At 56.9% G+C, this 112613-nt stretch carries 114 protein-coding genes, 3 tRNA genes and 1 pseudogene (2 of these 118 running past the window's edge); 54 read left to right on the forward strand and 64 right to left on the reverse strand.

The features are described from left to right. From sciP to ACR0DH_RS11135, 5 genes are all read left to right on the forward strand, one after another. Positions 1-144, forward strand: the 3' end of a protein-coding gene (sciP, locus tag ACR0DH_RS11115) for a CtrA inhibitor SciP (RefSeq protein ID WP_480541548.1). The gene continues 150 nt to the left of window position 1, outside the view; 144 of the gene's 294 nt are visible here — the last part of the coding sequence; the start codon falls outside the window, past its left edge; the stop codon is at positions 142-144. Positions 145-229: 85 nt separating this feature from the next. Beyond that, the gene (gene ctrA, locus ACR0DH_RS11120) at positions 230-946 is read left to right on the forward strand and encodes a response regulator transcription factor CtrA (RefSeq protein WP_480549277.1); all 717 of its coding nucleotides are present in this window, start codon (positions 230-232) and stop codon (positions 944-946) included. 123 nt (positions 947-1069) lie between these two features. After that, positions 1070-3196 (forward strand): NAD-dependent DNA ligase LigA, encoded by a 2127-nt coding sequence (gene ligA / locus ACR0DH_RS11125; RefSeq protein WP_480549275.1) that lies wholly within the window; start codon positions 1070-1072, stop codon positions 3194-3196. Further along, a complete protein-coding gene (gene recG / locus ACR0DH_RS11130; protein ID WP_480549274.1) occupies positions 3193-5283 on the forward strand; it encodes an ATP-dependent DNA helicase RecG in 2091 nt (696 codons plus the stop codon). Before ligA ends, recG begins: the two co-directional genes overlap by 4 nt. Before the next feature lie 112 nt (positions 5284-5395). Next, a complete protein-coding gene (locus tag ACR0DH_RS11135) occupies positions 5396-5518 on the forward strand; it encodes a hypothetical protein (protein ID WP_480549272.1) in 123 nt (40 codons plus the stop codon). A 187-nt stretch (positions 5519-5705) separates the two neighbouring features. Here ACR0DH_RS11135 and ACR0DH_RS11140 read toward each other — a convergent pair whose 3' ends face one another. Beyond that, positions 5706-6344 (reverse strand): MarC family protein, encoded by a 639-nt coding sequence (locus ACR0DH_RS11140; RefSeq protein ID WP_480541541.1) that lies wholly within the window; start codon positions 6342-6344, stop codon positions 5706-5708. Positions 6345-6404: 60 nt separating this feature from the next. Next, entirely contained in the window at positions 6405-6857 is a 453-nt protein-coding gene (locus ACR0DH_RS11145) for an iron-sulfur cluster assembly scaffold protein (protein ID WP_480541539.1), read from the reverse strand. A gap of 48 nt (positions 6858-6905) precedes the next feature. Here ACR0DH_RS11145 and hisI point away from each other — a divergent pair, with 48 nt between their 5' ends. Beyond that, positions 6906-7295, forward strand: coding sequence for a phosphoribosyl-AMP cyclohydrolase (gene hisI / locus ACR0DH_RS11150; RefSeq protein ID WP_480549270.1), 390 nt, complete (start codon positions 6906-6908; stop codon positions 7293-7295). 53 nt (positions 7296-7348) lie between these two features. Here hisI and gluQRS read toward each other — a convergent pair whose 3' ends face one another. The 4 genes and pseudogenes from gluQRS to ACR0DH_RS11170 all read right to left on the reverse strand — a co-directional run. Continuing rightward, the gene (gene gluQRS, locus ACR0DH_RS11155) at positions 7349-8230 is read right to left on the reverse strand and encodes a tRNA glutamyl-Q(34) synthetase GluQRS (protein WP_480549268.1); all 882 of its coding nucleotides are present in this window, start codon (positions 8228-8230) and stop codon (positions 7349-7351) included. Then, entirely contained in the window at positions 8227-8841 is a 615-nt protein-coding gene (locus ACR0DH_RS11160) for a class I SAM-dependent DNA methyltransferase (protein ID WP_480549266.1), read from the reverse strand. Before ACR0DH_RS11160 ends, gluQRS begins: the two co-directional genes overlap by 4 nt. A gap of 37 nt (positions 8842-8878) precedes the next feature. Beyond that, the gene (trmFO, locus tag ACR0DH_RS11165; RefSeq protein WP_480549264.1) at positions 8879-10219 is read right to left on the reverse strand and encodes a methylenetetrahydrofolate--tRNA-(uracil(54)-C(5))-methyltransferase (FADH(2)-oxidizing) TrmFO; all 1341 of its coding nucleotides are present in this window, start codon (positions 10217-10219) and stop codon (positions 8879-8881) included. 257 nt (positions 10220-10476) lie between these two features. Beyond that, positions 10477-11271: pseudogene (locus ACR0DH_RS11170) on the reverse strand (enoyl-CoA hydratase); the annotation flags it as partial. A gap of 49 nt (positions 11272-11320) precedes the next feature. Here ACR0DH_RS11170 and ACR0DH_RS11175 point away from each other — a divergent pair. Next, on the forward strand, positions 11321-11764 hold the full coding sequence (locus ACR0DH_RS11175) for a PaaI family thioesterase (protein ID WP_480541529.1): 444 nt from the start codon (positions 11321-11323) through the stop codon (positions 11762-11764). 59 nt (positions 11765-11823) lie between these two features. Here ACR0DH_RS11175 and ACR0DH_RS11180 read toward each other — a convergent pair whose 3' ends face one another. Continuing rightward, on the reverse strand, positions 11824-12051 hold the full coding sequence (locus ACR0DH_RS11180) for a YjiS-like domain-containing protein (protein ID WP_170536815.1): 228 nt from the start codon (positions 12049-12051) through the stop codon (positions 11824-11826). A 99-nt stretch (positions 12052-12150) separates the two neighbouring features. Here ACR0DH_RS11180 and ACR0DH_RS11185 point away from each other — a divergent pair, with 99 nt between their 5' ends. From ACR0DH_RS11185 to ACR0DH_RS11205, 5 genes are all read left to right on the forward strand, one after another. Then, complete coding sequence (locus ACR0DH_RS11185; protein WP_480549262.1) at positions 12151-13554, forward strand: aminotransferase-like domain-containing protein; 1404 nt, start codon at positions 12151-12153, stop codon at positions 13552-13554. 58 nt (positions 13555-13612) lie between these two features. Further along, entirely contained in the window at positions 13613-14089 is a 477-nt protein-coding gene (locus tag ACR0DH_RS11190; RefSeq protein ID WP_480549260.1) for a GNAT family N-acetyltransferase, read from the forward strand. Positions 14090-14241: 152 nt separating this feature from the next. Then, positions 14242-14700, forward strand: coding sequence for a 50S ribosomal protein L13 (gene rplM / locus ACR0DH_RS11195; protein ID WP_039536983.1), 459 nt, complete (start codon positions 14242-14244; stop codon positions 14698-14700). 6 nt (positions 14701-14706) lie between these two features. Continuing rightward, complete coding sequence (gene rpsI, locus ACR0DH_RS11200; protein WP_010440030.1) at positions 14707-15192, forward strand: 30S ribosomal protein S9; 486 nt, start codon at positions 14707-14709, stop codon at positions 15190-15192. 212 nt (positions 15193-15404) lie between these two features. Then, the gene (locus tag ACR0DH_RS11205) at positions 15405-16124 is read left to right on the forward strand and encodes a class I SAM-dependent methyltransferase (protein WP_480549258.1); all 720 of its coding nucleotides are present in this window, start codon (positions 15405-15407) and stop codon (positions 16122-16124) included. A gap of 38 nt (positions 16125-16162) precedes the next feature. Here ACR0DH_RS11205 and ACR0DH_RS11210 read toward each other — a convergent pair whose 3' ends face one another. The 9 genes from ACR0DH_RS11210 to ACR0DH_RS11250 all read right to left on the reverse strand — a co-directional run bounded on the left by ACR0DH_RS11210 (position 16163) and on the right by ACR0DH_RS11250 (position 24865). Continuing rightward, positions 16163-17323: an ABC transporter substrate-binding protein gene (locus ACR0DH_RS11210; RefSeq protein WP_170536808.1), complete on the reverse strand. Its 1161-nt coding sequence runs from the start codon at positions 17321-17323 to the stop codon at positions 16163-16165. Positions 17324-17349: 26 nt separating this feature from the next. After that, complete coding sequence (locus ACR0DH_RS11215) at positions 17350-19236, reverse strand: AMP-dependent synthetase/ligase (RefSeq protein WP_480549256.1); 1887 nt, start codon at positions 19234-19236, stop codon at positions 17350-17352. A 5-nt stretch (positions 19237-19241) separates the two neighbouring features. Continuing rightward, complete coding sequence (locus ACR0DH_RS11220) at positions 19242-20015, reverse strand: ABC transporter ATP-binding protein (RefSeq protein ID WP_480549254.1); 774 nt, start codon at positions 20013-20015, stop codon at positions 19242-19244. Continuing rightward, positions 20012-20776, reverse strand: coding sequence for an ABC transporter ATP-binding protein (locus ACR0DH_RS11225; protein WP_480549252.1), 765 nt, complete (start codon positions 20774-20776; stop codon positions 20012-20014). Before ACR0DH_RS11225 ends, ACR0DH_RS11220 begins: the two co-directional genes overlap by 4 nt. Next, positions 20773-21870: a branched-chain amino acid ABC transporter permease gene (locus ACR0DH_RS11230; protein ID WP_480549250.1), complete on the reverse strand. Its 1098-nt coding sequence runs from the start codon at positions 21868-21870 to the stop codon at positions 20773-20775. The genes ACR0DH_RS11225 and ACR0DH_RS11230 overlap by 4 nt, the downstream gene beginning before the upstream one ends. Positions 21871-21873: 3 nt before the next feature. Continuing rightward, positions 21874-22749, reverse strand: a complete 876-nt coding sequence (locus ACR0DH_RS11235) for a branched-chain amino acid ABC transporter permease (RefSeq protein ID WP_480549248.1) — start codon at positions 22747-22749, stop codon at positions 21874-21876. A gap of 38 nt (positions 22750-22787) precedes the next feature. After that, positions 22788-23816: an alcohol dehydrogenase catalytic domain-containing protein gene (locus tag ACR0DH_RS11240; RefSeq protein ID WP_480549246.1), complete on the reverse strand. Its 1029-nt coding sequence runs from the start codon at positions 23814-23816 to the stop codon at positions 22788-22790. Between the two features lie 196 nt (positions 23817-24012). Further along, positions 24013-24558 carry a hypothetical protein gene (locus tag ACR0DH_RS11245; protein ID WP_480549244.1) on the reverse strand — a complete coding sequence of 182 codons (546 nt, stop codon included), beginning with the start codon at positions 24556-24558 and terminating at the stop codon, positions 24013-24015. Between the two features lie 217 nt (positions 24559-24775). After that, positions 24776-24865, reverse strand: a tRNA-Ser gene (locus tag ACR0DH_RS11250). A gap of 123 nt (positions 24866-24988) precedes the next feature. Here ACR0DH_RS11250 and ACR0DH_RS11255 point away from each other — a divergent pair. From ACR0DH_RS11255 to ACR0DH_RS11295, 9 genes are all read left to right on the forward strand, one after another. After that, positions 24989-25831, forward strand: coding sequence for a DUF2059 domain-containing protein (locus tag ACR0DH_RS11255; protein ID WP_480549242.1), 843 nt, complete (start codon positions 24989-24991; stop codon positions 25829-25831). After that, a complete protein-coding gene (locus ACR0DH_RS11260; protein ID WP_480549240.1) occupies positions 25831-26631 on the forward strand; it encodes a DUF2059 domain-containing protein in 801 nt (266 codons plus the stop codon). Before ACR0DH_RS11255 ends, ACR0DH_RS11260 begins: the two co-directional genes overlap by 1 nt. Before the next feature lie 208 nt (positions 26632-26839). Continuing rightward, positions 26840-27499, forward strand: coding sequence for a 50S ribosomal protein L21 (locus ACR0DH_RS11265; protein ID WP_480549238.1), 660 nt, complete (start codon positions 26840-26842; stop codon positions 27497-27499). A gap of 11 nt (positions 27500-27510) precedes the next feature. Then, on the forward strand, positions 27511-27780 hold the full coding sequence (gene rpmA / locus ACR0DH_RS11270) for a 50S ribosomal protein L27 (RefSeq protein ID WP_039535512.1): 270 nt from the start codon (positions 27511-27513) through the stop codon (positions 27778-27780). A 93-nt stretch (positions 27781-27873) separates the two neighbouring features. Then, positions 27874-28482 carry a LysE family translocator gene (locus ACR0DH_RS11275; protein ID WP_480541499.1) on the forward strand — a complete coding sequence of 203 codons (609 nt, stop codon included), beginning with the start codon at positions 27874-27876 and terminating at the stop codon, positions 28480-28482. Continuing rightward, complete coding sequence (locus ACR0DH_RS11280; protein WP_480541497.1) at positions 28479-29015, forward strand: GNAT family N-acetyltransferase; 537 nt, start codon at positions 28479-28481, stop codon at positions 29013-29015. Before ACR0DH_RS11275 ends, ACR0DH_RS11280 begins: the two co-directional genes overlap by 4 nt. Before the next feature lie 37 nt (positions 29016-29052). Continuing rightward, complete coding sequence (obgE, locus tag ACR0DH_RS11285) at positions 29053-30087, forward strand: GTPase ObgE (RefSeq protein WP_480541495.1); 1035 nt, start codon at positions 29053-29055, stop codon at positions 30085-30087. Further along, positions 30075-31181, forward strand: coding sequence for a glutamate 5-kinase (gene proB / locus ACR0DH_RS11290; RefSeq protein WP_480549235.1), 1107 nt, complete (start codon positions 30075-30077; stop codon positions 31179-31181). The genes obgE and proB overlap by 13 nt, the downstream gene beginning before the upstream one ends. A 21-nt stretch (positions 31182-31202) precedes the next feature. After that, the gene (locus ACR0DH_RS11295; RefSeq protein WP_480549233.1) at positions 31203-32465 is read left to right on the forward strand and encodes a glutamate-5-semialdehyde dehydrogenase; all 1263 of its coding nucleotides are present in this window, start codon (positions 31203-31205) and stop codon (positions 32463-32465) included. Here the strand turns inward: ACR0DH_RS11295 and ACR0DH_RS11300 are convergent. After that, the gene (locus ACR0DH_RS11300; protein WP_480549231.1) at positions 32462-33058 is read right to left on the reverse strand and encodes a histidine phosphotransferase family protein; all 597 of its coding nucleotides are present in this window, start codon (positions 33056-33058) and stop codon (positions 32462-32464) included. The genes ACR0DH_RS11295 and ACR0DH_RS11300 overlap by 4 nt on opposite strands. A gap of 43 nt (positions 33059-33101) precedes the next feature. Here ACR0DH_RS11300 and ACR0DH_RS11305 point away from each other — a divergent pair, with 43 nt between their 5' ends. The 5 genes from ACR0DH_RS11305 (at position 33102) to tsf (ending at position 36900) form a co-directional block, all read left to right on the forward strand. After that, the gene (locus ACR0DH_RS11305) at positions 33102-33284 is read left to right on the forward strand and encodes a DUF3553 domain-containing protein (protein WP_480541487.1); all 183 of its coding nucleotides are present in this window, start codon (positions 33102-33104) and stop codon (positions 33282-33284) included. Positions 33285-33384: 100 nt separating this feature from the next. Next, on the forward strand, positions 33385-34140 hold the full coding sequence (gene olsB, locus ACR0DH_RS11310; protein WP_480549229.1) for an L-ornithine N(alpha)-acyltransferase: 756 nt from the start codon (positions 33385-33387) through the stop codon (positions 34138-34140). Continuing rightward, positions 34127-34981, forward strand: a complete 855-nt coding sequence (gene olsA, locus ACR0DH_RS11315) for a lyso-ornithine lipid O-acyltransferase (protein ID WP_480549227.1) — start codon at positions 34127-34129, stop codon at positions 34979-34981. Before olsB ends, olsA begins: the two co-directional genes overlap by 14 nt. 166 nt (positions 34982-35147) lie before the next feature. Further along, a complete protein-coding gene (gene rpsB / locus ACR0DH_RS11320; protein WP_480549226.1) occupies positions 35148-35948 on the forward strand; it encodes a 30S ribosomal protein S2 in 801 nt (266 codons plus the stop codon). Positions 35949-36024: 76 nt separating this feature from the next. After that, on the forward strand, positions 36025-36900 hold the full coding sequence (tsf, locus tag ACR0DH_RS11325; protein ID WP_480549224.1) for a translation elongation factor Ts: 876 nt from the start codon (positions 36025-36027) through the stop codon (positions 36898-36900). 338 nt (positions 36901-37238) lie between these two features. On the opposite strand, the gene ACR0DH_RS11330 is transcribed toward tsf, so the two are convergent. The 3 genes from ACR0DH_RS11330 to ACR0DH_RS11340 all read right to left on the reverse strand — a co-directional run bounded on the left by ACR0DH_RS11330 (position 37239) and on the right by ACR0DH_RS11340 (position 39565). After that, positions 37239-37994 (reverse strand): LuxR family transcriptional regulator, encoded by a 756-nt coding sequence (locus tag ACR0DH_RS11330; protein ID WP_480549222.1) that lies wholly within the window; start codon positions 37992-37994, stop codon positions 37239-37241. Next, a complete protein-coding gene (gene aroQ, locus ACR0DH_RS11335; protein ID WP_480549220.1) occupies positions 37991-38440 on the reverse strand; it encodes a type II 3-dehydroquinate dehydratase in 450 nt (149 codons plus the stop codon). Before aroQ ends, ACR0DH_RS11330 begins: the two co-directional genes overlap by 4 nt. Before the next feature lie 123 nt (positions 38441-38563). After that, on the reverse strand, positions 38564-39565 hold the full coding sequence (locus ACR0DH_RS11340; RefSeq protein WP_480549218.1) for an NADPH:quinone oxidoreductase family protein: 1002 nt from the start codon (positions 39563-39565) through the stop codon (positions 38564-38566). Between the two features lie 123 nt (positions 39566-39688). Between ACR0DH_RS11340 and ACR0DH_RS11345 the strand changes: the two genes are divergently transcribed. Both ACR0DH_RS11345 and ACR0DH_RS11350 read left to right on the forward strand, forming a co-directional pair. Next, complete coding sequence (locus tag ACR0DH_RS11345) at positions 39689-40507, forward strand: SDR family NAD(P)-dependent oxidoreductase (protein WP_480549217.1); 819 nt, start codon at positions 39689-39691, stop codon at positions 40505-40507. 13 nt (positions 40508-40520) lie between these two features. Beyond that, a complete protein-coding gene (locus ACR0DH_RS11350; protein WP_480549215.1) occupies positions 40521-41549 on the forward strand; it encodes a phosphotransferase family protein in 1029 nt (342 codons plus the stop codon). Between the two features lie 27 nt (positions 41550-41576). On the opposite strand, the gene ACR0DH_RS11355 is transcribed toward ACR0DH_RS11350, so the two are convergent. Continuing rightward, complete coding sequence (locus ACR0DH_RS11355) at positions 41577-42182, reverse strand: DsbA family protein (RefSeq protein ID WP_480549213.1); 606 nt, start codon at positions 42180-42182, stop codon at positions 41577-41579. 167 nt (positions 42183-42349) lie between these two features. Between ACR0DH_RS11355 and ACR0DH_RS11360 the strand changes: the two genes are divergently transcribed. Together ACR0DH_RS11360 and ACR0DH_RS11365 are read left to right on the forward strand one after the other, a co-directional pair. Next, positions 42350-43582 carry a serine hydrolase domain-containing protein gene (locus tag ACR0DH_RS11360; RefSeq protein ID WP_480549211.1) on the forward strand — a complete coding sequence of 411 codons (1233 nt, stop codon included), beginning with the start codon at positions 42350-42352 and terminating at the stop codon, positions 43580-43582. Between the two features lie 49 nt (positions 43583-43631). After that, positions 43632-44495, forward strand: a complete 864-nt coding sequence (locus ACR0DH_RS11365; protein ID WP_480549209.1) for an acyl-CoA thioesterase — start codon at positions 43632-43634, stop codon at positions 44493-44495. Here the strand turns inward: ACR0DH_RS11365 and ACR0DH_RS11370 are convergent. Next, positions 44492-45259 carry an SDR family oxidoreductase gene (locus ACR0DH_RS11370; protein WP_480549207.1) on the reverse strand — a complete coding sequence of 256 codons (768 nt, stop codon included), beginning with the start codon at positions 45257-45259 and terminating at the stop codon, positions 44492-44494. The genes ACR0DH_RS11365 and ACR0DH_RS11370 overlap by 4 nt on opposite strands. Before the next feature lie 178 nt (positions 45260-45437). Here ACR0DH_RS11370 and ACR0DH_RS11375 point away from each other — a divergent pair, with 178 nt between their 5' ends. Continuing rightward, positions 45438-46466 carry an IS30 family transposase gene (locus ACR0DH_RS11375; RefSeq protein ID WP_480549205.1) on the forward strand — a complete coding sequence of 343 codons (1029 nt, stop codon included), beginning with the start codon at positions 45438-45440 and terminating at the stop codon, positions 46464-46466. 74 nt (positions 46467-46540) lie between these two features. Here the strand turns inward: ACR0DH_RS11375 and ACR0DH_RS11380 are convergent, their stop codons facing one another. From ACR0DH_RS11380 to ACR0DH_RS11430, 11 genes are all read right to left on the reverse strand, one after another. Continuing rightward, a complete protein-coding gene (locus ACR0DH_RS11380) occupies positions 46541-47770 on the reverse strand; it encodes an acyl-CoA dehydrogenase (RefSeq protein WP_480549203.1) in 1230 nt (409 codons plus the stop codon). A gap of 131 nt (positions 47771-47901) precedes the next feature. Further along, positions 47902-48591 carry a phosphate regulon transcriptional regulator PhoB gene (gene phoB, locus ACR0DH_RS11385; protein WP_170536733.1) on the reverse strand — a complete coding sequence of 230 codons (690 nt, stop codon included), beginning with the start codon at positions 48589-48591 and terminating at the stop codon, positions 47902-47904. Positions 48592-48603: 12 nt separating this feature from the next. Next, positions 48604-49305 carry a phosphate signaling complex protein PhoU gene (gene phoU / locus ACR0DH_RS11390; RefSeq protein ID WP_480541755.1) on the reverse strand — a complete coding sequence of 234 codons (702 nt, stop codon included), beginning with the start codon at positions 49303-49305 and terminating at the stop codon, positions 48604-48606. Between the two features lie 25 nt (positions 49306-49330). After that, a complete protein-coding gene (gene pstB / locus ACR0DH_RS11395; RefSeq protein WP_353007616.1) occupies positions 49331-50128 on the reverse strand; it encodes a phosphate ABC transporter ATP-binding protein PstB in 798 nt (265 codons plus the stop codon). A 13-nt stretch (positions 50129-50141) separates the two neighbouring features. After that, positions 50142-51473, reverse strand: a complete 1332-nt coding sequence (gene pstA, locus ACR0DH_RS11400; RefSeq protein ID WP_480549201.1) for a phosphate ABC transporter permease PstA — start codon at positions 51471-51473, stop codon at positions 50142-50144. Further along, positions 51470-52942 (reverse strand): phosphate ABC transporter permease subunit PstC, encoded by a 1473-nt coding sequence (pstC, locus tag ACR0DH_RS11405; protein ID WP_170536727.1) that lies wholly within the window; start codon positions 52940-52942, stop codon positions 51470-51472. The genes pstA and pstC overlap by 4 nt, the downstream gene beginning before the upstream one ends. A gap of 89 nt (positions 52943-53031) precedes the next feature. Beyond that, entirely contained in the window at positions 53032-54072 is a 1041-nt protein-coding gene (locus ACR0DH_RS11410; protein ID WP_480541457.1) for a substrate-binding domain-containing protein, read from the reverse strand. Positions 54073-54270: 198 nt separating this feature from the next. Continuing rightward, positions 54271-55317 carry a sensor histidine kinase gene (locus tag ACR0DH_RS11415; protein WP_480549199.1) on the reverse strand — a complete coding sequence of 349 codons (1047 nt, stop codon included), beginning with the start codon at positions 55315-55317 and terminating at the stop codon, positions 54271-54273. Between the two features lie 28 nt (positions 55318-55345). Beyond that, positions 55346-55870, reverse strand: coding sequence for a gamma carbonic anhydrase family protein (locus tag ACR0DH_RS11420; RefSeq protein WP_480549197.1), 525 nt, complete (start codon positions 55868-55870; stop codon positions 55346-55348). Next, positions 55870-56508: a guanylate kinase gene (gene gmk, locus ACR0DH_RS11425; RefSeq protein WP_480549195.1), complete on the reverse strand. Its 639-nt coding sequence runs from the start codon at positions 56506-56508 to the stop codon at positions 55870-55872. Before gmk ends, ACR0DH_RS11420 begins: the two co-directional genes overlap by 1 nt. Before the next feature lie 17 nt (positions 56509-56525). Beyond that, entirely contained in the window at positions 56526-57416 is an 891-nt protein-coding gene (locus ACR0DH_RS11430) for a YicC/YloC family endoribonuclease (RefSeq protein ID WP_480549193.1), read from the reverse strand. A 245-nt stretch (positions 57417-57661) separates the two neighbouring features. On the opposite strand from ACR0DH_RS11430, the gene ACR0DH_RS11435 reads away from it, so the two are divergent. Next, positions 57662-58330: a PAS domain-containing protein gene (locus ACR0DH_RS11435; RefSeq protein WP_480549191.1), complete on the forward strand. Its 669-nt coding sequence runs from the start codon at positions 57662-57664 to the stop codon at positions 58328-58330. Positions 58331-58387: 57 nt separating this feature from the next. On the opposite strand, the gene ACR0DH_RS11440 is transcribed toward ACR0DH_RS11435, so the two are convergent. Further along, the gene (locus tag ACR0DH_RS11440) at positions 58388-59758 is read right to left on the reverse strand and encodes a class II 3-deoxy-7-phosphoheptulonate synthase (protein ID WP_480541449.1); all 1371 of its coding nucleotides are present in this window, start codon (positions 59756-59758) and stop codon (positions 58388-58390) included. A gap of 168 nt (positions 59759-59926) precedes the next feature. Here ACR0DH_RS11440 and ACR0DH_RS11445 point away from each other — a divergent pair, with 168 nt between their 5' ends. Further along, complete coding sequence (locus tag ACR0DH_RS11445) at positions 59927-60931, forward strand: GlxA family transcriptional regulator (RefSeq protein ID WP_480549189.1); 1005 nt, start codon at positions 59927-59929, stop codon at positions 60929-60931. Between the two features lie 4 nt (positions 60932-60935). Here the strand turns inward: ACR0DH_RS11445 and ACR0DH_RS11450 are convergent, their stop codons facing one another. Continuing rightward, complete coding sequence (locus ACR0DH_RS11450) at positions 60936-62030, reverse strand: PQQ-dependent sugar dehydrogenase (protein WP_480549187.1); 1095 nt, start codon at positions 62028-62030, stop codon at positions 60936-60938. Positions 62031-62191: 161 nt separating this feature from the next. Here ACR0DH_RS11450 and ACR0DH_RS11455 point away from each other — a divergent pair, with 161 nt between their 5' ends. The 8 genes from ACR0DH_RS11455 (at position 62192) to ACR0DH_RS11490 (ending at position 69185) form a co-directional block, all read left to right on the forward strand. Continuing rightward, the gene (locus tag ACR0DH_RS11455) at positions 62192-63373 is read left to right on the forward strand and encodes an ABC transporter substrate-binding protein (RefSeq protein WP_480549185.1); all 1182 of its coding nucleotides are present in this window, start codon (positions 62192-62194) and stop codon (positions 63371-63373) included. A 127-nt stretch (positions 63374-63500) separates the two neighbouring features. After that, the gene (locus ACR0DH_RS11460; RefSeq protein WP_480549183.1) at positions 63501-64289 is read left to right on the forward strand and encodes an ABC transporter ATP-binding protein; all 789 of its coding nucleotides are present in this window, start codon (positions 63501-63503) and stop codon (positions 64287-64289) included. Next, the gene (locus ACR0DH_RS11465) at positions 64286-65128 is read left to right on the forward strand and encodes an ABC transporter ATP-binding protein (RefSeq protein ID WP_480549181.1); all 843 of its coding nucleotides are present in this window, start codon (positions 64286-64288) and stop codon (positions 65126-65128) included. Before ACR0DH_RS11460 ends, ACR0DH_RS11465 begins: the two co-directional genes overlap by 4 nt. A 2-nt stretch (positions 65129-65130) precedes the next feature. Beyond that, positions 65131-65556: a hypothetical protein gene (locus ACR0DH_RS11470; protein ID WP_480549179.1), complete on the forward strand. Its 426-nt coding sequence runs from the start codon at positions 65131-65133 to the stop codon at positions 65554-65556. 276 nt (positions 65557-65832) lie between these two features. Further along, positions 65833-66162, forward strand: a complete 330-nt coding sequence (locus tag ACR0DH_RS11475) for a hypothetical protein (protein WP_480549177.1) — start codon at positions 65833-65835, stop codon at positions 66160-66162. Between the two features lie 257 nt (positions 66163-66419). Further along, positions 66420-67430, forward strand: a complete 1011-nt coding sequence (locus ACR0DH_RS11480; protein ID WP_480549175.1) for a branched-chain amino acid ABC transporter permease — start codon at positions 66420-66422, stop codon at positions 67428-67430. Next, complete coding sequence (locus ACR0DH_RS11485) at positions 67427-68740, forward strand: branched-chain amino acid ABC transporter permease (RefSeq protein ID WP_480549173.1); 1314 nt, start codon at positions 67427-67429, stop codon at positions 68738-68740. The genes ACR0DH_RS11480 and ACR0DH_RS11485 overlap by 4 nt, the downstream gene beginning before the upstream one ends. A 190-nt stretch (positions 68741-68930) precedes the next feature. Then, positions 68931-69185, forward strand: a complete 255-nt coding sequence (locus ACR0DH_RS11490; RefSeq protein WP_480541429.1) for a hypothetical protein — start codon at positions 68931-68933, stop codon at positions 69183-69185. 95 nt (positions 69186-69280) lie between these two features. On the opposite strand, the gene ACR0DH_RS11495 is transcribed toward ACR0DH_RS11490, so the two are convergent. Next, positions 69281-70828 carry a helicase HerA-like domain-containing protein gene (locus ACR0DH_RS11495; protein WP_480549171.1) on the reverse strand — a complete coding sequence of 516 codons (1548 nt, stop codon included), beginning with the start codon at positions 70826-70828 and terminating at the stop codon, positions 69281-69283. A 456-nt stretch (positions 70829-71284) separates the two neighbouring features. On the opposite strand from ACR0DH_RS11495, the gene ACR0DH_RS11500 reads away from it, so the two are divergent. Continuing rightward, positions 71285-71863, forward strand: coding sequence for an invasion associated locus B family protein (locus tag ACR0DH_RS11500; RefSeq protein ID WP_480541425.1), 579 nt, complete (start codon positions 71285-71287; stop codon positions 71861-71863). Positions 71864-71910: 47 nt separating this feature from the next. Here the strand turns inward: ACR0DH_RS11500 and ACR0DH_RS11505 are convergent, their stop codons facing one another. The 4 genes from ACR0DH_RS11505 to ACR0DH_RS11520 are packed head-to-tail and all read right to left on the reverse strand — an operon-like array spanning position 71911 to position 76157. Further along, on the reverse strand, positions 71911-73122 hold the full coding sequence (locus ACR0DH_RS11505) for a beta-ketoacyl-[acyl-carrier-protein] synthase family protein (protein ID WP_170536688.1): 1212 nt from the start codon (positions 73120-73122) through the stop codon (positions 71911-71913). Between the two features lie 9 nt (positions 73123-73131). Beyond that, on the reverse strand, positions 73132-73389 hold the full coding sequence (locus ACR0DH_RS11510) for an acyl carrier protein (protein ID WP_170536685.1): 258 nt from the start codon (positions 73387-73389) through the stop codon (positions 73132-73134). Positions 73390-73421: 32 nt separating this feature from the next. Then, entirely contained in the window at positions 73422-74513 is a 1092-nt protein-coding gene (lpxD, locus tag ACR0DH_RS11515) for a UDP-3-O-(3-hydroxymyristoyl)glucosamine N-acyltransferase (protein WP_480549169.1), read from the reverse strand. Positions 74514-74549: 36 nt separating this feature from the next. Continuing rightward, positions 74550-76157, reverse strand: coding sequence for a L,D-transpeptidase family protein (locus ACR0DH_RS11520; protein ID WP_480549167.1), 1608 nt, complete (start codon positions 76155-76157; stop codon positions 74550-74552). Between the two features lie 351 nt (positions 76158-76508). Between ACR0DH_RS11520 and mepK the strand changes: the two genes are divergently transcribed. Beyond that, the gene (gene mepK, locus ACR0DH_RS11525) at positions 76509-77078 is read left to right on the forward strand and encodes a peptidoglycan L,D-endopeptidase MepK (RefSeq protein WP_480549165.1); all 570 of its coding nucleotides are present in this window, start codon (positions 76509-76511) and stop codon (positions 77076-77078) included. Between the two features lie 110 nt (positions 77079-77188). On the opposite strand, the gene ACR0DH_RS11530 is transcribed toward mepK, so the two are convergent. The 9 genes from ACR0DH_RS11530 to iscR all read right to left on the reverse strand — a co-directional run bounded on the left by ACR0DH_RS11530 (position 77189) and on the right by iscR (position 84808). Next, positions 77189-77265 (reverse strand) — tRNA-Arg (locus ACR0DH_RS11530). 66 nt (positions 77266-77331) lie between these two features. Beyond that, positions 77332-78552: a cysteine desulfurase gene (locus ACR0DH_RS11535; protein ID WP_480549163.1), complete on the reverse strand. Its 1221-nt coding sequence runs from the start codon at positions 78550-78552 to the stop codon at positions 77332-77334. Positions 78553-78564: 12 nt separating this feature from the next. Beyond that, positions 78565-79131, reverse strand: coding sequence for a YIP1 family protein (locus ACR0DH_RS11540; RefSeq protein WP_353007668.1), 567 nt, complete (start codon positions 79129-79131; stop codon positions 78565-78567). Then, the gene (locus ACR0DH_RS11545; RefSeq protein WP_480549161.1) at positions 79128-79613 is read right to left on the reverse strand and encodes a YIP1 family protein; all 486 of its coding nucleotides are present in this window, start codon (positions 79611-79613) and stop codon (positions 79128-79130) included. The genes ACR0DH_RS11540 and ACR0DH_RS11545 overlap by 4 nt, the downstream gene beginning before the upstream one ends. After that, a complete protein-coding gene (locus ACR0DH_RS11550) occupies positions 79613-80893 on the reverse strand; it encodes a SufB/SufD family protein (protein WP_480549159.1) in 1281 nt (426 codons plus the stop codon). The genes ACR0DH_RS11545 and ACR0DH_RS11550 overlap by 1 nt, the downstream gene beginning before the upstream one ends. After that, a complete protein-coding gene (sufC, locus tag ACR0DH_RS11555; protein ID WP_480549157.1) occupies positions 80893-81648 on the reverse strand; it encodes a Fe-S cluster assembly ATPase SufC in 756 nt (251 codons plus the stop codon). The genes ACR0DH_RS11550 and sufC overlap by 1 nt, the downstream gene beginning before the upstream one ends. Positions 81649-81718: 70 nt before the next feature. Next, on the reverse strand, positions 81719-83239 hold the full coding sequence (sufB, locus tag ACR0DH_RS11560) for a Fe-S cluster assembly protein SufB (RefSeq protein ID WP_480549155.1): 1521 nt from the start codon (positions 83237-83239) through the stop codon (positions 81719-81721). An 18-nt stretch (positions 83240-83257) separates the two neighbouring features. Continuing rightward, entirely contained in the window at positions 83258-84301 is a 1044-nt protein-coding gene (locus tag ACR0DH_RS11565) for a cysteine desulfurase family protein (RefSeq protein ID WP_480549153.1), read from the reverse strand. Positions 84302-84349: 48 nt separating this feature from the next. Beyond that, on the reverse strand, positions 84350-84808 hold the full coding sequence (iscR, locus tag ACR0DH_RS11570) for a Fe-S cluster assembly transcriptional regulator IscR (protein ID WP_353007674.1): 459 nt from the start codon (positions 84806-84808) through the stop codon (positions 84350-84352). Positions 84809-84985: 177 nt separating this feature from the next. Here iscR and ACR0DH_RS11575 point away from each other — a divergent pair, with 177 nt between their 5' ends. The 6 genes from ACR0DH_RS11575 (at position 84986) to ACR0DH_RS11600 (ending at position 90645) form a co-directional block, all read left to right on the forward strand. Continuing rightward, on the forward strand, positions 84986-85639 hold the full coding sequence (locus ACR0DH_RS11575) for an alpha/beta hydrolase (protein ID WP_480549151.1): 654 nt from the start codon (positions 84986-84988) through the stop codon (positions 85637-85639). Continuing rightward, positions 85639-85884: a hypothetical protein gene (locus ACR0DH_RS11580; protein ID WP_353007675.1), complete on the forward strand. Its 246-nt coding sequence runs from the start codon at positions 85639-85641 to the stop codon at positions 85882-85884. The genes ACR0DH_RS11575 and ACR0DH_RS11580 overlap by 1 nt, the downstream gene beginning before the upstream one ends. Then, the gene (locus ACR0DH_RS11585) at positions 85881-87044 is read left to right on the forward strand and encodes an HD domain-containing protein (protein ID WP_480541375.1); all 1164 of its coding nucleotides are present in this window, start codon (positions 85881-85883) and stop codon (positions 87042-87044) included. Before ACR0DH_RS11580 ends, ACR0DH_RS11585 begins: the two co-directional genes overlap by 4 nt. Positions 87045-87419: 375 nt before the next feature. Next, entirely contained in the window at positions 87420-87755 is a 336-nt protein-coding gene (locus tag ACR0DH_RS11590; protein ID WP_170536604.1) for an SMR family transporter, read from the forward strand. Positions 87756-87831: 76 nt separating this feature from the next. Next, positions 87832-89649, forward strand: a complete 1818-nt coding sequence (gene typA, locus ACR0DH_RS11595; protein ID WP_480549148.1) for a translational GTPase TypA — start codon at positions 87832-87834, stop codon at positions 89647-89649. A gap of 462 nt (positions 89650-90111) precedes the next feature. After that, positions 90112-90645, forward strand: coding sequence for a hypothetical protein (locus tag ACR0DH_RS11600; RefSeq protein ID WP_480549146.1), 534 nt, complete (start codon positions 90112-90114; stop codon positions 90643-90645). Between the two features lie 71 nt (positions 90646-90716). Here the strand turns inward: ACR0DH_RS11600 and ACR0DH_RS11605 are convergent, their stop codons facing one another. The 4 genes from ACR0DH_RS11605 to recA all read right to left on the reverse strand — a co-directional run bounded on the left by ACR0DH_RS11605 (position 90717) and on the right by recA (position 95909). After that, the gene (locus ACR0DH_RS11605) at positions 90717-91340 is read right to left on the reverse strand and encodes a transglutaminase-like cysteine peptidase (protein WP_480827473.1); all 624 of its coding nucleotides are present in this window, start codon (positions 91338-91340) and stop codon (positions 90717-90719) included. A 361-nt stretch (positions 91341-91701) separates the two neighbouring features. Then, the gene (locus ACR0DH_RS11610) at positions 91702-91989 is read right to left on the reverse strand and encodes a DUF1330 domain-containing protein (protein ID WP_480549144.1); all 288 of its coding nucleotides are present in this window, start codon (positions 91987-91989) and stop codon (positions 91702-91704) included. 1 nt (position 91990) lies between these two features. Further along, the gene (alaS, locus tag ACR0DH_RS11615) at positions 91991-94663 is read right to left on the reverse strand and encodes an alanine--tRNA ligase (protein WP_480549142.1); all 2673 of its coding nucleotides are present in this window, start codon (positions 94661-94663) and stop codon (positions 91991-91993) included. A 178-nt stretch (positions 94664-94841) separates the two neighbouring features. Next, positions 94842-95909, reverse strand: a complete 1068-nt coding sequence (recA, locus tag ACR0DH_RS11620; protein WP_480549140.1) for a recombinase RecA — start codon at positions 95907-95909, stop codon at positions 94842-94844. Between the two features lie 192 nt (positions 95910-96101). On the opposite strand from recA, the gene ACR0DH_RS11625 reads away from it, so the two are divergent. Further along, on the forward strand, positions 96102-96695 hold the full coding sequence (locus ACR0DH_RS11625) for a sulfotransferase family 2 domain-containing protein (RefSeq protein ID WP_480549138.1): 594 nt from the start codon (positions 96102-96104) through the stop codon (positions 96693-96695). Between the two features lie 5 nt (positions 96696-96700). Here ACR0DH_RS11625 and ACR0DH_RS11630 read toward each other — a convergent pair whose 3' ends face one another. The 3 genes from ACR0DH_RS11630 to guaB form a co-directional block, all read right to left on the reverse strand. Next, the gene (locus ACR0DH_RS11630) at positions 96701-98992 is read right to left on the reverse strand and encodes an ATP-binding response regulator (protein WP_480549136.1); all 2292 of its coding nucleotides are present in this window, start codon (positions 98990-98992) and stop codon (positions 96701-96703) included. Positions 98993-99104: 112 nt separating this feature from the next. Continuing rightward, complete coding sequence (locus ACR0DH_RS11635; protein ID WP_480549134.1) at positions 99105-100262, reverse strand: RsmB/NOP family class I SAM-dependent RNA methyltransferase; 1158 nt, start codon at positions 100260-100262, stop codon at positions 99105-99107. A gap of 16 nt (positions 100263-100278) precedes the next feature. Then, the gene (guaB, locus tag ACR0DH_RS11640; protein ID WP_480549132.1) at positions 100279-101727 is read right to left on the reverse strand and encodes an IMP dehydrogenase; all 1449 of its coding nucleotides are present in this window, start codon (positions 101725-101727) and stop codon (positions 100279-100281) included. Positions 101728-101943: 216 nt separating this feature from the next. Between guaB and ACR0DH_RS11645 the strand changes: the two genes are divergently transcribed. Then, a complete protein-coding gene (locus tag ACR0DH_RS11645) occupies positions 101944-103992 on the forward strand; it encodes an ASKHA domain-containing protein (RefSeq protein WP_480549130.1) in 2049 nt (682 codons plus the stop codon). A 46-nt stretch (positions 103993-104038) separates the two neighbouring features. Here ACR0DH_RS11645 and ACR0DH_RS11650 read toward each other — a convergent pair. After that, positions 104039-104112 (reverse strand) — tRNA-Gly (locus ACR0DH_RS11650). 63 nt (positions 104113-104175) lie between these two features. Then, the gene (locus ACR0DH_RS11655; RefSeq protein ID WP_480541350.1) at positions 104176-104547 is read right to left on the reverse strand and encodes a VOC family protein; all 372 of its coding nucleotides are present in this window, start codon (positions 104545-104547) and stop codon (positions 104176-104178) included. Between the two features lie 39 nt (positions 104548-104586). Here ACR0DH_RS11655 and ACR0DH_RS11660 point away from each other — a divergent pair, with 39 nt between their 5' ends. Beyond that, complete coding sequence (locus ACR0DH_RS11660; protein ID WP_480549128.1) at positions 104587-105123, forward strand: winged helix-turn-helix transcriptional regulator; 537 nt, start codon at positions 104587-104589, stop codon at positions 105121-105123. A gap of 84 nt (positions 105124-105207) precedes the next feature. On the opposite strand, the gene ACR0DH_RS11665 is transcribed toward ACR0DH_RS11660, so the two are convergent. The 4 genes from ACR0DH_RS11665 to ACR0DH_RS11680 all read right to left on the reverse strand — a co-directional run bounded on the left by ACR0DH_RS11665 (position 105208) and on the right by ACR0DH_RS11680 (position 109662). Next, positions 105208-106269 carry a methyltetrahydrofolate cobalamin methyltransferase gene (locus tag ACR0DH_RS11665; protein WP_480541346.1) on the reverse strand — a complete coding sequence of 354 codons (1062 nt, stop codon included), beginning with the start codon at positions 106267-106269 and terminating at the stop codon, positions 105208-105210. A gap of 9 nt (positions 106270-106278) precedes the next feature. Further along, positions 106279-107205, reverse strand: coding sequence for a methylenetetrahydrofolate reductase (locus ACR0DH_RS11670; protein ID WP_480549126.1), 927 nt, complete (start codon positions 107203-107205; stop codon positions 106279-106281). Positions 107206-107231: 26 nt separating this feature from the next. Then, positions 107232-107528, reverse strand: a complete 297-nt coding sequence (locus tag ACR0DH_RS11675; RefSeq protein WP_170533008.1) for a virulence factor — start codon at positions 107526-107528, stop codon at positions 107232-107234. A gap of 247 nt (positions 107529-107775) precedes the next feature. Continuing rightward, positions 107776-109662 (reverse strand): PhoX family protein, encoded by a 1887-nt coding sequence (locus tag ACR0DH_RS11680; RefSeq protein WP_480549124.1) that lies wholly within the window; start codon positions 109660-109662, stop codon positions 107776-107778. 180 nt (positions 109663-109842) lie between these two features. Here ACR0DH_RS11680 and ACR0DH_RS11685 point away from each other — a divergent pair, with 180 nt between their 5' ends. Continuing rightward, complete coding sequence (locus ACR0DH_RS11685) at positions 109843-110955, forward strand: Ppx/GppA phosphatase family protein (protein ID WP_480541340.1); 1113 nt, start codon at positions 109843-109845, stop codon at positions 110953-110955. Next, a complete protein-coding gene (locus ACR0DH_RS11690; protein WP_480549122.1) occupies positions 110955-111671 on the forward strand; it encodes an RlmE family RNA methyltransferase in 717 nt (238 codons plus the stop codon). The genes ACR0DH_RS11685 and ACR0DH_RS11690 overlap by 1 nt, the downstream gene beginning before the upstream one ends. Before the next feature lie 2 nt (positions 111672-111673). Here the strand turns inward: ACR0DH_RS11690 and ACR0DH_RS11695 are convergent, their stop codons facing one another. Both ACR0DH_RS11695 and ACR0DH_RS11700 read right to left on the reverse strand, forming a co-directional pair. Beyond that, entirely contained in the window at positions 111674-111862 is a 189-nt protein-coding gene (locus ACR0DH_RS11695; RefSeq protein ID WP_480541336.1) for a hypothetical protein, read from the reverse strand. A gap of 108 nt (positions 111863-111970) precedes the next feature. Next, on the reverse strand, positions 111971-112613 hold the 3' portion of the coding sequence (locus ACR0DH_RS11700; RefSeq protein WP_480549120.1) for a YihY/virulence factor BrkB family protein. 224 nt of this gene lie beyond the right edge of the window; the window shows 643 of its 867 coding nt (coding positions 225-867); its start codon lies off the right edge, out of view — the gene reads right to left on this strand; it ends in the stop codon at positions 111971-111973.

Below are 112613 nucleotides of genomic sequence, written 5' to 3' on the forward strand. Positions count from 1 at the left end.
ACTCTGTCGGACGCCAAGAAACGATATGGCATCAGCGATGAAGAGTTCAACACATGGGTATCTGCCGTCGCCGAACACGGAATCGAGGCATTGAAAGTAACAGCCCTAAAAAAATATCGACAACCTAAAGATGAAAGTGAATAAATGATTCAACGGTAACGTCAGATTAACCATTTTTGATCAGGTTTGAATTGAATTGAAGTTTTATGACCTGAATTGGAGCAGTGAAATGAGAATACTTCTTGTCGAGGATGATCCAACCACATCCAAAAGCATCGAATTGATGCTGACGCATGCAAACTTGAATGTATATGCGACGGATTTGGGGGAAGAAGGGATCGATCTGGCAAAACTCTATGATTACGATCTCATTTTGCTGGACCTGAACCTGCCGGACATGAACGGGCATGAAGTACTGCGCCAATTGCGGATCGCGCGGGTGGAAACTCCGATCCTGATCCTATCTGGGGCTGACGATACGGAAAGCAAGATCAAGGGCTTTGGATTTGGCGCGGATGACTATCTGACCAAGCCGTTCCATCGCGAAGAACTGGTTGCCCGTATCCATGCGATTATCCGACGTTCGAAAGGGCATTCACAATCGGTGATCCATACCGGGCGCGTTGCTGTTAACCTGGATGCCAAGACGGTTGAGGTTGATGGCCAGACTGTTCACCTGACTGGCAAGGAATATCAGATGCTGGAGCTGTTGAGCCTGCGTAAGGGCACAACCCTGACAAAAGAGATGTTCCTGAACCACCTTTATGGCGGCATGGATGAGCCAGAACTGAAAATCATCGATGTGTTTATCTGCAAGTTGCGCAAGAAACTCAGCAATGCAACCGGTGGCGACAACTATATCGAAACGGTTTGGGGCCGCGGCTATGTGCTGCGTGATCCGCAATCCGACAGCATGGACGATACCCGTATCGCAGTCGGCGCCTGACATCCGAACACTTGTGCCGCCGTTGGTCCAGGGCGGCACCCACACTCACGGCTCAGCACGTCTGGACCTAGCCATGGCCTCGCCCTATCACTGATGTCCAAGAAGACGTGACAGGGCGAGGCCATGAGCAACTCCATTCCAACAGAAGACCTGACCGAAGATCAGGCCCGTGGCGAGCTTGCACGGCTGGCCGAGGTGCTCGTACGGGCCAATCAATTGTATCACGGCGCAGATGCACCCGAGATATCAGACGCGGAATACGATGCGCTGAAACGGCGGAATGCCGAAATCGAGTCGCGGTTCCCACATCTCAAGCGTGCCGATAGCCCCAGTGATCAGGTCGGCGCCCGCGCGGCAGACGGGTTTTCTAAGGTCACCCATGCGGTGCGCATGATGTCGCTTGGCAATGCGTTCGACGATGAGGATGTGGCCGACTTTGACCGGTCGATCCGAAAATACCTCGGGCTGGATGACGATGCGCAGCTTGCGTATACGGCGGAACCGAAGATCGACGGTCTGTCCCTTTCGTTACGCTACGAAAACGGTAAGCTGGTTCAGGCGGCCACACGCGGTGATGGTGAGGTAGGTGAAAACGTTACGGCCAACGCCCGAACGCTGACTGATGTTCCCCAAACCATCGAAGACGCGCCTGCGATTCTTGAAGTTCGGGGTGAGGTCTACATGTCGCACGCAGATTTTGATGCGCTCAACCTGCGTCAAACCGAAATCGGCGGGAAAACCTTTGCCAATCCCCGAAATGCCGCCGCCGGATCATTGAGACAGCTGGATTCGGAAATCACGCGCGCCCGTCCGCTGCGGTTCTTTGCTTATGCCTGGGGTGAATTATCAGAACCGCTTTCTGACACTCAGAAGGGCGCGATTGACCGCTTGAAAGGCTTTGGTTTCTCAACGAATAATCTGACCCGCGAATGCAAAACCACGGATGAGATCCTGGCCCAGTACCGACAAATCGAAGCACAGCGCGCCACGCTGGGCTATGATATCGACGGTGTCGTCTACAAGGTCAACGATCTGGCGCTGCAGGCGCGATTGGGATTCCGGTCAACCACGCCCCGCTGGGCGATTGCCCACAAATTTCCTGCTGAACTGGCCTGGACCCGGCTTGAAGCGATTGACATTCAGGTTGGTCGGACCGGCGCGCTTAGCCCGGTTGCACGATTGCATCCGGTTACGGTGGGCGGCGTCGTTGTCTCAAACGCCACATTGCATAACGAAGATTATATCGCGGGCCGTGACGCTAAGGGCGGTGAAATCCGCGATGGCAAGGATATTCGGGTCGGTGATTGGGTGCAGGTGTACCGTGCCGGCGATGTGATCCCCAAGATCGCAGATGTCGACATTTCCAAACGCCCAGATGACGCAGTGCCTTTCGATTTTCCAACGCGGTGCCCCGAATGCGGCAGCGAGGCAATCAGGGAAGAAGGCGATGCGGTTCGGCGCTGCACAGGTGGCTTGATCTGCCCTGCGCAAGCTGTTGAGAAGCTTAAGCATTTCGTTTCGCGTAAGGCCTTTGACATTGAGGGTCTGGGCGCAAAGCAGATTGAGATGTTTTATGACGACCTTGAATTGCCGATCAAAACGCCAGTCGACATCTTCACGCTGCAACAGCGCGATGCGGGCAATCTGACCAAACTGGCCAACCGCAAAGGGTGGGGCGCGCAAAGTGCGGGCAACCTGTGGGCCGCAATAGATGAAAAACGCAATATCGGGTTCGGGCGTTTGCTGTTCGCTTTGGGCATTCGCCACATGGGGGAGGCCGCGTCGAACCTGATTGCTACTCACTATGGCAGTTGGGCCGAATTCGAAACCGCCGTGACCGCAGCGGCCGCCTTCGAAGGGCCAGAATGGGAGGACCTGCTGGGTATCGACGGAGTGGGCGAAGTCATGGCCCGCGCGCTGGTTTCAGCCTTTGCGCAACAAGCGGAACGAGCCAGCATCGATGATCTTGTCGCCCAGTTGCAGGTAGAGGAGGCAAAGCGCCCGGATACAACAGGCAGCCCGGTTGCGGGTAAAACCGTCGTCTTCACCGGAACGTTGGAAAAGATGACCCGTGCCGAAGCCAAAGCCCGGGCTGAGGCGTTGGGTGCTAAGGTATCTGGTTCGGTCAGCAAGAAAACCGATCTGCTTGTCGCTGGTCCAGGTGCCGGGTCCAAGGCCAAGAAAGCCGCTGAGCTGGGGATCGAAACACTGGATGAGGATGGCTGGCTACAGCTGATTGACGGCGCATGAGTGGACGGCCCGAACAGCTGTTCCCGTTGTTTGCCGGGTTGGAAACACTGGAGGGTGTCGGCCCAAAAACGGCGCAGGCTATGGTGCAAAGCGGGATCGAAAGCCCGCGCGATGTGCTGTTTGGCTTGCCTTACGCGGTGATTGACCGGCGCAGGCGCGATACCATTCAAGGCGTTGATTTGCCAACGACTTTGACAGTTGAGGTAACCGTTGGCGTGCACAGACCACCGCGCAACAAAGGTGGTGCGTATTGGATTCATGTCGAAGACAGTCAAGCCGATTTTCAGCTCGTGTTTTTTCACGCGCGGGGCGATTATCTGAAAAAACTGCTGCCGCAGGGATCGCGCCGCGTGATCTCGGGCAAATTGGAGCTGTTTGATGGTATGGCGCAGATGGTCCATCCCGATCATATGCTGCCGGTTGAGCAGGCGCAGGATATCCCGGAATTCGAACCGGTGTATCACCTGACCCATGGCGTCACCCAAAAGACGGCCTTCAAAGCCGCCCGCAGTGCTTTGACGCGCGCGCCAGACCTGGCGGAATGGATCGATCTGGCCCAGGTGGCACGACAGAAGTGGTCAGGTTGGAAGGGGGCCGTCGAGGCGGCCCATAACCCGCAGGGCGCAGATGATGTGGCGGCGTTTTCATCCGCACGAGAGCGTCTGGCCTATGATGAGCTTCTGGCCCATCAGTTGACGCTGGCTTTGGCGCGCCAGATCGAGCGTAAAGCGCGGGGTATCGTCAGCGCTGGAACCGGCGCGTTGCAATCGAGGGTCTTGGGTAGCCTGCCTTATCGCCCAACCAAGGCACAGACCCGCGCCATCGAAGAGATTTCTGTTGATATGGCCTCTGATGCGCGGATGAACCGTCTGTTGCAGGGCGATGTGGGGGCCGGGAAAACACTGGTCGCCTTCATGGCGCTACTGATTGCGGTCGAAGCTGGCGGGCAGGGCGTGATGATGGCCCCGACCGAGATCTTGGCGCGGCAGCATCTGGAAGGATTGCGCCCCCTGGCTGAAGAGGCCGGCGTGGTGCTGGAAATCCTGACAGGGCGCGACAAAGGGGCCGAGAGGCGGGCGAAGCTGGCAGCCCTGAAAGCTGGGGATATTCAGATTCTGGTTGGCACACATGCGGTGTTCCAGAGCGATGTGGAGTTTCACGCGCTGCGTCTTGCCATCGTTGACGAACAGCACCGGTTTGGCGTGCGCCAGCGGATGGAATTGTCAGAAAAGGGGCAGGGTGCGGATGTGCTGGTGATGACGGCCACTCCGATTCCACGCAGTCTTGCACTGGCGCAATATGGCGACATGGATGTCTCGGTTCTGGATGAAAAGCCGCCCGGTCGGAAGCCAATCAAGACAGCCATTGTCAGCACGGACCGTATGGATGAGGTTGTCTCGCATTTACGTCGTGCGATTGATGAGGGGCGGCAGTGCTACTGGGTCTGTCCTTTGGTGGACGAATCCGAAGTATCGGACCTGACCGCTGCAGAAGAAAGGTTCAAACGCCTGCGTGCTATTCTAGGTGAAGGAGTTGTCGGTCTTGTTCACGGCCAGATGCCGCCAGCCGAGAAAGACGCGGCCATGGCAGCTTTTCAGAGCGGTGACACCAAAGTTCTGGTGGCCACGACCGTCATCGAAGTTGGTGTAAACGTGCCAAATGCCACGATCATGGTGATCGAACGGGCCGAGATCTTCGGGCTGGCACAATTACACCAATTGCGGGGACGCATTGGTCGAGGTGATGCGGAGTCAACATGTTTGTTGATGTATCAACCGCCGCTCAGCGAAGGGGGGCGCAAACGATTAGAAGTGCTACGAGAAACCGAGGATGGCTTTCGTATCTCGGAAACCGATCTGCAAATGCGCGGCGCGGGCGACCTGATCGGGACCGCGCAGTCAGGATTGCCAAAGTTTCGCATTGCCGATCTCGAACGGCAGGCCGGGTTGATGGCGGTGGCGCAATCAGATGCCCGTGCGCTGCTGAACCAAGACCCGAAACTGACCTCGGAGCGGGGTAAGGCCGCGCGTGTTCTGTTATGGCTGATGAAACAGGATCAGGCGATCCGTTTGATTTCAGTGGGTTAGGTAAATAATCCCTTAAAGTTCACAAATGTTCTTAAAAAGTTCTTTACTGACTTGAGGAAATATGAGAACAAAAGGTCAACAAAGGATTAAATCTTCGACCGGAGGTGACCCAATGCTGACCCAGATCAAGACCGCGTTTAGCCGTTCGCACACGACCATCCTGCAGGATGTCGCGGGGGTTGTGTCCTTGGTTGTCATGCTGATGGTTGCCCTTCACCTTCCCGTTGGTTTCTAAGCCTTTCTGCCTGCGATCTCGTGCCGATCAACCCGCGCCTGTCATCCCCATTACGATCAAGGGTGACCTGCCTGTCCCAAACCCCTTGAAGGGGCCATGCCTCGGCCCCGCGCGGCGTTCCGGACCCCACGCGAGACACGCATAGACTGCCGCCGCCCTTTCCGCCCGGAAGGAGCGGCGGTTTTTTTTATAGCTGACCAGTTTTCATGATTTCCAGCATGGCCGATAAAACCGAATTGACGGCGACTGAGGCTAGGATCATGCCCATCACGCGACTGATGATGGCAGCCCCGGAATGACCGATCAGACGAATGATCGGCTCGGCCAGCAACATGAGAATAAATGCGATCACGAGCACAGACAGCATGACTAAGGCCGTGATGCCCTGATCTGCTGCGCTGTAGCGGTTGTTGTCGGTCAGAATGACGATCGCCAGCATCGCGCCAGGCGAGGCGAGTGACGGCACCGCCAACGGAAAGATCGCTGGGTTGTGCTTATGGGTTTTATCGTCTTTGTCATCTTCGGCTGCGCGTTGTTCGATATCCTGCTTGCTTTCACCAAAGATCATGGTCAGCGCGAACAAGAACAGGATGATGCCGCCAGCGACCTGAAACGAGTTCAACCCAATATCTAGCGCTTCGATCAGCAATTGGCCGAAGATCAGGAAGAACAGCAGGACCCCGGCGCTGATCACTGCGGCCAGAATGGCGACCCGTCTGCGGGCCGATGCCGCAAGACCTGCAGTCACTGCGATGAAAACCGGGATCGTACCGATCGGGTCGATCACGACCCATAGGGTTACAAAATGCTCTAGTAAATTGTCCACATCGAACCCCTCTAACCAGTTGTTGGCGAGGTTAGACGGGAAAGTGTGGAAAAGCTACGCTCAGGCGCAGTTGGCCTGTTCGGCAAGTGCTATGGCTTCGGCCGTGGCGTCCAGACACAGCAGGATCGAGGCGTGACGGTTTTTGTACTCGCGCGCCGGCATCAGAACCTCAAGCCCGTCAAACGGTGCATCCGGAACCGGGCCGTCCTTTTTCAACATCGCTGCAAGCTGATCCCGCGCTGTTTCGATCTGCGCGCGCGTCGCGCCGATCACCGCGTCACCCACAATAGAAGCCGAAGCCTGACCCAATGCGCAGGCTTTGACATCCTGCCCAAACGCACTGACGCAACCATCCTGCATTTTTACATCCACGGATACCGTTGATCCGCACAGAGGTGAGCGCTTTTTCACCGATGCATCGGGGTTATCCAGCCGTTCGAGATGGGGGATATCTGCGGCCAGCGCAAGAATTCTTGCCGAGTACAGCTTTATCAGATCGTTTTCGCCACTCATGGCTTTCCCTCGTTGCGTGTTCCCCATACATAGTGGCCAGCCCTTGGGATGCAAAAGGTTTTTCTGATGACTGATCCAATTGTGTTTGACCCCGCAACCTTGAAATATAATGAGGCGGGGCTGGTTCCAGCCATCGCACAAGACCATGCATCAGGCGAGGTTCTGATGATGGCTTGGATGAACGCGCAAGCGATTGAACGCACCTTGGAAACAGGTCGGGTTACCTATTGGTCAAGGTCGCGGCAATCCTTCTGGATAAAGGGTGAGTCTTCGGGGCATACGCAGGCGTTGATCGATTTCCGCGTTGATTGTGACCGGGATTGCCTGCTGGTGCTGGTCGATCAGAAAGGTCCTGCCTGTCACACGAACCGGCGCAGCTGTTTCTATACCGCCATCCGGGACGGGGATGAGACCGAGTTGATGAAACCGATGGAATAAGGGCCAGGGCGGTCTGCCTTGGGTGCGCGTATGCCTGATTCTAGTCAGCGTGGTCAAAGACCAACCATCGCGCGGATGTCTTCGGGGCTTGCACCGTCGGATCTGTATTTCGATATCGCGCGGGCATCGTCTCGTTTCGCCAAGCGCTTGCCTGCGTCGTCACGGATCAAATCGTGGTGGAAGTATTCGGGGACTGGCAGCTCCAGAAGGGCCTGTAGCAGGACATGGATGCGCGTGGCGTCAAACAGATCCTGACCGCGCACAACCCGCGTGATGCCCTGTGCTGCATCATCCAGAACGACGGACAGATGGTACGACGTCCCCATGCCTCGCCGGGCGAGGACAACGTCACCGATCGTTGTGATCAACTCTTCCGGCGTAAACTTGACCGTTCCGGTTTCGCCCTTGGGGCCTGTGCCATGTTCGGTGAACTGTCCGGCTAAGGCGTCACTGTTAAAAACGTGTTGCGCCGCTTTGGGCATATCCAGGCGCAGCGCTTCGTTTTGTGGGCGGGGTGTATCTTCTGATTTTGGTACGCGGTGCCTACATGTGCCCGGATAGATCACGCCATCAGGGCCCAATAGCGGTGCGCCTTCCTGCGGGGCGCTGACCGCTGCAGCAATATCTTTGCGGTTGCAGCTGCACGGAAACAGAAAGCCGCGCTGCCAGAGTTCATCCAGCGCTGCATCGTAGATTGCCCGACGCTCGGATTGGCACATGACGGGTTTGGGCCAATGCAGGCCAAGCCATGTGAGGTCATCATAAATCTGTTCTTCCCAGTGCGGGCGCGATCTGGATTGATCGATATCTTCGATCCGCAACAGGAATTCACCACCTTCAGACGCCGCCATGTCGTGCGCCAGCAACGCCGAATAGGCGTGCCCCAGATGCAAAGGACCCGTCGGAGATGGTGCAAAGCGCGTGGTGAATGTCACGTTTTTTCTAGCACATACACGTCGGAGTTCATGTCCAGACCCGGCAAATGAGGACCGTGTTGACGGAACAACAGTCGTGCAGCGCCCATATCCAACCAGTCGTTCAGCCGCGCTGTATACGTGTGATCCGCAAGTGTGTGATCGTTGAAGGAAAACGACAGCATTCCACCTTTGGGCAGCGCGTGCATCAGCATATCCAGCGTTTCAGGCGGGGCTGCACCTGCTCCGATGACACCGATGGCCGTGATCGCAGTATAAGCTTCATTGGTAAGCGGCGCAGGATCGGTGATCTCAAAGCTGGACAGTGTTCTGTAGACGCCTTTGGTTTTTGCAACTGCCAGCATGTTGGCGGTTGGGTCCATGCCGTCGATGACTGCGAAACCGGCATTTCGCAACGCGACCCCTGACAGACCGGTGCCGCAACCATAGTCCAGAACCGGCATCTGAGATTCGGGCTTTTGCGACCAGAGCGCCTGAGCCACGCGATCCGGTGTAGCATAACCTTGCTCGGCCACTTCGGCCTCATAAGTTGCGGCCCATTTTTGGTAGTGGGCCTCAGTCTGTTCGGGGGTTTCCAGATCGTAGGTGCTTTTGAAGAATTCGTCGCTCATATGCCGATGGTAGGCTGAACCTCTACGCTTCGTCCAGTCAGCAAGCGGCTAACCAGTTGTTCCATTCCGTTTTGGCGCGATCTGTGTAGGCTTTGTAACGGTCCTTGCGTCCCCGACGACCGCCTTTCAGGCCGTCGACCGGACGGAACAGGCCGAAATTCACATTCATCGGCTGAAAGGTCTTTGCCTCAGCCCCGCCCGTGATGTGGTGGATCAAAGCGCCCATCGCACTGTCTTGCGGCACCTCGGGCAGCGAGTGCCCCAGAATTTCTGCTGCGGCCAGGCGTCCGGCCAGCAGACCCATTGCAGCGCTTTCAACATAGCCTTCGACCCCGGTGATCTGACCGGCAAAGCGGATGTTCGGTTTCGACTTTAGCCGCATCTGTGCGTCCAGCAGGGTGGGCGAGTTTATGAACGTGTTCCGATGGATACCGCCCAAGCGCGCGAAGCTGGCGTTTTCCAGGCCAGGGATCATGCGGAACACCTCGGTCTGCGCGCCGTATTTCATCTTAGTCTGGAAGCCCACAATATTGAACAGCGTGCCAAGAGCATTGTCGCGGCGCAGTTGCACAACGGCGTGCGGTTTCACATCCGGTTGATGCGGGTTGGTCAGGCCAACGGGTTTCATCGGACCATGACGCAGGGTTTCGCGTCCGCGCTCCGACATCACCTCGATTGGCAAACAGCCGTCGAAATACCCTGCGGTTTCGCCTTCGTGGAACTCGGTTTTGTCGGCGGCCAGCAGGGCATCGATAAAGGTTTCGTACTGATCGCGGTCCATGGGGCAGTTCAGATAAGCCGTCCGCTCTTCCTCGGTCTCGCCTTTGTCATAGCGGGACTGCATCCAAGCTTTGCTCATGTCGATACTGTCGGCATAGACAATCGGCGCGATCGCATCGAAGAATGCCAGCGCCTCAGCCCCGGTTTCAGCCCGGATCGCTTCTCCCAGAGCGGGCGAGGTCAAAGGACCCGTGGCAAAGATCCAATGCCCATCATCGGGCAGGGTCGTGACCTCTTCGTCGGTGACGCTCACCCGGGGATGGGTGCGCAGCTTGGCGGTGACGTCTTCGGCAAACGGATCGCGGTCAACCGCCAGTGCACCGCCAGCGGGCAGGCGGTGCGCGTCAGCCGTGGTCATAATCAGCCCGTTCGCGGCGCGCATCTCCCAATGCAGCAGACCAACGGCGTTTTGTTCATCATCGTCAGAGCGAAAAGAGTTTGAGCACACCATTTCGGCAAGGTTGCCTGTCTGGTGCGCAAAGGTGCCGATAGTGGGGCGCATTTCATGGATAACTACATCCACGCCCATCTCTGCGGCTTGCCATGCGGCCTCGGACCCGGCCATGCCGCCGCCCACGATATGCAAAACTTGTGTCATGCGCTGCCACATAGGGCAGGGGGCAAGTGGACGCAACTCACCCGTAGGAATGTAGCGCTTATTTTACGGGAGGTCTTGGGGTCGCCGCTGCGGGAATGTCAACGCCGGTGAGAGAAACCAGCTTGGAGGGACCTTCCGCCCACGGCGACCCAAAAGTATGTCCGAGGCCTTAGCCTCGTCTCAGCTTTGCCACAGTGCTGCCCTTTTGAAAAGTGCAAAAATGAAAACAGTGGCAAAAAATATACCTGACAATTGCGTTATTGGGTCCAATTCGGGGGGCGTTTCTCGATAAAGGCGGAAATGCCTTCTTCGGTATCCCGATGCAGCATATTCTGCGCCATTACCTCTCCGGTATAGGAATAGGCCTGATCCAGCGGCATCTGAAGCTGTTGATAAAACGCTTCTTTCCCGATTTTCACCGCACTTCCCAACTTGCTGGCCAGCTGCTCGGCGAGCGAAATTGTTTCGTGTTCCAGCAGCATTTCAGGGACCACGCGATTGACCAAGCCGAGTTCCGCTGCGCGTTCGGCGGTGATGAAATCACCAGTTGTCAGCATCTCAAAGGCCAGTTTTCTGGGGATGTTGCGGCTAAGTGCGACCATGGGCGTCGAACAGAACAGCCCAATATTCACACCATTCACACCAAAACGTGTGCCTTCAGCCGCAACGGCCAGATCGCAGGTCGCCACTAACTGACATCCCGCCGCTGTCGCAATGCCGTGCACTTGCGCGACAACGGGCTGCGGGAGGGACTGGATTGACATCATCATCTTGGCACAGCGATTGAACAGATCCTGAAAGTAAGCTTTGCCGCCATCCTCGGATTGCCGGCCTGCTGTCATCTGTTTCAGATCATGCCCGGCGCAGAAGGCTTTGCCCGCACCCGACAGGGTAATGGCGCGGATCGATCTGTCCTCGCGCAGTTTGTCGAACTCAGCTTGCAGGGCCGCCAGCATCTCATCGCTCAGGGCGTTCAACCGATCCGGCGCATTCAATCGAAGCTGCGCGACCGCGCCAGTGTCGTTACGTTCCAAAATTGCCATCTTGCCCTCCTGCTGGCTGTTGGGCCAACTCTAGGGCGCAAGATACAGGAGGGGAAGCATGGGATTGGCGCTGAACAAAGACGAACTGTCACAATACCTGGCCGAGGTATTCCCACAGGTCCATAAGGACTTCGTGGTCGAGGCGCTGGATGAAGACAGCATCACCATGCGCCTTGTTGTGGCAGATCGTCACTTGCGCCCCGGTGGTACAGTGTCTGGCCCTTCGATGTTCGGGCTGGCGGATGTCTGTGTCTACGCCATGGTGCTGGCGCGCAAAGGTCGCCAGTCGCTTGCCGTAACCACCAACAGTTCGCTGGATTTTCTGCGAAAACCGGAAGGCGGCAAAGATCTGGTTGCAACTTGTCGGTTGCTGAAACTTGGGCGCAGCCTGGCTGTCGGGGATGTGCTGATCTACTCCGAAGGCTCAGATCAGCCGGTTGCTCGGGCCAGTATGACCTATTCCCTTCCACCGGCGGGGTCGGCTGCGGCCAAGTTTGGATAAAAAAGGCCGGGGATAAACCCCGGCCCAGGAAGAGGTCCCAAAATGGGACTGGGGATCAATCAGAGCTGCCAGAAATGGCGGCTTACCTCACGTTTGGCCTGCATTGGGGTCAGACCAACATCCTCAAGAAGCCTGTCATCCAGATAGCTCAGGTTAATGCGACTGCGACGACGGCGTTCCCATTGAGTGACCGCCGCCGCAAACCGCACGGCCAGCGCGGCGATCAGCGGCAACCGGGGGCTGTCGTTCAGCAGCAAGAGGGCGGGGTTGTGCATTGTGCGTGTCATCTCAGTATTCCTTTCCCATTGTATTGACACAAAGCATTGATGTTCGATATGTGTACTTGATACATTCAAGATTGTGTCAAACGCAAAGGAAGAATTGTAATGGATACAATTTGGCCAAACACGCTGCCAAAGTCCAAGGGGCCAAAGTATACTCTGGTTGCCGACACAATACGAAAAGCTATTGATAACAAAACTTTAGATATCGGCACCAAACTGCCACCGGTGCGGGAACTGGCGTATCGATTGCAAATTACACCCGGCACTGTCGCGCGCGCTTATACGATTCTCACAGATGAGGGGTTGCTACAAGCCGAGGTCGGACGTGGTACATTCGTAGCCCCGCCAAAATCTCCGATTCTGGATGATGTCTGGTCCCGGCAGCTTCATCTGGCCGAGGCGCAGAACACCCACCATGTCAGCCTGTTCAGCCCCAGGCTGGTGGATATGGGGCAGGTGTCTTTGATCCGAGAGTGCTTGCAGAAAGTCTCTCAATCCGATCCCGCATTATTCATGAACTACCCCACACGCGATGCGTATCAGCCGATGCGACAGGCTGTGGTTGATTGGCTGTCGGATCTTCCGCTGGGCCCGCTGAACGATGATGACATTGTCCTGACCCATGGGGGGCAGAATGGGCTATGCTTGGTGTTTCAAACCATCCTGCAAGGGCCCAAGCCGGTCGTTTTGGTCGAGGACCTGTCTTACGCCGGTTTCCGTCGTGCCGGAGAGTTGATGCGCGCCGAGGTGGTCGGCATCAGAATGGACAAATGGGGTATCGATCCCGGCGCAATGGAACATGTTCTGCGCCAAACCCCGGCGCAGGCGGTGTGCGTGTCACCCGAAGTTCAAAATCCAACCGCAACGCACACGCCTTTGGAAAGGCGCAAAGAAATCGTTGAGATCGCGCGGAAATTTGATGTCCAGATCGTTGAGGATGATTGCTATCGAATGGGGGATGCCAAAGAACCCAGTTTCCGCGCCCTTGCGCCTGAGCGTGGGTGGCACGTGTCTTCGATCTCGAAGATTCTGACCCCAGCCCTGCGGGTTGGCTTTGCCATCGCTCCGCGTGAACGCAGCGTGGGTTTGCGCCGGTCTGCCGAATATGGGTATTTTGGCTTGGCTCAGCCCTTGGCCGAGTTAACCCGCCTGCTTCTGTCTGACCCTAGAACGCGTCAGATTGCACAAGACGTACGTAGTAGGATGACGGAATATGTTCACATCACGGTAAACGCTCTGGGTGGGTTTGATCTGAACTGGGCCCCCGATGTCCCGTTTGTTTGGCTGAACCTGCCGTCGGGTTGGCGCGCTGCTGCATTCAGCCGCGCGGCTGAGCGAGAGGGGATACAGTTGCGGTCTGCGGATGAATTCGCATTGCGGGATGGTCGTGCACCAAATGCGGTGCGCATTGCCATGAACGGGCATGTCTCGCTGCAACGATTTGAAGACGCCATGATGCGCCTGCGGTCTTTGCTGGACAATCCACCGGAACAGATCTCGGTCTAAGGTGAATAGGTTAGTACATATTCCCCAATTGCGCGGCGGCGGGTTTGTAATTGACCCAATGACAGAAGCCGATTTCGAGCCGCTCTATGCTGCCGCTAGCGACCCTGTGATCTGGGCCGGTCACCCGGCAAGGACGAGGCATAAAAGAGATGTCTTTGGCCCGTATTTTGAGTTCCTGCTTTCGACAGAAGGTGCTGTGACAATCCGCGACGTCGGTGGTCGGGTCGTGGGATGTTCAAAATACTACAAACCACCCGAGGTTCCCGGGGGGATCGCGATTGGGTATAGTTTTCTGACTGTGGATCATTGGGGCGGCGCCAGTAATCGGGCGGTAAAGGCGCTGATGCTTGATTATGCCTTTCAGGATTGGGACCAAGTCTGGTTTCATATCGACCCTTCCAATATTCGATCGCAAAAAGCGACAGCAAAACTAGGGGCACGACACGTGGATAACCAATCACTTGACTTGGGGAACGGTCCTACGATGTGGATGCGCTGGGTTTTGCTGAAAGATGTGTGGAGTAATATGGGGTAAAATAATACCTATTTTTTAAAGCATTGTTATCTAACAAGTAAATCTATCTTTGCGCGCTTGACCTGCATGCTTTCACCCCATAAAACCCGTCCATCGAATTCGGGCCGCTCTGTATTAGGGCGGTCTTTCACATCAAACAGGACTATCCTGCCATGAAAACCTTTTCTGCAACACCTGCAGACATCGACAAGAAATGGATCCTGATCGACGCCGAGGGCGTTGTTCTGGGCCGTCTCGCCTCGATCGTCGCCATGCGCCTGCGTGGCAAGCACAAAGCGTCGTTCACCCCGAACATGGACATGGGCGACAATGTCATCGTGATCAACGCTGACAAAATCCAGATGACCGGCAAGAAGCGCGAAGAAAACTTCTACTGGCACACTGGCCACCCGGGCGGCATCAAGTCGCGCACCAAGCAGCAGATCCTTGAGGGTGCACACCCCGAGCGCGTCGTGACCCAAGCGGTCAAGCGCATGCTGCCGGGCAACCGTCTGGCGCGCCAGCAGATGACCAACCTGCGCGTTTATGCCGGTGCCGAGCATCCCCACGAGGCGCAAGCGCCCGAAGTTCTGGACGTGAAGTCCATGAACAAGAAAAACACCCGGAGCTAATGACCGATGGCTGATCAGATCAATACTCTCGAAGAGCTGAGCGCCGTCGCAGGCGTTGAAACCGTGGCCGAAGAAGTCATCGTGCGCGAACCCGTGCGTGACGAGCTGGGCCGCTCCTACGCCACCGGCAAGCGTAAAGACGCTGTTGCCCGCGTTTGGATCAAGCCGGGCTCCGGCAAAGTCACCGTAAACGGCAAGGACCAGGACAAGTACTTCGCACGTCCCGTTCTGCAGCTGATCCTGCGCCAGCCGTTCCAGGTTGCCGGTGTGGAAGGTGAATTCGACGTTGTCGCAACCGTCAAAGGCGGTGGCCTGACCGGTCAGGCCGGTGCGGTCAAGCACGGCATCTCGAAAGCGCTGCAGCTTTATGATCCGAACCTGCGTGGCGCCCTGAAAGCCGCTGGCTTCTTGACCCGCGACAGCCGCGTTGTGGAACGTAAGAAATACGGTAAGCGCAAAGCCCGCCGTTCGTTCCAGTTCTCGAAGCGTTAATCACCAACTGCTTCCAGATTTCAAATCGGGCGTCTGCAATCGCAGGCGCCCTTTTTTTTGTGCTGATAGGCAACAATGCGCTGCCTGTCTCAAATTTTGAAACCAGCGCTGCCAATTCGTGTAAACCTGATCTCGAAGAGTACAGACTGTTAGAAGACCGTAGTTTCCTTTCAAAGCGGTGGCCTAAGGTTGTCGCGTAGTTCGAGGCACCCATGGACACGGCAGAGCTTGACGAAATTATTGAACAGGCGATCGGGATCAGTCAGGACCGGCATCAATTGTGGGTCAATCTCATCTCGCGGCTGAAGTGTAGATCTGTTTGTGAGGTTGGGGTCTGGAAAGGCCAGTTTGCCGAAACCCTGCTGACACAGGTCGCTCAAATTGAACACTACACCCTGATCGATCCATGGCGGAATCTGCCGGACTGGAACAAGCCTGCCAACAAAACCGATATCGAGTTCGAAGAAATCCGAAACGAAGCGCTCAGACGGGTCAGCCCGTTTCTGGACAAGGTGACTGAAATTCGCGACACAACACGCAACGCACAGTCGCAGATACCAGACTGCTCGCTGGACTTGGCGTATATCGACGGCGATCACACCTTGCGTGGGATCACCATTGATCTTCATGCGATGCTACCGAAGATCCGCAAGGATGGGTTCATTGGCGGCGATGATTTCACCAAGACGATCTGGCAGCATAGCCAAGAATACAGCCCCAGCGAGGTTTTTCCCTATGCCATTTATTTCTGCGAGGCGCAGGGGCTTCCGATCTATACGCTTCCGTTCAACCAGTTTCTGATCGTCAATGCCCAGACGGGATTTCGCGTCATCGATCACGGTGGGTATGCAACTCTGACGCCAGCTCAGATCTATGCCCGGCCCAGAGCGCAGAAATTGCGGAAAAGACTAAAGAAATTGCTTAGGGCCTGAGAGTGCGAAAGGGGCCGCAGCCCCTTTCATTGGATGGCCTACTCCTCGTAGACGAGGTTCCAGGCTCCGTTTTCCACCACATTCACAAAGACCGTATCGGCGCCCTGATGATCATCCGCGCTGTACGAGATGTGGTTGCCGACCAGCTCATCCGTGTAGTCCAGCGATTCCATCGCGGCGATAAAGCTATCGTGGGTCAGGTCTGGGCCGGCGGCCTCTAGCGCTTTGACCATCATCTCAGCGGCGGAATAGCCCAGCATTGCAAAGCCAACCGGGTCTTCGCCTGTGGCGGCCTTGTATTCCTCGATAAACGCGGCAGGGACGGGTTCATCCGCGCGCGCCCATAGGTCCTGCCAGGATGCTGCGGCGTAGAACCCATCGGTCACACCACCCGGAACCTGTGCCACAACGGTCAGGAAGCTGGCCGATGTACCCAGGAATTTCATATCCGTCAGGCCCATCTTCTTGGCAGTCCCAACAACGGTGATAGCCTGACGCACCCCAAGCGCTATGGTGACGATGTCACAGCCATCTTCCTTAAGTTTGCTCAACGAGCCGACAAAATCCGTTTCATCCGGTTTGTGCGTGGTTTCCGAAGCAAATGAGATACCTGCCTCTTCCGCGCCCGATTTGCTACCTTCCAGTATTTCTTCACCAAAATCGGTTGGCAGATACATAGTGCAAACAGCCTGCGACCCGAACTCGCCGGCGAGGTATTTCACGCCAACCCGCGCCTGGTCGTAATAGGTTGAGAACGACGTGAACTTGTTCCTGACCGGCTCTTGCAGCATTTGCCGTGCAGCGGTCAGGGGGGCAACGTTGGGAATGCCTTTCGGGTCCAGCAGTTTAAACCCGGCTAGGTTCATGGGCGTGCCCAGCGATTGCAGCATGGCGAATACCTTGTCGCGGTTCAGCAGCTTGTTATAGCCCTGCATCGCGCGCGGCATCTGATAGCCGTTGTCTTCGACCACATAGCGGATCGTGCGACCATGCACGCCGCCTGCCGCATTGACCCGGTCAAAGACCACATTCGCGCCCTTGGTCGCCGGAACGCCCACGGCGGCGAAAATACCGCTGAGGTCATTGACCGCACCGATCACGATCTCATCATCGGTCACACCCTGCGTTTGTGCCCAACCCATCGTGGCTGACGCTGTCAAAGCCGCAGCGACCGTTAGCCGGTTTATCAGCTTGCTCATAGTTCTCCTCCCGTTTCGTGCTTTGGTTAAGTGTACATGTCTTCAATCAGATGTGCGTGTTTCTTTTCCACGGCGCCGCGTTTCAGTTTCATCGTCGCGGTCAGTTCTTCATCTTCGGCGGTCAACAACACGTCGATCAGCCTGAAATCCTTGACCTGTTCGACGCGGGCGAAATCCGCGTTTACCGAAGCGACCTCGGCCCCGATCAGCTCTTTGATCTCAGGTGCTGCGCAAAGCGAGGCAAAATTCGAGAAAGGGATCTTTCGGTCCTGCGCGAATTTCTCGACATTCTCCTGATCGATCATGATGAGCGCTGTCAGAAACTTGCGCTGATCGCCAACAATCACGGCGTCCGAGACATAGTGGCTGAACTTCAGCCGGCTTTCGATCTCGGCAGGGGTGATGTTCTTGCCGCCTGCCGTGATGATGATGTCCTTCATTCGACCGGTGATCGAGACATAGCCATCCGCGTCAATCGTTCCGACATCGCCTGTGCGCAGCCATCCATCATCGGTGAAGCTTTCAGCCGTCTTGGCGTTGTTGCGCCAATAACCTTGAAAGATGTTCAGACCTTTGATCTGCAACTCACCTTCGTCCGAGACCCGGATATCGCAACCCTCTGCCGCGCGCCCGATGGTTCCGATACGGTTCTCATCGGTGGTGTTCAGTGATGCCAGACCTGCGGTTTCGGTCATGCCGAACCCTTCGACCAGCGGTACACCAATCGCCCAGTACCATTTCAACAGGTCAGGCGAGATTGGGGCCGCACCAGACCCGCCTCGGCGCATCTTGTCCATGCCCAGCATTCGCCGCAGGTTGCGCAGGACCAGATGATCCCAAACCCAGAATTGGGCGGCGATACCCGCCGGGACAGGCTGTCCTCTGCTCAGGTACTCAGCCCGCGCCAGACCGGCCTTAACTGCCAGACCAAATGCAACCCGCCCAAAGCGCGTTGCGTCCTGTGACATGATCTGAACCTGAGCATAGATCTTCTCCCACACGCGCGGCACAGCGGTGAAGGTGGTGGGCGAGACTTCTTGCAGGTTCGCAAACACCGTTTCCGGGCTTTCCGCGAAGTTCACCGTGCATTTGGAGGCCAAAGGAAAATAGACCGAGACATCGCGCTCCAGAATATGACATAGCGGCAGGAAGCAGAGCTGTTCGTCACTGGCCTTGGCAGGCAGGGCCCGCGCGCCACTTTCCATGGCGGCCAGAATGTTCTCATGGCTCAGCATCGCACCCTTGGGCTGGCCCGTTGTGCCCGATGTGTAGACCAGCAAGGCGGTGTCCGATGGTCGGGCTTGAGCGATTTCAGCTTTGAACCGGCCCGGGTCCTCTGCCTCGACCTGCTGACCAAGGGCATAGAGCTGATCGATCATCATGCAGCGCGGATGGTCGAGGTCATGCAAACCTTCATCTTCAAGGATGATCACCATTTGAAGGTCAGGAACCGCGTCTTCGACCTCAAGAAACTTGTCCAGTTGTTCTTCGTCTTCAACGATCAGAAAGCGGCTGGTGCTGTCGTTGATCAGATATTGCACCTGACTGGCCGCATCGGTCGTATAGATACCGGATGAAATCCCGCCGACACATTGAATGCCCATGTCGAACCAGGCCCATTCCTTGCGGTCCTCGGACAGGATCGAGACGACCTGACCGCGCTCAAGCCCTAACTTACGCAAGCCAAGCCCGATCCACTTGGCGTGCTGCCAATAGTCGGTCCATGAGTAGGATTTCCAGATACCCAGATCTTTTTCCCGATGGGCCGTCCGGTCGCCCAGATCGGCGCAACGGTTCTGGAACAGCTCCGAGATCGTGACAGCCCCGTCGACCCGCACGGGACGCTGCCCAGCGGTCGCGTTGAACCGGACACCGTTGATGTCGATCTGAGGGGGCAGAGGCGTGCTGTCCATCCGTGTCACCTCCACGTCTTTTTGCGTTTCCAGCGGCGGTTTTCCCGCGCACCTTCTTCCTGCACGCCCAGATAGAAGTTCTGGATGTCCTCGGATTGTAAAAGCTTGTCGGCAGCACCGTCCATGACGATCCGCCCAACCTCCATCACATAACCATGATGGGCCAATTCCAACGCGGCGTGAGCGTTCTGTTCGACCAGCATCATTGTCATCTTCTGCTCTTCGTTCAGACGTTTCAGAATGCCAAAGATTTCCTGAACCAACAGCGGCGACAAGCCGAGCGAAGGTTCGTCCAGCAGCATGATCTTGGGGCTGGCCATCAGCCCCCGGCCGATCGCCAGCATTTGCTGCTGCCCGCCTGACAGCGTCCCGGCCTCTTGTCCGCGACGGTCTTTCAGAACCGGGAAGTAGCTGAACACCATATCGCGGTCCTGTTCGATCTGGGCTTTGTTCTTGGCGGTGTAGGCCCCAAGGCTGAGGTTTTCATTGACGGTCAGCAGGGGAAACACTTCGCGTCCTTCGGGGACATGCACGATACCCTGTTGCACGACCTTATGAGGCTCAGATCCCTGAATGTCCTGCCCGTCGAAGGTGATTGTGCCTTTTTCCGGGTCCATGACGCCTGAAACCGTTTTCATCAGTGTGGTTTTGCCCGCGCCATTGGCCCCAAGGATCGAGACGATCTGACCGGGATACACATCGAGCGAGACACCGCGAATGGCCATGATCGGGCCATAAAAGCTTTCGATGTTGCGGATTTTCAGGATCGGCTCGCTCATGAGGCTTTACCCAGATAAGCCTCGACCACGGCATGGTGGGATTGTACCTCAGCCGGAGTGCCGAGGGCCAGTTTGGCACCGTCGGCCATAGCCAACACGCGATCAGATACGCCCGAAACCAACCCCATATCATGCTCGACCATCAAAACGGTGATCCCCATCTGACGCCGAATGTCATCGATCCACCAGCGCATATCGGTGGTCTCTTCGACCGACAGCCCCGAGGCTGGTTCGTCCAACAGCAGTAGCTTGGGATCGGTGGCCAGCGCACGGGCGACCTCGACCACTTTTCGAACCCCATAGGGCAGGCCCGAGATCATCTTGTCGCGGTAAGCCTGCAGATCGAGGAAATCGATGATCTGTTCGGCTTTCTCGCGGTTTTCCAGCTCTTGCCTGCTGGCAGAGGGCAGAAACAAAACCTCGGACAGAAGGTTGGTTTTGCGATGCCGGTGCCGACCGACCAGCAGGTTCTGCAACACCGTTGCATGTTCGAACAGTTCGATATTCTGGAACGTCCGTGCCACGCCAAATGCAGCCACGCCCGACGGTTTGACCCGCAACAGATCATGACCGTCAAACCGGATCGAGCCCGCGACAGGGTCGTAGAAGCGTGAAATCAGATTGAACACCGTCGATTTGCCCGCGCCGTTGGGACCGACGATGGCAAAAACCTCGCCTTCCTCAACCTCGAAGGACAAATTATCAACCGCGGTGACACCGCCGAATTTCAGGGTGACGTTTTCAAACTCAAGCAGGCTCATCTCAGACGCTCCGTCTTGAGATAGGATTTCTGCCGTTTGAACATGTCCTTGCGGTAGAAGGGGAACAACTCGAACCATGTACGGATTTTCAGCCAGCGGCCATACATGCCCAAGGGTTCGAACAGGATGAAGGCGATCAGGATCATGCCGAAGATGCCGAACTCCAGCCCCGGAATGGCGACTGTGCTACCGCCAATGATCGCGCCGACATATTCCTTCGAAATCGACAGGAATTGCGGCAGGAAGCCAATCACGATGGCCCCTAGAAACGCGCCGTGGATCGAGCCCAGCCCGCCGATCACGATCATCATCAGCAACTGAATCGAAATCAGGACAGAGAAGGTCTCGTTGTTAAACGCCCCGGAGAACATGCCCATCAGCGCACCCGCCCAGCCGGTCACAGCGCAAGATAGCGCGAAAGAGATCATCTTAGTGCGCGCGATATCAACGCCCATGGCTTGCGCGGAGACCTCTGAATCCCGCACCGCGATGAAGCTGCGCCCCAAAGGCGCGCGCAGCAGGTTGATATAACCCAGCGTGACCAGAACAGCGACACAAAGCACCAGCCAGAAGAACGGGGCAGGGGTGCCCCAACGATCCACGCTCAGCCCGAAGATATCGACACCGCCGATGAACTTGCCCGCCACGCCGCCGGTAAGGGGCTCGCTTAGAACAATCACGTCATCCATCAGGATCGACAGCGCCATGGTGAAGATCGCCAGATAGATGCCATGCAGCCGCAGGGCAGGGATGGCGACGGTGACTCCGGCGATTCCGGTCAATATGCCCGCCAGCGGGAAGGCGATCAGAAAGGGCACCCCCGCTTCGATCAGGATCACGTTGGCATAGCAGCCAAACGCTAGAAACGCAGCGTGGCCCAGGCTGACCTGACCGGTGTGGCCGGTCAGGATCATCAGGCCCAAACCAGCGATGGCCCAGATCAGAACATTGGTCAACTCACCAAGATAGAAGTCGTCTAGCCACCACGGGGCCGCTGCGACGACAACAAGCAAGATCAGATAGAGGCTCAGCTGATAGTTGTCTTTCCAAGGGCGGATATCCTGCATGTAATCGGTTTTGAAAACGATACGCATGGCTCAGACTTTCTTGACCCGAACCTGGCTAAACAGGCCATTGGGTCGGAAAATCAGCACGGCCAGCAGCAGCGCATAGGGGGCGACCTGGCTGTATCCGGCGGCGATATAGCGGCTGGCAAAGGGCTCTATCACGCCTACGATCAACCCGCCCGCAAGAGCGCCGGGCAGGCTGCCGAACCCGCCGATCACAGCTGCGGCGAAGGCTTTGATCCCCAACAGGCCGGTGGTTGGGTCCACCGACCCCTTGGCCGCAAAGAGAATGCCTGCGATCCCAGCGACAACCCCGGCAAGTGCCCAGATGAAGCCCTGCACGCGCTTAACCGGAACGCCCATATAGTAGGCCGCCAACTGGTTCTGCGAGGCCCCTTGCATCGCCAACCCAAGCTTGGTTTTGCTGAAAAACACGTAAAGCCCCCAGGTCAGCAGGATGGTCACGACGATGACGGCCACATCCTCCATCCCCAGAACAAGCCCGCCAAATCGGACTTCTTTGCCTGCCAGCGGGTTTTGCAGGGTATGAGGTTCATGCCCCCAGATCAAACCAGCCACAAAGCGGATCACAAAACCCAAAGCAATGGTCAGGATCACAACGGCGGTCTGGCTTTCCCCAAACATGCGGCGGATGATCAGCCGATCCAGCAGATACCCTAGCGCCCCCATGATCCCGAGTGAGATCGGCAGCGCCATCCAGAAGGGTAATCCCATATATTCGGTATTCGTCAGGCCAATGGTGACAAAGGCCCCCAGCATCATGAAATCGCCCTGGGCGAAGTTTACGGCTTCGGTCGCCTTGTAGATCAGAACAAAACCAAGCGCGATCAGGCCATACACACACCCGTTCGCCAGCCCGCTGATCAGCAGCTGCGCGTTATCCAAGCTTTCCTCCCCATGCTGGTGATCCAGCGTTTGTTCTACTATGGCGTGATAATCACCTTCCCGTCACTCTTTTTCAGCGCATCGGCCAGATTTGGGATCAGATTGCGGAGTGTAAGCCGTTCCGATACATCGGTTTTCCACCGCCCGTCGGCAAAGCGCGCTTGCACTTCAGCCACAACGCGCATTTGATCGGCGGGTGGCGTGGACATCATCCATTGGGTCAACCAGAACCCTTCGATCTGCTTGCCCATAAAGATCAGCTGGCCGGTTTGTGTCAGGGTAGGGGCTTCGCTGCCCAGCTTGCCATAACAGACCCAGCGCGCCCGGTTTGGCATCGCGCAGAAGATCTGTTCCGAGAGTTGATCCATCACCGCATCCAGGAACATGCGAGGTTTGAGTGTGGCGCTCAGTTCGGAGAATTTCTGCACAACATCTCCATCGGTGGTCACCAACACCTCAGTCGCGCCAAGGTCTTTGAGCATATCAACCGCCTCGGCCCGTCGGACCAGAGCAATGGGTTTCAAACCCAGATCGCGCCCCAGGCTGCACATCAGTTTGCCCAACTGGCTGGTCGCGGCCGAGAGGACAAAGGCGTCTCCTGCCTCTTTCGCCATGTCGACCATCGCCATCGCGGTCAGCGGATTGACGATTTGCGCCGCGCCGTCATCGTCCGAGATATCGGGGCGCAGCGGGATGCACATCTGCATCTGGGTCACGACATACTCGGCCCATGCACCTGAGCCTGCGGCGACAAATGCCACGCGCTGCCCTTGCAGGGCCTCGGCACCTTTGCCGCTGGCCACGACGTCTCCGCATCCTTCAAACCCGGCCGCAGCACCTTTGACCCGAGGCTGTCCATATTCGCCCTTTATGAAATGCAGATCAGACGGGTTCACCGATGCGGTGCGCAAGCGGATCAGAACCTGCCCAGGGCCGGGTTGGGGAACAGGCAGTTCCGCTTCGGCAAGCCAGTCACCAGCATTCTCGATCACCGGTCCGGTCATGGTGCCGGAATACCCATCATATTTGAGAATAGTCGCGAACATCGTTTTGGGAATTTCAGTCACAGATGCGCCCTCGGTTCAGCGCGCTTTCCAATGAGTTCCGAAATCAAATGACGACGAGGGAAAGCAACGCGGTTGGTTTGAAGACAAGCCAAACAAATGGGCGGTGCGGCGTCAATCGCGTGTCGCGCTGACGTAGCGGAATTGGCAATTTCTTACATAGAAGCAGGGCCCGCCCTTAGGGCTGGCCCAATATCTTTTATTGTTGAGTCAGCAGGTTGCGCAGGTCCTGGATCTTCTGCAGCAGGGTTTCTGGTGATGCTTTGATTTCGTCAAATATCTGGATCGCCTGCGTTTTTAGCTCTTGCGTCAGGTCGCTGTCCTGAACAGAAGCGACCATCGCGTCATAGTCGAATTCTCCGGCGGTCAGCAGCCCGTCCTGCAGCCAGGAATTGAACAACTCCTGCCCCTGATTGGCCAAGGCGGCCACTTGCTCGCCAGCTTGATCCGCGGCATCCGAAACCGATGAAGCGGCTTCGCTGGCCTGATCTGCAGCCGCGTCCAATGCGTCCGAGGCGGCATCCTGAGCGGTGTCTACGGCATCATTGACAGCCTCCTGCGCGTCAGTGACCACGTCATTTGCTGCGTCGCCAGCAGCATCAGCGGCATCATCCACAGCATCGGCAGTATCTTGCGCCGCGTCCTGCAATTGCTCACCTGGAGTTTGCTCTGCCTGGTTAAAATAGAAATAGCCGCCAGCGCCGATTGCAGCGATGACAATGGCCAGAATTAGTGTACGCGACATGTGGTTCTCCTTTGAAATATGTGTCGCCGAGATGGGGCAAAACTATCTGTTCTCAAAGGGGAATTCTTTGTGTTTTTCTGCAACTGCGAGATATGGGCCAAGCTACGCTGATCCCGCGCCACCCGCGTGGCAAGAACACGCCCAATGCGAGATGGGAATGGGTTTAACCATGGTTTTGTATTGAGAAGAACGATCGATTTTGCTGGGCAAAACAAGCTGGCGGAGAGACAGGGATTCGAACCCTGGGTGGGCTTGCACCCACAACGGTTTTCGAGACCGCCCCGTTCGACCACTCCGGCACCTCTCCGCGGGGGTCTGTGAGGGGGGGATTTAGTTAGGAACGGGCAGGGGTGCAAGCAGAAAATTCCGGATTTCGGCAAAGCCGCGTTTTTCCATTGCCTACAGGGGTAAAACACCTAGGCTCATCCATATGATACATCAACCACGCCGCTTCGCCATCGCCTTTTTCGCCCCGTTTGTCGCGCTGATCCTGTTGCCGTCGCTTGTTATTGCCGCCAATCGGGATCGGATTGAGGCGTTTCTGACCACAACCGGATTTGACGTTGCATTAGAAAGTATCGCTTTGGCATCCGGTTCAGCACCGCAAATGCTGGGGATTGATCCAGAAGGGTTCGGGTCTGATTGGACGCGCTTGACAGAAGAGGTGTTCGACACCGAGGGCATGCATGAAACTGCCGTTTCGATCCTGGAAGAGACGCTAAGCGACGATGCCCTGAACCACGCAGTCGATTTCTACGCATCAGATCTGGGTCAGCGTCTGGTCGAAGCTGAAAACGCCTCGCACATGGAAGAGGATGACGACGTCAAACAACAGCAAGGGCAGGAGATTTTTGCCGCGCTGGTGCAGGCTGGATCGCCGCGGGTAGAAAGCTACAAACGCATGAATGCGGCCATTGATGCCTCGGGCACGTCCTTGCGGGCGTTGCAGGAAATTCAGGTGAGGTTTTTGCTGGCTGCAAGCGCGTCCGGCGTGATCGAATTGCAGTTGAGCGCTGATGAGCTGAGGCAGATGTTGAAAAGCAACGAAGCCGGGATGCGACAATCCTTGCAGCTTTCTGGTTTGGCGGGGGCGGCCTATACCTATCAGGCGTTCTCGGACACCGAAGTTGACGATTATGTGGACGCTTTGGAACATCCGCTTATGCAGGAAGTCTATGAGCTGCTGAATGCCATTCAGTATGAAATCATGGCCATGCGCTTCGAAGTGCTAGCCGCCCGCATGGCTGAACTGCACCCCGCTCAGGATATCTGATGCGCCTACTGCCTTTGTTTTCAGCGCTATTTGTCGGGGCCTTGCCAGCGTTCGCCAGTGAGAAAGCCGAACAATTGGCCGAGGCCATGCGGCTTGACCAAGTGGCGCAAATTCTTGCGGAAGAGGGTGACATATATCGGCGCGAAGTGGATGAAACGCTGCTGGATAATGCGGGTGGAGATTTCTTCCAGGCTCAGGTGCAGGACATTTATGATCCGACCTGGATGCGCAACCAGATGCGTGACGCGTTTGCCGCCCAAATGTCAGACGCACAGATGGATCAGGCCATCGTCTTCTATAACAGCGATCTGGGTCAGACGGTCGTTTCGCTTGAAAACTCGGCGCGTCGCGCCTTTCTAACCCCCGAAATCGAGGAAATGGCGCGCGCGACATACAAGGACGCATTACCTGACTCGATGTTGGTCGAACTCGTGACAGAGTTCATTGGGGTCAATGATTTGGTCGAGCAGAATGTGCAGGGTACGCTGAGCGCCCAATATAACTTCTTCAAAGGGATGACACTAGGCCAGCCAGGCGACGACGCCGAATTGTTGGCGCAGCTTTTGGCCGAACAGGACGCCAAAACAGAAGACACCACCGAATGGCTCTATTCCTTTCTGCTAATGGCCTATGCACCGCTGGATGAGGCTGAGATGCGCGAATACATCGCCTTTTCCAGAACCAAGACCGGGCAGGCGCTGAATACCGCTTTGTTTGACGGGTTTGACCAGATGTTTAATACGATCTCGTTCCAGTTGGGCGAGGCTGTGGCACAGGTTTTGAACGGGTCCGATCTATGACACGCTTTGGTGTTGACTTTGCCCCCTAATCCATGGATAAGCGCGCAGCCCGGCCGGAATACCGCGCCGGGTATCGTTATTATGTGACCCTTGGACTTGCTTCAAAGGTCATTCATCACAGCCCGAAAAGGGCGCGCTGTTCGAGGTGGCGAAAGCCGACAACACCCATGCGGGGACCGCAGAACGCGATTTGGAAAAGGAAAGACGCATGTTTGCGGTCCTCAAGACTGGCGGCAAGCAGTACAAGGTTCAGGCGGGCGATGTGCTCCGCGTTGAAAAACTGGCTGCCGACGCAGGTGAAAAAGTTCAATTCAACGATGTTCTGATGCTGGGCGGCGACGCTCCGGTTGTTGGCGCGCCTTTCGTCGAAGGCGCGGGCGTACAGGCCGAAGTGATCGACCAGATCAAAGGTGACAAGGTCATCAAATTCGTCAAACGCCGTCGTAAGCACAGCTCGAAGCGTACCGTTGGCCACCGTCAGAAGCTGACACTGGTCAAAATCACCGACATCCTGTCGTCGGGTGCGGACAAGTCGGGCATCAAAGCGGCGACCGGTTCGGTTTCCGCAGCGGCTGTCGAAGCAGCTGCGCCGAAGAAAGCACCGGCCAAGAAAGCTGCTGCGAAAAAAGACGCGGCACCCAAGGCTGAAGCACCCGCTGTTGACGCTGGTGCAGACGATCTGAAGAAACTGTCCGGTGTTGGCCCCGCGCTTGAGAAGAAGCTTCTTGCAGCTGGCATCACCACCTTTGCCCAGATTGCGGCATGGACGGAAGAAGACGTTGCTGCTATGGACGAGAAACTGTCGTTCAAAGGTCGGATCGAGCGTGAAGGCTGGATCGAACAGGCCAAAGAACTGGCTAAAGGCTAAGGAGAGAGAGAATGGCACATAAAAAAGCTGGCGGTTCCTCCCGTAACGGTCGCGACTCAGCGGGTCGTCGCCTTGGCGTGAAACTCTATGGTGGCCAGGCCGCCATCGCAGGCAACATCATCGTGCGTCAGCGCGGCACCAAGTTCTGGCCGGGCGAAGGCGTAGGCATGGGCAAAGATCACACCATCTTTGCAACCACCGATGGCGCCGTGAAGTTCCACAAGGGACTTAAAAACCGCACCTTTATTTCGGTCCTGCCAGTGGCGGAGGCCGCAGAGTAAGCCGAGACCCAGAAGGTTAATAAAAAATTCACAGGGGACCGGCAGAAAGTGCCGGTCCCTTTTTCGTTTTAACCCAGTCGTGAACAAAACCCGATGACAGTCGCAACCACCAGTTTCCTCCTGTTCGCCGCCAGTCAGGTCGGCACGCCGGGACCAGCCAATATGGTCCTGCTGGGAACAGGTGCGCGCTATGGTTTTCGGGCGGCCTTACCATTTGTTGCAGGGGTCATCCTGGGCAAGCAGCTGATCATTTGGCCCGTTGGTTTTGGCCTGATGCAATTGGCGGATCGGGTGCCCATGGTGTTTGAGGTGCTCAAATACGCCTCGGCGGCCTATATCATCTGGCTCGCGTGGAAAATCGCCAATCTGCGCCTGTCGCGCGGTCAGGGCGATGTTGCGGTGCCGGGCTTTTGGTCAGGGCTGATCGTGCATCCGCTGAACCCCAAGGCCTGGGCCATGATCATCGCAGGCTTCACTGGTTTTGTCGCTGCGGGGACTTCGGCCTTTCAGGCGACTTTAACAATCGCACTTTGTTTATTGTTTTGTCAGGTAATTCTTCATCCGATCTGGACTTTTGCGGGCGATAGAATCGCCCATGCGGTTGAAGGACGACCTATGGAAAAATATCTGATGTGGACGTTAGCGAGTGTCACAGTTGCGTCCGTACTTTTCGTGTTGTTCGGAGGAGGAGCACAGACATGAAACTTGAGACGATAATCAACCAGCCGGTCATCGAAACCGAGCGGTTCGACCTGCGCCCACTGCGCCGTTCGGATATGGGTCTCATTGAACATTACGCAGGCGATGAGCGCGTGGCGCGCATGACCACAACGATTCCACATCCGCTGCCACCCGGTTCGACCGAGGCTTTTGTAACCCGTGCCATGGCGGATGAACGGGATGAGGACGTATGGGCGCTGGATGCCACCAAGGATGGCGGGCCGGAATTGATCGGCCTGATCTCGCTACAGCGGTTGGATCGTAACCAGGCCGAAATCGGCTATTGGGTCGCACCGGTTTACTGGAACACCGGCATCGCCTCATTGGCGGTAGAGGCTTTGGTTCTGGCCAACCCCCTACAGCATTCCAGCATGTTCGCCAGTGTGTTTCAGGACAATCCAGCCTCGGCGCGAGTGCTGACGCATTGCGGGTTTGAATATCTTGGCGATGCCGAGACCTATTCGGTTGCGCGCGACGCAAATGTGCCCACCTGGACATATAGCAAAAAACTCTGACTTGTGGCCGATGGGGCCTTTGCAGTAGGGGACAGTTATGAAATTTCTCGATCTTGCAAAGGTCTACATCCGGTCCGGGGCCGGAGGTAGCGGCTGCGTCAGCTTTCGACGCGAAAAATACATCGAATATGGCGGCCCTGATGGCGGGGACGGCGGCAAAGGTGGTACAGTTTGGGCCGAAGTTGTCGATGGGCTGAACACCTTGATCGACTTTCGCTATCAGCAGCATTTCTTTGCCAAGAACGGACAGCCTGGTCGCGGCCAGCAGCGCACTGGCAAGGATGGTGATGACATCATCCTGCGTGTGCCGGTCGGGACCGAGATCCTGGATGAGGACGAAGAAACCGTGATCTGCGACCTGACAGAGGTCGGGCAGCGGTTTTCGCTGGCCAAGGGCGGCAATGGCGGATTCGGCAACCTGCACTTCAAATCGGCGACCAATCAGGCGCCACGCCGCGCCAATCCGGGGCAGGCAGGGATCGACCGCACGATTTGGCTGCGGCTGAAACTGATCGCGGATGTGGGCCTGCTGGGCATGCCGAATGCGGGCAAGTCGACCTTTCTGGCCGCCACATCAAATGCGCGACCCAAGATCGCTGATTATCCGTTTACGACCTTGCATCCCAATCTGGGCGTTGTCGGCGTCGACAATGTTGAGTTCGTGGTGGCCGATATTCCCGGTCTGATCGAAGGTGCGCACGAAGGGCGCGGGATTGGCGACCGGTTTCTGGGACATGTGGAACGCTGCGCTGTGCTCCTGCATCTGGTCGATGGCACCTCAGAAACTGTGGCCGAAGACTATCGCACCATCATCCATGAACTCGAAGCCTATGGCGGTGAACTGGCTGATAAGCCACGCATTACCGTGCTAAACAAGGTGGATGCGTTGGATGAAGAAGAACGCGACCTCACCAAGGCCGAATTGGAAGAGGCGGTTGGCGGCCCTGTCATGACCATGTCAGGCGTTGCCCATCTGGGCGTGACCGAGGTGTTGCGTGCGCTGCGGGCCGAGATCGATGAAAACCGGCTGCGCCAGAAACCCGCGGAGGAGGCCCAATCGTGGCAACCCTGACCGCAGCCCGTCGTTTGGTGGTCAAGATCGGGTCGGCCTTGTTGGTGGACCGGCATTCCGGCGTGCTGCGTTCGGACTGGTTGAAATCGCTTGCACAGGATGTGGCCTGGCTGAAGGGGCAGGGGGCTGATGTCATTCTAGTATCCTCGGGCTCAATCGCCTTGGGCCGTGGCGTTTTGGGCCTGCCCACCGCGACACTGCCATTGGAGCAATCTCAGGCCGCCGCAGCAGTGGGTCAAATCCGGCTGGCCCGCGCCTATGAAGAAGCGCTGACCCCGCATGAGATCACTACGGCGCAGGTTCTGGTCACTTTGGAAGACAGTGAAGACAGGCGCCGCTATTTGAATTCGCGCGCGACCCTGGAAACCCTGTTGGGGCTTGGCGTTGTTCCGATCGTCAATGAAAACGACACCGTGGCAACTGATGAAATCCGCTATGGCGACAATGACCGTCTGGCCGCACAGATCGCGGTGACGGTTGGCGCGGATCAATTGATCCTGCTTTCAGACGTAGATGGGTTCTACTCGGGCAATCCGAACGAAGATGCCTCGGCCACGCGCTATGACACCATCGACACCATCACCCCCGAAATTGAGGCGATGGCCGGCGATGCCGGGTCTGGCCTGTCAAAAGGCGGGATGAAGACCAAATTGTTGGCGGCCAAGATGGCAACGGCCGCTGGATGCGATATGGCGATTACTGAAGGATCACCTCTTAACCCTCTGCAATCGCTTGAGAATGGCGCCAACTGCACATGGTTTACGGCCAAGCTGGATCCCCACGCGGCGCGTAAGCGGTGGATTTCAGCAATGAAACCTCGGGGCGAGATCACCGTGGATGAGGGCGCGGCCAAGGCTCTTGCAAACGGCAACAGCTTGCTGCCTGCTGGAATTACCGAAGTGACCGGGGATTTCGGGCGCGGCGACCCGGTCGCGGTGCTTGATCCGCAAGCGCGGCGGTTGGCTCAGGGCATCAGTCGCTACACGGCGCAAGAAGCGGATGCGATCAAAGGGCGGAAATCGTCGGAGATTGAGGCCACGCTGGGTTATCCCGGCCGCGCGGCGCTGATCCACAGGGATGATTTGGCGCTTTAACGGCGCAGAAAGGGGCACAAGATGAAAGATCTCGACAATATTCCGGCCTTGATGACCGATCTTGGAAAGCGCGCTAAAGATGCGGCGCGCGAGCTCGCCTTTGCCAGCGCCGAACGCAAGCATGCAGCCCTGATTGCCGCCGCCGATGCGGTTTGGAGGAACCGCGCCGGGATCATAGAAGCCAACAAAAAGGACCTGGAATTCGGTCGCAACAAGGGCCTGAGCCCTGCAATGATGGACCGCCTGATGCTGGACGAGACCCGAATTCAGGGCATGGTCGATGGGCTACGCACTGTTGCCGAACAGACTGACCCTGTGGGTGAGGTGATCACCGAATGGGATATGCCCTCGGGCCTGCATATTCAGCGGGTGCGGACGCCCCTGGGTGTGATCGGTGTGATCTATGAAAGCCGTCCCAATGTCACCGCCGACGCGGGCGCGCTTTGCCTGAAATCCGGCAACGCGGTGATCTTGCGGGGCGGGTCCGAAGGCTTTCATTCGTCCACAGCCATCCATGCCTGTCTGGTCGAAGGTCTGAAAGCGGCAAACCTGCCCGAAGATTCCATTCAACTGGTACCGACCCGTGACCGTGCCGCGGTTCAGGAGTTGCTGACCATGACTGATTACGTGGACGTTATCGTACCTCGCGGAGGCAAAGGGCTGGTCGGGTTGGTGCAACGTGAGGCGCGCGTGCCTGTCTTTGCGCATCTCGAAGGCATTGTTCACATCTATGTCGACAAAGCCGCTGATCCGCAGAAGACGCTTGAGGTGGTGCTGAACGCCAAAACCCGACGCACAGGTATCTGCGGTGCGGCAGAATGCCTTTTGATCCATCAGGATATTGCCGAAACGCTGGGGCGTGATCTGATCGCTGCTCTGACCGCCGCAGGCGTCGAAGTCCATGCCGAGGGCGCTTTGGCCGTTGATGGCACGCTTCGAGCAACAGCCGATGATTGGGGCAAAGAGTTTCTGGACAGCATCATTGCGGCCAAACCCGTGGCCGATATTGACGCCGCCATCGCGCATATCCAGCAGTATGGATCGAACCACACCGATTGCATCATGACCGAAGATGATCAGGCGGCATCGCGTTTCTTTGAACGGCTCGACAGCGCGATCCTGATGCACAACGCCTCAACCCAGTTTGCCGATGGCGGTGAGTTTGGGATGGGCGCAGAGATTGGGATCGCAACCGGCAAGATGCATGCACGCGGACCGGTGGGTGCGGCGCAGCTGACCAGTTTTCAATATCTGGTGCGTGGCAACGGTACGATCCGGGCCTAGAATTTCAACGCTACGCGGGTCGAACTGGTTTCGACCGAGATCCGCCGTCCCATCGCGGCGGCCGCGTCAGGCAACAGTGCAAACTGCACCTGTGCAGGTGTGATCTTGCCCGAGGGGCGCCCGGTGGCAACACTTTTCCACAAGTCGCTGTCAACATTCAGTTTATCAGCGGTTCCGACAACCTGACAGCCCGAGCCATTGGTTGAGATTTCAACTTCACCCCCCAAAGGCATCGCGCTTTCGCAGCACATCAGTGCCAGAAAGGCCAGCTTAACCTGATTGCGCGGTATAGGTTCAGTCAGGTTCCACCTGACCCGAACGCGCCCGGCGCGCTCGATATCGTTCAGCAGCTCTGCTATTTCGGTCTTGCCCAAGGGCTGATCGCTGGCCGCACCAAAGGCCACGCGAAAAAACCGGATGCGCGCACCAGCGCTGCCGACACTGCCCGAGATCAATTCCATCTCGGGGCCTTGAACCGCGCCCACCATCTCGAGCAGTTCCAACCCGTTGGTGATTGCCCCGATCGGGCTGATCAGATCGTGACAGATCCGCGATCCGATCAATTCGGCCAGGTTGACGTCTGATGCGCCCATGCGTACCTCCTGCTGTATCTGCCGCAGGATACAAGGGACCCGCATGACAGACATGAATGCTATTCTTGCACCGGGCATGTTTGTTCGCCACCCGGATTTCCCCGAATGGGGTGTTGGACAGGTACAGTCCAACATCGCAGGCAAGATCACCGTAAACTTCCGCGAGCAGGGGAAAGTGGTAATCAATGGAACGCGCATCGCCCTGATGCCCGTCTTTGATCCGTGAAACTGGTTTAGGAAAGGTTAACAACCCTGACCAAAGGCGCAACAGTTGCGCCTGGTCGAAAGACTGCGGTATCAGCCCCTAAACGAGAACGGATCACCTTATGCCGGATACTGGCCCCACCTTTACAGTAAAGCTCGCCGAGACCGAGGCTGAGCTGCGCGCCGCACAAAAGCTGCGCTACGACGTCTTTGTGCGCGAATTGGGCGGTGGCGGAGAACTGGTCGATCACGAAGCGGGATTAGAGAAAGACAGGTTCGATCCCTATTTCGATCATATGCTGGCCTATGACGATGGTACCGGGGAAATTATCGGCGTTTACAGGATGTTGCCTGGGGAACGTGCGGTAGATATCGGGCAGTTTTATTCCGAGGATGAATATGACCTGAGCGTGCTCAAAGACAGCGGGCGCAGGTTGTTGGAACTGGGCCGATCCTGCCTGCACAAAGACTATCGCGGCGGCTCGGCGATGTATCATCTTTGGAACGGGCTGGCCGTATATGTCGCCGAGCGCCGGATTGAGGTTCTGTTTGGTGTGGCCAGCTTTCACGGCACGGATGTGGCCGCCTTGGCCCAACCCTTGGCGATGCTGCATCACAACCATCTTGCGCCGCCTGATCTGCGCGTGCGGGCGCAGGCGGATGTGTTCCAATCCATGGATCTTGTCGCGCCTCAGGATTTGGATCGCCGCGCCGCAATGGTTCAGGTGCCCGCGCTGATCAAAGCCTATCTGCGGTTGGGCGGTTTTGTGGGCGAGGGGGCTTTTGTTGACCACAACTTCAACACGACAGATGTTTGCCTGGTCCTCGACACCGCGCGCATGAATGAACGCCAAAGGCGCATCTATGGTGGAGCGTAACGCGGTGAGCGATCCCCTTTGGAACAGCGAAGACGCCCCGGACCCGATTGAGTTGGGGCCGGTTGGCTGGGTTCTGGTCCTGCTTCGCGGCGTGCCTTTGGCCATTCTGGTCTTTGGCGGGCTGATCATCTTGCTGCTGGTGCGCCTTGTTGAACGGCCCCTCTATGGCCTGCACCGCCCGGTCACGCCGTACATCACCCAATTTGTCTGTCGCAACGCCTTTCGCATTCTTGGAATTACGTTCACGACATCGGGTGAGTTGATGCGGCATTGTGGGGCTGTTGTGGCCAACCATACTTCGTGGCTGGATATTTTTGCCCTGAATGCGCGCAAGCGGATTTATTTTGTCTCAAAAGCCGAAGTGGCGCGCTGGCCCGGCATTGGCTGGCTGGCGCGTGCGACGGGCACGGTCTTTATTGAGCGGAACCCCAAAAAAGCTAAGGAACAGACCAAGATATTCGAAGATCGGCTGAAAGCCGGACACAAGTTGTTGTTTTTTCCAGAAGGCACCTCGACCGACGGGTTGCGGGTTTTGCCATTTAAAACAACGCTTTTCGCCGCGTTCTTTACAGAAGAGTTGCGCGATTTCATGTATGTACAGCCCGTTACAGCGGTGTTCCACGCGCCAGATGGACAACCAGCCCGCTTTTATGGCTGGTGGGGAGATATGGAGTTCGGTCCACATCTGCTCAAGACATTGGGTGCGCGGCGACAGGGAGCGGTCGAGTTGATTTACCACGCACCAGCCAAGGTCAGCGACTTTGAAAACCGCAAAGCACTAGCGGCCTGGTGCGAGCAAGCCGTTCGTCACGCACACAGCTTGGCGCGGCTTGAAAAATAAGGGCATTTGACCCTTGCACTACCCCAAAACCTGCCGTATACGCGCGCCATTCAAACCCGCAGGCGGGGTTTGGGCTTTGTAGGGGAGACATCCCTATCTGGCCCGCCGGTTGGAGCATCCGCTTCTTTCACCCCCGCCGAGGCGTAAACCGGAAAAGGAAAATAGCATGGCTCTTCCCGAGTTCACCATGCGTCAGCTGCTGGAAGCTGGCGTTCACTTTGGTCACCAGACACAGCGTTGGAATCCCCGCATGGGCCCGTTCATCTACGGCTCGCGCAATGGCATCCACATCATGGACCTGACCCAGACCGTTCCGATGCTGGATCAGGCGCTGCAGGCTGTTCGTGACACCGTTGCAAAAGGCGGTCGCGTCCTGTTCGTTGGCACTAAGCGCCAGGCGGCTCAACCGATCGCTGAAGCAGCCGAAAAGTCGGCTCAGTATTTCATGAACCACCGCTGGCTGGGCGGCACGCTGACCAACTGGAAAACCGTTTCGCAGTCGATCAACCGTCTGAACCAGATCGACGAAGCCATGGAATCGGGCGCCGAAGGCCTGACCAAGAAAGAGCGTCTCGGCATGGAACGTGACCAGACCAAGCTGCAAGCTTCGCTGGGCGGTATCCGTGAGATGGGTGGCGTCCCCGATCTGCTGTTCGTCATCGACGTCAAGAAAGAAGCGCTGGCCATCGCCGAAGCCAACAAACTGGGCATCCCGGTTGTGGCTGTTGTTGATACCAACTGCTCGCCTGACGGTGTGGATTACATCATCCCTGGCAACGACGACGCAGCGCGCGCCATCGCTCTGTACTGCGATCTGGCCGCACGTGCCGCTCTGGACGGTATGACCGCTCAGATGGGTGCAGCAGGCGTTGACCTGGGTGCGTTCGAAGAAGCTCCGGTTGAAGAAGCCGTTGCCGAAGAAGCGCCCGCAGAAGAAGCCGCGCCGGAAGCCAAAGCCGAAGCGTAAGCTGCCCGTCACGTAAATGACATATGGGGCAGGGTAGACCTGCCCCAAATCCGTTTGAATTGAGGAGAGCCTAAAGATGGCAATCACAGCAGCAATGGTTAAAGAACTGCGCGACTCGACCGGCGCAGGCATGATGGACGCAAAAAAGGCGCTGACCGAAACCGGCGGCAACATGGACGAGGCCGTCGACTGGCTGCGCACCAAAGGCCTGGCCAAAGCGGCGAAGAAATCGGGCCGTACCGCAGCAGAAGGTCTGGTTGCTGTTCACGTCAACGGCGGCACCGGTGTTGCAGTCGAAGTGAACTCGGAGACCGACTTCGTTGCGAAGAACGCTGAATTCCAGGAAATGGTTGGCAAGATCGCTTACGCCGCAGAAGGTGTCGACAATGTCGAAGCGCTGCTGTCAGCTGATCTGGGTGGTAAGAACGTTGCAGACACACTGACTGACAAGATCGCCACCATCGGCGAGAACATGTCGGTGCGCCGCATGGCCAAACTGTCGGGCGACACTGTTGTGTCCTATGTCCACAACGCGGCCACCAACGGCATGGGCAAAATCGGTGTTCTGGTTGCTCTGACCGGTGGTGACGAGGCGATCGGCAAGCAAGTTGCGATGCACATCGCTGCTGTGAACCCGGCGGCTCTGTCCGAGGCGGATATGGATCCGGCTATCGTTGAGAAGGAAAAGCAGGTTCAGATGGACATCGCCCGCGAATCCGGCAAGCCGGAGCAGGTGATCGAAAAGATGATCGTTGGTCGTATGAAGAAATTCGTCGCCGAATCGACTTTGCTGAACCAGCAGTTCGTTGTGAACCCTGACCTGACCGTCGAAGCGGCGGCCAAAGAGGCAGGCGCTACCATCACCGGCTTCATTCGTCTGGAAGTTGGCGAAGGCATCGTGGTGGAAAAAGAAGACTTCGCAGCCGAAGTCGCCAAGGCGGCTCAGGGCTAAGGCCTTTCAAAGGCCCCGTTTTGGAGCCTTTTTAAAGCATCGAAACGGGTTGTGCTGGTCGCAGCCCGTTTTTTGCTTCCAACAAACTGAAAATAGAATGGAGGGCCCCGCATGATGGGGATGGTCGAGGCCCCCCAAATTTCCGACCTAGTGACGCGGACAAATAGGCGCCCCTGTGTCAGAGTGATCAGAGAGCTCTGGTATTGCAAAGATCTGATCGAAGTGTTCCCTGGCAAAAGCCACCACTCACGGAACAAGACCAATTTGCAATTTTGTGGACCAATTCGGAAGTCATGATTTCCTTACCTAAGGTAAGCTGTCGTGAACACTCCAGGTGCTCAGGCTTCCATAAGGAACATCTGATTGTGCAGAGATGCCTTTAGTACGGCCTGTGCTGTGGTCTCAACCGACAGAGACTCGCGCGCCAGTCTCAGGTGCTTTTCTACGGTTGCCGAGGTCAGCCCCATCAACAGCGCGATATCCTGTGTTGTCTTGCCATCGCCGACCCATTCCAACGCTTCGCGCTGCCGCTTTGTCAGCGCGCGGTTGGGTGGGTTGTAGGGCAGGGTCAGGATTTTCAGGTGCGCCATATTGTTCATGAGCAATATGTCATCGCCGTGCTCAGCCCAGATCGCATCAACCTCATCCTGGCTAAGCCCGTCCTGCGCAGACAGCGAAATGGCCCCTTTTGAGCGCAAAGAAACAGAGTTGAAACTGACCGTATAGCCGTTCACAACGCCCATCGATCGATTGAAATCGATCACTCTCTGCTCTTCAACACTCATCTGGCCTGTGGACATCATCTGTTGGATCATTTGCCAACTGGCCGCGCCTTCATTGTCTAGCGCCCATTTGAGCATCGGGGCGTGAAAATACATCCCATGTTGCAGAAAGCCATCCGTGTAGGCCGGATCATGGTTGGACAGGATTACAAAGTCTTCGGGATCGCCCAACGAGGTTTCGGTCCGGTACTGCGTATAACCATAGATCAGCCGGTCAAAGCCAAACAGCGCCATTTGGCGGCAATGGGCGTCCCACAACTCTTCCAGCGTTTTGGCATAGCTCACAAAGTGCAGATACTCGTTTAGCTTCATCTGCCACCCGTTGCCCCAAGATGGGCCGCTATAGCGTCTAGCGCCAGAACGTAACTTTGCACACCAAATCCGCAGATTTGCCCCAGCGCGACTGGGGCAACAAAGGACTTATGACGAAACGCTTCACGGGCGTGAATATTTGACAGATGCACTTCGACCAGCGGCAACCCGACGGACGAGATCGCATCCATCAGCGCCACGGATGTATGCGTATAGCCGCCCGCATTCAGGATCAGCCCATGCTGTGTTTCGCGCGCTGCGTGAATGGCATCGATTAAGGCGCCTTCGTGGTTCGACTGAAAATGGGTTACGGTCAGACCAAGCTTAGCGCCATGGTCAACACACAGATCCTCGACCATCTGCAATGTGGTGCTGCCATAAACCTCCGGCTGGCGGGTGCCAAGCAGGTTCAGGTTCGGACCATTCAAAACCAGAATGTTCGTCATGTCTTTTTATTCCCCATCACTGGTTCATAGCCACGATTAGCCTGAGTTGTCTACTGCGCTTTGTTGCGAGGTGATACAATCCTTGCGGGCGGAGGAGCCGTCTTTCACGCCGTTCTGTGACCCTCAGGTCGCGTCCGGTGTGATGACCAGCTTGCCCAGCACAGAACGATCCGCCAGAAGCTTCAAAGCATCGGCAGCCTGATTGAGGGGGAACTGCACGCTGATGCGGGGTTTGATTTGACCCTTTCCGTAGAGCGCAAATAGCTCTGCAACATTCTGCGCATGACCCTGGGGGTCACGGAACACCGACGCGCCCCAAAAGACGCCAACGATCTGGCACCCTTTGAGCAGCGGCAGGTTCAGCGGAAGGTTGGGGATACCGGCAGGGAACCCCACCACCAGAAAACGCCCGTTCCACGCCATGCTGCGCAACGCGGGTTCGGCAAACGGCCCGCCGACGGCGTCATAAACAACATCCACGCCATTGGGACCGGCCAGCGCTTTGATCTGGCCCGAGAACGCCTTTTGGGCGTCTTTATCCATCTCGCTCGGATAGATGATCGTCTCATCCGCACCAATCTGTTTGCAAAATACGGCCTTGTCCTCGGATGACACGGCGGCGATCACCCGCGCACCCATAGCTTTGCTCAGCTCAATCGCGGCAGAGCCGACACCACCCGCGGCCCCCAAGATAAGTATGGTTTCACCGGCTTGAAGCAATGCCCGGTCCTTGAGCGCGTGGTACGAGGTGCCATAGGTGAAAATGAAACAGGCTGCGTCCTCATAGGGCATGTCGTCCGGGAACTTGATGGCAGACGCGGCTTTGATCGTCAGATGGGTTGCAAACCCTCCATGACCCGTCAGCGCCAGAACCCGATCACCTGGTTCAAACCCTGTTACGCCCTCACCGATGGCCAGAACCTCTCCGGCGATTTCTCCGCCGGGGGCAAAGGGACGCGGTGGTTTCATCTGATAGAGGTCACGAATGATCAGCGTGTCCGGGAAATTCACCCCGGCTGCTTTCACGGCAATCAACAGCTCGCCCTTGCCAGGCGCTGGATCGGGCAGGGTGGTCAGTTCCAAAGTCTCTGGCCCGCCGGGGGCGACGCTGAGTAATGCTTGCATGTTGACCCTGTTGTCCCTGTTATTCCGGTATCGGAAACTTTTGAGGCTGGGGTATGTATTGTCAACGGCCACCTCTGGTTCCCGTCACGGCAACCGCCACCACGTGTAAGTGAGGAGACACGCATGACCCCCGAAACTCTTTTTTCACTTCAGGGTAAAACCGCGCTGGTCACAGGCGGGGCCACTGGAATTGGCCGCATGGCTGCCGAAGCACTGGTGCGGGCTGGGGCCCATGTGATGATCGCCTCACGCAAGGGTGAGGCCTGCGCTGCGGTCGCTGAAGAATTCAACGCGCTGGATGCGCCGGGAAGCGCGGTCGGGTTTGCGGGCGACCTGGGCAGCAAAGAGGGGATCGAGGCACTTGTTTCCGACATCAACGCGCGGACCGAGACACTTGATATTCTTATGAATAATTCTGGTGTCAGCTGGGGTGCGCCGATGGGTCAGTTCCCCTATGAGGCCTGGGATAAGGTGATGTCTGTCAACGTGACGGGCATTTTCGAACTGACGCAGAGACTGCTGCCGTTGCTGATGAAGTCTGGAACGGCCGAAGATCCAGCACGCGTCATCAATGTTGGCTCGGTGATGGGTGAAGTTCCCATGGGCGACGGCGCCTACAGCTATTCCGCGTCGAAGGCGGCGGTGCTTCATCTGACCAAAATCCTGGCCAAAGAGCTGTCGCCCTATCATGTCACTGTCAACGCGCTGGCCCCGGGGCCGTTTGTATCGCGGATGACCGCTTTTGCGACTGCGGATGAGGATACGCGCGATAGGGTTGGTAAATCCGTGCCATTAGGGCGTGTAGGTCGGGATGAGGATATTGCGGGCTGTATGCTGTTCCTGTGTGGTCGTGGCGGAGGATACGTAACAGGTGCAGTCATTCCGGTGTCGGGCGGTATTAACGTTGTAACCGCTCCGAATATCTTTGCCGAAGCTCTTTAGGCGAGGATAGGACATGACAACCAACACGGATTTGGACCTGGCTGCCATCGACGCCTATCTGTCAGCGCATCTGACAGGCTATAGCGGCCCGCTCGAAGCCCGAAAATTTGCGATTGGGCAATCTAACCCGACCTATGAACTGCGCACGCCTACAAGGTCTTATGTGCTGCGTCGCAAACCGCCCGGGGTGCTTCTGAAATCAGCCCACGCCGTAGATCGCGAATTTCGCGTGCAAAGTGCACTGTCGGATAGTGCCGTTCCGGTGCCCAAAATGCTGCTGCTGTGCGAGGATGACTCGGTTATCGGATCCGCCTTCTACGTGATGGAGCATCTGCGGGGGCGCGTCTTCCTGCAACCCACGCTGGAAGGGGAAAACAATCAGGTTCGTAGCGCTTTGCTGGATGAAATGAACCGCGTTCTGGCAGAGCTTCATATGGTGGATATCGATGCCGTAGGCCTGTCAGACTATGGGCCAACCGGCAATTACTTTGAGCGCCAGATATCCCGATGGACCAAGCAGTATCGCGCCTCTGAAACCACTGATATTGCTGATATGAACGCGCTTATCGAAGCGCTCGCCTCTGTGATCCCTGATGATGACGGGCAGCGCACGCTTGTGCATGGGGACTACCGCATCGACAACCTAATGTTTGCTGCAGATGGGACCAGCTGTATCGGCGTTCTGGATTGGGAATTGTCCACAATCGGCCACCCCTACGCCGATCTGGCCGCAGTGATCATGCAATGGCAGATGCCACCCGGCAAAGAAGGGCGCGGGCTGGCTGGTATAAATCGGGATCAGCTCGGCTTGCCCAGCGACGCTGCCTTTATTGCGAAGTATTGTGCACGGCGCGGGTTGCCGAGGATTGACAACTTCGGCTTCTACCTGGCGTTCAACTTCTTCCGAATGGCAGGAATCCTACAAGGTGTCTACAAACGCGCGCTGGATGGGAACGCCTCGGACCCGAAACGAGCGCAGGCGTTCGGGGCCTATGTCCCCGTTTTTGCGCAACATGGTTTGGCTGCACTTGAACAGGATTAATATATTGCGATAGAGCTTTGTTTTGGATCACTTATGTAGCGCAAGTTCCAGATCCAGATTGCCCAGACTGTTCTTTCCAAAGAACATCTCAGTCCCTGCAAACATGCTGGGCACGCCAAAGACGCCGCGCCTGACCATGGCCTTGGTTTGCTCTTTCAACATCTGCTTGGTTTCGGGGGCGGCAATCGCCTCACGGATTTTGCGAACGGGCAGTTCTGCCTCACGCAGGATGTCGGTCAGCACACCCAGTTCTTCCACCTTTTGACCATGTACCCAGATTGCGTCAAAAACGGCATCTATATATTTGTTTTCCCACGACTTGCCCGATGCATAATATGCACCGCGCATGGCGAATTTGCTATTAATCGGGAAGTGCGGGCTCATGTGGAAACTCACACCACGCCGCCGGGCAAAGCGGTGCAGATCGTGGGTCAGATAGGCTGTTTTTTGACGATTTTCGGAGTAGGCCTCGAACGGGCTCTGGTTGTTGGTCGATTTGAACACACCGGACAACAGCACCGGGATCGGGTTGATCTTCGCCTTGTGCTTTTTGGCGAGTTCCGGCAGAATCTTATATGCAAGAAACGCGTTTGGGCTGCTGAAATCGTAAACGAAATCTATAGTTTGCGCCATGTTGATACTCCAATCCGGGGTGTCAGCAGATTTTAGAACAGGCACACAACGAATCCGCGACAAGGGCCGTCTTTATGTGGAAACAATCGCTTAAGGGCTGGGCAAAGCAAAGGCCAAATTTCTCGATTTATCCCTGACCAGTTCCACTCAGCAAAGCAATAAATTTCATGACACACCCCGTACACAGCTTCGACCCAGACCGCCTTAACCGCATTCGCAGTTGGATGGAGCGCTACGTCACCGAACGTAAATACGCTGGCAGCGCCTTTCTGCTGCATCACAAAGACGCCGAGGTGTTTTTTCATGCCTGTGGTCAGCGTAGCATTGAAAACAACTTGCCATTCCAACGCGATACTCTGGCGCGGATTTATTCGATGACCAAGCCCATAACCTCGGTCGGGTTGATGATGCTGGTCGAACAGGGTTTGATCCATCTTGATGCGCCATTGTTTGAATTTATACCGGAATTCAATGATATACAGGCCCTTTCTCCCGGTGCCACCCGGCTGGATCAAACCGAAACAGCAACCAGTCCGACGCTGCATCACCTACTGACGCATACAAGCGGTCTGAGCTACCCGTTCAATCCCGGCGTTTTGCCTGAGGCCATGGAACAGCAGGATTTACTGTTCAAACCCAATCAGGGCCTTCTGGCAGATCGGGTCCGTGATCTTGCGCGCTTGCCACTGGCGTTTCAACCCGGTGCGCGTTGGGAATATTCCGTCGGCATTGACGTTCTGGGTCGCGTGATCGAAATTGTCTCAGGCCAACAGTTGGATCAATATTTCGACCAGCAGATCTTTGCGCCGCTGGGCATGTGGGAAACCGGTTTTTCCGTGTCCAAAGGGGTAGGGGATCGCTTTGCGTCTCTTTATTCTCCCTTGTCGGGTGATGCGATGGCGCTGAACTCAGCCGAACGGGGCAGCGATACACTTCGGCTGGTGGATGAGGCCGGGTCATCTCCCTTTGAAAACACCTCAACTTTCTCGGGTGGTGGCGGATTGATCGGCACCATCGATGATTATGCCAAATTCGTCGGAATGCTGCGCAATCGAGGGACAGCCAACGGGCATAGAATTCTGGGGCCCAGAACCGTAGACTTTATGCTTTGCAATCACTTACCCGGCGATATTGCATCAATGGGTCCCAGCAGTTTTGCCGAACAACCGATGGAGGGGATGGGCTTTGGCCTCGGTGGATCCGTGGTTCTGAACCCTTCAAGGATGCGCGTGCCCTGCTCGGTTGGCGATTTCAGTTGGGGCGGCATGGCCTCAACCTATTTCTGGCTGGATCGAGAAAACGATCTGAGCGGTATCTTTTTTACTCAGTTGTCCCCCTCGAGTTCTTATCCGTCACGCGCCGAGTTAAAGGCGCTGGTACTAGGCGCGGTGATTGATTGATCCGAACGCGACTGATAGGCGGACATCTGTCACACTCAGAGAGCAGAATATGACCGAAGCAGAACGCATTCTTCTTGATCTTTTGGATGTTGAACGTCTGGAAGTTGATCTGTTCCGGGGCACGGGGTCCGGTGGTGAAACACCAACGCGTATCTTCGGCGGGCAAGTGATCGCACAGGCACTGGCTTCGGCCTATAGAACAGTCGAAGATCGGTTATGTCATTCGCTACACGCCTATTTCATCCGCCCGGGTGATCCATCGATACCCGTTATATATCAGGTGGATAGAGCGAGAGATGGAAGTTCCTTCACAACCCGCCGTGTGGTCGCAATTCAGCATGGAAAACAGATTTTAAACATGTCCGCCTCGTTCCATGTTCAGGATGAAGGCTGGGCGCATCAACATCCAATGCCGGATCTGGATGCGCCAGAAAGCTATCCCGCGCGGTCCGATTTGCGCCATCAATATTTGGAGCGCGTTCCCGAGAAACTGCGCGTTGAATTGCTGCGTGAACGTCCCATCGAGGTGCGTGAGGTGGATCACCTTGATCCGTTCAACCCCGTGGCCGCTGACGACCGCAATCAAATCTGGTTCCGGATGGGGGCCGCGGAAACTGCAGACACGCGCACGCAGCACCTGTTGCTGGCATATGCCTCGGATATGAGCTTGCTGAGTTCTGGCATGCGTCCACACGGGCTGAGCTGGTTTACTGGTCAGGTTAACGGCGCGAGCCTCGATCACGCGCTATGGTTCCATGCTCCAGTGCAGTTCGACAATTGGCATCTTTACGCGATGGATTCGCCGTGGACAGGGCAGGGCCGGTCATTCAACCGGGGCTCTATTTACACACAGGACGGCGTTTTGGTCGCTTCTGTTGCCCAAGAAGGTTTGATGCGTAAACCGAAGACTTAAGTACCTTCCACAAAGGTTTGATTTAGCTTGCGCATTCCAGCCAACCAGCGATCGTAATCTGCCGTTTTGTGTCGCATATAGTCTAGCACCTGAGGGTGCGGCAGAACAAGAAACTGCTCAGCCCGAATGGCCTCAACGCAGGCGTCTGCAACGTCCTCGGGTTCGAGCATTCCATCGATGGAAGCGACCGAGATCTCGTGTCCGCGTGTCATCTCGGACCGAACGGCTTGAGGACATAACGCAGACACACGCAAGCCTTTGTGGCCGTAGGTCAGCGACAACCATTCGGCAAATCCAACAGCTGCGTGTTTCGTGACGCCATATGGCGCGGCTCCTGGCTGGTTCAGTAAACCAGCAGCAGATGCGGTGATCAGCATGTAACCCTGACCGCGCTCAAGCATTTTGGGCACAAGATGGCGTGCGGCCCAGACATGAGACATTACGTTAATGTCCCAGATGCGGTTCCAGTCTTCATCTGGCACATCCAAACCGCCAAGCGTCAGTATTCCTGCATTGGCGCAAAACAGATCGATCGGCGCGATCTCAGCTTCGACGTAGTCGATCAGAGCCTTGATCTGAGCTTCGCTGGACACGTCGCAGGGATAAGCATGACCACCAATGCGATTGGCGAGATCCTGTGCTGCCTGTAGATCGACGTCAGAACATATAACCGTAGCGCCATCATGGGCGAACCGTTCTGCAAGACCTTTGCCAATCCCGCCAGCGGCGCCGGTAATTACGACGGTTTTTCCATTCAGTTCCATTTAGCTGTCTCAAGTTGGATAAAGTTGATTTAGTAAGCTGTTGTTTTCTGGCGTTATGCTAGATTTAATATTTACCATAATACCTATTATGCGAATTATTAATTGCAGGGGGGAGCGCGCTACCCTGAAGTGCGACTCCTATTAGAAAACAATGAGTTATCTAATAGGAGACTATGGCATGGGAGCCGTTTACACGCAACTATCACTGCAAGAACGTCGTAAGATCGAGAGCTGGTGGCATGCAAAAGTGCCCGTCAGAGAGATGGCACGTGTCCTCAAGCGCCACAAATCGACGATCTTTCGTGAGATCAAACGGAATTTCTGGGCCGATGATGCGTTCCCGAAGAAATACGCAGGCTACTTTGGCCATGCTGTTCAGTTGCAGACAGATAAACGTCGATCCGTTCAACGCAAGCTGATCCGACATCCTGAACTGTGCAAGACGGTGATCGAGCGGATCAAACAAGGCTGGACGCCCGAGCAGATCGGCAACCGTATGATCTATGAAGGCGCTGCGCTGCGCGTCTGCCAGGAAACGATCTACCGCTACATTTACTCCAAAGAAGGTATGGCGCATGAGTTATGGTGGTACCTGCCCGAGCACCGCAAAGCCCGACGTCCACGTCGTGCCAGAAAGCGCCAGAAGCCTAAGTTTGACCGTGATGTCAGTATCCTGTTCCGCCCCGACGACGTGGCGCACCGCCGCCAGTTCGGGCATTGGGAAGCTGATCTTGTCCTGTTCAAACAACGCTTTGGGCAATCGAACGTCACATCACTGGTCGAGCGCGTCAGCCGGTTCACCGTGCTTCTGAAGAACCCGAACAAACGCACGAAACCGGTGATGGGTAAGATCATGAAGGCTGTGCGCGACCTGCCCCACATTGCCCGCCGTTCGATCACCTTCGACCGCGGCACCGAGTTCGTGAGCTGGCCGCACCTGCAGGCCGAGATCGGGACGCAGACTTGGTTTTGCGACCCCTCTTCACCCTGGCAGAAAGGTACCGTCGAAAACACTAACCGACGTGCCCGAAGATGGTTGCCGAGGAAGCGCGACATCACGGCTGTCACAGATCATGAATTGAAAATGATCTGTGACAGCCTCAACGCGACACCCAGAAAATGCCTCGGATGGAAGACACCGGCAGAGGTGTTCCGGGAAAAGATGATGGAAGAGATGCACCAGCACCCCTACCCTCAGAGCCAATAGGAGTCGCGGTTCAGGTATCGCTCACAGGAACTAGGCCACCTGCTGAACGCGTGATGGCCCAATTCAGCACGATCTCAATAGAACGCCTGTAACCCGGTTTGCGCACGTCCAAGGATCAACGCGTGGACATCATGTGTGCCCTCATAGGTGTTCACGGTTTCCAGATTGACCATGTGGCGGATCACGTGGAATTCAAGCGAGATACCGTTGCCGCCATGCATGTCACGCGCCATGCGCGCAATATCGAGCGCTTTACCGCAGTTATTGCGTTTGACGATTGAGATCATTTCAGGCGCGGCCTCGGCCTGATCCAACAAACGCCCAACACGCAGGCTTGCTTGCAGACCCAATGCAATTTCGGTCTGCATATCGGCCAGTTTGCGCTGGAACAGCTGAGTTTGCGCCAGAGGTTTGTCGAACTGCTTGCGGTCCAGACCGTATTGCAACGCTGCATGCCAGCAGCTTTCTGCAGCCCCCATGACGCCCCAGCTGATGCCATAGCGCGCACGGTTCAAACAGCCAAACGGGCCTTTCAGGCCTTGAACATGCGGCAGCAAGGCACCCTCGCCCACTTCAACGCCATCCATCACAATCTCGCCGGTGACTGACGCACGCAGGCTCAGCTTGTTTTCAATCTTCGGCGCGCAGAGACCTTTGAGGCCTTTGTCCAGAACAAAGCCCCGGATTTTACCATCATGGGCATCAGATTTGGCCCAAACGACAAACACATCAGCTATCGGGGCGTTTGATATCCACATCTTGCTACCGGTCAAACGGTAGCCGCCATCGATCTTCTCAGCCCGTGTTTTCATACCCGCCGGGTCCGACCCAGCATCCGGTTCGGTCAGGCCAAAGCAGCCAATCCATTCACCCGAGGCCAATTTCGGCAGGTATTTCCGGCGTTGATCTTCGCTGCCATAGGCGTAGATCGGATACATGACCAGAGAGCTTTGCACCGACATCATCGAACGATAGCCGGAATCCACCCGCTCAATCTCGCGCGCGACCAAACCGTACGAGACGTAGTTGCCACCCAGACCGCCATATTCTTCGGGAATGGTTGTGCCCAGCAGGCCCATTTCCCCCATTTCACGGAAAATCTCGGGGTCGGTTTCTTCGTTCTGATAGGCTTGGGTTACACGCGGTTGCAGCTTTTCCTGCGCATAAGCGCGTGCGCTGTCGGTGATCATCCGTTCGTCTTCGTGCAGCTGGTCGGTCAGGCGAAACGGATCCTCCCACGAAAATTTACCCAAATCTGGGGCATCTTTTGCCCGCAAGGTCGGTTTCGTCTGAGGCGCGTTCATTTTGCTTCTCCGTTGGATCAATTTTGCCGAACCCTAGCGCGGGTCCGACGCAAACAACAACAGGAGTTTGGCACATTGCGACAATCAAAGACAAAGCGGCGTAAACGACCCCGCGCCCCCTGCCCTTGGCATTAGCCCAAGGCGTATCCGGCGCCACGCACGGTGCGCACCGGGTCTTCGCCCCCATGCTGTGTCAATGCTTTGCGTAGCCGTCCGATATGCACGTCTACGGTGCGCGTATCGACATAGATATCGCGCCCCCAGACCCGATCCAGCAATTGCTCACGGCTCCAGACGCGGCCGGGCTTTTCCATGAAAGTGCTCAGCAGGCGGAATTCGGTCGGGCCCAGTTTCAGCGGTTTGCTATCGCGGCTGACCTTATGCGTTTCCGAATCCAGGATGATATCGTCAAATTCCAACAGAATCCCGACCGTCGCCGGACGTACACGGCGCAGTTGGGTGCGCACACGGGCCATCAGCTCGACCACCGAGTATGGCTTGACCACATAGTCATCCGCACCTGTTTCCAGCCCGCGCACCTTATCCACCTCTTCCGATCGCGCCGACAGCATGATGATCGGGATCGAACGCGTATCGGGCCGCGTTTTCAAACGCCGGCAAACCTCAATCCCGCTGAGATTGGGCATCATCCAATCCAGCACGATGATATCCGGGCAATCTTCGTCGACCAGCAACAGTGCTTCATCGCCGCTGGCCGCTTTGGAAACCCGAAAGCCTTCGGCCTCAAGATTATAGGCCAGCACTTCACGCTGGGCCAATTCATCCTCGACAACCAGGACAGTCGGCTGATCTGCGGACATGGTCTGCGTCTCCTAGACGGTTTGCGACGTGTTATCGGCCTTGGGCCGCGCCTCGGCCGGGCGTTCACCCGTGACCAGATAGACCACCTGCTCGGCAATCGAGGTTACATGGTCGCCCATGCGTTCGATGTTCTTGGCAATGAAATGCAGGTGCATACAGGCCGAGATGTTGCGCGGGTCCTCGGCCATGAAGGTCAGAAACTCGCGGAACAAGCCGTTATACATCTGATCGACTTCCTCATCACGATTGATGACGTCAGTGGCAAGTTCAGCATCGCGTTGAATATAAGCATCCAGCGCATCACGCAGCATCAGTTCAACCTCGCGCGCCATGCGGCGCAATGCGGCGGCACTGCCGTTGATCTCGCCCGCATCGACCAGAACCGTGGTGCGCTTGGCGATATTCTTGGCATAATCGCCAATCCGCTCAAGGTTGCCCGACACTTTCAGAACCGAAAGCACAAGACGAAGGTCGCTGGCGGTTGGCGCGCGCAGCGCGATCAGGCGCGCTGTCTCTTCGTCGATCACCTCTTCCAGCGCATCGATGGCCTTGTCGCCATCGCGCACCTCTTCCGCCAGCTCCACGTCGCGGGATTCAAGGGACCGGGCCGCACTCATGATGGCCGCTTCAACCAGCCCGCCCATCTTCATGATATGCGCCTGGATCGCCTCAAGGTCGCGGTCGAAGGCAGATGCAATATGTTGTTCGCTCATTTCGGTCATATCTGAATACCTGTGCTCAGCCGATGCGGCCGGTGATGTAGCTTTCCGTGCGCGGGTCTACGGGGTTGGTAAAGATCGTTCCGGTTTCGCCGAATTCGACCAGATTGCCGAGATGGAAAAAGGCGGTTTTCTGGCTGACCCGTGCGGCCTGCTGCATCGAGTGGGTCACGATGACCACCGAATATTGCGCGCGCAGCTCGTCAATCAATTCCTCGACCTGGGCCGTGGCGATCGGATCCAGTGCCGAGCATGGCTCGTCCATCAGCAGAACTTCGGGTTCTGTTGCAACGGCGCGGGCAATACACAGGCGCTGCTGCTGCCCACCTGACAGGCCGGTGCCGGGCGAATCCAGACGATCCTTGACCTCATCCCAAATTGCACCTCGGCGAAGGGATTTCTCAACGATTTCATCTAGTTCAGCTTTGTTCTTGGCCAAACCATGAATGCGCGGGCCGTAAGCAACGTTATCATAGATCGATTTCGGAAACGGGTTCGGTTTCTGAAACACCATGCCGACCTTTGCACGCAGCTGCACAGGGTCAACACGCTTGTCATAGATGTCTTCGCCGTCCAGCTTAAAGCTGCCCTTCACCCGCGCGATGTCGATTGTATCGTTCATCCGGTTCAAACAGCGCAGGAACGTGGATTTACCGCAGCCCGACGGGCCGATGAAAGCCGTGACTGTCTTATCTTCGATATCGACATTCACGTCTTTGATGGCGTGGGTGTCACCGTAAAAGACCTGGCAGTCCCGGCACTCCAGCTTGATTTCATTGGTATCCACTTGTCTCTCCACTCGTGACATGTCGTTCATGGGTCTGCCCTTCTTACCAGCGGCGTTCAAAGCGGCGGCGCAGAATGATTGCGATGATGTTCATAGTCAGCAGGAAAATCAAAAGGATGATGATCCCGCCCCAGGCTTTTTCATAGAAACCCACATCAGCCCGTGCAGCCCAAGTATAGATCTGGGCGGGCATGGCCGAGTTCGGCTCGGTAAACCCGGCGATGAAACCATCGGGGTAACCACGGGCGACAAAGCCCACCATGCCGATCAGCAGCAGAGGGGCGGTTTCACCCAGCGCCTGTGCCAGTCCGATGATCGTGCCGGTCAGAATGCCGGGCGCGGCCAGCGGCAGAACGTGATGGAACACTGCCTGCATTTTCGAGGCCCCTACCCCAAGTGCGGCATCACGGATCGACGGTGGAACTGCTTTCAGCGACGCCCGGGTCGAGATGATGATTGTCGGCAGGGTCATCAGCGTCAGCACCAGCCCGCCAACCAGCGGCGCGGATTGCGGCAGGTGCATGAACTGGATGAAGACGGCCAAACCAAGGATACCAAACACGATCGAAGGAACCGCGGCCAGGTTCGAGATATTCACCTCGATCAAGTCCGTAAACCTGTTCTGCGGTGCGAACTCTTCCAGATAGATCGACGCGGCCACACCGATGGGCAGCGACAAGCCCAGCACAACCAGCATCATAAAGAATGAGCCCACGACCGAGGCACCGATCCCAGCACCGCCGGGGTTGTCCACGCCCGAGTCTGCCCCGGTGATGAAGGGCCAATTGAAGACCTGTTTGATGATGCCAGCCTCTTGCAGCGCATCCACCAGATCCAGGTCGCTTTTCTGCAAAAAGCGACTGTCCTGAATTGTGTCGCGCGATACACGGCCTTTGTAGTAGCCATCGACGCGGCTGGAGGCGGCCAGATCAAACTCGATAGGTTCACCCAATTTGTCCGGGTTGGCAGCATAGAAGGTTCGGATGGTTCCGCCGACCTTGCCAAGCAGACGCTCAATCGCGGCTTCGTCGAAATCAACCTGAAGGCCGCTTTCATCAAGCTCTTTGTTGAGGGCCGCGATGAACAGGTCAGAATAGGCTTTGGTCTTGAACAGCGTGCCTTCGGCCTCTTCCTGCTCTTGCTGAGTCAGGGTGAAATCAACGCTTACAACGGTCCGGGTGAAGGCCGGAATACCCTCGGACAGGATCGAGGCGAACAGGACGATCAAGAAAAACAGACCGGTCGCAATTGCGACGATGCCATAGGCGCGAAACCGTTTTTCTGCCTTGGCGCGTTTGCGGGTCCGCGCATCATACGCAGTCAGGGAAACAGCGTGGCGCCCCGTTTCAGGGGTTTGCATGCTTGCGTCGGTCATTCGTACTGCTCCCGGTACTTGCGCACGATGTAAAGGGCAAAGACGTTCAGCCCAAGCGTGACGATGAACAGCGTCATGCCTAGGGCAAAGGCCACCAGTGCCTCGGGTGAGGCGAAGTCTGCGTCACCTGTCAGCTGGCTGACGATCTTTGCGGTCACGGTTGTCATGGCCTCGAAGGGGTTCAGGCTGAGCCTTGCGGCGGCCCCTGCCCCCAGAACCACGATCATGGTCTCTCCAATGGCACGCGAGGCGGCCAGCAGGATCGCACCAACGATGCCGGGCAAGGCAGCGGGCAAAACCACCTGACGGATGGTTTCAGACTGCGTTGCACCCAACCCGTAGGAGCCATCGCGCATCGCCTGCGGCACGGCGTTGATGATGTCATCGGACAGAGACGATACAAACGGGATCAGCATAATGCCCATAACTAGACCGGCTGTCATCACCGCGGTGCCCGCTTTCATCCAGCCCAGCCCGTTGTCTCCGAACACATCCAGCAAAAGTGGGCCGACTGTCAGCAAAGCGAATAGACCGTAAACGATGGTGGGAATACCGGCGAGCACTTCCAGCAGCGGCTTGGCGAAAGCGCGCACCGCAGGCGAGGCATATTCGCTGAGGTAAATCGCGGCAAACAGACCGATTGGCACGGCAACCAGCAGCGCGACGATGGAAATATACAACGTGCCCCAGAGCAGTGGGATGATGCCCAGATCAGAGGCGCCACCGCGACCCGAAAAGCTGGGCGACCAAGTCAGGCCAAAAAAGAAATCAGACGCCGGGTATAACCGGAAGAATTCCCAGGTGTTGAACACCAGCGAAAGAACAATGCCGATGGTGGTCAGAATGGCAATCGATGCGGCCCCCAGCAGCAGGACCCGGATGCCTTGTTCTACAACGTTGCGGGCGCGGTAGTCAGCGTTGGTTTGCGCCCAGCTGACGGCGGCCCCGATCAAGGCCACAACAATCACCGCGATGGCCATGATCCGATAACCGGTCGCATTCATGATACGATAGCTTTGTGCGCCGCGCAGAACAGTTTGGGTGATGTTCGACGTTACCACCTGACCGGCATCTTTCAGACGCTGCGTCATATCTGTGAAATCCGCGCGCGCATTGCGAGCGGTGTCTTCGGTGATCGCCCCTTGCGCAACTGCATTGTCCAGACCGGTCGCTGTCCGGCGCACCTCGGCCAGAACCAGACCGCGTGACGATCCTTCCTTGATCGCACTGTCGGGAATCATGCCTGAAACCTGAGAATTCACATAGAGCGGCTGTACCAGCAGCCAGATCAGAAGAAGTCCAAACGCAGGAACAACCACCTTAAGCGCGACATTCGCGCCGTAGAACGTAGGAAGGGAGTGCAGGTTTCGGATATCACCGCCGGCGCTTTGCATGGCCCGAGATCGGCCGAGCACAAATCCGACCACAGCGACCGCAGCAACGATCAAGAAAAGCCAAAGTATCGGCATAACACCCCCACTGGTCCGATTGGGAATTCAAAAAAGAAGCAAAGGGGCGGCGACTACGGCCGCCCCTGGCAATTAGACCAATGTCAGGCTTAGCTGCCCGAACCCATGGTGACTTCGTTGGCAATCGCGTCCTGAGTTTTTGCCAGCTCAGGGTCAGCAACCAGGCCGTAGTTGGCCAGCGGGCTGGTGGGGCCGGCGATTTCGTCAGCAACGAAGAACTGAGCGTACTCTTTCAGGCCAGGGATCACGCCGATATGGGCTTTCTTCACGTAGAAGAACAGCGGGCGCGATACAGGGTATTCACCGGTCGAGATGGTTTCGGTCGACGGCGCGATACCCGACATGGTCGCAACTTTCAGCTTGTCGGTGTTGTTCTCGTAGAATGCCAGACCGAAGATGCCGATACCGTTCGGGTTGGTGTCGATACGGGCCAGAGTTTCGGTGTAGTCACCGTCGATGTCGACCGACTTGCCATCAGTGCGCACGTCCAGGCATGCATCTTCTGCGTCATCTTCGCTCATGCCGCCAGCGATCATCGCTTCCATGGCGCCAGTTTTTTCACAGCCGATCAGCAGAACTTTTTCTTCAAAAACTTCACGTGTGCCGTGCTTTGTGCCGGGGATGAAGCCTGCGATTTCAACATCAGGCAGGTCGCCGTTGAACTCGGCCCAGGTGTTGTATGGGTTGTCAACGATCGCGCCGTCTTTCAGAACCTTCGCACCCAGTGCGTTGAAGATGTCTGCGGGCTCGAACGCGGTGAAAGCGGGGCCAGTCTGCTGGCTTGCAAACACGATACCGTCATAACCGATGCGGACTTCCATGATGTCGGTCACGCCGTTTTCGGCACAGGCTTTGATCTCTTTTTCGCGGATCGCGCGCGACGCGTTTGCGACGTCGATGGTGTTTTCGCCAACGCCTTCACAGAAGCGCTTGAGGCCAGCCGAAGAGCCGCCCGATTCAACAACAGGTGTTGGGAAGTCGGTGTTTTCACCAAACAGTTCAGCAACGATCGACGCGTAAGGCAGAACGGTCGAAGAACCGGCAACCTGAACGTTGTCACGAGCAGCAGCAGCAGTGGCCGAAACAGCAGCGATCGCCAGCGCAGAAGCCGACAGTTTTACAAAGGACATTACAGTCTCCCTGAAAAAGGAATGTTTGATCACCCCCATGATGATCTCGGCTGAACCCCTAGGGGTCCTGCGTAAGGCTTTTGTGACAAGTTTGTAACGCTTTTATGACAGCTGAAGTTTTATTTGAAATCCGCCTCGCACAGCGGCGCAAAATACACCCTGAGTTGAACCCATCGATCGCCGTAAACCCGGTGCGCGTTATCGCGGTAGAATAACGGTGAAGACCGATCCTTTGCCGAGATCGCTTTCAACCCGCAACCGCCCCCGATGGCGGTTGACGATGTGTTTCACAATTGCCAGCCCCAGACCTGTGCCGCCCAGTTGCCGCGAGCGATGGCTGTCCGCGCGATAGAATCGCTCTGTCAGTCGCGGCAAATGAACCGAATCGATCCCCGGCCCTTTATCTACGATCTGAACCCGCACAGCCGGACCACGCACCGCCGTGTCCCGCTCGGAAGGTGCGATACGAACCTCGACGCTGCCACCGCTGCCGCCGTATTTGATCGCGTTTTCGACCAGATTGGTGAAAACCTGCCGCAGCTGATCGCTGTCTCCGGTGATCGAAACCGGGTCATTAGGCGCGGTTAATGACAGCACAACATCTGCATCTTCAGCCAAGGGTTTCAGAGAATTCAGCGTCGATTCCAGCAAGCCATTCAGCTCCAGCTGCTCTTTCGGGCGCACCCGTTCTTCGCTTTCAACACGGTTGAGTGATAACAGATCGCCAACCAGACGGTTCATCCGGTTCGCCTCGTCCGTCATGATCTGCAAAAACCGATCCCTTGCCGCTGCATCCTCGCGTGCCGGGCCGCGCAGGGTTTCGATAAAGCCCATCAAAGCGGTCAACGGCGTGCGCAATTCATGGCTGACATTGGCGACGAAATCACGCCGCATCTGACTGGCTTGCTCCAAATGGGTTATATCTTGAAACACCGCCAGAACCGCCCCCCCGGAGACCGCGCCGATCCCGTTCATATAGCGGCACTGCATCTCGAATGTCGTGTCCTGCGCACCATCGTTCGACAGATGCCGGGTCTTGCGCGGGCCTTTGCTGCGCAGGCTTTGTTCCATCGCGTCGATCACCTGCGGCTGACGCAGGATCGTTGCAAAATGTCGGCCCAACATGTTCTGGCCCAAAAGCGTGCGCGCATCGGTATTGGCAGCAATGATACGTTCGGTCTGATCAACCATCAGCGCGGGCATCGGAATGGCCGACACAATTTCCGCAAGTAAATCCTCTGACATCGCCTGTAACCTTGTTCGCTTCGGCCTGTTAGGACACGGGCGTTAGAGTTTTACGAAACCTGCGCATGTTTTCCTGATAATACTGTGCACTGAATGTGATCCGCTGCGCGGCGGAGTTGTCCAATTGGCGCACGACCTTACCGGGTGATCCCATCACCAGAGAGTTATCCGGTATCTCTTTGTTTTCAGTGATCAAAGCCCCTGCCCCGATCAAGCAATTCTTGCCGATCTTTGCCCCGTTCAGAACAATCGCGCCCATACCGATCAGGGTGTTTTCGCCAATAGTGCACCCGTGCAGCATGACTTTATGGCCAATGGTGCAGTTCGCCCCAACTGTCAGCGGGAAGCCCGCATCGATATGCATCACACAGTTTTCCTGCACATTGCTGCCAGCGCCCACACGAATTTCTTCGTGGTCCGCGCGGATGGTGCAGCCGAACCAAACCGATGCGCCCTGCTCTAGCACCACTTTGCCGATCAGATTGGCGTCCGGCGCAACCCAAGTGTCTTCGTGTATTTCAGGGGCGTCTTTGCCCAAAGCATAGATTGGCATCACAGGGCCTCGAACTCATTTTGTAGTTTGCGTACGTGGTCTTGCAGCCTGGGTTGCTGAATACGGCGCATGCGTTCGGCGCTGACGATTGTTTTCAGCTTTTCTTCGGTCGCATCCAGATCGTCATTGACCAGAACGTAGTCGTAATAGCCCCAATGGCTGATTTCATCCCAACTTTTTTGCATGCGTTTGGCGATCACATCCTCGCTGTCCTGACCGCGGGTTTCCAGACGGCGGCGCAGTTCCTGGATCGAGGGCGGAAGGATGAAGATCGACAAGGCGTGTTTGCCGAGGTCCGAGTTACGGATTTGCAGATCGCCCTGCCAGTCCACGTCAAACAGAACGTCCCGCCCTGCATTGATTGACTCGCGCACCGGTGCGATGGGGGAACCATAGAAGTTACCGAAAACATGTGCATGTTCCAGCATCTGCCCGTCGGTGACCTGCTGTTTGAACGCATCCTCGGTCAGGAAGTAGTATTCGCGACCGTCCTTCTCGCCCGGGCGCGGCGCGCGGGTCGTGGCCGAAACCGAAAACTCCAACCCTGTGTCCCAGGCCATTAGCCGACGCGCTAAGGTGGATTTGCCCGCGCCAGACGGCGAAGAAAGGATGATAAGAAGGCCTCGACGATTTGCCATTTCAATATGTTCCGTCATTATTCAACATTCTGTACCTGCTCGCGCATCTGGTCGATCACAGCCTTTAGTTCCAATCCGACCGAGGTCAGATCGGTGCTTTGCGCCTTGGAACACAAGGTGTTTGCCTCGCGGTTGAATTCCTGCATCAGGAAATCGAGTTTACGACCCACCGCCCCGTCCTGAGCCAGTAGATCACGCGCGGCGGCTACATGGGCGGTCAGGCGATCGATCTCTTCGGTCACGTCTGCCTTGACCGCGATCAGCGCCAGTTCCTGCGCCACCCGTTCCGGATCGGCACCTTGAGCATTCTCCATCACCCGCGTCAGGTTCTCTCGCAGGGCTTCGGCCATCTTGTCCTTGCGCTGTTCGGCCAGATCAGCCGCTTGCGTCGTCAGCTTGGCGACCTGATCCAACTGCGACGCCAAAACCTCGGCCAAAGCCTCACCTTCGGTTTGGCGCATCTGGATGAAGGCGTCCAGCAATGTAGGAAACGCCTTGATCAGATGCGCAACCAGAGGCGCAGGATCATCGCTCTCTGATCCCGCATCCATCATGCCCTTGAGGGCCAGCAAATCCGTCGCCTTGGACGGGGTCAGCGTAATACCTTTGGCCTCGGCCATGTCCTGCGTTTGCTGCAACGCCTCAAGCGCGGCTGCCATGGCGGCTGTATTCAGCGCCAGTTCAGTCAGCGCTTCATCACGGCTCAGGCGCATGGAAAGCGTCACGTTGCCACGGCTCAAAGACTTGGACAGGGTGGCGCGCAACCCGGCCTCAAGCCCGGTCAGCCAGTCCGGGACGCGGATACGCATATCCAGCCCCTTGCCGTTGACGCTGCGCAGCTCCCACGTCCAGCTATGCGGGCCAAACTCGCCTGTCCCCGAGGCGAACCCGGTCATGGATTTGATCATGACAGACCTTTCTTAGGCTTTCCGCATTTTCAACTCTTGCCGCACCTAAAGCCATTGGCCTTGCAAGGGCAAGAGTTTGCTCAAGCGGCAATTCATCCGCAGAAGTTAACCATTCGTTAAAGAATTCCTCCAAAATTGTATTAACCCGTGTCAATTTGGCCAAAGCAAAGGCTGTCGGGCCGCAGATGCCCCGGATGCGTTGCATTTTATGAAAATAGCGGCTGAATGGCGTTAGGGTGATGGAAATGAAAACCTTTTTCGGGACTGATTCCGGGTCAGAATTTGGAAAGATCGTCGCAATGGATCGCTTTGACAGTGGACGTTCTCTTTCGCCGATCCGTCAGGCCGAGGCGTATTGGACCGCGCTGTTGTCTGGCGACGGGGTGCCCATGCGGTCGCAAATCGACCCGCGAGGATTGGAAAATGTGCTGGAATACACATTCATTCTGGAACGCATTGCGCCTGGATTGGCCCGGTTTCGTTTGGCGGGAAGCCATCTGAATAAGCTTGCCGGTATGGAAGTGCGTGGCATGCCGCTGACTGCGTTCTTCGAGGCCGAAGCACGACCCAAAGTCAAAGAGACGCTGGAACAGGTGTTCAGCGCGCCCGCCACGGCCGAGCTTGGATTGACTTCCAGCGGCGCATTTGGCCGCGCCCGCATGCAAGCCCGGATGATCCTGCTGCCCTTGCGCAGCGATCTGGGTGATGTCAGCCGTGTGCTGGGCGTGATGCTTAGCGATGGTGCCATCGGGTCGACCCCGCGCCGCTTTGAGATCTCAGACCAGCGGATCAAGCAGGTTTCCGATCTACACAGCCCGGTCGAACCTCAGCGTGATGCCGCAGGCTTTGCCGAAGATCAGACCGAGTTTAGCCGAAGAAGCCATCTACGACTGGTCGTCTCGCGCGACGACTAGCCGCCACAAAAAACGGCGAGCCCTTGGCCCGCCGTTTCGATGCTTGGATTACTCTATTCAGCTGGCCGCGCGCTTGGAACCGTTCCGGCGCAGATTGGTCAGCTCTTCCGCGACCAGGAACGCCAACTCCAGCGACTGCGACGCGTTCAGGCGCGGGTCGCACGCGGTGTGGTAGCGGTCGGACAGATCTTCTTCGGTCACGGCACGCACGCCGCCGGTGCATTCGGTCACATCCAGACCGGTCATCTCGAAATGCACACCGCCGGGGATGGTGCCTTCGGCTTGATGCACGCCAAAGAAGTCGCGCACTTCGCGCAGGACCGAGTCAAACGGACGGGTTTTATAGCCCGTCGCCGATTTGATCGTGTTTCCATGCATCGGATCACAGACCCAGGTGACCTTGGCGCCTTCTTCCTTCACGGCCTTGACCAGACGCGGCAGATGCTCACCGGCTTTGCCAGCCCCGAAACGCGCGATCAGGGTCAGGCGACCCTCTTCGTTGTCCGGGTTCAGCTTTGACATCAGAACCTTCAGGTCTTCAGCGGTCGTGGTCGGTCCGCATTTCAGACCAATCGGGTTCTGAACGCCACGACAGAATTCAACATGCGCTCCGTCAGGCTGACGGGTGCGGTCACCGATCCAGATCATATGACCCGAGCCAGCCAACCAGTTGCCTGAGGTTGAATCTAGACGGGTCAGCGCCTCTTCATATTCCAGCAAAAGCCCTTCGTGGCTGGTGTAGAATTCCACGGTTGAGAACTCATGCGTTGTATCCGCCGTGATCCCGGCAGCACCCATAAAGTCGATGCTGTCCTGAATGCGATCTGCAATCTCGGAATATTTCTGCACGTCCTGATCGTCAGCGAAGCCCAGCGTCCAGGCATGAACACGGCTCATATCCGCGAAACCGCCGGTCGAGAAGGCGCGCAACAGGTTTAGTGTGGCAGCCGCCTGAGTGTAGGCCTGCAGCATCTTGGATGGATTCGGAATTCGCGCCTCGGGCGTAAAGGCCAGTTCGTTGATGATATCACCACGGTAGCTGGGCAGTTCCACGCCATCCACAACTTCGGTCGGCGCGCTGCGCGGTTTGGCAAACTGGCCGGCCATGCGGCCAACTTTGACCACCGGAACCTTGGCGCCATAAGTCAGAACCATCGCCATTTGCAGCATCACCTTGAACGTGTCACGGATCGCATCCGCGCTGAATTGTTCAAAGCTTTCAGCACAATCCCCGCCCTGCAACAGGAAAGCCTCGCCGCGACCGGCGGCACCCAGATGTTGCTTGAGACGCCGCGCCTCCCCGGCAAAGACCAGCGGGGGATACTGCGAAAGCTGCGCCTCGACTTTGGCCAGGGCGGCCGCGTCGGTATAGTCTGGCATCTGAACCCGGGGCTTGTTGCGCCAGTTCGATTTCTGCCATTCGGTCATAGCCTTGATCTCCGCTGATAGTATTCAGGTGGTCTCTATACAAAATGCAATGAAGAGTGACCATATCCCATTTGCGCCTCTTGACGCCGGAAACAAGCTTTGAGCATGGTGTCTGGCAAAATACGCGCGACGTAGGTGCAGCCGTCGTGGATTCGGGGAACAACAGCCATGCAAGAGCAACGCCAAGTTGTCACAGTGGACGGCGACACAGATAAGCCGGTCAACTTTGTATTCATCTTGTTAGACAAATTCTCGCTGCTGTCTTTTGCATCCGCGCTAGACAGCCTGCGCATTGCCAACCGCATGGCAGGCAAAGAGATTTACACCTGGTCGCTGGTCGGCGAAGGCGGCGAGGTGGTGTCGTGTTCGGCTGGAACCACCTTCAAGCTTGATGCGGATCTTGGCGATTTGCGCCGTGACGATGTGATCATGGTGTGTGGTGGCGTCGATGTTCAGAGCTCGACCACCAAAAAGGTTCTAAGCTGGCTACGCCGCGAGGCGCGCAAGGGCCTGAAGATCGGTGGTCTATGTACCGCAGCTTACACGCTGGCCAAAGCAGGCCTGCTGGATGACAAACGTGCGACCATTCACTGGGAGAATGCTGACAGTTTCGCAGAAGAGTTCGACACCGTTGAACTGACCAAATCGGTATTTTTGATCGATGGCAATCGCATGACAACTGCTGGGGGCACATCCTCAATCGATTTGATGCTGAAGCTGATCGCAGATGATTTCGGCGAAGAATTGGCCAATGCCGTCGCCGATCAGATGATCTATTCCTCGATTCGCACGGATCAGGACACACAGCGCCTGTCGACGCCGACCCGTATCGGCGTTCGTCACCCCAAGTTGAGCCAGGTCATCCTGATGATGGAGAAAAATACGGAAGAACCGATCTCACCCTCGATCTTGGCCAAAGATGTGGGCATGTCTACCCGTCAGCTTGAACGTCTCTTCCGCCGCTACCTGAGCCGCTCGCCTAAGCGGTACTACATGGAACTCCGCCTGCATAAAGCGCGCAACTTGCTGATGCAGACGGATATGAGCGTGATCAACGTGGCACTGGCTTGTGGCTTTGCTTCGCCCAGCCATTTCTCAAAATGCTACCGGGCGCATTACAACACGACGCCCTATCGGGAACGAGGATCGCAAAGCGGGCGCCTGTCGATCTGACATCTCAGCCAGGTGTCATACGATAGACCGCACCCTGACCAACGGAAATGAACCAGATCGATCCATCTGTGGCTTGAACGATATCGCGGACACGTTCTGTTTCCGGTCCCTTAATCTGCTCGACTTCGCGCAAAGGCGATCCGGACAGTCGCGCGATGTAGTCAAACTTGAGCGAACCGACGAAGATGTCGCCGCGCCATCTTGGAAACAAATCATCGGAGTAAACCAGCAAGCCTGAGGGCGCGATGGAGGGGTCCCAATAGAAAGCAGGCTGTTCAAGGCCGGGCTTTGACGTACCCTCGCCTATTTTCTCACCTGAGTAATGCGTGCCATAGGAAATAATCGGCCAGCCATAGTTTTTGCCCGGCTGCGCCAGATTCACTTCATCCCCACCCCGCGCACCATGTTCTGAAACCCAGAGCGCGCCATTTGCATCCAGACCGGCCCCTTGCGGGTTCCTATGGCCAAAAGACCAGATTTCGGGTCGCATACCGGACTGCCCGATAAAGGGGTTGCCGGCCGGAACCGTCCCGTCACGGTTGATACGGATGACCGAGCCCATGTGATTGCTTGTATCCTGCGCTGAGGGCCGATCCCCCCGGTCGCCGATGGTTAGGAACAGCGTTCCATCCTGCGCCTCGACCACGCGTGATCCGAAGTGGCGACCACCGGAACCGCCGGGCTTGGCCTCGAACAAGACACGCAGTTTGGTCAGGCGTTTGCCATTTTCTGATAGGCGCGCAACAGCCAAGGCGGTGCCAGCCCCGCCCGCTTGGGGTTTGGAAAACGTCAAAAAGACCTCGCGGCTCTGACTGAAGTCACGAGGGATGGTAACGTCCAGTAACCCGCCCTGCCCGGCAGCGGCCACCTTCGGAACGCCTGATACGCGATTGGTTTCGCCATCCGACACATAGATCAGCTCTCCGTCCCGCTCAGTCACCAGAAAGCTTCCATCAGGCAGGAGCCCCAAGCCCCAAGGCGTGTCCAACCCGCTTAGCATCTGTGTGGCCTCAACTGAGCCCTCTTTGGTTTGCAGCACTCCGGCAAAGGACGCGCCACCTGCGCAGATCAACAGAACAAGAGCAAAAAGCCGGAACATAGAAAACCTCCGCAGATTCGGGTTGTGCGACCATTACGGGCCGATACCCTCAATAGATAGGTGCGCTTAGACAAAAAGCAGGCGTTTCTAGGGACTTTTCTTTTGCGAACAGCTTGCCTAGGGTCGTGCCCAGTTGGAATACGAAATCAGGGAGTAACTTCATGAAAAAGCTGCTTACAGCAACCGCAGCAACCGCCTTGCTGGCGGGCACGGCCATGGCCGAGGATGTCAAATTGGGCATTCTGTTCGGCTTCACAGGCCCAATTGAATCGCTGGCCCCGGCCATGGGCTCGGGTGCCGAAATGGCAATTGCCGAAGTCACCGAGTCGGGCAAGCTGCTGGATGGCGCGACGGTTGTTGGCACCCGTGCCGATACCGGCTGCATCGACAACGGTCTGGCCACCTCAAATGGTGAGCGTTTCATCGCGGATGGAGTCAGTGGCATCATCGGCGGTGACTGCTCGGGCGTAACCGGCGCGATCCTGCAGAACGTCGCGATTCCGAACGGCATGGTGATGATCTCGCCATCGGCCACTTCGCCTGGTCTGTCGACCATGGAAGACAACGGGTTGTTCTTCCGCACCGCACCGTCGGATGCGCGTGAAGGTCAGGTGATGGCAGACATCCTGAACGATCGCGGCATTAGCTCGATTGCTCTGACCTACACCAACAACGACTACGGCAAGGGTCTGGCGGACGCGATCCAGTCCTCGTTCGAGGCATCGGGTGGCGAAGTGACCATCGTTGCCGCACACGAAGACGGCAAGGCCGACTACTCGGCTGAAGTTGGCGCGCTGGCCTCGGCCGGTGGCGATATTCTGGTCGTTGCAGGCTATCTGGACCAAGGCGGCCTGGGCATCATCCAGTCAGCTCTGGACAGCGGTGCGTTTGACACATTCGGCCTGCCCGGCGGTATGATCGGTGACTCGCTGCCTGCGAATGTCGGTCCGGACCTGAACGGCTCGTTCGGTCAGATCGCTGGTTCGGGTGGTGAAGGCGCCGAGAAGTATTTTGCCATGGCCGAAGCTGCAGGCTTTGATGGCTCGTCGCCCTACTCTCCGGAAAGCTACGACGCCGCTGCTCTGTTCATGCTGGCCATGCAGGCTGCAGGCTCGACCAGCCCGGCGGACTATGGTTCCAAAATCATGGACGTTGCCAACGCTCCGGGTGAGAAAATCTATCCCGGTGAGCTGGCGAAAGGCCTGGAGCTGCTGGCTGCTGGTCAGGAGATCGACTATGTCGGCGCATCGGGTGTTGAGCTGATCGGCCCCGGTGAAAGCGCGGGTTCGTATCGCGAGATCGAAGTGACCGACGGCGAGAATAAAACCGTCAACTTCCGTTGATCCGAGAACAATAGTCATAAAATCAAGCAGCCCGGGCCTTGTGTCCGGGCTGTTTCAATGAAAAAAGGCCGCACCCCGAAAAACGGGGGCGTGACAAGAATGCCAGGACCGGCAGCTGGGGGAAAAGATGATCGTCGTCGATGACGTGCACAAGCATTTCGGCGGGTTTCACGCGGTGGATGGGGCATCGCTGGAAATCCAAAAGGGTTCGATCACCGGCCTGATCGGGCCGAATGGGGCCGGAAAAACGACGCTGTTCAATGTAATTGCCGGGGTTTTGGCCCCAACCTCTGGCCGTGTGTTCATGGATGGTGAGGATATCACCGGTCTGCCGCCGCATGATCTGTTCCACAAGGGGCTGCTGCGCACGTTCCAGATTGCGCATGAATTCTCGTCGATGACCTGCCGCGAGAACCTGATGATGGTGCCAGGCGCCCAGGCGGGGGAATCGCTGTGGAACACTTGGTTCGGGCGCAAGCGGATCGCGGATGAAGAACGGGCGTTGAAGGCCAAGGCCGACGAAGTTTTGGAGTTCCTGACCATCGAACATCTGGCTGACCACAAGGCGGGTCAGGTTTCGGGTGGTCAGAAGAAACTGCTGGAGCTTGGCCGAACCATGATGGTGGACGCCAAGATCGTATTTCTGGACGAGGTCGGCGCGGGCGTGAACCGCACCCTACTGATGACCATTGCCGATACGATCCTGCGCTTGAACAAGGAACGCAGCTATACCTTTGTTGTTATCGAGCATGACATGGATTTCATCGGCAAGATCTGCGACCCGGTCATCTGTATGGCCGAGGGCAAGGTGCTGGCCCAAGGAACTCTGGATGAGATCAAGGCCAATGAGCATGTGATCGAAGCTTATCTGGGCACCGGCCTCAAAAACAAAGACAAGCTGGAGGCCCACACATGACCGCTGGCAGAAGCGACAACCCCTACAAGGACGACAAGGGCAACAAAGACGCCTCGATCACGAATACTCACGGGGTCGGCACCCTGACGCCTGCGCGCACCACAAGCGGCGAAACGCATAAGGTCGAGGGCGGCCCCTTTCTGATCGGCGACACTATGACTGGCGGCTATGGTAAAGGCCCAGACATTCTACACGACTGCACCATCTCCGTCGACAAGGGCGAAATCGCGGTCATCGTTGGCCCCAACGGCGCGGGCAAGTCGACGGCCATGAAAGCTGTGTTCGGTATGTTGGACGTTCGGTCCGGTTCTGTGCGTTTGGATGGTGAGGACATCACCAACCTCACCCCGCAGGATCGTGTCATCCGCGGCATGGGATTTGTGCCCCAGACCTCGAATATCTTCACATCGATGACGGTGGAAGAAAACCTCGAAATGGGGGCATTTATTCGCCGGGATGATTTCTCGGACACGATGGAACAGGTCTATGACCTCTTCCCAATTTTGCGCGACAAACGCAACCAAGCCGCCGGAGAGCTGTCGGGCGGTCAACGCCAACAGGTCGCCGTTGGACGCGCTTTGATGACCCAGCCCAAAGTGCTGATGCTGGACGAGCCCACCGCCGGTGTTTCACCCATCGTGATGGATGAGCTGTTCGACCGGATTATCGAAGTCTCACGCACAGGGTTGCCGATCCTGATGGTTGAACAGAACGCTCGTCAGGCGTTGGAGATTGCCGACAAAGGCTATGTTCTGGTGCAGGGACGGAATGCGTATACCGGGACGGGCAAAGAACTGTTGGCTGATCCCGAGGTGCGAAAGAGCTTCTTGGGGGGGTGAAGATGAGGTTTTTTATCGCATTACCAATTGCTTGTATGCTCCAAGCCTCAGTTCTTTGGGCAGCTTGGGACCAATCTGGATTCCCGGCAAATTGCAGCATGTACGCTGCGTGTGAAAAACAAGTGTGCGTGCGGGCAATTTTGCCGCTTTCTTCGTTTGTTTTGAGCCGTGAGAACAACGACTATTTTCTGGAAGGAAATGAAGATCGACGTATCAAACTCGGGTACTTTGAAAATTACGCTCAGGCGGAAACATACATCAAACAAAATCCTAAACCCGACTATTCTACCGTTATCGTGCCCAACGGTGAAATTGCTGATGCGTTTGGTATGAACCTCATTGCGATAAGTAACTGGGGTCGAAATGCGTCTCTGTCTAATCGAATGACAAAAATTACTTGCAGCGCCATTCGTGGGGGTTTGAACTAATGGATTTCCTCGACGTTCTTGTGACGCTCTCCAACTTCTTTCTTGTTCACGAAATCGACTGAAGTCACCAATCTCGCAGAACATGCAGATTGATCTCGGTATCCAACAGTCTCAAATCCTCGATCATCATCCCAACAATTCCACGAGTCGGCTGTAATCCGGTCACATTCTGTAATTAGCGCAGGCTCTGTGAAGGAAACAGTTTCCCGGATAAGCCGATCCAGCCCGGTGAAATCAGCGAACCTTCTGGATAAAAACTCTATTCAGGACCCTAAAATGAAAAAATGGATATGGGTGGCGGTAACCACCCTGTGCGCGACGACCGCAATGGCCGAGGAACGCCACTTTGTCTGTGTCTCGGATCGCGACGGCAGCGAAGTCCGTCTGGACCGCTCGGCTGAGGGTGACAAAGGCAGTATCACAACAGACAAGGTCGCCGGGGATGCGATCGTCCTCAAAGGCATCGGCAACATGACCTTTGTTCACATCGAAGGCGCGGATGTGATGACCTTTGTCGTGCATATGGACGATATGAGCTATGATCTGTCTGTAAAAGGACCACATGCGGGTACCGATCACGGGTCGTGCACAGAAACTGGTGCTTAACCCGAATACTCATAAATATCAGAACGATACAAATCAGTCCTGATCCCCGCGAGAATCAATAGATGAGCGAGGGTCGCTAACTGCGATTGATGGGCTGGATGTTGAATCCAGTATCTGTTCCACCCTGACTCTCAACTTGCGAACACAGGGTGGAATTCCCCAAAATAACGGGGAAACAGGCTAGAAAACCGCCCTCTTGTGTTGTGTCCTGCGATGGCGTCGTGCCATAAGGCCGCACCCGGTCAGAGGGAATGAATATGGACCTGTTAAATGCGCTCGTGGCGCTTTCGAATTTTGTGATCGTGCCCGCGATTGCCTATGGCAGCCAATTGGCGCTGGGCGCGTTGGGGGTGACGCTGATCTACGGCATCCTGCGGTTCTCGAATTTTGCCCATGGCGACACCATGGCCTTTGGCGCGATGATCGCCGTTCTGGTCACATGGGCATTGCAGGCGGCCGGTGTCAGTTTCGGGCCGCTGCCGACAGCGCTACTGGCCCTGCCCTTTGCTATTTTAGGCTGTATCGTTCTGGTGCTGATCACAGATCGGCTGGTCTATCGCTTCTATCGCGCGCAAAAGGCCAAACCGGTCATATTGGTAATCGTTTCGATGGGCGTGATGTTCATCATGAACGGGCTTGTCCGGTTTATCATCGGGCCGGATGATCAAAGGTTTTCGGACGGCGCACGCTTCATTGTCTCGGCACGGGATTTTAAGGCGATGACCGGGCTGCGTGAGGGGCTGGCAATCAAGACCTCTCAGGGCATCACCGTGATTGTCGCTATTCTGGCCGTGGCTCTGCTGTTCTGGTTCTTGAACAAGACCCGCACGGGTAAGTCGATGCGCGCCTATTCGGATAACGAGGATCTGGCGCTGCTGTCGGGTATCAATCCCGAACGTGTGGTGATGATCACGTGGATCATCGTGGCTGCACTGGCGACCACGGCGGGCGTACTTTACGGCCTCGACAAGAGTTTCAAGCCCTTCGTCTATTTCCAGCTTCTGCTGCCCATCTTCGCTTCGGCCATTGTAGGCGGCCTAGGCAACCCGTTGGGTGCCATCGCAGGCGGCTTCATCATCGCGTTTTCCGAGGTGACGATCACCTATGCGTGGAAAAAGGTACTGACATATGTTGCGCCGGAAAGCCTTGCTCCGTCCGGTTTGGTACAGTTCCTGTCGACTGACTACAAATTCGCCGTCAGCTTTGCGATCCTGCTGATCGTGCTGCTGTTCAAGCCCACGGGCCTGTTCAAGGGGAAAGTGATATGAGCGAGTCCGTTAAAAACACCCTGCTCTTTATCGTTGTTGGCGCGCTGATCCTACTGACCGGGTTCACACAAAGCTGGAATGCGGCGATCCTGATCCTGAACATGGGGCTGATCTCGGCTATCATGTCGATCGGAGTGAACCTGCAATGGGGCTTTGCGGGCCTCTTCAATGTTGGTGTCATGGGCTTTGTCGCGCTGGGCGGCCTCGCGGTTGTGCTGGTCTCGACCCCTCCAACACCCGGTGCATGGTCGGGTGGTGGCTATGGTGTCATCCTTGCGCTTCTTCTGGGGGCCGCCACGGTGGTCGCCGCTGTGATGGTTGCGCAGAAGATGCCGAAGGGGCGCGCGCAGACCTTAGCCATCATCGGCATTCTGATCGTCGGCTTCTTTGTATACCGCGCGATCTTTGATCCAAATGTCGAAACGATCGAGGCGATTAACCCTGCCGTCGCAGGCAATATCGGTGGCCTGAATATGCCCGTTCTGCTGGCCTGGCCTGCCGGAGGTCTGCTGGCAGCTGGTGCTGCCTGGTTGATCGGGAAAACCGCGCTGGGCCTGCGCTCGGACTATCTGGCCATTGCCACGCTTGGCATTGCCGAGATCATCATTGCCGTGATGAAAAACGAAGACTGGCTGGCCCGTGGCGTCAAAAACGTCTACGGCATACCGCGCCCTTCGCCTGTCGTTGGGTACGAGGTCGATTTGCAACAAGATCCTGCGTTTATCGCTCGGGCAGATTGGCTTGGGATTGACCCGGTCACGGCTTCGACACTGTCGGTTAAGCTAGGCTATTCGCTGCTGTTCCTGATCGTTCTTCTGGTCCTGCTTTGGATGGCGCAGATGGCACTCAAAAGCCCATGGGGCCGCATGATGCGCGCCATTCGTGACAATGAAGTCGCGGCCGAAGCGATGGGCAAGGATGTCACGCGCCGCCATCTGCAAATCTTTGTGCTGGGGTCCGCGATCTGCGGCATCGCGGGTGCTATGATGACCACGTTGGATGGGCAGCTTACACCGGGTACCTACAACCCCTTGCGCTTTACCTTTCTGGTTTGGGTTATGGTGATCGTCGGTGGGTCAGGCAACAACTTCGGTGCCGTTCTTGGCGCCTTCCTGATCTGGTTTCTTTGGGTTCAGGTTGAGCCGATGGGCCTTTGGCTGATGAACCTGATCACCAGTGGAATGGCTGATGGTAGCGCGCTGAAGACACATCTGATCGATAGCGCCGCCCATATGCGGCTGTTTACGATGGGCCTGATCCTGCTGATTGTTCTCAGATTCAGTCCAAGAGGGCTGATCCCTGAGAAATAGGCCGAAATCCTCTTAAATCAGATGGCCGCGTCGGCAGGAACCGGCGCGGCGTCTTGTTTCTTAAAGGTTTTTTGACTAAACCAGCCTACCATTACCAGTAACTGAAACTGTTCGTTTTGTTGACGCTCACTCACACCGTTCATCGGGCCCGCAAATGACCAGTAAACCAGTCTAAAGAGTAGTAAGAACCATGAAAAACCCGCTAACCAAAGCTATCGTCTTGTTGCCGCTTGTTGCGATAGTCGCGGCATGTATTCCCTCACCGAAAGATTTGGAAACGACACCAGTCCAGGTCCAGACGTCCAAGGGAGTCGTGACGTGCCAGCTGTATCGCCAAGATCGCGTGACTTGGGATCGCGCCATCGATTTCCCGGCTACCAAGATGTCGGTGCCCGAGGCGGATGCCATTTGCCAGCAGGAAGGCCTGCGCCGCATCGGCAAGTAAATTGTTGCATTTGACATGAGACGCTCATGCCCCGCCGAGCCGATGGCTTCCGCGGGGCACACGCTGCACATATTTGTCTGGTGAATTCGAAGGCCTTATCTATTCCGGAACAGGCCCCCAAGAATACCGCGCACGATACGGCGGCCAGTGGTGCCTTTGAGCTCTTTGATCACAGCTTCACCCATGGCCGTGGCAAACGTGTCTTTCTTGCGCGTCACGCGCGAGGAAGATCGCCCAACACGGCTACCAGAATATCGACGGGCCGAGGCAAACTCTCGCTCCATCGCGGATTGCATCTCTACCACCTCATCAGCTTCGGCGGCTTCCGCCTCTTTGGCGGCGGTTTCGGCACGGGCCTGAAGGATTTCAAAGGCCGATTTCCGGTCGACCGGCGTGTCATATTTTGCCGCCATCGCGGATGCTGCCATCACCGTTTGACGCTCTGCCTTGGTAATCGGTCCAAGCTGAGACCCCGGAGGGCGGATCAACGTCCGCTCGACCATCCCCGGCACGCCTTTCTTTTGCAGCATTGATGTAACGGCCTCACCGACACCGACCTCTCGGATTGCGACTTCTGTATCGAAGGCCGGATTCTCGCGATAGGTCTCGGCTGCAAGGCGCAGGTTCTTGCGATCCCGCGCTGTAAAGGCGCGCAAGGCATGCTGAACGCGGTTTCCCAACTGGCCCAGAATGTCCTCGGGAATATCGGCCGGGTTCTGCGTGATGAAATAGACGCCAACGCCTTTGGACCGGATCAGGCGCGCGACCTGTTCGACCTTGTCGACCAGAACCTTGGGCGCATCATCAAACAGCAGATGCGCCTCATCGAAGAAAAACACCAGCTTGGGTTTTTCAGGGTCACCAACCTCGGGCAGTTCTTCAAACAGCTCACTCAGCAGCCACAACAGAAAAGTTGCATAAAGGCGTGGCGACCCCATCAGTTTGTCCGAGGCAAGGATGTTCACCGTGCCATGCCCGGCCTCATCGGTGCGCATCAGGTCTGACAAATCCAGAGCGGGCTCGCCAAACAGCCGCGTTCCGCCCTGGTTTTCCAGCACCAGCAACCGCCGTTGGATCGCCCCGATGGACGAGGTCGAGACATTGCCATAGCGCAACGACAGCTGTGCACGGTTTTCTCCAATCCAGACCAGCAGCGCCTGCAGGTCCTTTAGGTCCAGAAGCGGCATGCCTTCTTCATCCGCCACGCGAAAGGCGATGTTCAGGATACCCTCTTGCGCCTCGCTCAGCTCCATCAACCGCGACAGCAGCAGCGGGCCCATCTCAGTCACAGTTGTGCGCACGGGATGGCCCTGTTCACCAAACAAATCCCAGAAGGTGACCGGACATGCGTTGTAGGAAAAATCCGAGAAGCCAATACGCGTAGCGCGATCCATGAAAGCCTGATGCAACTTATGGGTTTCGCTGCCGGGCAGTGCCAAGCCGGACAGGTCACCTTTGACGTCGGACAGGAACACCGGAACACCCGCCTTGGAAAACCCTTCGGCAAGAATCTGAAGCGTCACGGTTTTACCGGTTCCAGTTGCCCCGGCAATCAGGCCATGCCGGTTTGCATATTTCAGCGTCAGCCCTTGTGGCTGCCCATACTCGGTCCCGCCACCGCCCAGAAAAATATCTTCGCCCATGTTTTCACTGCCTTAATGTCCATCGCTCTGGGGCCAGCATACAAAGTTAACCTTTGACTGCGATAGTCAATTTGCGCGCTTTGTGGTGCCAGCTGCAAAGGCGCACTTCCTCCCTGTCGACTGGCCGTGCCTTCGGGCACGGCTTTTTTTGTGCGTTTGGTCCGATTAAAAGTGAACTAAGGAGTATATTAAAAATTCAGGTTAGCTGTTGACCGCTGCGCCCCCCTCTCGTAACGTCTGCGCATAAATAAGTCGGCCAGTCCGACGGGGAGAACCAATTCGAGAAGGGAGCTGCATCACCAGCTCCCTTTTTCTTTGGATTTCTACGCAAAATTCCCATCTTTACGGCAAGAAATTGTTCACTTTACAACCTGTGCGACGCTTAGTGACTGACACTGAGGGCGAACGGTGCTAGAGGAAGAAAAAAACTCACTCAATCATCAAACCGAGGCATTCATGAACAAGAAACTCCTCTCGATCAATACGCTCGTCGCTGCGCTGATCTGCGGTGTCGCAAGCGCACAAGATACCAGCACCACAGATGCTGACACCGGCTTGGATCTCGGTGAAACCGGCCCGCGTGTGGGTGAACAGTTCGTCAGAGAAACCAGCGGAGATTGGGAAGTCTCTTGCATCAAGGCGGCAGAGGGTGATGACCCTTGTGCAATTGTACAGGTGCTGAAAGGCCAACAAGGTGAGCCCATTGCCGAAGTATCGATCGGCAAATTGCCCGAAGGTGGTGCGGCTGTAGCCTGGGCCAATGTGATTGTACCGCTGGAAACATTGCTGCAAGCACAGCTGGCACTGTCGATCGATGGCGCCCCGCGCAAGCTATATAACTATCACCACTGCGTGCCTGTCGGTTGCGTTGCACAGCTTGGTCTGAGCCAAGGTGACATCGACGCGATGAAAGCTGGCAGCACCGCGATCTTCTCGCTGGTGCCTGCGCGTTTCCCGGATCAGATTCTGGATATGGATATGTCGCTATCGGGCTTCACATCTGGGTTTGATGGCCTGACCGTCAACGCGAACTGAACCAGATACGTCCATCGCCGCAGTGCATCAACTGCGGCGATGCTGATTCACTGCAGCTTTTTCAACGCAAGCACAGCGTTCAAGCCTCCAAAGGCAAAAGCATTGCTGAGCGCGACCTCAACCTTGGCCTCGCGCGCTTCGTTTGGTACCACATCCAGCGCGCATTCCGGATCAGGTTCTTCATAGCTGATCGTCGGCGCGATGACTCCGTCCCGCAGTGCCATGATACATGCCAACAGCTCGACCGCTCCAGTGCCGCCGATCAAGTGGCCGTGCATGGATTTCGTGGATGAGATCATCAGATCATCCGCATGCGGCCCAAACACATCGGCAACGGCCGCGCATTCGGTTTTGTCATTCGCAGCCGTCCCAGTGCCATGCGCGTTGATATAGCATACGTCGCTGGCGTTCAGTTTCGCATCCGCCAAGGCCCCCGCCATCGCGCGGGATGCGCCCTGTTTGCTGGGCATGACGATATCGGATGCATCAGATGACATGGCAAAACCCACGACCTCGCACAGGATGTCGGCGCCACGTGCGCGGGCATGGTCGTATTCCTCGAATACAAAAATGCCAGCGCCTTCACCCTGCACCATTCCGTTGCGGTTGGCGCTGAAGGGGCGACAGGCATCCTTGGACATGACCCGCAGCCCTTCCCAGGCTTTCACGCCGCCGAAACACAGCATGGATTCGGACCCACCGGTGACCATGGCAGGCGCTGCTCCGCTACGCACCATCTGAAAGGCCTGCGCCATCGCATGGTTCGATGACGCGCAGGCGGTCGAAACGGTAAAGCTTGGGCCCTTAAGGTTGTGTTCCATCGACACGTGGCTGGCCGCGGCATTGTTCATCAGCTTGGGCACAACAAAGGGGTGCACGCGGTTCTTGCCGTCTTCGTAGACCGACCGGTAATTGTCATCCCAGGTCGAGACGCCACCCCCAGCCGTACCCAGAACCACGCCAGACCGGGCCGCCAATTCACCATGGAATTCGATCCCCGATTGGTCGATGGCCTCTTTCGCGGCGGTCAGAGTGAATTGTGTAAATCGGTCATACAGAGACATCTGTTGGCGGTTAAAGCGCCCTTCGGCCTCGAACCCGCGCACCTGCCCGCCGATCTTGATGGCCAGGCGATCCACGTCGCGAAACTCCAGCTCAGAGATCCCGCAACGCCCCTCGCGCATGGCTTCCAGCGTGTCGGGCACTGAATGGCCCAGCGAATTGATAGTACCTGCCCCGGTAATGACGACCCGTTTCATTGTTCCGGGTCAGACCTTTTCCGATACAAGCTTTTCGATGCCCGCAATGATTGCGGCCACGTTCGAGATGTCGAAATCATTCGCTTCGGGCTCATTGGCATTGAAGGGCACCGAAATATCGAACTCTTCTTCGATGGCAAAGATGCTTTCGACCAGACCCAGGCTGTCGATGCCCAGATCCTCCAACGTGCTGTCGGGCGTCACATCCGATGGCTCCAGCACGGCCTGCTCTGCAATGATTGCGATGACGCGGTCGCTGATGCTCATGTCGATCCCCTGATTATCAATCTGAGGATGATTTAATCACTCGGGGCCTGTTTGGAAACAGCCTTTTTGAGTGCCTCGACGTCGCGTGCCAAGCGCGGCAAACGGCGTTGTGCTTTGTAGATCTCGGTATGGGTGTCCATCTTGATGCCCGGATAGCCCATGATGACGCGCCCCGCAGGCACATTCGACAGAATTTTCGTGCCGCCCCCCGAGATCACGCCGTCGCCGATGAAGATATTGTCGACAACCCCGGTCTGGCCGCCCAGCACCACGTTATTGCCAATCTCGACCGAGCCCGAGACGCCGGTTTGCCCACATAACAGGCAATCCTGCCCCACGCGCGTGTTGTGACCCACATGCACAAGGTTATCCAGTTTCGATCCGTCACCGATGCGCGTGTTTCTGATTGTGCCATTGTCCACGGTACAGTTCGAGCCGACCTCGACATCATCACCGATCTCAACCGCGCCCAAAGAGTGAATCCGCAGCCAGCTTTGCGCTTTGGCCTCGCCCTGATCGCCCATGGTTTTGCGTGCGTTTTCAGCGCCCGACACCTCAGGTGTGACAAAGCTGAACCCGTCGCCGCCAATCCGAGCACCCGGTTGGGCGATAAAACGATCTCCGATTTGGGCGCGGGCACCGATGCTGACCATTTCGCGCAGCAGTGCCTGTTCGCCAAGAACGGCGTCGATCCCAATCGTGCAATGAGCGCCAATGACTGAGCCTGCACCGATCCGAGCGCGGGCGCCTACAACTGTCAAAGGCCCGATTGAAACATCCGCGCCAATCTCGGCCGTTGGATCGATCACCGCAGATGGATGAATGCCGGGTTCAACCCCCTGCCCGCGATCCAGCATCGATGTGATCCCAGCCATGGCCATACGCGGACGTTTTACAAAGATTGCAGCCTGCAATCCCATTGCCTGCCAATCTGCGCCTTCCCAGAGCACCGCCGCGCGCGCCATACCACCGGTCAGAGCGTCGGCATATTTCGGGGACATTGCCATAGCCAGATCCGTGGGTCCGGCATCGCCCGGTTCGGCCGCTCTGTCGATCGTCAAGCCGGTGTCGCCCTGACACTTCGCACCAAGGCTGTCGGCGATTTGCTGGATGGTATATTGCATGACGGGCGTTCCCTTTGGCAGGATTTGCCCCTGTGCTTATCCCTGAACGTCCGGCAGGACCACCCCTGCCTTTTGCAGCGCCGCCCAAATCTTGACATCACGGTTATAGACGTCACGGCGATACTGAACCTCACCTTTCGGGCCAACATAAGCCGTGCGGTAGATCAGATGCACTGGAACTTTCTGATCCAGGTCCACTTTCGTCTCTTTGCCGCTGTTCAGCACACGGTGGAAGAACGCCTTTGGGTCTTCCTCCTGTATAGCCAGCAGCGCATAGGCGAACTCGAAAGGTTGCGCCAGTCGGATACACCCGTGTGAGAACGCCCGCACTTCACGCGCGAACAGGGATTTCTGAGGCGTATCATGCAGATAGATGTTGTACTTGTTGGGGAACATGAACTTCACCAGCCCCAAAGCGTTGCTCTTGCTCGGGGGTTGCCGCATCGCAAACGGGAAGTTGCGTGCCGTGAATTGCGTGAAATCCACGGCCCCACGGTTGACCTGACGGCCACTGCGATCTGTGATCTGGATATGCCCGACAGCATTCGGGTTTGATTGCAGCTTGGGCAGATATTCCTTGGTGATGATCGAGCGTGGCACATACCAGCTGGGGTTGATCACCATATGCTCCATCTCGTCCGAGAACTCGGGGCTGCGGCGATCATGTACGTTTTTGCCGATCACGGCGCGGGTTTCGAACGTCACCTGCCCGTCATCCACGATCTTGGCTGAGAAATCGGCCTGATTGACAAGAATATGACGCTCACCGCGTTCGCGTGGCAACCACCGCTCACGTTCAAGCGCGACATGAACGGCTTTTAGCCGGTCTGATACCGGGCGGTTGATCTCGGAGATGGTACCCTTTCCGGCAACCCCGTCGGGTTCCAACCCATGATCGATCTGGAACGCGCGAACGGCAGCAAGCATGGCGTCGTCATAGCTCGGGCTCGCGGTTGGCTTCAGATACCCCATCGTCACCAAGCGGTTGCGCAGTTTGACCACTGTGGCACCCGTGTCGCCGAATTCCAGCTTGGTCACGGGAACAGTTGGCCCCCAACCGCCCTGATCCAGCAGAGCTTCCAACGCCAGTTTCTGTTTCATCAATGACCGGTATTGACGCGTTTGGGGTGCAAGCTGATTAAAATAGTCAGCCCCTTGGGCGTTTAACTGTCGCAAATGCGCTTCGGGGCTGCGGCGCTCGACCTTACGAACAAGTCCGTCATCAATGCTGGCCGGGCGCAGTGCCCCGGCATAAAGATCGTCGGCATAGTCCAGAAACAGGGTGGTTAATTCAGCTTCAAGCGCGCCAAGATCCCGCACCGAACGTGCCGTGCGCATCTGGTCCATCAGAGCGTCAACATCATAGCTCGCGGATGGCAACCCATGCATATGGCTGCTTGACAAAGCTTCAATCAAAGCGGCGCGACGATCGGCATGATCTTGCGAAGGACCCACCCAAACCGGCGCATAGCCGTTGGACCGGTAAAATACCGCGACATCGTCTGACGTTGGCATATGTTCAGCCACTGCCATTTGAAACGCAGTCCCCTGCATCGCGTCAGAGGCGGTATTGGCCATCGCAGCCGTTGCTGCGAAACAGGTTGTCAAAAGGATACTGGTACTGGTCCGAAATACAGAGAACATGGGATGCCCTTGGTTATTCAATAGCTTGCACAGATGGGAATGTGCCGAACCAATATGATTTTGGGAACAGGTCGTTGTCTATTCACAAATACCTTATCCTTGGTCTTCTTTTGCGGCTGATGCGCGATTGCATCGCGGCGATGCCAAAACCCCTCAGTCGTGCGAAAAATATGCGAAAAATCTCAGTTGCGCGAAAAACTGCCGAAAATTCCCCCTTGTTCTGCTGAAAATCAAACAAAACTTGGCCCTCGAATCTGTTTGTGCCATAAATTCGCCATCTGGGATGGGAAATATTAAGACAGCGGACGTAACATCGTTCGCAGGCAGGATACAGTACGGGACGAAACTGAAATGACCAAGAGCAGTACATCGGGCTTGACCCGGCGTGCCCTATTGGGCGCATTCGCGGCAACGGCGGTCGTAGCCGCACCGACCTATTCCAATGCAGCAGGATTTCTTCGCGGTGGTGGCGATGTTCGTCGCATTCGCATGTATTCCGGTCGCACAGGCGAACGGATCGACATGATATATTGGGTTGACGGCAAATACATCAAGGATGCTGTCAAAGAAGTGAACCACTTCATGCGCGACTGGCGCACCGATCAATCCAAAAGCATGGACCTGCGTACCATCGACATCATGGCGGCTTCACACAATCTTCTGGATGCAGACGAGCCCTATATGCTTTTATCGGGTTACCGCTCCCCTCAAACCAACGCAATGCTGCGCTCAAAATCCCGTCGTGTGGCCCGGAATTCGTTGCACATGCAAGGCCAGGCCGCCGATTTGCGCCTGTCGTCCCGTTCGGTATCGCAAATGGCCAAGGCCGCGATGTCCTGCCGCGCTGGTGGCGTAGGGCAATACTACCGGTCGAACTTCGTACACATGGATTGTGGTGTCGTTCGAACCTGGCGCGGTTAGTCTACCTGCCAAACCCAAACGTCCCGAACCCCCGCAGATCGTCTGACGGGGGTTTTGTTTTGCCAAAACTTTCGGGCGGATTAACCCGCTGCCTAAATCTCAATGAAATATGGCGCACCTGAGAGGATTCGAACCTCTGGCCTCTGCCTTCGGAGGGCAGCGCTCTATCCAGCTGAGCTACAGGTGCCTTGGCCGTTAGCTAACGCTGATCCGGTCCGGGTGCAACTGGAAATCTTTGTCCCCGGGGATCGTTTCAGGCAAACAAATCATGCGCCAGTTCAAGTGCTTCGATCAGAGTATCGACTTCATCGGTGGTGTTATAGAGGCCAAAGCTCGCCCGACAGGTTGCCGTTACACCCAGATGATCCATCAGCGGACCCGCGCAGTGATGACCGGCGCGCACAGCAACGCCTTTTTTGTCAAGGATGGTCGAGACGTCATGCGCATGCCCTGCCCCGTCCAGCGTAAAGCTGAAGATCGCAGCCTTTTCCGGACGCGTTCCCTGAACCTGTAGCCAGTTCAACCCGTTCAAACGCTGCATGGCGTAATCGCGTAAGTTGGCTTCGTGGGTGGCGATGTTCTCCACCCCCAGATCCATCATATACTCCAACGCTGCACCCAGACCGATGGTTTGCACGATACCAGGGGTTCCAGCCTCGAATTTCATGGGCGGATCATTGTAGATGACCTGATCTTTGCTGACCTCTTTGATCATGTCACCGCCGCCGATGAAGGGGCGCATCTCGGCCATGCGGTCGGATTTGATGAAAATCGCGCCCGATCCTGACGGACCGTACAGCTTGTGGCCGGTGATAGCATAGAAATCACAACCGATCTCATCAATATTGACCTGCATATGAACCGCGCTCTGGCTGCCATCCACCAGCACCGGAACACCTTTGGCATGGGCGCCTTCGGTGATCGCTTTGACATCCACCACCGTGCCCAAAACGTTCGAACAATGCGTGATCGCAACCAGTTTGGTCTTTGGTCCAATCGCATCGAGCACCGCTTGAGGGTCCAGCCCGCCATCAGTATCGACATCAACCCATTTCAGAACAACGCCCTGCCGTTCACGCAGGAAATGCCAGGGCACGATATTCGCGTGATGCTCCATCACGCTCAGGACAATCTCATCCCCAGCCTCAAGCCGGGGCATGGCCCAGCCATAAGCCACCAGGTTAATCCCCTCGGTGGTGCCCGAGTTCAGAACGATTTCATCCTCATTGGCGACACCCAGAAACCGTGCGATGGTGCCGCGCACGTTTTCATAGTTCTCGGTCGCCAGATTCGACAGGTAATGCAGCCCGCGATGCACGTTCGAATACTCATGTGAATAGGCCTGCGTCACCGCGTCAATCACAACCTGCGGTTTCTGCGCCGAGGCCCCATTGTCCAGATAGGTCAGTGGCTTTCCATTCACCTCGCGCGACAGGATCGGAAAGTCAGATCGGATTTTTTGCACATCATACATGAGGTGATCTTTCTAGACGGGTGCCGCAGGGGCGAACATCAGGACGAAGGGAACCGCAACCAAAGCGGACAGCAGCACGACGGCAAAGGATTTCCAGAGCGAGCCGAACTGATGCGCCTCGTTCAGGAAATGCAGTGTGATATAGAGGCTCAGTATTGCTGTGGCGAACAACAACAGTGCCATGAAGACCGGAACGGTCAGGCTCAGGATCAGTGTCCCCATCAGGGCGGCGATCTGAAGGTATTGCAGCCAGATCGTCAGGATCATCATGTCGTCAAATGTAGCTGTACCCCCCAGCAGGCGGCCAACGAACAAAAACGCCAAGATGCTCAACATCATCGCGCCGGCCGATCGGATCAGAACCAAAGGTACGCTATCGATCACCGGGCCGGTTTCGCCGTCGCCCACGGGAACGGACAGATCAATACCCAGCTGGATCAGGCAGTTGAGGACAACCGCCAGAAAGAAAGTCAGCCAAAGAACTTCTCGCCCCGGTTTCAGAACCAATAGCTGTTTTGCCGCTTCGGCGGGTTTCCTGATTGTCAGAACCGCCAGTTGACCCAGATGAGGAACATTCATTCTGCTGACCTTTGCACTTGCCTTAACCCGGATAACCAGAACCAGAAAAAGACAGCAACCCAAATCAGCCCAACCAAGGTCAAAGCCGGGCCTGGACCGATGAATCCGGCGACTAAGCCATTCAGCAACACCAGCGGAGCCGAAGATAGCAATGCCCAGAATAACGCCAACCGCGCGCCATAGGGCGTGCCATTGCCGCCCATCATGCGCGCCGCCCAATGCGACAACAGCGCAATCGTGTAGAAACACAGTGGCAGAATAAAGACAGAGCCCATCAAGGCCCCGCCCAGAAGCATATTCAGTTCGACACCTTCAATATGGGCACGGCGCGCAAGGCTGGGCATCTGCGCGATGAAGGCGACAATGCAGAAGGCCATGACGAAGATCAGCGCCCGGTCTTCGCGCGGCCCCATATCCAGAAGCCGGCGCACAACGCGCCCCGGCCCCCGATATGTGGCAACGATATCTGATGACACCGGCATCAGCTACGGCGGGCCAGCCACCCTTCCAGCCGGCTGACCAATGCCTCGGCCAGGGCGCTGTCTTCGACCTCGTCCACGGCTTCAGCCAGAAACGCCAGCGTCAGCATGTTGGTCGCGTCTTTCTCTGGAACCCCGCGCGAGCGCAGGTAGAAAAGCGCGGTTTCGTCAATCGCGCCAGAGGTCGACCCGTGCGAACAGGCCACATCGTCGGCATAGATCTCAAGCTCGGGTTTCGCGAGGAACTGACTGTCGTCATCCAGCAGCAGCGATTGGCTGATCTGATAGCCGTCGGTCTTCTGGGCCCCTTCCTTGACAAGGATCTTGCCCTGAAAAACACCGGTCGCGCCGTTGCGCAGCACCTTCTTGAACACCTGACGACTTTCGCAACTCACCGCATCATGGGTGATGAACACCGTGTCATCATGGTGGAAATCTCCATCACCGACACAGGCCCCGGCCACATGCGCGACCGCATCATCGCCCGTCAGTTCGATGATCTGTTCATTGCGCGTCAGAACGCCGTTCACGGTCAGAGTGAAGGATTTGTAGACCGAATCCTGCCCCAGCCGGGTGAACATATGCGTCGCCGCGCGACGTTCGTGATCACGACCCTGCGCACGGACATGATGCAGGGTGCCGGTATCTGCAATGTCGATTTCCATGCATTTGTTAAAGCGCGAGGCCGCAGGACCCGTTTCCAGGATGGTCGCCTCGGCCCCGCTTTCGACGCGGACCACGTGATGCAGAATCGCGTCCGATGTCGGCGATGCATGACGATAGATCAGGTTGATCGGTTTCGATGGTTTACCGGTCACATGAATGGCTACCCCATCCGAGGCAAAAGCCGTGTTCAAAGCGGCCAGAGGGCGCTGTACCGGCACCTGACCACGCGCTTCCAGAACGCCATACAGGTCCTTGGCCCAGTGGATATCTTTGCAGCAAATGTCTTCTAGCCGGTCTATGCTGACACCTTCCAGCGACAGATCATCGGACTCTTCAGCGCTGAACACACCGTCGATGAATACGATCTTCAGGCTATCGAATTCATCAAAGATCAGCGCTTCATCATCTGCAAAAACAGCCGCAGGCAGCGCCGCTGCCGCGACCAGAGTATCGGGCTGTGTGTATTTCCAGTATTCGTCGCGGCGCCCCGGCAGACCTGTTTCCAACACACGGGCCAGCGCATCTTCGCGGGCCGCGCGGGTGCAGCCTGCATCGGGCATGGTCAGCGCGGCCAGCCGCGCCTCGGTTGCGGATTGTTTGACTTCGGGCAAGGCCATCAGTTCACCTCGGCAAGAATGTCGGAATAGCCGTTGTTTTCGACCTCAAGCGCCAGCTCGGGCCCTCCGGTTTTGACGATACGGCCGTCTGCCATGATGTGCACGACATCGGGTTTGATGTGATCTAGAAGGCGCTGATAGTGGGTGATGACCAGGAAACCACGGCCCTGATCGCGCAGCGCATTCACACCTTCAGCCACCAGTTTCATCGCATCCACGTCAAGGCCTGAGTCGGTTTCATCCATGATGCACATCTTGGGTTCCAGCATCGCCATCTGCAGGATTTCGTTGCGTTTTTTCTCACCACCTGAAAAGCCCACATTGACCGGACGTTTCAGCATGTCGGCGTCGATCTTCAGGGTTTTCGCCTTGGCGCGTACCTCTTTCAGAAAGTCCGCGGCAGATAGCTCCTCTTCACCGCGCGCTTTGCGCTGGGCGTTCACGGCGGTGCGCAGGAAGGTCATGTTGCCGACGCCCGGAATCTCAACCGGGTATTGGAAGGCCAAAAACACACCCGCAGCGGCGCGTTCTTCGGGTTCCATCTCCAGAAGATCTTCGCCATCGAGTGTGGCAGTGCCTTCGGTGACTTCGTAACCATCCTTGCCCGACAGCACATAGCTCAGCGTCGACTTGCCCGAGCCGTTCGGCCCCATGATCGCGTGTACCTTGCCAGCTTCAACCGTCAGGTCCACACCTTTGAGGATTTGCTTGTCTTCTTCTTCAAGCTGTACTTGCAGGTTCTTGATTTCCAGCATGTTTTGTCCTTTTGCGTATCGCAAGGGGTCGCAAGACCCGAATTTGTTCTGAATTCTGTGAAAGGCGGGATTAACCTACTGATCCTTCGAGGCTGATGGCCACCAACTGCTGGGCTTCCATCGCAAACTCCATCGGCAGCGCCTGCAGGACGTCCTTGCAGAACCCGTTGACCACAAGGGCCACAGCCTCTTCCTCGTCCATGCCGCGCTGACGGCAGTAGAACAGCTGATCGTCATCCACCTTGGATGTCGTCGCCTCGTGTTCCACACGGCTGGAGTTGTTCTTGACCTCGATATACGGAACCGTATGCGCGCCGCATTTGTCGCCAATCAGCAAGCTGTCACATTGGGTGTAGTTCCGGCTGTCCTTGGCCTTCGGGTGCATCGAGACAAGCCCACGATAGGTGTTCTGTGCCTTACCCGCGCTGATGCCCTTGGACACGATGCGCGACTTGGTATTCTTGCCCAGGTGAACCATCTTGGTGCCGGTATCGGCCTGCTGATAGTTGTTGGCGATCGCGATCGAATAGAACTCACCCTGGCTTTCCTCGCCGCGCAGGATGCAGGACGGGTATTTCCAGGTCACGGCGGACCCAGTTTCGACCTGTGTCCACATCACCTTCGACCGATCACCCCGGCAATCGGCACGCTTGGTCACGAAGTTATAGATGCCGCCTTTGCCGTTCTCATCACCGGGGAACCAGTTCTGAACGGTCGAGTATTTCACCTCAGCATCTTCCTCGACGATGATCTCGACCACAGCCGCGTGCAACTGCGCGGTGTCACGCTGAGGTGCAGTACAGCCCTCCAAGTAGCTGACATAGCTGCCTTTGTCGGCGATGATCAGGGTCCGTTCGAACTGACCGGTGTTTTCTGCGTTGATGCGGAAATAGGTGCTCAACTCCATCGGGCAGCGCACACCGGGTGGGATGTAGACGAATGATCCGTCCGAGAACACGGCAGAATTCAGCGTGGCATAAAAGTTGTCCGAAACCGGAACCACGGTGCCAAGATATTTCTTGACCAGCTCAGGATGTTCTTTGATCGCCTCGGAGATCGAACAAAATATGACGCCCGCGGCCTTCAGCTCTTTCTGAAAGGTTGTCCCGACCGAGACGGAGTCAAACACCGCGTCGACAGCAACTTTGCGCCCCTCGGCTGGCGCGTTTTCAGCGCCTTCAACACCCGCCAGAATCATCTGTTCTTTCAGCGGGATACCAAGCTTTTCGTAGGTAGCCAGCAGTTTGGGATCGACCTCATCGAGCGACTTGGGTTTTTCCTCCATCGATTTCGGACGGGCATAGTAGTACTGGTCCTGAAAGTCGATCTCAGGATAGTTGACCATGGCCCATTTCGGCTCATCCATCTTGGTCCAACGCTCGAAGGCCGACAGACGCCATTCAGTCATCCATTCGGGTTCTTCGTTTTTTTCAGAGATGAGCCGCACGATATCGGGGTTCACGCCTTTGGGCGCATACTCCATCTCGATATCTGTATCCCAGCCGTATTTATAGGTGCTGACCTCGCGCACCGCATCCACGGTTTCTTGATCGACACCTTCTTTCACCTGGGTCTGGTCCAAAGCGGCCATTGCTTCCTCTCCATCAGATCACGCGGCGCGCGCGCGATGCTTTTTCTCTTTATCCAGCCACGTTTCAGCAAACCGCAGCACATCTTCATTTGTGGTCCGAGGGCCAAGCGAAACGCGGATTGCGCTGGCTGCTGTTACCTCGTCATAGCCCATAGCCGTCAGCACAGCACTGGCGCGCACCTTGCCGCTGGAACAGGCCGAGCCCGCGCTGATCGCAAAACCCGACAGATCCATCTGCATGACCTGGGTTTCACCTTTCCAACCGGGTGAGGCGAAACACAATGTGTTTGGCAGGCGCTTCTGACCTTTCCCGACAAAAATAGGTGATTTATTTCCGGCCTCAAGAGCATTTTCTAGAATATTTCTAAATTCTTCAATCTGCTCCCAAACACCATTGGCCAGGTCGCGCGCTGCTGCTTCAGCTGCGGCCCCGAACCCTGCTATTCCAATGACATTTTCCGTGCCTGAACGCCGTCCCATCTCTTGCCCGCCACCTTTGATCTGGGCTGCAAGATCGGTGCCGCGCTTCATGACAACAGCACCAACACCCTTGGGCCCGCCCAGTTTATGCGCTGAGATCAACGCCATCTGAACGTCCATCCAGTTAAATGCCACCGGCAGCTTTCCAAAGGCCTGTGTGGCATCCGTCACGGCCAGTCCCGAAGGAAGAGTCTGAACAATACCCGTTTCGGAATTGGCCAACTGAAGCGTTGCGTTGGCTGGATCGGGTAGATCAACAAGACCCGTTTCGTGAACCGGAACATCTTCTTTGATCCATGACCTTACGGCATCATGCTCAATTGCTGCTCCATGCAGTCTTCGACCAGCAAGCGCCAACGCCGCGCCTTCGGTCGATCCTGAGGTAAATACGATATCCGCCCCATCGGCCCCAAATGCGGCGGCGATCTGCGCCCTTGCACGTTCGATCAACGCTTTGGCTGTACGGCCTTCGGCGTGCACCGATGACGGGTTCCCGCAGACCTCCATCGCCGCAATCATCGCGTCCCGAGCTTCGGGCCGCAATTGTGTAGTGGCGTTATGATCGAGATAGACGCGAGTCATGGATACATCTTTTGTCAGACACTAAACAGGCAACCGAGAATCGAAGCCCTATTCATCAACAAGAGCAAATAAGCTGGGCACAGCAGGACATGGGGCGAGATCGTTCTTGATCACATCTGACAAGCGGGTCTGATGCAGGAACACATAGACATGTGCGCTCATGCTTTCCCAAAGACGATTGGTCAGGGATTGAGCGCGGCTGCCAGAAGATGCCCCAGAGGCACCCGCGCCCTTGGACAAGGCGTCAACTGTCTCATCAACGGCCGACAGAACCTCGACGACACGGATTTCGGACGCGGGCCGCGCCAGACGATAGCCACCGCCGGGTCCTCGAACAGACGCTACAAGTTCAGCCCGGCGCAGTTTGACAAATAACTGCTCAAGATAGGGCAGCGAAATGTCCTGTCGTTCCGATATCTCACCCAGCGTGACCAACTGATCCGAGGGCTGCAGCGCGATGTCGGCCAGCGCAACCATGGCATAACGGCCCTTCGTCGACAGCTTCATTGGCATTCCCTCATGGCAAGATACACGCGAAATCATTGACGCCGCCGCCGCCAGTGCGTATCTCCGACGGGCAGCGACAATACGCGCCGCTATTAATTAGAACCGTTCTAAGGTGCCCGACGATTATCGTCAAGTATATCCGGGCTCGAAGAAGAAAAAGACAGGACCAAAGCACACATGCCCGAGGTGATTTTTCCCGGACCCGAAGGCCGCCTGGAAGGCCGCTACCACCCGCAAAAGGAAAAAGACGCTCCGATCGCCATCGTCCTGCACCCGCACCCGCAGTTCGGCGGGACCATGAACAATAAGGTCGTCTACAACCTGCATTACGCATTCTACAACATGGGCTTTACCGTGTTGCGCTTCAACTTCCGCGGCGTGGGCCGAAGCCAGGGCGAGTATGACCAGGGCTTAGGAGAATTGAGCGATGCGGCATCGGCGTTGGATTACCTGCAGTCGATGAACAATAACTCGAAACACTGCTGGGTGGCGGGGTTCTCGTTTGGCGCATGGATCGGGATGCAGCTGCTGATGCGTCGACCCGAGATCACGGGCTTTATCAGCGTCTCGCCCCCAGCCAATATGTATGATTTCTCGTTCCTGGCACCCTGCCCGTCTTCTGGCCTGATCATTAACGGCTCATCCGACCGTGTTGCGCCGCCGGCAGACACCACATCACTGGTCAACAAACTGCACGAGCAGAAAGGCATCACCATCACCCATACCGAGGTTGAAGGCGCCGATCACTTCTTCCAGGATCGCCACATGGACACGCTGATCACCGATGTCAGCGACTATGTGAAACGCCGCCTGACCGAGACCACGCGCTGATGTCAGACACCATCACAAGCCTCGCTGCCAAATTGGCCGAGGATACGATGAAGGTTATGGATGAAACCGGCGATGATCGATTCTTTGTCGAAGTTGGCGAAGTGCTTGGCGCGGCTTCTCAATCGCTGGAAGAGGCGTTTCTGACTGAAATTCGCGTGCGTCTGGCCGAACGCAAGGCCCGCGCCTTCGTCATTAAACGCCTCAGCACCCACCGCTCCAAAGTGAAAGCCATCGAAAAACAATGACGGATCGACTGTCGGCTCAAATCGCGTTTCTGAAACAGGCCGACAGGTTAAAAACGGTAGAACGCGCCAATGTTCTGCTGGATCAATCGCGCCCCGAAAACTCGGCCGAGCACAGCTGGCATCTGGCGCTTTGGGCGTTGGTTATGGCGCCTCTGGCTGCACCTGAGGTCTCGATTGACCGGGTCATCCGGATGCTGCTGCTCCATGATCTGGTCGAGATCATCGTAGGCGACCATCCTATCCATCTGGATACCGACTGGCAGGCGGTGGCGGAGGCCGAAAAACGGGCGGCGTCACAGCTCTTTGGCCTATTGCCGCCCGATCAGGCACAAGAGTTTCAGGCGCTTTGGCAGGAATTTGAAGGCGATCAGACGGCAGACGCCCGCTTTGCCAAGATACTGGATCGCTGCCAGCCCCTGTTTCAGGTGCTCTGTGCAGATCAGCCCCAGCCCGCGCATATCGAGATTGCAAAGGACAATATGGACGGCGGGCGCGTCGCCTATCTGGCCCAAGCGTTTCCTTTGGCCTTCGGCCACGCAAAGGCCCTGTTGACTAGGGCAACCCCAGACACAAACGCATTTACCACGCGGCTTCCGTTCCTGTCCGAGGCCGACCAACTGAAAACCGTTTTGCGCGCCTCACGTCTCATGACATCGGACAGGTTCGAAAACTCAGCCGAGCATTCCTGGCACATCATGCTCTATGCTTGGGTGCTGTCGGAACATGCCGAAACCGATATTTCGGTTGCGCGGGTGCTGCGTATGCTTTTGCTGCATGACATTGTAGAAATCGACGCCGGCGATCACCCCATTCACGGTCACGTGGATCACACGGCACAGGCCGCAAAGGAAGAGGCTGCCGCACAGCGGCTTTTCGGCTTGTTGCCCGCAGCGCAGAACGCCGAATTTTCTGATCTGTGGTATGAATTCGAAGCGGCTGAAACAGCGGATGCGGTATTTGCCAAAGCAGTTGACCGCTACCAAACGCCCATCGCCAATCTGGAAACTGGTGGTGGATCGTGGGTCGACTATGACGTGACTTATGCGCAAATCGAAATGCGGGTTCGGCCTGCAATTGAGACTGGCGCGCCTGCCCTATGGCGTTGGCTGCAGCCTCAATTGGCCGCGTATTTCCAAACCCAAGTCACAGTGGACGCCTGACACATAACGGAAAAAAGGAGCCCAAAGGCCCCTTTTCCCCTTACCGGATCAGATCGGCGCTCAAATCACGCTACCATCCAACTTTTGAACCATACTGGCTGCATCAGTATCGACGGACCCCCCGCCAGCAAGCCACCCAAGCGCCACGATAAGAAACGCGGCAAGAATCACAGTTTTTGCAAATAAAGTCATAAAATACACTCGGTAACAAAACACCAACAACGGCGCAGATGTTACACGATCACGTGTCTACCTAAAGTCAGGTATACCTGACCCGGTAGTCAGCGCCATGACCGGCTTGCTTGAATCCCCTTGCCTGCCAGCCTGATTCCGTGCTCAAGCTGACCCGGCCTATGCAAGACTAAGGTTATGACAATGCCCAAAGCCTACCTGATCCTGTTGATCGCGGTTTTTGCAGAAACGGTTGGGACAACGGCATTGCAGGCCAGCCAGCAGTTCACGCGATTTTGGCCTTCGGTTCTGGTCGTGATTGGCTACGGGTTTGCATTCTACCTGCTGGGGCTGACACTGAAGTACATGCCTGTGGGCATTGTTTATGCCATCTGGTCCGGCCTTGGCATCTTCTTCATCGCAATCATCGGCTTTGTCGTCTTTGGGCAGAAACTGGACATCTGGGCGATCCTTGGTCTGTCGTTGATTCTGGCCGGGATTTTGATCATTCACCTGTTTTCAAAGACTGCAGGCCACTGAAGGCCGGTTAGGGCTGGTATATTTTGCCGCGCCGCGTTATGCGCGCGGCAACTTCCCGTTCAAAGGCTGACCTCTCATGGACCTGCGCAATATCGCAATCATCGCTCACGTAGACCACGGCAAGACAACGCTGGTGGATGAGCTGCTCAAACAATCCGGCGCGTTCCGGGAAAATCAGGCCGTGGCCGAACGCGCCATGGACAGCAATGATCTGGAACGCGAGCGCGGCATCACCATTCTAGCCAAGGCGACCTCGGTCGAATGGAAGGGCACGCGCATCAATATCGTCGACACCCCCGGCCACGCCGATTTCGGGGGCGAGGTCGAGCGGATCCTCAGCATGGTGGACGGTGTCGTCCTGCTGGTCGACGCGGCTGAAGGCCCGATGCCGCAGACCAAGTTCGTCACCTCCAAGGCACTGGCCTTGGGCCTGCGCCCGATTGTGGTGCTGAACAAAGTCGACAAGCCCGACGCCGAACCCGACCGTGCGCTGGATGAGTGTTTCGACCTCTTCGCCAACCTCGGCGCCGATGATGATCAATTGGATTTCCCGTCCATGTATGCCTCGGGCCGGTCCGGCTGGGCCGATATGGAGCTGGACGGGCCGCGCAAGGACCTGACCGCACTGTTTGACCTGATCGTCGATCACGTCCCCGCCCCAAAGCAGGCCGAAAAGAAAGACGAACCTTTCCGTATGCTGGCCACCACGCTAGGCAGCGATCCGTTTATCGGGCGCATCCTGACGGGCCGTGTGGAAAGCGGGACACTTAAAGCGGGCGACAGTCTCAAGGCGCTTAGCCGCGATGGAACACTGATCGAGAATTTCCGCGCCTCCAAGATTCTGGCCTTCCGTGGTCTGGCGCAGCAACCGATTGATGTGGCCGAAGCTGGTGACATCGTCACCATCGCCGGGATGAGCAAAGCCACCGTCGCTGACTCGCTGGTCGCGCCGCAGGTGGAAGAAGCCCTGCCCGCGCAACCCATCGACCCGCCAACCATCACCGTGACCTTCGGCATCAACGACTCGCCTCTGGCCGGTCGTGACGGCAAAAAAGTCCAATCGCGCGTCATCCGTGATCGCCTGATGAAAGAAGCCGAATCGAATGTCGCCATTCGCATCACCGACACCCCGGGAGGCGAAGCCTTCGAGGTAGCAGGACGTGGTGAATTGCAGATGGGTGTTTTGATCGAAAACATGCGTCGCGAAGGATTCGAACTCAGCATCTCTCGCCCGCAGGTTCTGTTCCGCGAAGAAGATGGTCAGCGCCTGGAACCGGTCGAGGAAGTCACGATCGACGTGGATGACGAATATTCCGGGTCGGTCATCGAAAAGATCACCGGCGCCCGTAAGGGTGAGTTGGTCGAGATGCGCCCGGCAGGCGCTGGCAAGACCCGTATCATCGCCCATGTCCCCTCGCGCGGGTTGATCGGCTATCACGGAGAGTTCCTGACCGACACGCGCGGTACAGGTGTTCTGAACCGCGTGTTCCATGACTGGGCCCCGCATAAGGGCCAGATTCCTGGCCGCCGTGCAGGTGTTCTGATCTCGATGGAGAAAGGTCAGGCTGTCGCCTATGCGCTTTGGAACCTCGAGGAACGTGGTCGCATGTTCGTGGGCCCACAGGCCGAGGTTTATCAGGGCATGGTAATCGGCGAGCATTCGCGCGATAACGATCTAGAAGTGAACCCGCTGAAAGGTAAGAAGCTGACCAACGTTCGCGCCAGCGGCTCGGATGATGCAGTGCGCCTGACACCGCATGTTCAATTCTCATTGGAAGAGGCGATCGCCTATATCGATGACGACGAACTGGTCGAGGTTACACCCAGCGTTGTGCGCCTGCGCAAACGATATCTGGACCCGCACGAGCGCAAGCGGATGGCGAAATCTGCCTAAATTGTGGCAAATTCAGGGTTTCAAAATTAGAAACAATGACACGAGTGTGACATTTTTTCATCCATCGCAAAAATGGTGAACTGGGGCCGGTTTGACCTAAGGTCAGGTTTAGCCCCTGTTTTTCATGGCTGATCAACTTTAAGTAAAGTTAAGAATAACTCTTTCACCAAGAGTCCCTCTTGTAAATTCGGCCTAACAAAGGTGTATTCTGGGCCAAAGTGTGACGTCGTTCATACAACGCACGTTTTGATTGGTGCATAAGATCGACGCAGTTGGTAATGAGTTTTGAGGAGTGGCGCTATGCGCATTAAATCCCGTTTGTTTTCCCTTGTTTTTACATCTGCATCTGCGTCTTTTCTTGCAGCAGGCCCAACCTTTTCGGACGGGACCTGCACGATCCGCACTGCAAAGCAATCGGTTTCAACAGAAACCCTTTGCGCTTGTAAGGTCGTGGACGCCCGAATGCTGCGATACATTCAGCGTCGGGCTGATTTCGAAGACATTCTATCCCGCACGCTTCAAACCTGCCCGGCTTTCGCAGCAGTTCTGACTGACTTCCCCACAGCGTCGATTACAAATCCTCAGCGTACGGGTGACGGCCCCGCTGATGAGAGCGGTGGCGGATCTGGAGGTGGTTCCAGCTCTGGTGGCGGCTCAAGCTCTGGTGGCGGCTCAAGCTCGGGCGGTGGCTCGGGTGATGGTGGCGGCACCGGCGGTGGTTCCAGCTCGGGCGGTGGCTCGGGTGACGGCGGTGGCTCGGGTGACGGCGGTGGCACCGGCGGCGGTTCCAGCTCGGGTGGTGGCTCGGGTGACGGCGGCGGTACCGGTGGTGGTTCCAGCTCGGGTGGTGGCTCGGGTGACGGCGGCGGTACCGGTGGTGGTTCCAGCTCGGGTGATGGCGGCGGCACCGGCGACGGTGGTGGCTCAGGTGGCGGCACTGGTGACGTGGGCGCCACCGGCACAACAGACGACCCTGCCCCGAACAACAACGTTTGATACAGCTTCAAAAAAGCACCAGCTGCGTAACTCGCGGCTGGTGTTCTCTATTTCACAACAAACAAAAGCGTTTAGCTACTTCCGAATACACCTACCCAACGACGGGGTTGCTTGGGATCCTGCATGCGAAGGAACAGATACCGTGTCGATGCCCAGGGCTTGATGCTGTTTGTCAGGTTATCCAACACTAGATCGCCGCTGTCAGAACGATAGACCAACACCGCATGAGCGTTGCGACGTGTATCCAACACAGTTGCAATCAGCAGCCTTCTGGGGTCAATGCCTGCCGCGATCAGGTCACGCTTTTTCAATAGAGCAAAGTCTTCGCAGTCACCGCCCCGAGACGTTGGAAGTGCCCAACGTTCACGGGTTTTGTATTGCGATTGATCCGTCACTTCGCGAATGGTCGCGTTAACATGACGGTTTACACGCTGGACGATCTGCATTTCCTGCTGGCTGGTCAACCTACCAGACCGCTTGGTGGCACAAGCCCAGTCATACTGACGGCACAGCTGTCGCGCTCCGGAAGGCGGAGGAGAGGCTGAAACGATTGTGATAAACGCACCCTCGGAGGCCTGCACTGCTGGCGCAGCCCCCAAAGTGCCAAGCAAGAGAGCGGCTGCACATACAAGGTGCCTCGACCCTAACGTCGCGCGCGCCAAGACAGGCATGAGTTTCGTGCCGATCGATTTCATTCCTGATCCCCAATCCGTGTTCAACCATGCGATTGCAGTCAAACCGGACACTGCCCTGTTTTCAGAAAATATCCGTAAACATGGCCCGCGATGCAATCTAGGATGAACTTGACGGGGAAAAAGGGCGGAAATTCGTCACTTACCATGACAAAGTTGGGCAAGAATTGGGGTCAGATTGCCACAATTATAACGGGAATTCTGAGTTTCAACCTTAGGTTATCGAGATAACTCGATGTAATTAAACATATTTAGTCAAGAAGTGATAGTCGGCACGAAGAGTCTCAGATTCATCCTTCGCGCCTTGGCCGATTTTCGCTTATAAACCGCGTGCTTGCGCTACAAAGATCGCGCAAGATGATTCTCACTCTGTGATTTCGACGACAACCAGCTCGCGCTCACTTGCGCCGCGCGCATGATTCAAGGCTGCCTGGTAGTCGTCTGAGTTATAACACTCAACCGCCGCTTCGACCGAAGGAAAGCGCGCAACCACATTTCGGGGGCGCTCTTTTCCTTCCAGTTGAACATAGCGGGCCGCACGCGCGATGAACTCACCGCCATGTTTTGCAATCGCAGGCCCTGCCAGTTCTGCATATTTCCCATAGGCGCCGGCGTCAGTCACAGTCACATGTGCAATCCAAAGTGCAGCCATCTTATCCTCCCAATACCTGCTCGGCGGCCTTGATCGCAGCGTCTGAGCTCGTGGTATCCTTACCACCGCCTTGCGCCATATCCGGGCGTCCGCCACCACCCTTGCCACCCAATTCGACAACGGCTGCTTTGACCAGGTCCACCGCAGAAACTTTATCGGTCAGATCAGCGGTAACACCGGCCGCCACAGCTGCCTTACCGCCTGTATCCGCAATCAGCAGAACTGCGCCCGAACCAAGACGCGCTTTGTGTTCGTCGATCAAAGCCGGCAGGTCCTTGCCCGAGACGCCGCTGAGAACCTGCGCCAGAAAGCTGACCCCGTTTACATCACGGGCCTCGGCCCCACTTCCCTGCCCCGCGCCACCAGCCATTGCCAGATCGCGGCGCAGCTGCGCAACTTCGTTTTGCAAGGCTTTCCGCTCATCCAGCAAGGATTTCACGCGCGCGACGACATCATCCGACTGCGCCTTTAACTCCAGCGCAACTTGCGAAAGCCGCTGATCCTGCCCAGACAGATAGCGGAACGCCTCATCCCCGGTCAGCGCCTCGATCCGGCGGACACCGGCACTGCTGGCGCTGTCACCCAACACCACAAAGGTTCCGATATCGCCGGTCTGGCGCACATGGGTGCCACCGCAAAGTTCAATCGACCACGTCTCACCATCCTGGCCCTTGCCAGTTGGCGCTTTGCCCATCGACACAACGCGCACTTCGTCGCCGTATTTCTCGCCAAACAGGGCCTGAGCGCCCAATCCGCGCGCGTCATCCGGTGTCATGATCCGGGTCTCAACGGTTGAGTTCTGGCGGATGAAGTCGTTCACCTCGCGCTCAACCTTTTGAATTTCCTCAGACGTCAACGCCTTTGAGTGGCTGAAATCGAACCGCAAGCGATCCGCTGCATTCAAGGACCCACGCTGCGCCACATGATCACCCAGCGTTTCGCGTAAGGCTTCATGCAGCAGGTGCGTCGCTGAGTGATTGGCCCTGATCGAGGACCGGCGAGCGTGATCAACTTCAAGCTCGACCGCATCGCCCTTGGACAGCACGCCGCGCTCTACGGTCACCTTGTGAGCATAGACTTTACCATCCGCGAACTTCTTAGTGTCTTCCACGCGCGAGACATCTTCGCGTTCTTCCAAACGTCTAATCTCACCCGTATCACCGACTTGGCCGCCGGCCTCACCGTAGAACGGAGTCTGGTTCACTACGACCCAGCCGGTACCACCCTGGTCGATTTTGTCGACCAAAGCACCATCAACGATCAACGCCGCGATCTGCCCTTCGGTCTTTTCCGTGTCATAGCCCAGGAAATCGGTCGCGCCAGCGGTATCGAGCACATCGAACCACACCGCCTGATCCGCTGCCTCACCTGAACCGACCCAGGCTGCGCGCGCTTTGGCCTTTTGTTCGGCCATGGCTGCATCGAAGCCATCGGTATCCACGGTCCGACCCTTTTCACGCAGCGCGTCCTGTGTCAGATCCAATGGGAAACCATAGGTGTCATACAGCTTGAACGCGGCGTCGCCAGGTAAGGCCGCGCCTTCGGGCAAGCCTGCCACTTCTTCATCCAGAAGTTTCAGACCACGATCCAGCGTTTGCTTGAAGCGTGTTTCTTCCAACAACAGGGTTTCTTCGATCAGTGGCTGTGCCTGTCCCAACTCGGAATATTGCGCGCCCATCAACTGTACCAGTGTTGGCACCAAACGGTGCATAACCGGATCTTTCGCACCCAGCAGGTGCGCGTGGCGCATGGCTCGGCGCATGATCCGGCGCAGCACATAACCGCGCCCGTCGTTGGATGGCATTACCCCGTCGGCGATCAGGAATGAGGTCGAACGCAGGTGATCCGCGATCACCCTATGATGCACATTCTGGTCGCCATACGGATCAACGCCAGTTGCATCTGCCGACGCTTCGATCAGGGTCTTAAACAGGTCAGTGTCATAGTTGTCATGGCTGCCTTGCAGCAACGCGCCGATCCGTTCCAGGCCCATGCCTGTATCAATCGACTGCATGTCAAGTTCGACCATCGAGCCGTCTTCGAACTGCTCGTTCTGCATGAAAACGATGTTCCAAATCTCAATGAACCGGTCGCCATCTTCCTCGGCAGATCCCGGAGGGCCGCCCCAAATATGATCGCCGTGATCATAGAAAATCTCGGTGCACGGGCCGCAAGGGCCGGTCGGGCCCATCTGCCAGAAATTGTCATTGGTAGCGATGCGGATGATCCGGTCTTCGGGCACGCCGACCTTTTTCCAGATCTCAAACGCCTCATCATCCGTATGGTAAACCGTTGTCAGCAAACGGTTCTTGTCGATGCCGAATTCCTTGGTAATCAACTCCCAGGCAAAAGGGATAGCCTCAGGCTTGAAATAGTTACCGAATGAGAAGTTTCCCAGCATCTCAAAGAACGTGTGATGCCGTGCGGTGTAACCCACATTATCCAGATCGTTATGCTTGCCCCCGGCGCGAACGCATTTCTGCGCCGTTGTGGCGCGTTGATAATCACGAGTTTCAACGCCGGTGAACAGGTTCTTGAACTGCACCATGCCTGAATTCACGAACATCAGCGTCGGGTCGTTGCGCGGCACCAAGGGGCTGGACGCCACCACTTCGTGCCCTTGCTTGGCGAAGTAGTTCAGAAAGGTCGATCGAATATCGTTCAGCGTGGGCATTTGGGCTCTCTCAGCGCGCAATCAGAATGGTTTGCGCAGGTTTACCGCCGCACCTAAGGAGTGTCCACAGCATAGGCTGCCCGAAAACGAAACAAGGCGGCACTATGGGCCGCCCTGTTCCTAATATTCTCAGCGCCTTCGGGATGCAGGGGTATTTCTGCAGCCCTCCAAGCGATTACTAAGCCTCGAGGATATCGTCATCCTCGGCGGCACCTGGTGCCATGTCGAAATCCAGCCCATGTGCTGCGCGAATCTTATCTTCAATCTGCAGCGCAATCTGGCCGTTATCTCGCAAATATTGCTTGGCGTTTTCACGCCCCTGCCCGATCCGTTCATCGCCATAGCTGAACCAGGATCCCGATTTCTCGACCACACCGGCCTTCACACCCAGATCGAGCAATTCACCCATCTTGCTGATGCCTTCGCCATACATTATGTCGAATTCCACCTGTTTGAACGGCGGTGCCACCTTGTTCTTCACAACCTTCACGCGGGTCTGGTTACCCACCACCTCATCACGATCCTTGATTGCGCCGATACGGCGGATGTCCAGCCGGACCGAGCTGTAGAATTTCAGCGCATTACCACCGGTCGTGGTTTCCGGGCTGCCGAACATAACACCGATCTTCATCCTGATCTGGTTGATGAAGATGACCATACAGTTCGAACGGCTGATCGAGCCGGTTAGTTTGCGCATCGCCTGGCTCATCAATCGAGCCTGAACGCCGACATTGCTGTCACCCATGTCGCCCTCAAGTTCGGATTTCGGCGTTAGCGCCGCCACCGAGTCGACCACGACCATGTTCACCGCACCCGACCGCACTAGCGTGTCGGTGATCTCAAGCGCTTGTTCGCCGGTATCAGGTTGCGAGATCAGCAATTCATCCAGATCAACACCAAGCTTGCGCGCATATTGCGGGTCCAGCGCGTGTTCGGCGTCGACAAAGGCGCAAACCCCGCCGCGTTTTTGCTGTTCTGCAATGCAATGCAGCGTCAGCGTGGTTTTACCGGAGCTTTCTGGCCCGTAAATCTCGACAATCCGGCCCATGGGCAGGCCGCCAATTCCCAGCGCAATATCCAGACCCAGCGACCCGGTCGAGCTGGCCTCGATATCCTGTTTGCTGTCTTCACCCAGCTTCATGATCGAGCCTTTGCCGAACTGACGTTCGATCTGGGCCAGCGCGCTGTCGAGCGCCTTTTGCTTATCTGCGTTTTTCTTGTCGCTCATCGTCAGAAGATCCGCCATTGTCCTGTCGCTTTCCCTTTTGTCACACCCTTTGCCGGGCGGCAATCGCTGCTTTGTTCGCCTCTTGTTCCTTATGGGACCAAAAAGAGAACATTTCAACTAAAACTTACAGAACTCACTCTTCGGCAATTGTGTTAAAGAGTGGTTTACGACAATCTGCAATCGTAACGGCTCAAGTCTCGGGATTGATAGATGCTTGTTTTCTATAAAGAACGCCTTGCGTTTTTATCTGTACCCAAGACAGGTAGCACCGCCTATCACACAGCACTCGGATCGCGCGCGGATCTGGTGATAACGGGCCCGCCCGAGTTGAAACACGCCCCGGTGCGCCGGTTTGATCGTTTTTTTCAGAACATGTACCGAAAAATGTATGACACCGAAATGGAGATCATAGCCGTTGTGCGCGAACCCATCGACTGGCTGGGCAGCTGGTATCGCTTTCGCAGCCGCGATGACCGTATCGGACATCCGCATTCAACCCGTGATATAAGCTTCGATGAGTTTGTCCGCGCCTATATGCAGAACCCGCGCCCGGAATTTGCGGATGTGGGCAGCCAGAACCAGTTCTTTCGCACCCGCAACAACGGCGTCGGCGCCAGCCACGTTTTTAAATATGAACATCAGGACAAAATCCTGAACTTCCTGCAAGATCGGCTGCAGATGGACATCACGCTGCCGCTCGAAAACGTCTCTCCGATCCGGAACATGACTCTGTCGCCTGAGACCGAGACCACGTTTCGCAAGAAACACGCCGAAGAATTTGCGACCCATGACGCAGCGCTTTAGCCGCGTCAGTTGAGCTTTTCGAACACGGCTTCGGTCAGTTGGGTCAATGAGAACGGCTTAGGCAGGAAGGTCGAGTTGGCGATCTGCGGTCCGGAATCGCCAAACGCGCCTTCGGTGTATCCAGACACAAAGACAACGCGCGCATCGGGCCGGGATTCCAGGGCTTTGCTAACCCAGGTCGGGCCATCCATGCCCGGCATCACCACATCGGTTACAAAAACATCTACGACCAATTCAGGGTCGTCCAATATGTTCAGGGCATCCTCTGCAGACTCGGCCTCCAACACGGTATAGCCCTTCAGGCGCAAAGCGCGGGTTGCAAAGGCGCGGACCGGAGCCTCGTCTTCGACCAGCAAAACGACCCCTTCACCTGGACGGGCGGTCTGCGGGCTATGCGATACATCTTCGATCACTTCTGGTTCAGAGGCGGTTTTGCAAACCGGCAGCAAAAGGGTGAAGTTCGTCCCGTGCCCAACAACGCTGTCGACAAAGATAAATCCACCTGTCTGTTTCACGATACCGTAGACGGTAGACAGGCCCAAACCAGTCCCCTCCCCGGTGCGTTTGGTTGTGTAAAACGGCTCGAACACTTTTTGTAGCTTGTCGGCCGGTATTCCGTTACCGCCATCCTTGACCTTGACGGTGACATATTCGCCCGGCTCGACCGTGGCTCTGTCCCGCATCAACGGGTTCGTCAGGGTTAGAACCTCAGTCTCAATCCGAATTTCACCGCCTTCGGGCATGGCATCGCGGGCGTTGACCACCAGGTTCATCAGCACCTGTTCAAGCTGGCGCTTATCGGCACGAACGGGTTTGAGTACCGGATCATGGCTGAGGGTCAGATGCACCTTTTCCCCGACAAGGCGATTCAGAAGGTGGATCAGGTCCGAGATCGTATCCCGCATATCCAGCACCTCGGGGCGCAAGGTCTGTTTGCGCGAAAAGGCCAACAGCTGGCTGACCAGCGCCGCCGCGCGGTTGGCGTTCTGGTTGATCTGAACCAGATCGGCATAATCGGGATCATTCTGATCGTGCCGCAGCAACAGCAGGTCGCAATGGCCTGAGATGGCGGTCAGCAAATTATTGAAATCATGCGCAACACCGCCCGCCAACTGCCCGACAGCCTGCATCTTTTGCCCCTGCACAAATTGCGCCTCAAGCGTTTTTAACTCGGTCGCATCGTTCAGAACCGCGATCAAACATACCTGACCATCTTTGTGAACACGGCTGAGTGTAACTTGTATGAATACCTCTTTGTCATCATGGCTAAGACGCAGAAACTCGGACCGATGCGCTTCCTCTTCCGCTGCTGTCTGTTCCAGCCAGTCAAGTACGGGGTGGTTCAGGCCCTGCATGATGGTGCTGATGTTAGTGTCGGTAAGTTCGCCGCCACCCAACAGCTTCAACGCCAGCCGGTTGGCTTGCAGGATCGTCCCGTCAGGGGACAGGCACAAAAGCGGCACGGGAAGATCGTTGAAATGCGTCCCGATCCCCTGTTTAGGAGGGGCGGCCAACGGAACCAGCGCCAGATTGCGCCCTGTGCTCGAGTTGGACAACTCGGACACGACCGCGGTTTGATCCCCGGCTTTGGTACAGAGCCGCATGATACCGATTTGTTCATTGCCAACTTCGGGCAGTACCTGATCCATGGTTTCTGGCAGAAAACCCAATAGACGTTCAGCGGCGCGGTTCAGTCGCAATACATCACCGTTTCGCCCTTCGGTCAGAACCGGCAGAGACACTGAGTCCCAGGGTCCGCTCTCTTCAAATCGAAAACGCCAACACAACAGCCCGTCACATAGCCGGAAGACCGATACCGGGATTGTTGTATCAAGCGTCACCACATGTTCGTGCGCCCGGCCCTGTGATTGCGCCCGCGATTGCAGGCGCAGTAAGATCGCCGCCGGGTTGGCAAAGACGGGGCGCAGACAATGGGTCAGTGCCTCACCTGGCATCGCGCGGAGCCTTTGATAGGAAGCCGCATTGGCAATCAGGATTTCGCCCTCGGCATTGGCAATCAAACAGGGGTACGTATCCTGCTGCGCAAAGGCTGCCATCACGGCGGTCGATCTCTGTACAGATCGGTTGCTCAGCGCCACCCTGAGAACAGCAATCAGCGCAATCACTGCCAGCGATCCACCTGAAACCCAAAGCCCCATGGCCCAATCCGGGGATACAAGTTTCGTGCTGGGTGCCAAAACAAGTGCGAGCGCCAGCAGGGCCAGTGCAGCAATACGTTGTATAGAAGGGACCGTATCAGAACGCGGTTGATAGGGTAAATCGGCAATGTCGGACATCAATGGCTCGGTCAAAAAGGGCGTTGGGGCATCAGGAACTTAAATTGGTTAAAACCCGCTTAACGAATCCAGTCGCACGAGCCTCTACCTGAAGTTGCTAGATCCCGCCCTACTACCGCGTCAAGTGTGCCGTAAAGAAACCATCCACACCGTGTGTTACCCGCCACGATTGGCGTAAAGACTGCTGCCAGTTGGGGTTGGTCTCTAAAAACGCCTCGACAATGTCGCCGTTCTCACAGTCAAGCATCGAGCATGTGGCATAGGCCAGAACACCATCGCGCTGCACAAACCCCTGAATGTCATTCAATATTTGGGCTTGAATATCCGTCAATTCGTGTAAACGCGTCCCGGTCAAGGCCCATTTCCCCGCCGGAGCACGCCGCCAGGACCCGCTGCCAGAACACGGGGCATCGGCAAGCACAATGTCAAACGGCCCATAGTCTGCAAGATCACCGGAGTTGAGCAAGTTGATATCAGCCCCCGCCCGCTCAGCTCGATTGGGCAAATCCCGCATTCGGCCTGCATTCACGTCATGAGCAAACACGGTGACATCTCTGTGCGCAGCAAAAGTCAGCGACTTACCCCCGCCGCCTGCGCAATAGTCCAGAACACGCATACCCGGCTGCACGTCCAGCGCCGCCACAACGGCTTGGCTCGCAGCGTCCTGCAATTCAACCAGCCCGTTCGTATAGGCACGGCTTTGTCCGATCTTGCGCGCACCGTCCGTGACCTCGAGCGCCGTTTCACAAATTGGATGCGGGACTGCGGTGATACCGTCCGCCGCCAAGGCCTCGGTCGCCAACGCAAGATCGGCTTTCAGAAGGTTCACTCGCAGATGCACACGCGCACGGCTCTGCAAAGCTTCTGCAGCGGCTTCCGCATCCGCCCCCAACGAGGCAGAAAACTGCGGCCACAGCCATTCAGGGATGTCCAATCTTTCCGCATCGCTTTCAAAAGCACGCGCGGTTTCGGAGGCACTTACAGGCGGCGGAGCATGCCTGTCGCCCGTAAACACGGAGCTTACATCACCACCCTGCGCCCGCACGGCCCCGATCATTAGGCCGCGCCCGGTACATGCACCGCCAAGCGCGGCAAAAGATCGTTTGCGACGTAACGCGTCAAACACATGATCCCGCACCGCTGCACGATCCTTGGACCCGGCAAACCGGCTGCGGCGCGCCCAGCCGGTCAGGGCTTTTTCAACGGGTGCTCTGCCCAGTATCTCATCCAGAATCTCGATCGAAGCCTGGACGCGCGCCGCAGGTGTCATGTCTTAACCTGCAACCTTACATCACCCGATAGTTCGGGCTTTCGCGGGTGATCTGCACGTCATGCACATGGCTTTCTTTCAGACCTGCCCCGGTGATTTTCACAAAGTTGCAGTTCTTGCGCATCTCTTCAACGGTTGCACAGCCGGTATAGCCCATCGCTGCGCGCAGGCCGCCCACCAACTGGTGCACAACAGCCCCGGCTGACCCTTTGTAGGGCACCTGCCCCTCAATCCCTTCAGGCACCAGCTTGTCATTGGCGGCATCCTTCTGGAAATAGCGATCCGCCGAGCCACGCGCCATGGCTCCCAAGCTGCCCATGCCGCGATAGGATTTAAAAGAACGGCCCTGATACAAGATCACCTCACCTGGACTTTCATCGGTACCTGCGATCATCGAACCGACCATGGCGCACGACGCACCCGCCGCAATCGCCTTGGCGAAATCGCCCGAGAACTTGATGCCACCATCGGCGATCACCGGAACATCACCAGCCGCTGTCGCGCAATCCATGATCGCCGTCAGCTGAGGCACGCCAACGCCGGCCACCATACGCGTGGTACAGATCGAACCCGGCCCGATACCCACTTTGATGGCATCTGCGCCGGCATCAATCAGCGCTTTGGTCGCATCGGACGTGGCAACGTTCCCTGCGATGATCTGAACCTCGTTCGACAGGGTCTTGGCGCGTTTCACCGCATCCAGAACACCTTGTGAATGGCCATGCGCGGTATCCACGACGATGATGTCGACACCTGAATCGACCAGCAGTTCCGAGCGTTCAAAACCGGCATCGCCAACCGAGGTTGCAGCCGCCACACGCAGACGGCCAAGGCTGTCTTTGCAAGCGGTCGGGTTCAGCACAGCCTGTTCGGTATCTTTCAATGTCAACAAGCCCGTCAGCTTGCCCTCACCATCAACCACCAGCAGTTTCTCGATCCGACGAGCCCTCATCAGGCTTTTGGCCTCTTCCAGATCGGCAGGCTCTTGTAGCATCGCCAGGTTGTCCGCGGTCATCATCGCGTGGATCGGCGTGTCATCCGAGGTCGCAAAGCGCATGTCCCGATTGGTCACGATGCCGACGACGCGCCCCTGATCATCCACCACAGGGAACCCGGTGAAATTGTAGCGCTGCACCAGCGCCTGCGCATCGGCCAGTGTCTGGTTGGCGCGCAGCGTGACCGGGTTGTAGACGATCCCAGATTCGAAGCGTTTGACCCGGCGCACCTCGCGGGCCTGTTCTTCGATCGAAAGGTTCTTGTGGATCACCCCGATGCCCCCCGCCTGGGCCATGGCAATGGCCATGCGCGCTTCTGTCACGGTGTCCATGGCCGAGCTGAGCAGCGGGATGTTCATGGTAATCTGACGTGTCACACGTGTCGTGGTATCTGCCGTGGCCGGTAGCACCGTTGATGCCCCTGGCACCAAAAGAACATCATCAAAGGTAAGCGCCTCACGAATCTGCATCTGATCACCCCATGCAAAAGCCCGTTTGGCGGTGACCCTATTGCATGGATCATCCCCAAGGAAAAGCCCCTGAACCCAAGTTGTTGTTAAAAGCAACAGAACACCGCGCCTTAAAACGACGCTTGTTGGTGAAAACCTGCCGCTGAATGGCCTTTCCCTTTGCGTATAAACTCATATCTTGCGCGGGACACGCGCAAATTCAAAGGCAGGCCATTCATGACCACCGACCCTCTTGTCGTCTTCACCCCATCCGGCAAACGCGGGCATTTCCCGGTTGGCACGCCAATTCTGACTGCAGCGCGGCAGTTGGGTGTTGATCTGGATTCGGTCTGCGGCGGGCGCGGCATCTGTTCGAAATGCCAGATCACGCCCAGCTATGGTGAGTTTCCTAAACACGGCGTAACCGTGAACGATGGCGCGCTGAGTGAATGGAATGCGGTCGAGCAGCGTTATGACGACAAGCGGGGGCTAAAACCAGGTCGCCGTCTGGGCTGTCAGGCCACCGTGCAGGGCGATGTCGTGATCGACGTGCCCCCCGAAAGCCAGGTACACCGACAGGTCGTGCGAAAGGCCGCTACTGCGCGCGCCATCACCATGGACCCGGCCACGCGTCTTTACTTCGTCGTGGTTGAAGAGCCTGACATGCATTCACCGACCGGTGATCTGGAGCGGCTGGAACGCGCCCTGCGCGACCAATGGAAGATCGACGCCATCACCGCTGATCTGTCGCTTATGTCCAAGTTGCAACCCGTTCTGCGCAAAGGCAAATGGGAGGTCACGGTCGCCATCCACAAAGGCCACAAGGACTCTGTCGCGCGGGTTGTTGAAATTTGGCCCGGCCTGCACGAAGGCGGGCTCTATGGTTTGGCCATCGACCTTGGCTCAACCACCATCGCCGCGCACCTGACCGATCTGGATACCGGCGAGGTCAAAGCCTCTTCCGGCCTGATGAACCCCCAGATCCGCTTCGGTGAAGACCTGATGAGCCGCGTCTCCTATGCCATGATGAACCCCGGGGGCGATCAGGAAATGACCAAAGCGGTGCGCGAGGCGATCAACGATCTAACCACCTCAATCGCTGAAGAGGCTGGGATTGACGCCGCCTTGATCGTAGAGACAGTCTTTGTCTGTAACCCGGTCATGCATCACCTGCTGCTGGGTCTGGACCCGGTCGAATTGGGGCAAGCTCCGTTTGCGCTAGCCACATCCGAGTCGATCTCCCTGCCCGCGCGCGAGATGGACCTGACCAATATGAACCCGCGTGCGCAGGTCTATATCCTGCCTTGTATTGCAGGCCATGTCGGTGCGGACTGCGCCGCCGTCGCCTTATCAGAAGAACCCGGCAAATCCGAAGATCTCGTGCTGATCGTCGACGTGGGCACCAATGCGGAAATCCTGCTGGGCAATACCAGCCGCGTTCTGGCCTGTTCCTCGCCCACCGGACCGGCCTTTGAAGGCGCACAGATCAGTTCGGGCCAGCGTGCCGCCCCTGGCGCCATCGAACGGATTGAAATCGACCCGGTTACCAAAGAGCCCCGCTTCCGTGTCATCGGGTCCGAGAAATGGTCGGATGAGGATGGGTTTGACGTCGATATCGCCACCACCGGCATCACCGGCATCTGCGGCTCGGGCATCATCGAAGCGGTCGCCGAAATGCGTATCGCGGGCCTGCTGGATGAAAGTGGCCTGATCGGCTCAGCCGAGCAGACCGGCACATCGCGCAGCGTGCCCGAGGGTCGCACCCATTCCTACCTGATCCACGATGCCAGCGCCGATGGCGGCCCGCGGATCACCGTCACCCAAGGCGACATCCGCGCCATTCAACTGGCCAAATCCGCGCTCTATGCAGGCGCGCGGTTGTTGATGGATGAGATGGAGGTCGACCGGGTGGATCGCGTTGTCCTCGCAGGTGCGTTTGGCGCACATATCTCGACCAAGCACGCGATGGTTCTGGGCATGATCCCGGATGCCCCGCTGGACAAGGTGTCCAGCGCCGGGAACGCCGCAGGTACTGGTGCCCGGATAGCGCTGTGCAACATCGGTGCACGGGCCGAAATCGAGCGCGTAGTTCGCGAAATCACCAAGGTCGAAACCGCCATCGAGCCGAAATTCCAGGATCACTTCGTCGCAGCCAACGCGATCCCGCACAAGACGGACCCGTTCCCCGAACTGGCCCGAGTCGTCACCCTGCCCGCGCCCTCGTTCAATACAGGCGGTGGCGAGTCCGACGCTGGCGGAGGTCGGCGCCGTCGCCGCAGGGGATAACTGGATCAGCGCAGGACCTGGTTTTCCGGATCTAAACACGGAAATCTGGAGCGGGTAGCGGGAATCGAACCCGCGCGTTCAGCTTGGGAAGCTGACAGGCTACCATTACATCATACCCGCCGCGCAGATGTGGATAGCACCCCCTTTGACCGGGGTTCAAGAGGGATCATGCGGGGCCAAAATCTACTTGGTCAGGTCCTGCGCCAGCATCAGCGCATTGTTGTCTGGATCGAAAAAGGTTGCCGTGCTGACCATGCCCTCGACGGTCTCGGTTTCGCCATCAAACCGTACGCCAGCGGATTCCAGCGCCTTGCGGGCTTCTGATATATTGGCCACGCCGAATACGGGCACGCAGTTGCCGGGATTGGGCTCTGCCTGCTCGCCCAGACCCAGAGTCACGCCCTTGGTGTTGGTCTGCACCTCGCTCCAGCCTGCTTCGTCCATATGGTATACAAGCGAGAAACCCAAGTTTTCCTGATACCACGTCGCGCTTGCGTGGCGGTCGCGTACGGACAGGGCAAGTGTGATCGTATCATCAAGAGAAACGCGTGCCATGTGCTTTACCTTTTTTCATAATACTAGTAACTATACTTTATGGACATTCCGACACTTGTCAACCTGACATCACGGGCCTGGTCACTCAGCATTCTGGCGCTGTTGGATGCGGGTACGCCGGGACGTCAGGCCCCCTTGCTGGCAGCGACCAACGCAAGCCGGACCTCCTTTCGTGCCAGCCTTGATCACCTGATTGCGCTGCGTCTTCTCGAAAGAAATCCGGGCCACGGCCATCCTTTGCGGCCCGAGTTTCGGCTGACACTAAAGGGTGTTGAGGCCGCGCAGATGGCCAGCAAGATTATTAAGGCCGTACCTGATGAAAGTGAATTTGCCCTGCTACGTAAAAGCTGGTCAGTCCCAGTTTTAGCGTTGACCAACTCGCCTCAGCGATTTTCAACCATGAAAACGGCACTGACTACAATCACGGACAGGGCGCTATCCGAGTCCCTGTACAGGCTGGAAGATCATCAATTGATTCAACGAGATATCAACCTTTCTGAACGCACACCCTACCCGACCTATTGCGCGATCAACACCGGTTTAGCGGTGAACAACGCCATCGGTTTGCACATCTGAGATCATACGCTGATCAGAGCTTCTCCTGCATGGAAAATAGAAAGGCCGGGCAAGTGCCCGGCCTGTGATCAAGTTGCGTTCAGCTTAGGCGCGGCGGCGGCGACCGCCTCCGCGACGTCCTCGCCCTTCGCCCTCGGCTCCGGGTGCCTCGGGGGCTTTGTTGAACCTGATCCACTCACCACCATGGGGGTCGTTGTTGGTGAGCAAATTGGCGGCGCGGATGGCCTCCATTTCTTTACCGGCGCGCGGTAGGGTCGATCCCAAACCGAACATCTGCACGAATGTCTCATCATCCATACCTTCAGGCAGGATGATACCTGCGGCGGCGACAGCCTCTTTCTTTTCGGCAATCTTCTTTTGCGTGACCGGCAATGCCACCGGGTTCATGATGGCCGAGGTCATGCCAGCGCCCATCGCCATCGGCAGGAAGGCGTTGTTGATGCCGTGACGGTTTGGCAGGCCAAACGAGACGTTGGAGGCACCGCATGTCGTGTTCACGCCCAGTTCTTCACGCAGGCGGCGAACCAAAGCGAACACCTGCTGACCTGCGGTCGCCATCGCGCCGATGGGCATCACCAGCGGGTCAACGACGATGTCATGAGCTGGGATACCGTAGTCAGCAGCGCGTTCGACAATCGTCTTGGCAACCGCAAAACGCACGTCGGGATCTTCGGAAATGCCAGTATCGTCATTCGAGATGGCAACAACCGGCACGTTGTATTTCTTCACCAGCGGCAAAACCAGCTCCAGACGCTCTTCCTCGCCGGTGACCGAATTCAGCAGCGGACGGCCTTCAGCCGCCTCAAGACCCGCTTCCAACGCACCAGGGACCGAGCTGTCGACGCAGAGAGGCACATCGACCAAGCCCTGTACCAGCTCAACGATCTTGCGCATCAGCGGCGGTTCGGTCTCGTTCGGATTGGGGTTCGAGTTGTAGACAACACCCGCATTGATATCCAGAACGGTCGCGCCTGCAGCAACCTGCGCCAGCGCGTCTTTCTCGACGGTCGAGAAATCGCCCGCTTCCAGTTCGGCGGCCAGTTTCTTGCGGCCCGTGGGGTTGATCCGCTCGCCGATCACGCAGAACGGTTCGTCAAAGCCCAGAACGGCAGTTTTTGTTTTTGATTCTACGACTGTACGGGTCATGTCCGTTCCTTAGGAATTTGCGGGCTTTGCCGAAGCGCCGCCGTTATTGATCGCCCAGTTGGCGTTGGTCTTAATCCCGCCCAGCGGGAAGAAGTGGACGTTGGTGATGTTGAAATCCGGGTTGGCCGCTTTGTGGTTGGCCAGTTCGGTGACAACATCAGTCGGCTCATAGGGCAGCAACAGCTTGGACACGTCCATGGCGCGTTTCTGCAGAACTTTCAGCGACGGACCAACGCCACAAGCGATGGCGAACTTGATCAGGGTCTGCAGTTTGGCAGGGCCAGCGATGCCGATATGGACCGGGATGTCGATCCCCGCCTCTTTCAGACTGTCAGCCCAGGCAATGATCGGCTTGGCGTCAAACGCGAATTGCGTGGCCAGCGCCATTTCGGCATCCGTGGTCTCAGAGAACTTCTGTTTCCAACGCAGTGCGTCATCGACATTCTTGGTCGAGCCGTCCGGGTCGATGTCTTTGTTGCCCTCGGGGTGGCCTGCGACGTGCAGACGTTTGAAACCAGCCTTGTCGAACAGACCGCTCTCCAGCAGCTGCATCGAACTGTCGAACTCACCATGGGGCTTTGCAACACCACCGGCCAGCAGCAGCGCCTGCTCAACACCGGCTTCACCCTGATACATCGAGATCCAGTTCTCCAGCGTCGCCGCGTCCTTGATGATCCGCGCCGGGAAGTGTGGCATCACCGGATAGCCATCATCAGCGAGGCGCTTGGCGGTCTTGACCATATCTTCGATGGGTGTGCCCTCGATATGCGCGATGTAGACGCGGGTGCCTTCGGGCAACAACGCGCGGAAATCTTCAACCTTTTCGGCGGTGCGGGGCATCACCTCGATCGAATAGCCCTGCAAAAAGGCTTCGACGGTCGGATTAACCGGCCCGTTTTCGACCGCATCACGTTTCTTGAAGTTCAGCAAAGCCATTGCGGCCTCCCATAGCTGTCTCGGGCTCATGCCCAACCGTCATTGGCGATCAGCGCTTTGATGCGGTCCTGATCGTATTCCGTTTCCAGACGCACGGCCTGTGCCTCCGCAATCTCGGACGGGTCGCCCTCAACTGCAAAAGGCGCGGCTTTGCGCCATTCCGCAAGGTAGGCATCACTGTCCTTGGCATTCACCTTCATGGCGGCGCGGTCGATGGCTTGTTCAAACCGTTCTTCCAATTGCCGCTTGGCGCCGCGACGGCCTTTGCCGACGATGACCTGAGCGGGAATGTCGCGCCAGTAAACGATGGTGACGTCAGGCATTGCTGTGATTCCTCCTAACCCGATGGGGCGGTTCTAAACATCTATATGGGCCTGGGTCGGTCGGTTTTCGACACAAGTGGTATTTCAAGCGACTTTTTGGCCTACGGTTGTGTATCGGCGCTTGTAGCTGAGTTCCCAGCCAATCCGCATATCAAAATTCTCATTGTCACTATGAAACTACTGCATGAAACAGAAAAACCCCGGACGAAGCTATGCGTCCGGGGTCGTCGTTCAAAGATCAGCGATGTTAGCCGACCAGACCACCGTCTTCGCGGGTCACCGCGATGATTGCAGAGCGTGGAACCGCGTCACCGCCTTCGGGCCAGTGGCTGTTTCCATCTTCGCCCGGGTGCTGGACACCCACGAACATGGTGCGGCGATCCGGCGACCAGCTGATACCCGTGATCTCACACTCGTTCGGGCCAACCATGAAGCGGCGGATTTCGCCGGTGACCGGATCGCCGGCCAGCATCTGGTTGTTACCCTGTCCGGCGAAATCGCCTTCGTTGCCATAGTTGCCGTCGGTCTGGATCCACAGCAGCCCATTGCTGTCGAACTTCAACCCGTCGGGCGAGTTGAACATGTTATCCGCATTGACGTTATCCGAGCCGCCATAGGCGTCTTGATGCACAGTCGGGTTACCGGCCAGAACATAGAGGTCCCATCCAAAACCTGCCGCGGTGTGATCGCCACCATTCGGGGTCCAGCGCACGATTTGGCCATAGTTGTTTGCCTCACGTGGGTTTGGTCCGTTGACCGATGTGTCATCTCCACCGGCATTCGGCTTGACGCCCCGGTTCTTGTTGTTGGTCAGACAGCAATAAACCTCGGGCGAGTTGGGGTTTGCGGCAACCCATTCCGGACGGTCCATCGTAGTCGCGCCAACCGCTGAACCGGCCTGACGTGTGTGGATGCTGATTTCAGCCTGCGAGGCCAAACCCGTGGTTTCTGGCGTTAATTCCAGCCACTCACCCGTGCCGTCGTCGTTGAACTTCGCAACGGACAAAGTGCCATTTTCCAGCAGCGCATTGGTGTCAACGCCTGCCGCATAAACGCCGTCCGATACAAAGCGATACAGGAACTCGCCCCGTTCATCATCGCCCATGTAAACGACGACGCGACCATCGTTGTTTACAACCGCTTCAGCGTTCTCATGCTTGAAACGACCCAGCGCGGTCAGCTTGCGTGGGGTCGAATTTGGATCGGTCGGGTCAATCTCCACCACATAACCTGCGCGGTTCGGCTCATTGGGGTTTTTCGAGACGTCAAAACGGTCATCGATCTTGGCCCAGCCATAGCCCCAATCCTTGGACGAGACGCCGTAGCGCTTCAGTTCAGGGCTGACCTCGTGGTTCTCATCAGCTGCCGAGAAGTAGCCGTTGAAGTTTTCTTCACAGGCCAGATAGGTGCCCCAGGGCGTCATGCCGTTGCCGCAGTTGTTCCAGGTGCCCTTCGAGGTGGTCCCTGTTGCATCAGCTGCTGTTTTCAGCAGATCGTGCCCAGCCGCCGGGCCGGTCAGGGCCATATCGGTCTGCGGCGTAATACGACGGTTGTAAGGGCTGTCCTTGACAATCGCCCATGTGCCATCGGTGTTGGCGATCTCGACCACGGTGACACCATGGGCCATCATGCCCTTGGCAACATCATCGTCCGAGGCCGCCTTGGCATCGGGGTTATTGCCCCAAAGGATGTCACGGTTGGTGTATTCGTTGTTCACAACCAGCAGCACATGACCATCATGCAGGAACACATCCTGACCGTCGGTATTGTCGCCGAATGCACGTTCTTGGCTTGCAGCCGTACCGCGCGTTGCATGGTCGAATTCGGGTGCATCGGACCAAAGCGGGTCCCCCCAGCGCACCATGACCTCGGCCTTGTAGCCCGCAGGCACAACAACGTCATCTGCGGTGGAAACCGGGATTGCATCAAACGCAAAACGATCCGCAGCCGCGCGTGCACCTGAGGGGACAAACGAGCCCGCGACAGCCGTAAAACTGCCCATCGCCAGAACACCGCCCAAAAAACCGCGTCGCGACAAGGCGCGTTCAACCACACGGTCAAATTCGCATTCTTCGGGGCGGGGATTTACGACCTCATCATATTCATCAAAAGAAAGGGTGTGCTCGTCTTTCATGGCAATCTCCATATCTGGCTGAAAGCTGGTAGAGAATCCCGTATCGGGGCTCGGCCACGGGATCGCACCCCAGTATGAACGCGGTGTGACACTCACGTTAAATTCAAAATTGAAATCACTTGCGCGTCGGCGATCCCCCGCCTAGGGTCAAACTAACTCGAAAATCGGAGGGCGTGACGAATGGCGCCCAAGCGTCCCAAAGGTGCGGGCGCGTTCCCGAAGGCGGTCGAAAGCCCCGCGCCGGCAAGACCCGATCCAGATGCGCTCTATGCGGCGTTGGATCTGGGGACAAATAGTTGCCGCATGTTGATCGCCCAGCCCAAGGGCAGCGGGTTCCATGTGGTCGACAGCTTCTCCAAATCCGTGCAATTGGGCGCGGGTCTGGAACGGACGGGGCGACTGTCTCGGGCCTCGATGTCGCGCACGGTTCAGGCCCTGCGCATCTGCCAGCAAAAGCTGAAACGCAACAAGGTCAAACGGATGCGTTTGGTCGCGACCGAAGCGTGCCGCCGCGCCAAGAACGCGCGCGACTTCATCCGTCAGGTGAAGCGCGAAACCGGCCTGACGCTGGAGATCATCCAGCCCGAGGAAGAGGCACGGCTGGCCGTTATCTCTTGTGCGCCTTTGGTCTCCACCAAGACCGAACAATTGCTGGTCGTTGATATCGGCGGCGGTTCGACCGAACTGGTTTGGATCGACATATCTTCGATTCCCCGCCGCGATCGCCCGGCCGCGATCATGCGGCTTCACAATGGCTTTCACACAGCTGACAGCCCCTTCCCCGCCGCAAAGGTCGTGGATTGGATCAGCGTGCCCCTTGGTGTCGCCACCCTGCGCGATCAGTTCCACGACGTCGAAGACGACTCGGCTCGTTTCGCCCTGATGAGTTGGTTTTTCGAAGAAAATCTGGCCGACTTCGCCCCCTACAAGGACGAACAAACCCGCGAAGGATTCCAGATCGTCGGCACCAGCGGCACGGTCACAACCGTTGCCGCGTCGCATCTGGGGCTGAAGCGCTATGACCGAACCAAAGTGGACGGTCTGCGCATGACCAGCGATCAGATTGACAAAGTCATCCGCGGGTATTTAGAACTCGGCCCTCACGGGCGCCGCCGCGACCCCCGGATTGGGGATGACCGGCAGGCCCTGATCATGTCCGGCTCGGCCATTTTGCAGGCCCTTTTGCGTTGCTGGCCCACCGACCGCTTGTCTGTAGCGGACCGGGGGCTGCGCGAAGGTCTGCTTTATGCACAGATGAGTGCGGACGGCGTATTGGAAGACGGACCGTTCTGATGGCAAAGACACCGAGTGGAAAAAACACCTCAGGCCGCGGACAGCGCGACCTGAAGGTAAAGGTAAAGACGGCGCGTGGGCGTAAGCTAAGCTCAACACGTTGGCTCGAGCGGCAGCTGAACGACCCCTATGTCAAACGCGCAAATGCCGAAGGGTATCGCGGGCGCGCGGCGTTCAAGATATTGGAACTGGACGAGAAATTCCGATTCCTCGTACCCGGTGCGCGCGTCGTGGATCTGGGTTGCGCCCCCGGTGGCTGGCTGCAGGTTGCGGTCAAGCGGGTGAATGCGCTGGGCGAGAAGAGCGGCAAGCGCATTGGCACTGTACTGGGCATTGATCTTCAAGAGGTCGAACCGGTTGCTGGTGCGACGGCTCATGTACTGGATTTCATGGAAGATGACGCCGATCAAAAGGTCAAAGACTGGCTGGGCGGCAAGGCCGATGTGGTGATGTCGGACATGGCCGCCGCGTCGTCAGGCCACAAACAGACCGACCATTTGCGGATTATGGCCCTGTGCGAAACGGCTGCGTATTTTGCCTTTGACGTGTTGGAAGAAGGTGGCACGTTCGTCGCCAAGGTTCTGGCCGGAGGCGCCGAGGGAGATTTGCAAAAGCTGTTGAAACAGAAGTTCGAGAAGGTCGCCAACGTCAAACCGCCCGCATCCCGGTCGGACAGTTCCGAGAAATTCGTTGTGGCGACAGGGTTTCGCGGCTGAAGTTAATCTTCTGTCGTCAACTGCACTGCAAGCGGATGCTCCTGAAAAGACGCGGCTGCAAGGTTCTGCATCTCAACAACCTCTGAATGGTTCAGATAAACCGGCTTACGATCCCGCAACTGCGCGATACGCTGCTCCAATGACCCCTTCACGTCCCCTACACAGGGATGTTTCTGCATCGTTTCTGACATACGCCACCTGCAAACAAACCTGAGGCTGATGCCCCTAAGGCTGTCTACAAGTGAATTTTGCCGGGATCATGGCCCAATACTGGCAAGCGCGTGCCGATCCATCGGCACCTAGGCCTGCACGCCCGTATCGTCTTTTGATAGATCAATCAGCGCGCTGTTGTATTCGGCCCCCAAAATCACAATCGCAGCGCAAAGGTACAGGAAGATCAGCGCGGCCATGGCCCCGGCCAAACCGGCGTAAGTGGCGCTGTAGCTGGCGAATTGACCGACATAGATCGAAAAACCCCATCCCCCGGCCCCCAATAGCGCAAGTGTTAGAAACACGCCCGGCAGGATCTGCATCAGACTGTGACGTCGCGTGGGCAGAACAAGATGCGCCATCAGAATCGTCACTACAGGCACGGCCACTGCAAAGGTCCACCGCAGGCGATCCGCCGACAACCAAGTCGCGACATCTAAGTCTGTGTGCTCGGAAACCAGCGCCGTGTAGACGGGCAAACCCACCTCGACCGCTGCGACGATCAGGATGGCTGCACCGCCCAGAATGACCAAAGCGATACACAGCAAACGCGTTTTCCAGAAGGGCCAGCTGTCATGGTCGTGGTAGGCGTGATTCATAGCTGTCCGCACCGCTGCAACCCCGTTTGAGGCAAAGTAGACAGCTAGCAAACCGCCAAGCGTAATTGCCCCGGACCCGGACCCATCCAACACCGCCCGCAGCTCCGCCACAATCGGTCCGGCCACATCCTGC

The sequence above is a fragment of the Ruegeria sp. I1 genome, assembly GCF_056532675.1.

Bases quoted from the DNA above. Each gene is read 5' to 3' on its own strand.
- ctrA (WP_480549277.1), top strand. From the start codon at position 230: ATGAGAATACTTCTTGTCGAGGATGATCCAACCACATCCAAAAGCATC.
- ligA (WP_480549275.1), top strand. From the start codon at position 1,070: ATGAGCAACTCCATTCCAACAGAAGACCTGACCGAAGATCAGGCCCGT.
- recG (WP_480549274.1), top strand. From the start codon at position 3,193: ATGAGTGGACGGCCCGAACAGCTGTTCCCGTTGTTTGCCGGGTTGGAA.
- ACR0DH_RS11135 (WP_480549272.1), top strand. From the start codon at position 5,396: ATGCTGACCCAGATCAAGACCGCGTTTAGCCGTTCGCACACGACCATC.
- ACR0DH_RS11145 (WP_480541539.1), bottom strand. From the start codon at position 6,857: ATGAGTGGCGAAAACGATCTGATAAAGCTGTACTCGGCAAGAATTCTT.
- hisI (WP_480549270.1), top strand. From the start codon at position 6,906: ATGCAAAAGGTTTTTCTGATGACTGATCCAATTGTGTTTGACCCCGCA.
- ACR0DH_RS11160 (WP_480549266.1), bottom strand. From the start codon at position 8,841: ATGAGCGACGAATTCTTCAAAAGCACCTACGATCTGGAAACCCCCGAA.
- trmFO (WP_480549264.1), bottom strand. From the start codon at position 10,219: ATGACACAAGTTTTGCATATCGTGGGCGGCGGCATGGCCGGGTCCGAG.
- ACR0DH_RS11175 (WP_480541529.1), top strand. From the start codon at position 11,321: ATGGGATTGGCGCTGAACAAAGACGAACTGTCACAATACCTGGCCGAG.
- ACR0DH_RS11180 (WP_170536815.1), bottom strand. From the start codon at position 12,051: ATGACACGCACAATGCACAACCCCGCCCTCTTGCTGCTGAACGACAGC.
- ACR0DH_RS11185 (WP_480549262.1), top strand. From the start codon at position 12,151: ATGGATACAATTTGGCCAAACACGCTGCCAAAGTCCAAGGGGCCAAAG.
- ACR0DH_RS11190 (WP_480549260.1), top strand. From the start codon at position 13,613: ATGACAGAAGCCGATTTCGAGCCGCTCTATGCTGCCGCTAGCGACCCT.
- rplM (WP_039536983.1), top strand. From the start codon at position 14,242: ATGAAAACCTTTTCTGCAACACCTGCAGACATCGACAAGAAATGGATC.
- rpsI (WP_010440030.1), top strand. From the start codon at position 14,707: ATGGCTGATCAGATCAATACTCTCGAAGAGCTGAGCGCCGTCGCAGGC.
- ACR0DH_RS11205 (WP_480549258.1), top strand. From the start codon at position 15,405: ATGGACACGGCAGAGCTTGACGAAATTATTGAACAGGCGATCGGGATC.
- ACR0DH_RS11210 (WP_170536808.1), bottom strand. From the start codon at position 17,323: ATGAGCAAGCTGATAAACCGGCTAACGGTCGCTGCGGCTTTGACAGCG.
- ACR0DH_RS11215 (WP_480549256.1), bottom strand. From the start codon at position 19,236: ATGGACAGCACGCCTCTGCCCCCTCAGATCGACATCAACGGTGTCCGG.
- ACR0DH_RS11220 (WP_480549254.1), bottom strand. From the start codon at position 20,015: ATGAGCGAGCCGATCCTGAAAATCCGCAACATCGAAAGCTTTTATGGC.
- ACR0DH_RS11225 (WP_480549252.1), bottom strand. From the start codon at position 20,776: ATGAGCCTGCTTGAGTTTGAAAACGTCACCCTGAAATTCGGCGGTGTC.
- ACR0DH_RS11230 (WP_480549250.1), bottom strand. From the start codon at position 21,870: ATGCGTATCGTTTTCAAAACCGATTACATGCAGGATATCCGCCCTTGG.
- ACR0DH_RS11245 (WP_480549244.1), bottom strand. From the start codon at position 24,558: ATGTCGCGTACACTAATTCTGGCCATTGTCATCGCTGCAATCGGCGCT.
- ACR0DH_RS11255 (WP_480549242.1), top strand. From the start codon at position 24,989: ATGATACATCAACCACGCCGCTTCGCCATCGCCTTTTTCGCCCCGTTT.
- ACR0DH_RS11260 (WP_480549240.1), top strand. From the start codon at position 25,831: ATGCGCCTACTGCCTTTGTTTTCAGCGCTATTTGTCGGGGCCTTGCCA.
- ACR0DH_RS11265 (WP_480549238.1), top strand. From the start codon at position 26,840: ATGTTTGCGGTCCTCAAGACTGGCGGCAAGCAGTACAAGGTTCAGGCG.
- rpmA (WP_039535512.1), top strand. From the start codon at position 27,511: ATGGCACATAAAAAAGCTGGCGGTTCCTCCCGTAACGGTCGCGACTCA.
- ACR0DH_RS11275 (WP_480541499.1), top strand. From the start codon at position 27,874: ATGACAGTCGCAACCACCAGTTTCCTCCTGTTCGCCGCCAGTCAGGTC.
- ACR0DH_RS11280 (WP_480541497.1), top strand. From the start codon at position 28,479: ATGAAACTTGAGACGATAATCAACCAGCCGGTCATCGAAACCGAGCGG.
- obgE (WP_480541495.1), top strand. From the start codon at position 29,053: ATGAAATTTCTCGATCTTGCAAAGGTCTACATCCGGTCCGGGGCCGGA.
- ACR0DH_RS11295 (WP_480549233.1), top strand. From the start codon at position 31,203: ATGAAAGATCTCGACAATATTCCGGCCTTGATGACCGATCTTGGAAAG.
- ACR0DH_RS11300 (WP_480549231.1), bottom strand. From the start codon at position 33,058: ATGGGCGCATCAGACGTCAACCTGGCCGAATTGATCGGATCGCGGATC.
- ACR0DH_RS11305 (WP_480541487.1), top strand. From the start codon at position 33,102: ATGACAGACATGAATGCTATTCTTGCACCGGGCATGTTTGTTCGCCAC.
- olsB (WP_480549229.1), top strand. From the start codon at position 33,385: ATGCCGGATACTGGCCCCACCTTTACAGTAAAGCTCGCCGAGACCGAG.
- olsA (WP_480549227.1), top strand. From the start codon at position 34,127: ATGGTGGAGCGTAACGCGGTGAGCGATCCCCTTTGGAACAGCGAAGAC.
- rpsB (WP_480549226.1), top strand. From the start codon at position 35,148: ATGGCTCTTCCCGAGTTCACCATGCGTCAGCTGCTGGAAGCTGGCGTT.
- tsf (WP_480549224.1), top strand. From the start codon at position 36,025: ATGGCAATCACAGCAGCAATGGTTAAAGAACTGCGCGACTCGACCGGC.
- ACR0DH_RS11330 (WP_480549222.1), bottom strand. From the start codon at position 37,994: ATGAAGCTAAACGAGTATCTGCACTTTGTGAGCTATGCCAAAACGCTG.
- aroQ (WP_480549220.1), bottom strand. From the start codon at position 38,440: ATGACGAACATTCTGGTTTTGAATGGTCCGAACCTGAACCTGCTTGGC.
- ACR0DH_RS11340 (WP_480549218.1), bottom strand. From the start codon at position 39,565: ATGCAAGCATTACTCAGCGTCGCCCCCGGCGGGCCAGAGACTTTGGAA.
- ACR0DH_RS11345 (WP_480549217.1), top strand. From the start codon at position 39,689: ATGACCCCCGAAACTCTTTTTTCACTTCAGGGTAAAACCGCGCTGGTC.
- ACR0DH_RS11350 (WP_480549215.1), top strand. From the start codon at position 40,521: ATGACAACCAACACGGATTTGGACCTGGCTGCCATCGACGCCTATCTG.
- ACR0DH_RS11355 (WP_480549213.1), bottom strand. From the start codon at position 42,182: ATGGCGCAAACTATAGATTTCGTTTACGATTTCAGCAGCCCAAACGCG.
- ACR0DH_RS11360 (WP_480549211.1), top strand. From the start codon at position 42,350: ATGACACACCCCGTACACAGCTTCGACCCAGACCGCCTTAACCGCATT.
- ACR0DH_RS11365 (WP_480549209.1), top strand. From the start codon at position 43,632: ATGACCGAAGCAGAACGCATTCTTCTTGATCTTTTGGATGTTGAACGT.
- ACR0DH_RS11370 (WP_480549207.1), bottom strand. From the start codon at position 45,259: ATGGAACTGAATGGAAAAACCGTCGTAATTACCGGCGCCGCTGGCGGG.
- ACR0DH_RS11375 (WP_480549205.1), top strand. From the start codon at position 45,438: ATGGGAGCCGTTTACACGCAACTATCACTGCAAGAACGTCGTAAGATC.
- ACR0DH_RS11380 (WP_480549203.1), bottom strand. From the start codon at position 47,770: ATGAACGCGCCTCAGACGAAACCGACCTTGCGGGCAAAAGATGCCCCA.
- phoB (WP_170536733.1), bottom strand. From the start codon at position 48,591: ATGTCCGCAGATCAGCCGACTGTCCTGGTTGTCGAGGATGAATTGGCC.
- phoU (WP_480541755.1), bottom strand. From the start codon at position 49,305: ATGAGCGAACAACATATTGCATCTGCCTTCGACCGCGACCTTGAGGCG.
- pstB (WP_353007616.1), bottom strand. From the start codon at position 50,128: ATGAACGACATGTCACGAGTGGAGAGACAAGTGGATACCAATGAAATC.
- pstA (WP_480549201.1), bottom strand. From the start codon at position 51,473: ATGACCGACGCAAGCATGCAAACCCCTGAAACGGGGCGCCACGCTGTT.
- pstC (WP_170536727.1), bottom strand. From the start codon at position 52,942: ATGCCGATACTTTGGCTTTTCTTGATCGTTGCTGCGGTCGCTGTGGTC.
- ACR0DH_RS11410 (WP_480541457.1), bottom strand. From the start codon at position 54,072: ATGTCCTTTGTAAAACTGTCGGCTTCTGCGCTGGCGATCGCTGCTGTT.
- ACR0DH_RS11415 (WP_480549199.1), bottom strand. From the start codon at position 55,317: ATGTCAGAGGATTTACTTGCGGAAATTGTGTCGGCCATTCCGATGCCC.
- ACR0DH_RS11420 (WP_480549197.1), bottom strand. From the start codon at position 55,870: ATGCCAATCTATGCTTTGGGCAAAGACGCCCCTGAAATACACGAAGAC.
- gmk (WP_480549195.1), bottom strand. From the start codon at position 56,508: ATGGCAAATCGTCGAGGCCTTCTTATCATCCTTTCTTCGCCGTCTGGC.
- ACR0DH_RS11430 (WP_480549193.1), bottom strand. From the start codon at position 57,416: ATGATCAAATCCATGACCGGGTTCGCCTCGGGGACAGGCGAGTTTGGC.
- ACR0DH_RS11435 (WP_480549191.1), top strand. From the start codon at position 57,662: ATGAAAACCTTTTTCGGGACTGATTCCGGGTCAGAATTTGGAAAGATC.
- ACR0DH_RS11440 (WP_480541449.1), bottom strand. From the start codon at position 59,758: ATGACCGAATGGCAGAAATCGAACTGGCGCAACAAGCCCCGGGTTCAG.
- ACR0DH_RS11445 (WP_480549189.1), top strand. From the start codon at position 59,927: ATGCAAGAGCAACGCCAAGTTGTCACAGTGGACGGCGACACAGATAAG.
- ACR0DH_RS11450 (WP_480549187.1), bottom strand. From the start codon at position 62,030: ATGTTCCGGCTTTTTGCTCTTGTTCTGTTGATCTGCGCAGGTGGCGCG.
- ACR0DH_RS11455 (WP_480549185.1), top strand. From the start codon at position 62,192: ATGAAAAAGCTGCTTACAGCAACCGCAGCAACCGCCTTGCTGGCGGGC.
- ACR0DH_RS11460 (WP_480549183.1), top strand. From the start codon at position 63,501: ATGATCGTCGTCGATGACGTGCACAAGCATTTCGGCGGGTTTCACGCG.
- ACR0DH_RS11465 (WP_480549181.1), top strand. From the start codon at position 64,286: ATGACCGCTGGCAGAAGCGACAACCCCTACAAGGACGACAAGGGCAAC.
- ACR0DH_RS11470 (WP_480549179.1), top strand. From the start codon at position 65,131: ATGAGGTTTTTTATCGCATTACCAATTGCTTGTATGCTCCAAGCCTCA.
- ACR0DH_RS11475 (WP_480549177.1), top strand. From the start codon at position 65,833: ATGAAAAAATGGATATGGGTGGCGGTAACCACCCTGTGCGCGACGACC.
- ACR0DH_RS11480 (WP_480549175.1), top strand. From the start codon at position 66,420: ATGGACCTGTTAAATGCGCTCGTGGCGCTTTCGAATTTTGTGATCGTG.
- ACR0DH_RS11485 (WP_480549173.1), top strand. From the start codon at position 67,427: ATGAGCGAGTCCGTTAAAAACACCCTGCTCTTTATCGTTGTTGGCGCG.
- ACR0DH_RS11490 (WP_480541429.1), top strand. From the start codon at position 68,931: ATGAAAAACCCGCTAACCAAAGCTATCGTCTTGTTGCCGCTTGTTGCG.
- ACR0DH_RS11495 (WP_480549171.1), bottom strand. From the start codon at position 70,828: ATGGGCGAAGATATTTTTCTGGGCGGTGGCGGGACCGAGTATGGGCAG.
- ACR0DH_RS11500 (WP_480541425.1), top strand. From the start codon at position 71,285: ATGAACAAGAAACTCCTCTCGATCAATACGCTCGTCGCTGCGCTGATC.
- ACR0DH_RS11505 (WP_170536688.1), bottom strand. From the start codon at position 73,122: ATGAAACGGGTCGTCATTACCGGGGCAGGTACTATCAATTCGCTGGGC.
- ACR0DH_RS11510 (WP_170536685.1), bottom strand. From the start codon at position 73,389: ATGAGCATCAGCGACCGCGTCATCGCAATCATTGCAGAGCAGGCCGTG.
- lpxD (WP_480549169.1), bottom strand. From the start codon at position 74,513: ATGCAATATACCATCCAGCAAATCGCCGACAGCCTTGGTGCGAAGTGT.
- ACR0DH_RS11520 (WP_480549167.1), bottom strand. From the start codon at position 76,157: ATGTTCTCTGTATTTCGGACCAGTACCAGTATCCTTTTGACAACCTGT.
- mepK (WP_480549165.1), top strand. From the start codon at position 76,509: ATGACCAAGAGCAGTACATCGGGCTTGACCCGGCGTGCCCTATTGGGC.
- ACR0DH_RS11535 (WP_480549163.1), bottom strand. From the start codon at position 78,552: ATGTATGATGTGCAAAAAATCCGATCTGACTTTCCGATCCTGTCGCGC.
- ACR0DH_RS11540 (WP_353007668.1), bottom strand. From the start codon at position 79,131: ATGAATGTTCCTCATCTGGGTCAACTGGCGGTTCTGACAATCAGGAAA.
- ACR0DH_RS11545 (WP_480549161.1), bottom strand. From the start codon at position 79,613: ATGCCGGTGTCATCAGATATCGTTGCCACATATCGGGGGCCGGGGCGC.
- ACR0DH_RS11550 (WP_480549159.1), bottom strand. From the start codon at position 80,893: ATGGCCTTGCCCGAAGTCAAACAATCCGCAACCGAGGCGCGGCTGGCC.
- sufC (WP_480549157.1), bottom strand. From the start codon at position 81,648: ATGCTGGAAATCAAGAACCTGCAAGTACAGCTTGAAGAAGAAGACAAG.
- sufB (WP_480549155.1), bottom strand. From the start codon at position 83,239: ATGGCCGCTTTGGACCAGACCCAGGTGAAAGAAGGTGTCGATCAAGAA.
- ACR0DH_RS11565 (WP_480549153.1), bottom strand. From the start codon at position 84,301: ATGACTCGCGTCTATCTCGATCATAACGCCACTACACAATTGCGGCCC.
- iscR (WP_353007674.1), bottom strand. From the start codon at position 84,808: ATGAAGCTGTCGACGAAGGGCCGTTATGCCATGGTTGCGCTGGCCGAC.
- ACR0DH_RS11575 (WP_480549151.1), top strand. From the start codon at position 84,986: ATGCCCGAGGTGATTTTTCCCGGACCCGAAGGCCGCCTGGAAGGCCGC.
- ACR0DH_RS11580 (WP_353007675.1), top strand. From the start codon at position 85,639: ATGTCAGACACCATCACAAGCCTCGCTGCCAAATTGGCCGAGGATACG.
- ACR0DH_RS11585 (WP_480541375.1), top strand. From the start codon at position 85,881: ATGACGGATCGACTGTCGGCTCAAATCGCGTTTCTGAAACAGGCCGAC.
- ACR0DH_RS11590 (WP_170536604.1), top strand. From the start codon at position 87,420: ATGCCCAAAGCCTACCTGATCCTGTTGATCGCGGTTTTTGCAGAAACG.
- typA (WP_480549148.1), top strand. From the start codon at position 87,832: ATGGACCTGCGCAATATCGCAATCATCGCTCACGTAGACCACGGCAAG.
- ACR0DH_RS11600 (WP_480549146.1), top strand. From the start codon at position 90,112: ATGCTGCGATACATTCAGCGTCGGGCTGATTTCGAAGACATTCTATCC.
- ACR0DH_RS11605 (WP_480827473.1), bottom strand. From the start codon at position 91,340: ATGAAATCGATCGGCACGAAACTCATGCCTGTCTTGGCGCGCGCGACG.
- ACR0DH_RS11610 (WP_480549144.1), bottom strand. From the start codon at position 91,989: ATGGCTGCACTTTGGATTGCACATGTGACTGTGACTGACGCCGGCGCC.
- alaS (WP_480549142.1), bottom strand. From the start codon at position 94,663: ATGCCCACGCTGAACGATATTCGATCGACCTTTCTGAACTACTTCGCC.
- recA (WP_480549140.1), bottom strand. From the start codon at position 95,909: ATGGCGGATCTTCTGACGATGAGCGACAAGAAAAACGCAGATAAGCAA.
- ACR0DH_RS11625 (WP_480549138.1), top strand. From the start codon at position 96,102: ATGCTTGTTTTCTATAAAGAACGCCTTGCGTTTTTATCTGTACCCAAG.
- ACR0DH_RS11630 (WP_480549136.1), bottom strand. From the start codon at position 98,992: ATGTCCGACATTGCCGATTTACCCTATCAACCGCGTTCTGATACGGTC.
- ACR0DH_RS11635 (WP_480549134.1), bottom strand. From the start codon at position 100,262: ATGACACCTGCGGCGCGCGTCCAGGCTTCGATCGAGATTCTGGATGAG.
- guaB (WP_480549132.1), bottom strand. From the start codon at position 101,727: ATGCAGATTCGTGAGGCGCTTACCTTTGATGATGTTCTTTTGGTGCCA.
- ACR0DH_RS11645 (WP_480549130.1), top strand. From the start codon at position 101,944: ATGACCACCGACCCTCTTGTCGTCTTCACCCCATCCGGCAAACGCGGG.
- ACR0DH_RS11655 (WP_480541350.1), bottom strand. From the start codon at position 104,547: ATGGCACGCGTTTCTCTTGATGATACGATCACACTTGCCCTGTCCGTA.
- ACR0DH_RS11660 (WP_480549128.1), top strand. From the start codon at position 104,587: ATGGACATTCCGACACTTGTCAACCTGACATCACGGGCCTGGTCACTC.
- ACR0DH_RS11665 (WP_480541346.1), bottom strand. From the start codon at position 106,269: ATGACCCGTACAGTCGTAGAATCAAAAACAAAAACTGCCGTTCTGGGC.
- ACR0DH_RS11670 (WP_480549126.1), bottom strand. From the start codon at position 107,205: ATGGCTTTGCTGAACTTCAAGAAACGTGATGCGGTCGAAAACGGGCCG.
- ACR0DH_RS11675 (WP_170533008.1), bottom strand. From the start codon at position 107,528: ATGCCTGACGTCACCATCGTTTACTGGCGCGACATTCCCGCTCAGGTC.
- ACR0DH_RS11680 (WP_480549124.1), bottom strand. From the start codon at position 109,662: ATGAAAGACGAGCACACCCTTTCTTTTGATGAATATGATGAGGTCGTA.
- ACR0DH_RS11685 (WP_480541340.1), top strand. From the start codon at position 109,843: ATGGCGCCCAAGCGTCCCAAAGGTGCGGGCGCGTTCCCGAAGGCGGTC.
- ACR0DH_RS11690 (WP_480549122.1), top strand. From the start codon at position 110,955: ATGGCAAAGACACCGAGTGGAAAAAACACCTCAGGCCGCGGACAGCGC.
- ACR0DH_RS11695 (WP_480541336.1), bottom strand. From the start codon at position 111,862: ATGTCAGAAACGATGCAGAAACATCCCTGTGTAGGGGACGTGAAGGGG.